Origin of the sequence: Exiguobacterium qingdaonense (genome assembly GCF_018617855.1) — a bacterium.
Taxonomy (GTDB): Bacteria; Bacillota; Bacilli; order Exiguobacteriales; family Exiguobacteriaceae; genus Exiguobacterium; species Exiguobacterium qingdaonense.
The window spans coordinates 519,044-634,386 of the sequence record NZ_JACSKY010000001.1 but is presented as its reverse complement, the minus strand read 5'-3'; the positions used below and the strand labels follow the sequence as shown (position 1 = coordinate 634,386).

Sequence of the window (115,343 nt, the reverse complement as noted above, 5' to 3'; positions counted from 1 at the left end):
TTAAGTTGATTTTACTTAAGTTATGCAATTAGAGGGGAAAGGAGTATTTAACATGACTAGACTTAATAAGTTAATCCGTGACCAGATCCCTGAAATCATTCACGAATCAGGAAAAATCCCGATTGTGAAGCAACTTACTCAAGCCGAACACTTCGAGCAATCACGATTGAAACTCTACGAAGAAATCAAAGAGTATGAAGAAACGAACATTGATGAAGAGTCTCTTGAAGAGTTAGCTGACATTTTGGAGTTGGTCTATACACTCGGAAATATGCATGGGGCAGACTTCGATGAATTGAACCGCATACGTGAAGAGAAACGCAAAATACGTGGCGGTTTTGAAAAAGGTCTATTTTTAGAAGAGGTCCTCGAGCATGAGTGATTTACGACTCCATACGAGCAATCTTGGCATCCCTTTACAAGAACATATAGACGCGGCGACTGAAATTTATATGGTCGTCGCGTTTGCTCAAGTGTCGGGAGTGATAGAATTATCCGCTTCGCTAAGAAAAGCGAGTGAACGTGGTGCGCAAATCAGAATCTTGGTGGGGGACTATCTGTATCTCACCAACCCTGATGCGCTAGATATGCTTCTGAAAATCCCGAACATCGAGCTCCGGCTATACCGTTCAAAAGGGAGATCGTTCCATCCAAAGGCATATTTGTTCCGTACAATAGAAAGCGGTACATTTTTTGTCGGGTCATCGAACTTATCACATAGCGCGCTAAATCATGGAGTGGAATGGAATGTTGAGATTCCTTCGAGTGTGTCAGAGGAAGTGTTTGAAGAGTCAGTCGCTGCGTTCCATGAATTATTTTATAGTGAATATGCGCAAATGATGAATCCAGTCTCGTTACAGCCTTATCGTGAAGAGTATGAGGCGCGAAAGGATCGAATGAAAGAGTTGGAGGTCGCTGAACATTCTCCCGTTTACATAGAAGATGATTCGATTACGCCGACGTCTGTCCAGGATGCAGCTTTGACTGCGCTCCGGGAAACAATGGGGGAAGGCCGTAAAAAGGCGATGCTCGTTTTGGCGACCGGATTAGGGAAGACGTATTTAAGTGCATTTTTTGCTCGTCAATTTAAGCGCGTCCTTTTCGTCGCGCATCAAAAAGAACTTTTGTTACAAGCAGAAAAGTCATTCCTTAATGTGGCGCCTGACTGGAAGACCGGGTTACTACTCGGTGGTGAATCAAGAAATCAAGATACTGCTGACGTCGTGTTCGCCTCGATTCAAACGTTAGCTTCGAAACAAAGAATGGAGCAATATAACCCGGAGCAATTTGATTTGATTATCGTGGATGAGTTTCATCATTCAGCGGCCCCGTCCTATCGTCGTGTGCTAGATTATTTTCAACCGAAGTTCTTACTCGGTTTGACTGCTACGCCTGACCGCTTAGACGGGGGAGACGTATATGCACTTTGTGATGATAACGTCGCTTTCCAGATGCACTTTACGGAAGCGATTGAAGAATCGTATTTGACTCCGTTTCATTACGTTGGAATCTACGATGAAATCGACTACTCTCAAATTCGTCTAATCAATGGACGTCGTTATGATCAAGAAGAATTATTAGCAGAGCAGTTAAAAGAAAGTGTTGCCGAGAAGATTTATAAGGCTTGGGCAGAGCATCATCAATCGAGGGCACTCGGTTTTTGTTCATCCGTTATACAAGCTGAATATTTGGCGGATTATTTCAGGAGACAAGGAGTGCAGGCGGTAGCACTTCATAGTCAGGCCGAGTATGATCGCACCGAAGTGATTGCTCAGTTAAAGCATGGACAATTAGACATCATTTTTGCGGTGAATCTATTTAATGAAGGTGTTGATATCCCTGAAATCGATACGCTATTGTTCTGTCGTCCGACTGAATCATTGACAGTATTCACTCAACAAATCGGACGAGGGTTACGTCTATCAAAAGGGAAGACACACTGTACGATTATCGATTTGATTGGGAACTATAAAAATATTGATAAGAAACTGGCTTTGTTGACGACTAGCCGACAAGATACAGTGAATTCCTTACCAACTACGATTGATCTACCTTCGTCATGTACAATTGAGTTTGATTTACAAACTGTTGACCTACTGAAGAAAATGGTGACACGTTCCTCAACACGTCAGCAATTACTTGAACAAAATTATTTCATGGTGAAAGAAGAATTGGGTAGACGTCCGAGCTACATGGAGTTAATACAACGAGGGGAGTACTCTATAGATGCGTATCGTTCCGAATGGAGAAAGCTTGGTGGGTTCTTCGGATTCTTGCATAAACTCGGAGAACTAATTGAGGAAGAAACGATAATATACAATGATGTGAAGTCGCTTCTCGTCGAGGTGGAATACACGAGCATGACCAAAAGCTATAAAATGGTCGTCATGTCTATCATGTTAGAACGAGGGGAAGAGAATTGGTACAAGCCACTTAGAGCAGCTGATGCGGCTTATCCTTTTTACGACTACATTGTAGAGAAACCATATCGTCAGCAGATTGATGGAAAAACGAAAGATTTCCAACAACCATTCAATCAGCAAAAAATAGAGAAACTATTACTTCGTATGCCGTTTGACAAGATTGCAAAAGGACCGTTCTATGTCGAGAATGAAACGCTCCACATCGAACTTCAAGAAACGCTTCAAAGTCCGATTGTGTATGAGTGGGTAAAGCAAATCGTTGATGTTCGATTGCATTACTACTTCAGTAAGAAAGCAGAGGGATGAGAGAAACATGGCAATGTCGGGGATAGCAGAGACTGACACTACAGTTAAACTGTTTTGCGACTTCATTGATAGCTCTGAACGGCAAGGTCCATATAAAATGAACGTCATCAAGATTATGCTTAAAAGAGGACATGAGGAGTGGTTTCAGCCTATATCCGCAGATAGTATAGCAAACGAATATTATGATATGGTGAGAGACCAGTGTGAAACGCATTCTTTAGATGGGATAAGCAAAGTTTTTCACAAGCCATTTTCAAAAGCGGAAGTTGAAAACCACTTATCCTCATTACCGTTCGCAAAATTGACGACAGAATCACCAAGAACAGGTAAATCACCATTTAAGAATGCGAATGGGAAACTTATTGTCAGAGAAGAGTACTGTATTCCAACTAAAGAAGCACATGTTGCTATTCAATTAGCAGTTGAAAACAAGTTAGAAGACTACTTTAAAATGAAACAGAAGTAGAAAGGTGGGGTAATATGAAACGCCTATTACTACGTAAAATCCAATTCGCTCTCCGACACCACGGTGGGACGGCATCTTTACAAGACATTTATGCGTATGTCGAAAAATCATACTATCAACTCGAGCTCGATCGCTATAAAGACTGGAAAGGGCACGTCAATAAACAGATTCGGGCGCACTCCAGTGATTCGGCGAGCTTTACCGGGAAAGAGGATTTGTTCTATTCCACGGGAAATAAAGGCATTTGGGGCCTCAGACAATCCAATACTTAACGAAAGCGGGACCAAATTCACTTGGTTCCGCTTTCAATGTTTACAAAACATCACACCCTATTGTCACACAATGTTCATTCCTGTACACTTCATTACTGTATGCTAAAAATTATGTAAGGGGTTAGTCAATGGAACTTGTACAGCAATTATCTCAAATGCAACTGATCAACCAATTCTGGTTGCTTATGGCCTTCATCATCCCGATGGTCATTTTATCTCGCATGGTCGTGGCCGGAACGCGATTCTCGCCAATTCTCGTCATCGTCATCTTCGGTCTTGGACTCGGATTCGGGATGGTCGAGCTCGGTATCGCCACGCCAGGCCTTCCTGAGTTCCCACTCGTCGACTTCTTGTCACGGACGACGATCATCGCGCTAGTCGTCTCGTTCTTCGTCGGTGGACAGGAACTTCGTAAAATCTTAAGCAAACAAGAGCTCGACATGGAGGACATCGTCGTCCCTGCAAAAGAGGAGATGTTCCTCGGGACAGGGCGTACGCAGTTCATCTTCATCCTTCGTTCGTTCTTCTTGCTCGTCGGTTTGGAAGGGTTCTTCCGTATGGCAATCGAGCCGGGTACGGCTGAAGGGATTGCGCTTTACTACCCAATCCTCGCGCTCCTTGGTCTTGCCGCGTCGTTCTTACTCATCGACCATAAAGCACAGATTCAGGATAAGAAAGTATATATGCAAAAAGGTGTCATCGAGACAGTCCTCTTGCTTGTCATCTTGTTCGTCTCGTTCTTGATCGCGACAACGGTTCAACCGATCATCGCGCTCCCACAAATCTTCTTTGCGATGCTGATCTCTTCGGCACTCGGTGCCATCTTCCACAACTGGACGTATGGACCGACTGTCCGTGCGCTCCTTTTCGCAGGGATCCCGGTCGTCTTGGCTGCCAACTTCATGGTCGGTGGTTCACGAATCAGTGACGCGTTCGCGATCGAAGGGATGAACTCGATTCTCGTGTACGGTTTCTTCGGACAGTTGTTCTGGATGTTCGGTGGAATCGCACTCATCATGTGGTTCGCTCGTACCGGTCACATCCGTAATCTCGCCCCAGGTATGGCAGGCTCACTTTCACACAGTGGTCTCACAGGTGCGTGTACGGCTGGAGACTTCGGTCAAGCGGCGGCGAAGCGTGCCCCGATCATGATCAACATCCCGTTCTTCGGACATATCTTCGTCTTCTCGATCCTCGCGGTCAGTGCGGACAACGGCGCGCTTTGGATTTTACCGACAGCACTCATCGTCCTGGTCGGTCTCGGCCTCACGGCGCTCGCATTGAAAAACTTGCGTGCGGCGAACGGGGAAGACTTCAAAGAAGTGAAAGCACTCATGCAGTTCTCGTTCGGATGGCAGATGATGGCCGTCTTCGGGGGTCTCGTCATCTTGACGTTCAGCACGATTGCGTTTGACTACACGACGATGGCACAGTCGTCAGCGATCTCGCACTTCGGCTTGTTCGCAGCGGTTCAAGGCGGTATGTTCGGAACGGAAGCGTCGCTTCTCATTCCGCTCATCTTCTCGATGCCGTTCCTCGTGCACCCGATCGTCTTCTATATGTTCGGGAAAGCACTCGACAACAATGGCGAAATGCCACGTGTGCCGGTATATGCGATGGCGCTCGTCGGTGTCGTCGGTGTATCTGCAGCGATTTTCGTCTTATAACACGATGCCGCTCTGACTTCGGTCGGGGCGGTTTTTTTGATGAACTGAATATCGGGGAGACCGTTATTTCAGTTCTTCACTTGAAGCGAGCAAATCACGACGATTTCATGTGACGTCACAAAAAAGCGTTCGACCTTGACGGGTCGAACGCTTTTTATGCCATCAAGTGAATATCAATCTGATGAACCCACTTTTGTCAGGCTCATCTTCGCACTTCAGGTCTTCGTATACTTTATCAGAAAACTCGTCTTTCAACGTGTTAGTTGACTTCCGTCACGTGGAGTACTGGCTTCGCCGTAACGTAGTTGGCGACGTTCTGCGCGAACGCGAGGAGTTCTGGGTTTTGGTTGTGTTTCTCAATCGCCGCTTGATCGGCCCAGTTCTCGATCATGACGAAGCGGTTCTCTGAAGACGTTGACTGGTAGAGTTCATAGCCGAGGCAACCTTCTTCTTGTTTCGATGAGTCGATGAGTTTATTGATGTCATTTAAGAAGTTATCGAACTCTGACTCTTTTACGTCAAAAATGGCGTTTACTAAAATCATGGGATTTCCCTCCGTTTGGCTTATTTAAATGATGTGACCGTTTGCGCGTCAAGACGTACTGATTTGTACCCTTCTTCTGCCGCTTTCCCGACAGACAAGATCATGACGGGTACGTAACGGTCTTTATCGAGACCGAACGCTTCTGCGAGTTCTTCTCTCTCGAAACCGCCGATTGGGTTCGTGTCATAGCCGTGTGCACGGGCTGTGAGCATGAACTGCATCGCTGCGAGACTCGCATCGACCTTCACGATATCGTTCATCTCTTGTTTCGAGAGGTTTTTGTAGTATGGGATGATCGCGCCGAGCTGTTGGTCACGAACTTCTTGTGGCATTTTGCCTGCTGCGACCGCTTGATCGTAGATTTGCTCGCCGTACTCGTAGCACTCCATGTCTCCGAAGATGAGAAGCATCGCTGACGACGTGTCGTTTTGACGTGTGTTGAACTTGATGAGCGGCTTGAGCGTCTCTTTCGCTTCCGGGCTTTCGACGACGACGAAGCGCCACGGTTGCATGTTGACCGATGATGGGGCAGTCGTTGCTTCCTGAATCATCTCAAGCATCTCTTCTTGTGAGATTTTCACGTTCTCGTCATACACACGGATTGATTTACGTCCGAACATGACGTCTTTGAATGTATTGTTTTCGAATGTAGTTGCCATTGGTGAATTCCTTCTTTCTCTAGTTAGGTGTGACTGTTCAATTTTTGAAGCAGCCCGGATAATTGGTGAATCTCTTCATCAGACAAGGCTTGTAAGACGAGGTGGTTGGCCTGTTCGTCTCGTTCGCAGTGCCCAAGATCTTGCTCTGCTTTCTCTGTCACACGGACGAACATCTCGCGATGGTTTTCCGCGTTCCGCTCTCTGACGACATATCCTTTTTCTTCAAGGATCTTTAAGTGTCGGGTGATCGCGGCATTGTCGATTCTCATCTCTTCTTTAATTTCGCGTTGCGAACAAACGTCTCGTTCTTTGACGACTTGTAGCATCTCGTAACGGGTCAGGCTAAAGCCCGTCTCCCGTTCGAACGACGATGCGACGTTTTGTTCTGCCAACTTGATTTGGTAAAGTAATCGGCTAATTTCACGTAGGTCCATTGCGTCCCACCTTTCTCATTTGATTTATCAATCGTTGACTTGTCAAACGATACAACGTTTCGGATTTCCTGTAAAGTCAAACCCTCAAAAAAAGACGACACCGAAATTATGGTGTCGTCTCCTCTTCGATTGGGGTGCCATCAAATCGATATTCCGTCGTGAACGTCGTCTCGTCGAATCCGTATAGACGGTCATAGGCGTTCAAGTCCTCGATCGTTCGCACGTCGAGGAAGGACGGGTCGATGTCAGACGCTTTGCGCGTGAACATCATGTACCGTTCCGTAAAGTCGTCGTCACCTCCTGGTTTTCCGTCGAACGAGAAGTGAACCGAATAGACGTCGGACTCTACTGCACGCATGACGTCGAGGATCCGTTGTTTCTGTTCGTCGGTATTGTTCCAGTCTTCATGAAACATGAGCGAGACGTCGAGATACGTCTTCGGATTCGTTTCATAAATCGACGTCGGTTTCGGGCTCACTTTCGCTTGCGTATCATCGGACACACCGATCGGCACCTCCGCACGGACGGTCTCTTCCTCCTTTAAGATTCCCTCTGACACGAGCCGCTCGTGAATCGTTCGTTCCGCCTCACGTTCCCAATACGTCTCGAGCACATTATCGTGGATGGAGCCGTTCCCATACGTTACAAGATAATAAGTGCCAGCGAACGGTTCTTTCGTCAAAGTCATTTCTCCGGTATACCCGCCCATGTGCCAGTCGCGTGACAGCTCGATATCGGGTTGTTCATTGTACGTCTCTTTTACGTATGTGCCGTATGCCTCCTGCGCTTCTGATTTTTCAAGCGTCGTATATACGAAAATCCCGCCAGCGAGAAGCCCACAGACAATACCGATCACGATTCGTTTTTTCATCATTACGTCACCTCTCCACCAATATACCCGATAAGACGGGGTGAGACCTCAGTCTAAAGGCTTATTCAAATCATTTCCATTTCCTTGTAGACTGAAAGTGCCCTCAAAGAACTATTGTAATTGCGTGTACTAATACATATAATACACTTAAGACGTGCCATTGACTATGAGAGGGTGTGACCCATGTTATACAAAATCGATATGAAAAGTTCAGAACCGCTATACGAGCAGATTGTTAATCAAACGAAAGAACTCGTCATTCGCGGCATTTTGCGACCGGGAGATAAGGTGATGTCCGTACGCGAACTCGCGACCGACCTCGTCATCAATCCGAATACGGTCAGTAAGGCGTATCAGGAGCTAGAACGACTCGGTTTACTCGAGATGCGACGCGGACGTGGGACGTTCGTCTCCGAGGATTGGGTGGATGATGATGCGGCACGAGGGCCGGTCATCGCCTCGATCAAAAAGATTGCGATTGACTGTCATTATGCGAATGTGCCGATTGAAGAGGCCATCGACGTATTGCGGACGGAATATGAGAAAGTAGGGGAAGCCAATGCTGAAAGTTGAACAGTTAAGTAAACAGATTGACCGCCAGACGATTCTCGACGGCATCGACTTCACCGTCGAATCAGGAGAAATCATCGCGCTCGTCGGTCGTAACGGTGCCGGAAAGACAACCCTTCTCCGGACGATGGTCGGAATCATCCGTCCAGATTTGGGAGACGTGTTATACGGACCGAAAAGCATCTTTAAGGACGCGGGACTGAAGCGGGACGTCATCTTCGTACCCGATTCGGCGGATGCGCTCAAACACTATACGGTGAACGAGGCGACGGAGTTGTATGAGTCGATCTATCCATCGTTCAATCGCTCCGCCTTCCGTGAGACATTGACGCGTTATAACATCGACAACAAAAAGATTCGTCAGCTTTCAAAGGGTCAGAAGGCGCTCGTCACCTTATCGCTCGCCTTCGCCGTCCAAGCGAAATATTATCTGCTTGACGAACCGACGGACGGTCTCGATGTCGTCGCCAAATCCGATGTCTTGAAACTGATGATCGCCCAAGTCGAGAATCGGAACTGCTCGATCATCGTCTCGAGTCACCAACTGCATGAACTTGAACGGATCGCCGACCGCATCATCATGATTGAGAGCGGACGTGTCAAAGCGATCATGTCGCTCGAAGAGGCCCGTGCCCTCAGTATCAAGTGGCAAGTCGTCTTCAACGACCATGTCCCGGTCGAAGTGCTCGAACGAAAAGATATCGAAATCATCAGCGTGACGGGACGTGTCGTCCTGTTCATGGCGAAAGAACGGACGGACGAGCTCGAAGCGTTCATCGATTCATTCAATCCGATGCTCATCGAAGAGATCCCGATGTCTCTTGAGGACGTCTTCCGGATCCAGTTAGGAGGAGAAGCTCATGCCGTCTAAAGTGTTGTTGAAGAAAGATTGGAAACAAGTGTCACTGCTATGGATCTTGCTCGTCTTCTTAGGTGTCGTCGCCTTCACGGTGCCGGTGTGGACGGATATGTATGCTTACGAGCAACAGATTCTTGAAATAAAACAAAATCCGAGCAACTTCCCAGATATCGTGACAGGTGATGTGAACGAGATGGTGGCAGAGGATTTCTTCGGGGATCAATCTGGATACGGATATCTTGGAGGTCTTAACGGACTCATTCCGTCCGGCGGCGTCATTTTCTTATTTGTCATCTTCGGTGCCCTCATGGCATCCGTGTTGATCGGAAGTGAACGCAACAGCCAAATGTCGGACTTCACGATGTCGCTACCGTACACGCGTACCCAACTGTACATATCAAAATGGGTGCTCGGCGCGACAGGGATCGTGATGTCGTCTTTGATTGGTGGTACGTTGATGTTCCTCATTATTCGCTTCTCTGACTACTCCTTCTTGATGGAAGGAAAAGAGTTCAGGGTGATTGCGATGATTCTATTTTTCATGCTCTCCGGGATTTCATTCTTCTCGCTCTCGTTATGGATGGGATCGTTTGGCGGAGAGTCCATCTCGCAAGTCATCTGGACGTTTGTCGCGCTCGTTTTTCCGATGGGGATTTTACTCCTCGTCCAAGGTTCACTCTATGCCTTTTTCCCAGATCGACTCTTCTCGTTCTTCGATGCTGCGTTTGAGAGTATCCCGATGCGAATTTTGTCACCGCTAAATAACATTGCCAACGTCGATATGTATTCGGTGTATACCGATCAAACGGTGTGGAATGACTTTATCACGTATGCCCCAATCCTTGCGATTGCGAATATCGCACTCACATTCGGTCTAGGACTTTGGATGTTCAAGGAAGCACCCCAAGAGAATAACGGACGCTTCTTCATGTTTTCAAACTGGTTGTGGCTCATCCATATCGTCATCGTCATTTGTTTCGCGATGTTAGGGGGCGTATTGTTCTCGGCCATCTCGTACCCGCAAAACATGATTCTATATGTGATTGGCTTCGTGATTGCGGCCTTTTTGGCACACTTACTCGCCAAACGCTTACTGTACCGCTTCAATCTGAAACTCAAATCTTGACACTCCCGCGATTAAAACCGTGGGATTCTGAAGTGCTTGTGCGAGCGCAGTCCATTTCTGTTTTGCTCAAGCCTTCAGATGAGGGTGTGCCATCACCCCTCCTGAGACAGATCATATAGATTCTCAGGCTGGTGAACTGTTACCATCCAACACAGGTCGTTGCAGGTGTGTCCATCTGATGTTTTAGCGTCTTTTGCATGACGACAGGCATCGTTTTACCGGTCATATGTTTTCATGACCGAACCGTATACGATTTTCAAGGGGCGATGGACGCAGGCGTTTTAGAGACTTGTTCTTGTCTATGGGATAAGTATACTCGAACGTCGGAGGCAAAAACATCCGAACTCGCTCTCATCCCATGCCTAAAGGCGGGCTATGCCCGATATGGGCTTTCCCGTTCGTAAAAACTGTAAGGAGGGACACCTATGAAACGCTTCTGTCTGTTGCTCGTTCTCGTCATCTCACTGGCAGGGTGTACGAATCCGGAGCCGAACGCCTTTGAATACAAAGGATCGAAAGTCGGGGACCATACAGCCGTCATCGCCATTGCGAGTAGTTTGCCGCTCCGTAAATGTTATCGATCGGTCGAGCTGCAGACGAAGAAGCGTCCATATGGGTTGACCGTCCGATATGAGGACCCGGGAATGGAACGAGCGGAACAAGAACGTCTGGCGATTCAGAATGCAGCCACGTACTTCATACTTATCCTGAACGCAGAAATCGTCCGTTTCGCTTTCCCGAACCGAACGTATGCCTTCTCTCGACCAGAGATGGAGGCATGGTTCGGGACGGACTTATCTGCCATTCGTCACGACGGTGAGTTGCAACAAATGATGAATGATCATTTTGAGAAGACGGGTCCACCTGATTCATATTTCAGACAAGTTTGACAGCGGTTGGATAAAAATTCGATCGCTTTTTTTGATATTTTCTGAAAATTATCGGGTAAAGGGTAGATGAAAGCGTTTTCTTAGCATTATAATGGAGTTAACTGAATGAGTATTCATTTCCAAGGAGGAACAGCGATGAACAAACCGTGGTTACAAGATTATCCAGAAGGCATGCCCCAATCGATTGATTACGAGGTAAAGCCACTTTTTGAGGCATTGTCTCGCGCGGCACAAGACTATCCAGATCGTACAGCCGTCTCTTTCATCGGGAAAGAGTTGACGTACGCAGAAATCGATGAGGCCGCACGTCGTCTCGCCACGATGCTCCAAGCGAAAGGGCTTGAGAAGGGAGACCGCGTCAGCCTCATGTTGCCGAACTGTCCACAATACGTCATTTCGTTTTATGCGGTGCTCTATGCGGGTGGGACGGTCGTCCAAACAAACCCACTCTACACGGAGCGCGAACTCGAGAACCTCGTCACGGATGCAGGCGTCAAGATTGTCATCACCCTCGACCTGTTATATCCAAAAACGCTTCGTGTCAGCGAGAAGACGGAGATTCAAACTGTGATCACGACGAGCATCGCTGATTACTTACCGTTCCCAAAAAACAAACTGTACCCAATCAAGGTGAGACGAGAGAACAATATCGTCATCGATACGACCGGTTCAACCCCGTTCAAAGACTATAAAGATTTTAACCCGGTCACTCCACTCGAGGTCGACCCGAAAGAAGACGTCGCGGTTCTTCAATATACAGGCGGGACGACGGGACTTCCAAAAGGCGTCATGTTGACCCACTTCAACTTGACGGCGAACGCGGACCAGATCACAAACTTCTTCTATAAATATAATCGGGGAGACGAGAAACGTGTCCTGTGCGTCGTTCCGTTCTTCCACGTGTATGGGATGTCATGCTGTCTAAACTTTGGCGTCACGAATGGATACGAACTCGTTCTCGTGCCACGGTTTGAGGTGACCGACGTCTTAAAGACGATTCAAAAGAAAAAGCCGCACTTCTTCCCTGGTGCCCCGACGATGTATGTCGGAATACTGAATGACCCAAAACTGAAAAAATATGACCTGTCTTCAATCGAGGCATGTATCTCTGGGTCAGCGCCACTTCCGATCGAGGTGCAAGAAGAGTTCGAAAAGATCACGGGTGGTCGCATCGTAGAAGGTTACGGTCTGTCTGAGACGTCACCGGTCACACATGCAAACTTCTTATGGGATAAGCGGATCGTCGGCTCAATCGGGGTGCCATTGTCCGATACTTCTGCTAAAATTATGAACGCAGATGGAGAAACGGAAGCAGACATCGGGGAGATTGGTGAAGTGATGCTTCAGGGACCACAAGTGATGAAAGGGTACTGGCAAAAGCCGGAGGAGACGGCGGCCGTCTTGAAAGACGGTTGGCTTGCGACGGGTGACCTCGGTTATATGGGCGAGGACGGATTTTTCTATATCGTCGACCGGAAGAAAGACATGATCATCGCTGGTGGCTTTAACGTTTACCCTCGTGAGATCGAGGAAGTGCTCTATGAACATCCTGCCGTCAAGGAAGCGGTCTGTATCGGTGTACCAGACCCGTACCGCGGTGAGACGGTCAAGGCGTTCATCGTGCTTCGTGACGGCATGAGTGTGACAGAAGAGGAATTTGATAAGCATTGCCGTGAAAAGCTCGCAGCCTATAAAGTACCGAAGATGTATGAGTTCCGTGACGAGTTGCCGAAGACGTTCGTCGGTAAGATTTTACGCCGCGTCCTCGTTGATGAAGAGAAGGCGAAGCAAGTGAAACAAAGCAGTTGACACCGAGCCTACGCGTGATAGAATAATAAATGAATGAACCATCATTCATTTTTCTGCAGCGGTAAGGAGCTTGGGGTTTATGACAAATAACATTTCGAAAAGTGACCGAATCATTGATGCGGCGGTCAAAGTGATTGCAAACCATGGCTATCACGGTGCAAAGGTGACAGCCATCGCCAAAGAGGCGGGTGTCGCGGATGGCACGATTTACTTGTATTTCAAAAACAAGGAACATCTCTTAATCGAGTTGTTCCAGACGAAGATGGGGTTGTTCATCGATTACTCGAAACAACAGATCGAGAACGAGGCGACGGCCGAGATGAAGTTATACCGATTGATCGAATCACATGTAAAACAACTGTCTATCGATTACGACCTTGCCGTCGTGACGCAAATCGAGCTGCGACAGTCGAACTTAGTACTTCGTCAAAAAATCGGGGAAGTGCTCAAGCCATATTTGAATTTGATTGATTCTGTCGTCAAACACGGCATCGAGACAGGGGAGTTCGACAAGGATTTAGATTATCGCCTCGCCCGTCAAATGATTTTCGGCACAATCGACGAAGTTGTGACGAGTTGGATGGCGAGTGGTTTCAAGTATGATCTTCTATCGACGCTTCCGAACGTGCATCATATGTTAAAAAAGGGGCTTACTTAACGGTGAGCCCTATCACTAGCTCAAAAAATGAATGCTGATTCATGAATGATGGGAAGAATTGACTAAAGGGGGATTCACCATGAATATTTTTGTTTTGCTGAAACGTACGTTTGATACAGAGGAAGCGATTCAGCTTGAGAATGGGGAAATTCAAGAAGACGGCGCTGAATTCATCATCAACCCGTATGACGAATACGCGGTCGAAGAAGCGATTCAAAAACGTGACGCACTCGGGGGAGAGATCACGGTCGTCACGGTAGGGCCGGAAGACGCGGATAAAGAACTTCGCACGGCGCTCGCGATGGGGGCGGACAAGGCCGTTCGCATCTCGATCGAAGACGATGTCGAAGATGCGGATCACGTCACGATTTCTAAAGTGCTCGCGACGTACTTGAAAGAACAAGACGCCGACCTCATCTTTGCAGGGAACGTCGCAATCGATGGCGGGAGCGGGCAAGTCGCCCCACGCGTCGCAGAACTTCTCGACATGAACTACGTGACGACGATCACTGACATTGAAATCGACGGTTCGACGGCAACGGTCACACGTGACGTCGAGGGGGATACAGAAGTCATCGAAGTCTCACTCCCGCTCCTCGTGACAGCGCAGCAAGGGTTGAACGAACCGCGTTACCCGAGCTTACCGGGAATCATGAAAGCGAAGAAGAAGCCGCTCGAAGAACTCGAACTGATGGACATCGATCTCGATGAGGATGAGATCGAGGCGAAGATTGAGACGATTGAACGCTTCTTACCGGAAGAGAAGAAAGCCGGCCGTATTTTAGAAGGGGACGTGTCGTCACAAGTGAGTGAACTCGTACAACTTCTTCGCACGGAAGCGAAAGTCATTTAAGGGGGAGATCATAGATGAAAGCTTTAGTACTCGCAGAAGCGCGTGAAGGCGCGTTACGTAACGTATCATTCGAAGCCATCGCTGCGGCGAAACAATTGACAGATGATGTGACGGCAGTCGTGATTGGGGATCACGTGCAATCACTCGCACAAGAACTTGGGGAATATGGCGCAAGCCGCGTCCTCGTCGTCGAAGACGATCGCCTTAAACACTATACACCTGACGGCTATGGACAAGTGCTCCGTCAATTGATCGAGCAGGAGAGTCCGGAGATGATCGTCCTTGGGCACACGGCCCTCGGGAAAGATATCGCACCGAAGCTTGCGGCGCGCCTCGACGCCGGACTCATCAGTGACGTCGTCTCAATCGAAGGGTCGGGACGTGATGCAGAGTTCGTTCGCCCGATTTACTCAGGTAAGGCGTTCGAGAAAGTGAAGTTCAAAGATTCGGTCATGTTCTTCACGATTCGTCCAAATAACATTGACGCTCCAGCACGACAAGCTGGCGCGAGCGTCTCGGTTGAAACGCCGGCGGTCGAACTGAAAGATCTTTCGATGATCGTCAAAGAAGTCGTTCGTAAGGCGACCGGGAAAGTTGACTTGGCTGAAGCGAAAGTCATCGTCGCAGGGGGACGTGGCGTCAAGAGCGAGGACGGATTCAAGCCGCTCGAAGAATTGGCAGAACTCCTTGGCGGAGCGGTCGGTGCTTCACGTGGAGCATGTGATGCCGACTATTGTGATTATGCGCTACAAATCGGACAGACGGGTAAAGTCGTCACACCGGACCTTTATATCGCATGTGGGATCTCTGGGGCGATTCAACATTTGGCTGGGATGAGTAACGCCAAAGTCATCGTCGCCATCAACAAAGATCCGGAGGCGAACATCTTTAGTATCGCTGACTATGGGATCGTCGGTGACTTGTTCGATGTCGTGCCGATGTTGACAGAAGAGTTCCGAAAGCACCTCGTCAATAGCTAATAAGCAAATCGTTTTGGGGTTGTTACCCACCGTGGTATACTCTGAACATGAATTGAATGAGGGTTCTTATGACAGAAGTCTCATATCTTATTGGGGAGGTTTTTACAAATGGCAATTAAACACGCAACGACTCAATCATTCGAGCAAGATGTTAAAGAGGGCGTAGTCCTCGTAGATTTCTGGGCGACTTGGTGTGGACCATGCCGTATGATCGCGCCGGTTCTTGAAGAACTCGATCAAGAAATGGGCGAGCAAGTCCAAATCGTGAAACTCGATGTGGACGAAAATCCTGAGATCGCAGGTGCTTTCCAAATTCAGAGTATCCCGACACTCATGATGTTCAAAGACGGCGAGCCTGTTTCAAAAACAATGGGCTTCCAGCCAAAAGAAGCATTAAAAGAGTTTATCGCGACAGCACAATAATTTCGTAGCAGCTGACTGTTCGTCGGCTGCTTTTTTGTTTTAGCGACTAAAAAGAAGGAAAAAGGGAGTTAAGTAGTGAAGGAAGTCACGTTTTGTGCTACATACGTCTCATCTGACTTCATGATACTTAGTGGCGCGGCTCATTTATTTTTGGCATTTCTGTCGGTTTCCTTCATATTTAACAGATGTTGAAATTTGTTTAGAGGACGAACAGCTTGGAAGCTTTTTTCATGGAAACGAACTGAAAAACTACGCTATACTCATGAAGAAGACATGATGAAGTCAGGTGACCTTACTTTCGACTTAATCATTTGTACGACTCTGTACGAAGGAGGAATTTTCTTGTCGGTGTTACATTTCGCTATTTTATTGCCGCTTCTGGCGGCACCGTTCATTCCGTTCTTGTTTAAGGGGATGAAACAAATCCATACAGGTTGGTTCGTCCTGGTCGTTCCGGTCGTTCTCGTCTCCTATTTCGCCGGATTCATTCCGGTCACGAGCGCGGGAGACGTCGTGACGGAGACGATTGCGTGGATGCCGTCCCTCGGGATCAACTTCACGGCATACGTTGACGGGCTCAGTCTGTTGTTCGCGCTTCTGATCACGGGGATCGGGGCGCTCGTCGTCCTTTATTCAATTTACTACTTGGATAAGGACAAAGAGTCGCTCGGACATTTTTATGTGTATCTCTTAATGTTCATGAGCGCGATGCTCGGAGTCGTTCTTTCAGACAACATGATCGTCATGTATATGTTCTGGGAGCTCACATCGATTTCATCTTTCTTATTGATTGGATATTGGTATGAGAAAGAGCGCTCACGTTATGGCGCTCAAAAGTCGATGCTTCTCACGGTGTTCGGCGGACTATCCATGCTTGGGGGAATCGTCTTGCTCGAGTCGATGGTCGGCTCGTACAGCATCCGCGATATGGTCGCAAACTCTGGCGTCATTGCCGAGAGTCCGTTTTTCCTTGTCGCGATGATCCTCATTTTGCTCGGAGCGTTCACGAAGTCGGCCCAGTTCCCGTTCCACATCTGGTTACCTGATGCGATGGAAGCACCGACTCCGGTCAGTGCGTATCTCCACTCGGCGACGATGGTCAAGGCGGGTCTCTATCTCGTGGCACGTATGAGCCCGGTGTTCCAAGAGTCACCCGTGTGGCTATGGACGATCGCAGCGGTCGGTATGTTCACGATGTTTTGGGGTTCGTTCAATGCGGTGAAGCAGACCGATTTGAAAGGGATATTGGCTTTCTCGACGGTCAGTCAACTCGGATTGATCATGTCACTCCTCGGTCTTGGGGCGGCAGCCCTTCACTACGATGGGATTGATGACAACATCTTTATTGTTGCAACAATTGCGGCCATCTTCCACTTGATCAACCATGCAACGTTCAAAGGTTCGCTCTTTATGATGGCTGGGATCGTCGATCATGAGACGGGCACTCGTGATATTCGCAAGCTCGGAGGTCTGATGACCGTCATGCCGATCACGTTCACGATTGCCGTCATCGGCTCCCTATCGATGGCAGGACTTCCGCCATTCAACGGTTTCTTGAGTAAAGAGATGTTCTTGAAGGCGACGACGAAAGTCTTCTCGGCCGACTTCTTTGCACTCGAGACGATTGGGATTTTACTCCCGGTTGTCGCCTTCTTAGGTAGCGTCTTTACGTTCATCTACAGCATCATGCTGTTCACGCGGACGTTCATGGGTGAGGCGAAGTTCGATCAACTGCCGAAAAAACCGCATGAGGCGCCGATCGGCATGTTGATTTCGCCGGTCATCCTGGCGCTACTCGTCGTTGGACTCGGTTTCTTCCCGAACGTGTTATCGAACACGCTCATCAAGCCGGCGGTCGAGTCGATTTATCCGACACTCGTCGCACAAGGGCAGAACGTCAAAGTAGATATTTATTTTTGGCATGGACTCACTCCTGAACTGTACATGACAATCGGGGTCATCCTTCTCGGGTCATTGCTGTTCTGGCAGATGAACAAGTGGATGGGTATCTATAACAGAATCCCTCATCGTCTGACGCTTAACGGCGTCTACGACGGGACGCTCGTCTGGTCGAACAAAGCGGCGTATCGCTTTAAAGACAACTACATGACTGGTTTCATCCGGTCGTATTTGATTTACATTTTCGTCTTTCTTTCAGGCATGATGCTCTTCAGCATTTGGTGGTTCGATATGTATCAATTCTCGTTTGAGAATATGGCGGAAATTGCACCGTATGAATATGTACTTGGAGCCGTCGTCATCCTTGCGGCACTCGCCATCCTATTCATGAAGTCGCGACTTCCGTCCATCATCTTACTCGGGGTCGTCGGTTATGGTGTGGCATTGTTCTTTGTCTTCTTCGGTGCACCGGACCTTGCGCTCACACAGCTCGTCATCGAGACGGTGTCTGTCGCATTGTTTTTGCTCGTCTTCTATCACATGCCGGACATTAGTAAGAAAGAAACACGGATGCGTTTCAAAGTAGGGAATGCGATCGTGGCAGTCCTCGTAGGGGTGACCGTGACGCTCCTTAGTTTCATGGCGCTCACGCATAAGTCACTTTCGTCTATTTCCGAATACCACATCGAGAACGTGTATGACTTAGCAGCAGGGAAAAACATGGTAAACGTCATCCTTGTCGACTTCCGTGGTTTTGATACCTTGTTTGAAATCGTCGTTCTCGGAATTGCGGCCCTTGGAATTTACACGATGATTAAATTTAGAACGACACGACGTACGAAAGGAGATGGGGCAAATGAAGCAAAACAGCAAACGCGTCAATGATGTCATCTTGCAGACGGCCTCGATCATCATCTTCTTTATCATCGTCATCTTCTCGATCAACTTGTTTTTCGCGGGACACTATTCACCGGGTGGCGGATTTATTGGCGGATTGATGACATCGGCGGCACTCGTCTTACTGTTACTTGCGTTCGATTCGAATACGCTATCAAAAGTGCTACCGATCGATTATCGTCTCATGACGGCGACCGGGCTATTGATCGCACTTGCGACCGGTCTTCACTCGCTGTTCTTTGACCGACCGTTCTTGACGCACGCCTACGGAAAGTTTGATTTGCCGCTTCTCGGTGAACAGACGCTCCATACAGCGATTGCGTTCGACTTGGGGGTCTACCTCGTTGTCATCGGTGTCACCATGACGATCATTCAAACGATTGGAGAGAGTGAATAATGGAAATCTTCGTTAGCATCATCATCGGTGTTTTGACGATGTGTGCGGTCTATCTTGTTCTCTCAAGAAGTTTGTTGCGCATCATCATCGGCACCGCCTTGTTCAGTCACGCGGCGCACTTGCTCGTCTTGACGACGGCAGGTTTGAAGACAGGAGCCGCCCCTGTCCTCGTGGACGGAGTGACTGAATACACTGACCCGTTACCGCAGGCGCTCGTCTTGACGGCGATCGTCATCAGCTTTGGGGTGACGGCGTTCTTCCTCGTACTTGCTTACCGCACGTACCAGGAGCTCAGCACGGACAATATGGAGGAAATGAAAGGAACAGAATCGTATGATTAATTTACCGGTCTTTCCAATCGTCATTCCTGCGCTTGCGGCCATCATCATGATGTTTATGCCGAAACGGGTCCAGCTGCAGCGCGTGATGGCTCTTGGAACTCTAGTCATTACTTCGATCGTGTCATTCATTCTCGTGCACACGATCTCCGTTGAGGGGATTCAGACCCTCGACCTTGGGAACTGGCAAGCACCGTTCGGGATCACACTCGTTTCGGATATGCTGTCAGCCCTTCTCGTGACGACGTCGACCATACTCACGCTCTTTATCGTGTGGTTCGCCGCTCACTACTTCTCAGATTCGTATGAAGGGAACTATTTGTACATCGCGATGCTCTTCCTACTCGTCGGGGTGAACGGCGCCTTTACGACAGGGGATATCTTCAACTTGTTCGTCTTCTTCGAGGTCTTCTTGATGTCGTCGTATGTGTTGATTGTGCTCGGTGGACGTGGCGTCCAGTTAAGGGAATCGATCAAATATTTACTCGTGAACATCATCGCCTCGGCCCTCTTTGTCATGTCGGTCGCTTTACTTTATGGTGTCACAGGTACACTCAGTTTGGCCGATTTGGCTTTGAAGATCCCGCTCGTCGATAATCCGGGAGTCATCACCGTCATCGGTGTGCTTTTCGTCATCGTCTTCGGGATGAAAGGGGCACTCGTCCCCCTTCACTACTGGCTCCCGGGAGCTTATGTCGTTGCTCCGACTCCGATTCTCGCAATGTTCGGGGCACTGTTGACGAAGGTGGGGGTATATTCGATTTTACGGACGTATACACTGCTGTTTGATGGGAACGGTGAATTTTTACAGACGTTCCTCATGGCGCTCGCCGTCCTCACGATTGTCATCGGGATGACAGGTGCGATTGCCTACAACGATGTGAAGTTGATTATCATCTATAACATCATGATTGCGGTCGGGGTTATCCTTTATGGAATCTCGGTCAATACACAGACGTCCCTTGAAGGGTCGCTCTACTACTTGATTCACGATATGATCATCAAGGCTGTACTCTTTATGCTCGTCGGCATGATGATTGGCATCACGAAGTCTGGACAGCTCCGAGATATGGGCGGGCTCATTACGAGGTTTCCGCTATTTGGTTGGACGTTCTTCGTCGCAGCGCTTTCACTTGCAGGGATTCCGCCTCTCAGTGGATTCTTCGGAAAGCTGTTGATCGTGTCAGGTGGAATGGATGAAGGGGAGTTGTTCGGTCCACTTCTCGTCCTCTTATCTAGTCTCCTTGTCCTCTATTCGGTCATGAAAATTTTCTTGAACGGATTTTGGGGTGAGGCGAAACGGGAGTACGATGGGCCACTCGTTCCTTATACGAAACGCTTGATTGTGCCGGTTTTCTTGTTGCTCGTCATTGCGGTCGGTTACGGATTCGGGGCAGAAGCTCTTCATCCATATATCACGCAAGCAATCGAGCCGCTCGTCAATTCAGAAATCTATATCGATGCCGTGTTAAAGGAGTGAAATACAGATGGCTTATCAACTATTGATTAACTTTTTCTTGGCGTTCATCTGGATGTTCCTCACGGGATCGTTCACATCGAGCGGGTTCTTCGTCGGTTATATCCTCGGACTATTGATCCTGTTTATGATGCGCCGATTTTTCAGGTCAGGTGGCGGCGGATTTTATTTCACACGGGTCTGGCGCCTATTCAAACTGCTCTTGATCTTTATCCGTGAGTTGTTTCTCGCGAACTTTGAGGTGTTGCGTCTCGTGTTAAGTCCGACGCTCAAAGTCCAACCGGGGATTTTCCGTTATGAGACGACACTCGATAAAGGGTGGAAGGTTAGTTTGTTATCGATGCTGATCACGCTCACGCCAGGGACGCTCGTCGTTCAAGTGTCAAAGGATAATTCGGTACTCTATATTCACGCACTTAACATGCCGGATAAAGATGCGCTCCGAAAAGATATTTATGATAATTTTGAGTCAAGCATTAAGGAGGCGACAGAATGACGAATCTTTTAGACATCCTCATCTACATCTCGCTCTCCATCCTCTTGCTTGCGATGTTGATGATGTTGTATCGTGTCGTGAAGGGACCGACGACGGCGGACCGGGTCATTGCGCTCGACTCCATCGGGATCGCGCTCATCTCGGTCGTCGCGTTACTGTCCATCTTGTTAGACACGACCTTATACTTCGAAGTCATCTTGCTACTCAGTATTTTGGCTTTCATCGGGACGGTGGCGTTCTCGAAATTTTTAGAGAGGGGAGAGATTATCCAACATGACCGCGACAATGATCTTTGATCTCATTACCGGTATCTTTACGATCATCGGCGTCTTCTTCACGGTCGTCGCTGCGATCGGTCTCATCCGTCTCCCTGATATTTATTCAAGAACACACGCCGCCTCAAAGAGTGCGACGCTCGGTGTCATGTTCGTTCTCTTTGCGGCCGTCCTTCATGTGTATGTCGATGAACAGGTGTTTGATGCAAGACTATTACTCGGTCTCTTCTTCGTCCTTCTCACGGCCCCGGTCGGTGGACATCTCATCTCACGTGCCGCACATGCGAAAAAGATTCCGCTTTGGGAAAAATCACTTCAAGACGCATTGAAAGAAGATAAAGAGAAGGGAATCGAATAAAAAAAGGGTCTTTCCATATTGGGTTGGAAAGACCCTTAACTTATTTCTTGATGATGAATAATAAAATTAAGTGCAACACCCAAAAGTGAACACAAAAAAAGCCCATGACGCTTTCCTGAACTGAACCCTGAATGATAGACACTTGATAAAAAGTGCTCATTCAGGGTTCAGTTCAATAAATTTTTAGAGATCCTTTTATATACCACTGATTTATTCTTATGTACTGCTTTATAAATGAGAGGTCATCTAATAATAAACCAAACGATAAAGCACGCTATGGCAATCGCTAACCAAAAATAAAATTGTTTATTAGCCTTACCCTTCATAAAAACACTCCCTTACTTTTCCTTATATTATATATACAAATACTAATATAAGACAGAGGAACTTGGAAAAAAGAGTCCTCTGTCTCATATGATTTAGCAAGCAGAATACCATGCAGTTGGTACATAAACGTAGCAGTCTAGATAGACTCCGAATCCTTTATCCCTACTAATAAACGCTCCTACTCCAATACCTGCAACAGCAGCTACAAAGTTTGAAACTCAACCTGGAGGGCTCATGAAGTATGCGATCGTAGCATTTAGTGTTGCCACACTACCACCGTAAACTACTAAATTAGCTCTTAATTTTGCAACGAAATCATGAAACCAATAAATTCTCATTCCCCACCATGTATAATCAATATCAAAATCTTTACTCTTATCGATAGCATACGTTTGGAAATCTTCGTTATTGTCCTCTTCTTGCTTTAAAGAAAATTTATCTCTCAATGACTAAATCTGATCGAGCGGAAGAGCCGGTTCTATCCATGCTCAAGCACTTTGTGATAAACTTTGTCTAAGAAAAGCCTATGAAGTAGATGGCGGGAAGGAGTTGGATGTTGATGGGTACCGTAACAGTAGATCGTGAACGTTTTACAAAAGATTTAGAAGAATTCTTAGTTTATTTTGCTAATCGTCAGCAAAAACCTATGTCTAGACAAGAAGCTGAGAACATCTCGCGTGATGTTATGGCTAACGTTGATATCCATGACTCTGTTTTTGCACACAAAGGTCCATCTTGGCTAGCACGTGAAAACATTAACAATCGTAAATAGTAAACGAGAATAACAAAACTATAATATGAACTCTTCTCAATACATGACGACTCAGATCAAAAATGCGATCTGAGTCGTTTTTTATGGTTAAATTACATACCATAAATGTTCTGTTAAAAAATGATAAAATGCGACGGAGACACTTAAATTAAACGAGATACGAAATATCTGAGGCAACCGTCGGATAGGCGACTTCTAAGTGCTTCACGTGTTGGTGCGACAGGTTGTTCTGTATAATGAAAGAGAATAAGTTGATGAGCTCAGGGGCGTGCTGACCGATCAAGTGTGCCCCAATCACATGACCTTCTGTGCTGATCAATAGTTTCGAATAGGCGGTCGGGTCATTGATTCGTTTGTAAGTCAAGAAGTGGGACATGTCCGTCTCTTTCACGTCGAAGGCGATGCCCTCGGCTTCCGCTTCCTCCACGGTGAGCCCGACCTTAGCAATCGGTGGAGTTGAGAAGACGACGGTCGGTGCCGGCCGCTCGGGAAGTGCTCGCGTATTCCCATGAAGCATATTGAGTGCGGCGAGACGCCCTTCCTGGCCGGCGAACGGGGTGAGTGCCGGATTCGGGCTGTTCGCCACGTCTCCTGCGGCATAAATGTTTGGGTTGCTCGTCTGGAGATACTCGTTCACCAAAACCCCATGGCGATCCGACTTGACACCGACCGTATCGAGGTGAAGTCGCTCGATGCTTGGGATTCGCCCGGTTGCGTTAAGGACGACCCCTTCAAGGGTAGAGTCATCTGATAACGTTAACGTGTTCCCGTCGATTCGTTTCGGTTCGACGTCATGTCGGACAGTGATTCCGATGCGCTTAGATTCTTCGAGGAGCCGATGGACGACGTTTTGGTCGAATGCTTTCAGCGCATGTGAACGAATGAGTAGTGTCACGTCGCTCCCGAAGCGCCGAAAGATATGGGCAAACTCGAATGCGATGTATCCGGCTCCGACGATATGGATTGATGGGGGCAACGCGTCGAGGTCGAACACGTCATCGCTCGTAATCGCATGCTCTCCCCCCGGAATGTCGAGAGGGCGAGGGGTCTGACCCGTCGCAATCAAAAATTGAGATGCATACAGCTCGTGACCATCGATTGCAATCATGTTCTCATCGATAAAATGAGGCTCTCCTTGATATAGGTCAATGTTCATCTCGTTCCAATGTTGTGTCTTTGACGTAGGAATCGAGAAACGATATTCATCGATTCGTTCCTTAAATGATGCCCAATCAAGCGATAGGCTACCTTTTACACCGAGCTTTTGCATATGTTCAGTTCGGGCGAGTAACTCTGCTCCTTCGACGAGCATCTTTTTTGGGTCGCACCCGCGTTGTGGACACGTCCCTCCGAACGTCCAATTTTCAATGATGGCGACTTCTTTACCGGCATCGCGTAAAGTCGCAGCGGCCTGACTTGCTGCAGACCCGCTTCCGACAAGGATGACATCGTATCGTTTCATAATATAAAATCCTCCTCTGGCGAGATATCACACTCTTTTTCCCGTCTTTGAGGAAGATAAACTGAGGTGAAAGAAATTGAGTCAAACCGACCATATTAAACATAAATTAGCGCTCCTCCCGGATGAGCCGGGATGTTATTTGCATAAAAACGAGTATGATGAGGTCATTTACGTGGGCAAGGCCAAAAATTTAAAGAATCGAGTGAGGTCGTATTTCACAGGTGCCCATGATATCAAGACGATGCGCCTCGTTGCAGAAATCCGGGACTTTGAATACATCGTGACGGCAAGTGAACTCGAGGCACTGCTACTTGAGATGACGCTCATCAAAAAGCACGACCCGAAGTATAACATTCGCTTGAAAGACGATAAAACGTATCCGTACATCAAAATCACGAACGAACCGTATCCCCGTCTTTTGACGACACGAAAGTTGAAGAAAGACGGTGGGCATTACTTCGGCCCATATCCGAACGCCTATGCCGCAAATGAGACGAAACGTCTCCTCGACAAACTGTATCCACTACGGAAATGTCAGCCGATGCCGAAAAAGCTCTGCTTGTACTATCATATCGGTCAATGTTTAGGTCCTTGTGAACTGGCGGTTGAAGTGGACACACAAAAAGAAATCGTCAATGAGATTCGGCGTTTCTTGAACGGTGAGACGAGCGAGACGCTCGCAAAGTTAAAAGTTGAGATGGGACGCGCTGCTGAAGAGATGCAGTTCGAACGGGCAGCCGAGCTGCGTGATCAGATTCGTTCTGTCGAATCGATTATGAACAAGCAAAATATGATCACGGCCGACCCGACGGCACGTGATGTGTTCGGCTATACGCTTGACCGAGGCTGGATGTGTGTCCAAGTATTCTACATGCGCGGCGGCAAGATGATTGAACGTGACGTTTCGCTCTTCCCGATGCACGGTGAGCCAGCCGAAGAACTGGAGAGCTTCATCGTTCAATTTTATGAACAAAACGTCCTTCCTAAAGAAGTGCTCGTACCGGAGACGGTGCGACTCGACCTTTTAAACGACGCAATCGGGACGAAGGTGATGCAACCGAAACGTGGGGCGAAGCGACAATTACTAGATTTGGCGACGAAAAATGCAACAATCGCGTTGAACGAGAAGTTCGAGTTGCTTGCCCGCGACGAAGAACGGACGCTACTTGCGATGCGCGAACTCGGGGAAGCAATCGGCATTCCGAACTTGTCGCGTGTCGATATCATCGATAACGCGAACATTCAAGGAGCGGACGCCGTATCGGCGCTCGTCGTCTTTGAGGACGGGAAGCCGCTCAAGAAAGAGTATCGAAAATATAAGATTCGGACAGTTCAAGGTCCGGATGACTATGAGACGATGCGCGAAGTCGTCCGTCGACGGTTCCGTCGTCTGTTGACCGAGGATAAACGACTGCCTGACCTTCTCTTAATCGATGGTGGAGTCGGTCAATTGAACGCGGCACTTGACGTCATCCAAAACGAGTTTGGCCTTGACTTACCGGTCGGCTCGCTCAAAAAAGATGACCGTCACCGTACGAGCCAACTATTGTTCGGGGAAGGTGGGGGCGTCGTCGAGCTCCATCCACGGTCGAGCGCCTTTTATCTGTTGCAGCGGATGCAAGATGAGGTGCACCGTTTCGCCATCACGTTCCACCGTAGCTTACGGACGAAGAAAATGACGAAGTCGATTCTAGATGAGATTCCGGGTGTCGGTCCGAAACGTCGTCAACAGCTCATCCGCCATTTCGGATCGATGAAACAAATTCGACTGGCATCGCTCGAACAACTGAAGGAAGCAGGATTGCCGGAAAAATTAGCGGAGACCGTGCTTCAATATGTGCATGAGGAGACGGACGAATGAAGGACCTTCCGATTGCCGTAAGAAGTGTGATCGCTTCTTTCATGGAGGCGGTCGATCGTTTTTTGCCAACTGTAGAGCATGTATATATCCATGGTTCGCTTGCGATGGGGGGCTTTCATCCGAAACATAGTGATGTGGACTTGTTGCTCGTCGTGTCAGAGCCATTGACGCGTGAAGATCGAGAACGACTCATCGACTGCTGCCTGTCGCACTCGAACGCACCTTATCCGCTCGAGCTAAGTATTTTGAGCATTGAACAGTTGATGCATTGGCGACATCCGAGCCCTTTCGAGTTTCACTATAGTGAAGGATGGCGTTCTCGCTTCGAGGGGACCGATTGTGAAGTACGTGTCGATTTGCAAAAGGGATTGGCCGACCCGGATTTGGCGGCTCACGTACATGTGATTGTAGAGAGAGGTATGATTTGGCGAGGGAGACCGATTCGTGAGATGCTCCATGGATATACAGCGGCTCATTTTGCTGATGCGATTCGAATGGATGCACTCGAGTGTCTGGAGAACATCGAAGAGAATCCGATGTATAGCATACTGAATTTGACTCGTGTGTTCGCGTATGAACGGGATCGGACGATTCTATCAAAACAAGAAGTACGGGCGTGGGTGTTGAACGAGGGACATTTTCCAGGAAATATTGTCGACGTCGTCGATAAGGCGACTCAGGGCTACGAGGGGGAAGACGTGACATTTGATCAACACGAACTCAATGAAGTACGTCAGTATATGAACGAGCAACTTCAGCAGAATTAAAAATAAGAGTCGATGTCTGCATCGACTCTTATTCGTAATCGTCTTTTCGGTCTAGTTGGACGGTGATTTGGACAGCTTTTCGGGCAGGATCGGCGTACCCTTCTGCGACGCATTGGAAACGACCGGCGATCTGTTCGGCTAAAAATCCAGCTTCGAGCTGATAGTAACCTGTCGCTTTAGCCTGAGTCGAAGGTGGTGGAATCAATTCATATGTAAATTTATTCCCCCGCTCCTTTTTGACTGTCAGGTCTCCCCAACCAGCCTCTATAAAGAAGGCGGCCAGTTCATCATCAGACATCGTTGGGAACTTGCGGGCGACCCGTTTTCCTGACCAATAGATGACTTGGGCATAATCCTCACCAAGCAAGTCCGTCAACACATAGTCGCGAAGAAGTTCGATCGCGAAAATTGGTTGGCTCATCGTTTCCATTCTATCCCATCACTCCAATCTCTCTATATCATTATAACGACCAATCGGATTTTGGTCATCCTGTATTTTTGAAAAAGAATGTGGCACAAATCGGTTAGGTTGTCTTGTCATACAATTTTCACAAGAGTAGAATAGGAGACAGAAAGCTATATCTGCATTTGAAAACGCTTTTATTGACAAAACGAGCCAATGCTCGTGAAAAGGGGGAACTAGAATGGCAGCGCAACGTGACTATTTCAGTCGTAAAGTCCATTCGCTACTTGGGGTCATTCCAATCGGATTGTTTTTGATCGTTCACTTGTCGGTCAACTACTACATCGTCGATGGGGTGGAGTCATTCAACAAAGCAGCAAAATTCATGGAGAACTTACCGTACCTGTATTTCCTTGAAGTGACGGTGATCGCCTTGCCGATGATTTTCCATGGCGTGTATGGAGTGTACTATGCGTTTCTCGGGTCGATCAACTCGAACCGTTATTCATACGCACGGAACTGGATGTATATCTTCCAGCGCTTCACGGGAGTCTTCCTCGTGATCTTTATCGCATGGCACGTTTGGGAAACACGCCTTGCGAAGCTACGGGGGGTTGAGGTCAATGCGGAGATGATGCAAAACATCGTCGACAATCCGCTCATGCTTATTTTCTACATAGTCGGAATTCTTTCGGCTACGTTCCACTTCGCGAACGGTCTTTGGTCGTTCTCGATCACGTGGGGAATCACACAGTCACCTCGCTCGCAACGTCTCATGAGCTACGTATCAGGTGTCGTATTCTTGGCACTATCTTATGTCGGCATCCGTTCGATTTTGACGTTTGCAGGCATCTTGTAATTAGGGGGAATTGTATATGGCAAATCAAAGTTTGATCGTCATCGGTGGCGGTCTAGCTGGACTCATGGCGACAATCAAGTCGGCAGAGATGGGTGTTCCGGTAAAACTATTCTCGCTTGTACCGGTCAAGCGTTCACATTCAGTTTGCGCCCAAGGGGGAATCAATGGAGCGGTAAACACAAAAGGGGAAGGTGATTCTCCTTGGCAACACTTTGACGACACGGTTTATGGTGGCGACTTCCTTGCCAACCAACCGCCAGTTCAAAAAATGGCAGAGAATGCCCCGAAGATCATTCACATGTTTGACCGAATGGGTGTCATGTTCAACCGTACGCCGGAAGGTCTTTTAGATTTCCGCCGTTTCGGTGGGACACTTCACCACCGTACGGCATACGCAGGAGCAACGACGGGGCAACAACTCCTCTATGCACTCGATGAACAGGTCCGTCGGTACGAGGCTCAAGGTCTCGTCGAGAAATACGAAGGATGGGAGTTCCTGCGTGCGATCATCGACGATGAAGGGATTTGCCGTGGAGCGGTCTGTCAGGATTTACGCTCGATGGAAATTAAAGCGTTCCCATCCGATGCGGTCATCTTGGCGACAGGTGGTCCAGGGGTCATCTTCGGTAAGTCGACAAACTCGGTCATCAACACGGGACAGGCTGCGGCAGCGGTATATCGTCAAGGTGCGGTCTATGCGAACGGAGAGTTCATTCAAATTCACCCGACGGCGATTCCTGGGGACGACAAGCTCCGTCTCATGAGTGAATCGGCTCGTGGAGAAGGTGGACGTGTCTGGACGTATAAAGACGGAAAACCTTGGTATTTCCTCGAAGAAAAATATCCGGCTTACGGAAACCTCGTACCGCGTGACATCGCGACCCGCGAGATCTTTGACGTCTGTGTCAACCAAAAACTCGGTGTCAACGGCGAGAACATGGTCTATCTAGACTTGTCTCACAAAGACTCGAAAGAACTTGATATCAAGCTCGGTGGAATCCTCGAAATCTATGAGAAGTTCGTAGGGGACGACCCACGTAAAGTACCGATGAAAATCTTCCCGGCCGTTCACTATTCGATGGGCGGACTGTGGGTCGACTACGATCAAATGACAAACATTCCAGGACTTTTCGCTGCCGGTGAGTGCGACTACTCGATGCATGGCGCGAACCGTCTCGGTGCGAACTCTCTTCTTTCAGCCGTTCACGGCGGAATGGAAGCGGGTCCTGCGGCGGTTCACTATATGCGTGGTCTCGAACAGGCGACAGAGAGCGTCTCCGACGCACTCTTCAACTTCAACGAGCGTGAAGAAATCGAGCGTTTCAATGACATCCTCTCGATGGACGGGACGGAAAACGCGTACCAAATCCACCGTGAACTCGGTGAACTTATGACGGACAACGTCACAGTCGTTCGCTACAACGACAAACTTGAAGCGACCGACAAGAAAATTCAAGAATTGCGTGAACGTTTCTATAACATTTCAGCTACGGATACGGCACGCTGGAGCAACCAAGGTGCATCGTTCATTCGACAGCTTGACCACATGCTCGACCTCGCGCGCGTCATCACGCTCGGTGCATTGATGCGAGACGAGAGTCGTGGAGCACATTACAAACCGGAGTTCCCGGAACGTAATGATGAAAAGTTCATGAAGACGACGATGGCACGTTACAAAGAAGGGGAAGTCGATATCTCATTTGAAGACATCGATGTTTCGTTAATCCCGCCACGTAAACGGGATTACTCGAAGAAAGGGGCGAAGACGAAATGACGACGCCAATGCAATCTGATCAAAAAGATATCCGTTTCATCATCGAGCGTCAAGATGGGCCGGATAAGGGGACCTATACAGAAGAATTTACAGTGCCGTATCGTCCGAACATGAACGTTATCTCGGCATTGATGGAAATCCGTCGAAATCCGGTCAATGCGAACGGGGACAAGACGACACCGATCAACTGGGACATGAACTGTCTAGAGGAAGTGTGTGGTGCTTGCTCGATGATCATCAACGGGAAGCCACGCCAATCGTGTACGGCCCTTGTCGATAAACTTGAACAGCCAATCCACCTTGCGCCGATGAAGACGTTCCCGGTCATCCGTGACCTTCAAGTCGACCGTCAACGCATGTTTGACGCCTTGAAAAAAGTGAAGGCATGGGTTCCAATCGATGGGACGTACGACCTCGGACCAGGACCGCGTATGCCAGAGAACAAGCGACAGTGGGCGTATGAGTTGTCAAAATGTATGACGTGCGGGGTTTGTCTTGAAGCATGTCCGAACGTCAATGACAAGTCAGACTTCATCGGACCGGCTGCCATCTCGCAAGTCCGACTGTTCAACTCGCATCCGACAGGTGCCTTCCACTCGGAAGAACGCCTCGAGGCGCTCATGGGAGAAGGGGGCATCATGCAGTGCGGAAACGCACAAAACTGTGTCGAGGTTTGTCCGAAAGGAATCCCGCTCACGACATCAATCGCTTCCATGAACCGCCAAACGACGCTTCACTCGTTCAAACAGTTCTTCGGTAGTGACAAAGGTCGCACCGGTTCTGCGGTTGAGGCATAAGCGCCGATGACCAAGTACTATCGAGAGCCGGATTGGGAAGCACGTGTCAAAAGAGGGGTCGCACTCGATGTGAAAGTCCGCTTTTCAGAGTGCGATCCGTACGGTCATATGAACAATACGATTCCATTCATCTACTTTGAAGATGCGCGAATCGAGTTGCTAGAGGCGACAGGGTTCTCTTTAAAAGATGGCTTTGTCGTCGTCGCCGACGCGCAATGTGACTATGTGCGACAAGTCATGCCGCGTCAACAGTTGACTGTGCATGCCAATGTCTTGACGGTCGGAAACACTTCATGTGATATTCATTACGGGGCATATGACGGAGAGAAACTTTTGTTCGCAGGACGGACGAGCCTCGTTCATTTAACGAAGGAAGGTCGTCCTACAGAATGGACTCCGGAATATAAAAATCGCTTGCAGAATTTTTGCGAATCCGCTATCATTTGATAATGAGTTCACAAACAAAAAATATTCTGCCGGTTCGCCTGTAGAATTGAATTTTGAAGGGAGACCATCATCTCATGGAAAAAACGTTCACAGTCGTCGCTGATTCAGGAATTCACGCTCGTCCAGCTACTCAGTTGGTTAACACAGCTTCTAAGTTCCAATCAGACATCAACCTCGAGTACAATGGCAAAACAGTTAACTTGAAGTCGATCATGGGTGTACTTTCACTCGGTATCGCAAAAGATTCAACAATCAAGATCACTGCTGAAGGTGAAGATGCAGAAGAAGCGATCAACACGCTCTCTGACATGCTTACTAGCGAAGGTCTTGCTCAGTAATTTAAAGAAGGGACGAGGCGCCGCTGGCGACCTCGTCTTTTTTTGTCATGGGACCGTTTCTTTTTCAGACCGAGGTTTTTTGATAAGATAGGTGAGAATGGAAGTGATGCGAAATGAAACGAGCGATTGGAGTCCTCGATTCAGGGGTCGGCGGATTGACGGTAGTCAAAGAATTGATGCGCCAGCTCCCAAAAGAAGAAATCATCTACATCGGAGATACGGAACGTTGTCCATACGGGCCGCGTCCGCATGATGAGATTGAAACGTATACATGGGAACTCATTGAGTTTTTGTTGAGGCAAGACGTCAAAATGATTGTCATCGCCTGTAACACGGCGACGGCGGTCGTTTTGAAAGAGGCGCGAAAGCGCCTCGATATCCCGGTCATCGGTGTCATCGACCCAGGTGCCCGTGCGGCCGTCAAAGGTACGCGTAACAAACATATCGGTGTGATTGGCACGAAGATGACGATTGAGAGCGAATCTTACGAGAAGGCACTTCGTCACGTGGCGGGTGAGATGGATGTGTATCCACTCGCATGCCCGCCGTTCGTCCCGCTCGTGGAGGCGGGGGACGTATCAGGGGAGCACGTACGTCAAGTAGTCGAAGAGACGCTTCGTCCACTTCGACCGTCCGAGATGGACACACTCATTCTCGGTTGTACACATTATCCGCTCCTCGCCCCTGTCATTCAAGACGTGGTCGGACCAAACGTCCACCTCATCTCATCAGGGGACGAGACGGCACTCGAAGTGGCTGCGATGCTTGATTATCAAGAGCTTGAAAACGGGTTAGACACCGTTCCGGCACATGCATTTTATGCGACGGGTGATATCGAACTGTTTGACCGACTTGCGAGCGAGTGGCTCGGACGTGCGGTACATGCGGAGAAAGTCGAGGTGACCGGAATTGCGTGATACGAGACAATTCGATGAGTTACGTCCGGTTGAAATCGTGCCGCATGTGAACAAGCATGCGGAAGGGTCTGTCCTCATCTCAATCGGTGATACGAAAGTGATATGTACTGCGACCGTTGAAGAACGTGTCCCGAACTTCCTGCGCGGAAAAAAACAGGGTTGGATCAATGCCGAATACGCGATGTTGCCACGGGCGACGGGAGATCGGACCGTCCGGGAGTCGGTACGCGGGAAACAGTCGGGACGAACGATGGAGATTCAGCGTCTCATCGCCCGCTCTCTCCGCTCGGTCGTCGATTTGGAACGTCTCGGTGAACGGACGATTTGGATTGATTGTGACGTCATTCAAGCGGACGGCGGCACAAGAACGGCTTCCATCACGGGTGGATTTTGCGCGCTCGTCCTCGCCGTCGATCGCTTGATTCGCCAAGGGAAGCTCGGAGATACGCCAATCAAAGAAGGGGTGGCCGCGATTTCTGTCGGACGGACAGATGAGCTTGTCCTCGACTTGGATTACATGGAAGACGCAGCGGCGGAAGTCGATATGAACGTCGTCATGACGGCGAGTGGACATTTCGTCGAAGTGCAAGGGACAGGAGAAGAGGCGACGTTCACCTTGCGAGAGATGAACGAGATGCTCGCCCTCGCAGAGCGAGGGATCGAATCATTATTCAAGACGGCTGAAGCGGCGCTTGGCGCATCTTGGTGGTACGTCGGAGAACGCTCGGAGGAGACATTATGAAGCTGATTATTGCGACACACAATCCAGGTAAAGTGAGAGAACTTGAAGGGATGTTGACCCCGCTCGGATTCGAGGTCGAATCATTACTCGATTATCCCGACGCACCGGAAACGGATGAGACCGGTACGACATTTGAAGAGAACGCGTCGTTAAAGGCGACCGAGGCGGCTGCTTATTTCGGGCATGCCGTACTGGCGGATGACTCAGGTCTAGAAGTCGACGCACTCGACGGGGCACCCGGTGTATACTCGGCTCGATTTGCGGGACCAGAGAAGTCGGATGAGGCGAACAACGCACTTCTTCTCGAAAAATTAAACGGACAAACGAATCGGACGGCCCGCTTCGTTTGTGCGCTCTGTCTGGCGAAACCAGGCGGAGAGACGTTGACGGTACGCGGTACCATCGAAGGGACGATTGGCTACTCGCCACGTGGGAACAACGGTTTCGGGTATGACCCACTCTTCATCGTCCCATCCCTTCATAAAACGGCCGCAGAACTTGAGCGTGAAGAAAAGGCGGTCGTCAGCCACCGAGGACAAGCATTACGAAAACTAGAGGCAGAAATCTTACCATTCATGAAAGGATGAAGCTTATGCGTTTTCTAATAGTGAGTGACAGCCACGGGCTGACCGAAGAACTGACCACGATTTTTGAACGACATGAATCAGAGATTGACGATGCGTTCCATTGTGGGGATTCACAACTTGCGCTTGTCGATGAGCATTTGTTGCCGTATCGAACGGTTCGCGGAAACTGTGATTTTGGTGGAGACCTTCCACTCGAGCGCATCGAGACGACAGATGCCGGTACGATTCTAATCGTCCATGGGCACCATCACGACGTCAAGTTCGATTTGAATCGTCTGCGCTATCGGGCCGAAGAGGTAGGCGCGAGCGTCGTTCTGTTTGGCCACTCCCATGTGGCGGGCGCATTGATCGAGGATGGGGTCGTCTACATCAACCCGGGATCGATTCGCATGCCGCGGGGACGATCGGATAAAACGTATGCGCTACTCGACCTTGAAAAGGGAGAAGCGACAGTACGTTTTTATCGCTCGGAGGACGGTTCTCACGTTGAAGATTTGGACATCGCAGGGAAACTATGAGTTTTGAATGGGAAATCGATTGACAGGAAACCATTTTTCTATTATAGTTTTCATGTCAATGTCCCAATAGCTCAGCAGGATAGAGCAACGGCCTTCAAGACAAATAGGAGCCTTTATAGGGAAACAGAAACCTATAAAGTGGACGACACTATATCGGTGAAGCCTTAACAGATGATGCTGATGGTAATACCGAGGAAACTCATTCCCGTTCGTTCGGGTCGAGTTGATTCGAATGTCCACAGAGGTGGAGGTAGAGTCAACGGAGGGGCACTATGCTCGTGAGGTTCCGTAGAGACTACACGTGTCGCACCTGAAACGGTGAAGATATAGTCCAGACTACAAACAACACGATGTTGGTGACGAAAGTCATGGTGGTAAGCTAAGCCGTCGGTCGGGGGTTCGAATCCCTCTTGGGACGCTTCCATTAAAATAGAGATGGTCTCTACGGAGATCATCTCTTTTTTCATTTTCCGGGAAATCGATTGACAAGGAATCGCGTCCTAACGGAAGATGAAAGAGAATGGGAGAGAGGGTGAGGGAAGATGGAGAAGGAGAAGAATCAGGACTATCCATTCCCAGGGAGCTGGTCGCGTCTGCAGAAGATGATTCAAGAGGCGGATGCTTCTGGGGAAAGGCAGCGAATCGAACCGATTTTATGGGATTGGTATGAGGCGATACCGGGTGACCCGTTTATTTTCATGGAAATCTTCCAATGTGCAATGGAGCGGCCAGAGGACCCGGAAACACTGGAGAAGTTGCAAGAACTCGTCACCATCCATACGGCAGAGGCGACAGAACCGGCCTCAGGCGGATTACAGGTTGCGCAGTATTACATCATGCGGGACCAACCGTTTGAAGCGGCGCATTGGATCCATCGATATCTCGAGTGGCAAGAAAAAAAGGAGGCGGTCAATACACAGGCGCACCAAGTGCTTCAAGTGTTGAAGATGACCGAGTTTCCGGCAGCCATCGCGAAATTGAAGCGGACCCTTACTCGTGGGAGTACGGGAGAGCAGATTGAAGCGTTACAATACGTTCACTTTCATATCGACCCTGTGCTCGATAATGTACTCCATGAACTCCTCGTGTCCGAGCGTCCAAAACTCGTCAAGTTGATTGTCCTAGAGAAGGCGTTTGCCGAGCTTGAGGTCATCAAATGGACAGATAGGGAATCGGTGAACGAGATGTCACAGATGGAGGCAACCGAGCACATCGAGATATGGAGTGACACCGTCTTGTCCCTTCAAAAATCAGTGGAGGGCGATGAGATTGGGACGCAGTTGCTGATGAACTATATGTATACGCATTATCCGTTTATTCCAGCCCCAAAAGATAAAATCGAAGAAGCGCTCGTACAGGCGAAACATTCGATTTTACATGACGAGAAAGCAGATGGTTTGACCGCTGCGATTTTAGAGGCGGATCTGCTTTTCACACAGGCGTTATTAGACTAAATCCTTGTGTGCTTACCGAGGATTTATGCTATAATACGGATTGTTGTACATTTTTGTACGGTATAAACGAATTGTTGGAGGGACTTAGCATGACAGCAAAATGGGAAAAAACATCAGGTAGCCAAGGTGTACTCACGTACGAAGCTCCTGCAGAAGCTTTTGATAAAGCAGTTGACGCCGCATTTAAATCAGTCGTCAAAGACTTGAACGTGCCTGGCTTCCGTAAAGGTAAATTGCCACGCCCAATGTTCAACAAAATGTATGGAGAAGAAGCACTCTATCAAGATGCGCTCGACATTCTCTACCGTGACACGATTCAAGGTGCGGTTGAAGAAGCTGGTTTCGAACCAATCGCGCTCGAAAACATCGATGTAGACGGCACGCTCGAGAAAGGCAAACCTGTTGCATTCAAAGTGACATTCGTGGTTGAGCCAGAAGCTGAGCTTGGCGAATACAAAGGTCTCGAGTACGAAGCTGTTGCTACAGAAGTAACAGAAGACGAAGTGACAGCAGAACTTGAAACACTTCAGCAGCAAGGTGCAGAACTCGCTGTTAAAGAAGGTGCGATCGAAAACGGCGATACAGCTGTCTTTGATTTTGCAGGTTTCGCTGACGGTGAGCAGTTCGAAGGCGGCACAGCTGAGAACTACACACTCGAAATCGGTTCTGGTCAGTTCATCCCAGGATTCGAAGAACAGATGATCGGCTTGACTGCCGGTGAAGAGAAAGACGTTGAAGTAACATTCCCTGAAGAGTACCACGCTGAAAACTTAGCGGGTAAACCAGCGACATTCAAGGTCAAACTTCATGAAGTCAAGACAAAACAAGTTCCTGAACTCGATGACGAGTTTGCAAAAGACATCGACGAGTCAGTTTCGACACTCGACGAGTTGAAAGCAAGCATCCGTGAACGTTTAGAGGCAGGCAAGAAACAAGAAGCTGACGGTACAATGCGCGACCAACTCGTTGAGCAGGCGACTGCAAATGCGACAATCGACGTACCACAAGTTCTTATTGACCAAGAAGTTGACCGCATGGTACAAGAGTTCGGTTCACGTGTATCTTCACAAGGAATCGACCTTAACATGTACTTCGAGCTCACTGGTACTTCTGAAGAAGCAATGCGCGAAGAGATGAAAGAGCAAGCGGAAGAGCGCGTGAAAGCTCGTCTCGTCTTGAAAGCAATCGCTGACAAAGAAGCAATCGAAGTATCTGATGAAGATGCTGAGAAAGAGCTTGAAGAAATGTCTAAACTTTACAACATCGCACCTGACCAACTTCGTACGATGCTCGCTCCACAAGGCGGACTTGAGACACTTAAAGGTGACCTCAAATTCCGTAAAGCGATCGATATCCTCGTAGAAAACGGTAAAGCGAAGTAAGTTCATATTCGATGGGACGACTGCCTAGCGGTCGTCCTTTTTTCTGTCACAGCACATTGCATGTGTAATTCTTTGAAGTCGGAATATGTTCATGCTACAATTATTTCAACGCAGAGATGTAAACTGTCTTTTCGAGGTGCATCGCACCAGGAAATGCAAATCGCGATTTATCGCACTTACATCCATTTTCACCACAGAAGGGGTGTATCGAATGTTCAAATTTAACGAGGAAAAGGGACAACTCAAATGCTCGTTTTGCGGGAAATCGCAAGATCAAGTCCGTAAATTAGTCGCTGGCCCTGGCGTATACATTTGCGATGAATGTATCGAACTTTGCAATGAAATCGTTGAGGAAGAACTCGGTGTAGAGGAAGAAGTCGAATTCAAAGACATTCCAAAACCACAGGAAATCCGCAACGTGTTAGACGAATATGTCATTGGACAAGACCGTGCGAAGCGCTCGCTCGCTGTCGCCGTCTATAACCACTATAAACGGATCAATGCAGGTGGACGTGCAGATGACGTCGAGCTTGCGAAGTCGAACATCGTCATGATCGGACCAACAGGTAGCGGGAAGACACTTCTCGCCCAAACGATGGCACGCATCTTGAACGTTCCATTCGCAATTGCTGACGCGACGAGCTTGACGGAAGCCGGTTATGTCGGTGAAGATGTCGAGAACATCTTGCTCAAATTGATTCAAGCGGCTGACTACGATGTAGAAAAAGCCGAAAAAGGAATCATCTATATCGATGAGATCGATAAGATTGCCCGTAAGTCTGAAAACCCATCGATTACACGTGATGTATCCGGTGAAGGGGTTCAGCAGGCACTCCTCAAAATTCTTGAAGGGACGACAGCGAGCGTGCCGCCACAAGGTGGACGTAAACATCCTCATCAAGAATTCATCCAAATCGATACGACAAACATTCTCTTCATCGTCGGCGGTGCATTCGCCGGAATTGAATCGGTCGTCAAACGCCGTGTCGGGAAGAAAGTCATCGGTTTCGGGAACGATCAAGAGAACCGCGAGTTGACGCAAGAAGACTTGCTCGCCCGGGCACTCCCTGAAGACCTTCAAAAATTCGGTTTGATTCCTGAATTCATCGGTCGTTTGCCAGTCATGGCGACGCTCACGACACTCGATGAGGAAGCACTCGTTGAAATTTTGACGAAGCCGAAAAATGCACTCGTTCGTCAGTACGTGAAAATGCTCGAGCTTGACGACGTTGAACTTTCGTTCACAGACGAGGCATTGATTGAAATCGCCAAACTTGCGATCAAACGTAAGACTGGCGCACGCGGTCTCCGCTCGATTATCGAAGAAATGATGCTCGATGTGATGTTCACCGTCCCATCGCGTGACGATATCGAGAAAGTCATCATCACGGATGAAACGATTACGGGTCTTGCCGGTCCGAAATACGTCCTTCGTGACGGTACTGTCGAACAGACAGGGGATAACAAAGAGACAGCATAATTCTTTTATCGAAGAAGGCTCAAACACTCGGCACACCCGAGTTTTGGGCCTTTTTGCACAGGAGGCGTTGCAGATGGAAAAATTACCAATCCTTCCTTTGCGAGGAGTCGTCGTATATCCGCTCATCGGTGTGACAATCGATGTCGGACGCCCGTTATCACTTCGGGCGCTCCTTGCCGCAAAGGAGCATGAGACAGATTTGATTGTCGTCACACAAAAAGAAACTGGGAATGAGTCGCCGGAACCGGAAGACTTATACACGATTGGAACACGTGTCCACATCGCAAAGATGAGCGAACTGTCGAACGAGACGATTCGGGTTCGCATCGTTGGGAAAGAACGTGTGCGCGTCGACTCGGTTGAATCGACAGACGAAGGATGGTTCGCCAACATCGAGCCGGTCGAATTGTCAGAAGGAGAAGAGGTCGAACGAACGGCACTCGTCCGCCTGCTAAAAGAACAGTTCGGAAAACTCGTCGCAAACATCAAGGGCATGTCCCCGGACGAACGTCGTCGTTTTGAGATGTACGAACGACTCGAATCACTTACGGACTACATCACGTCAAAACTTGATGTCGATGTCGAACTTCGCCAAGCGATGCTCGAAGAACCGGACGCCGTCAAAAGAGGGCTCGAACTGCTTGAGATTATCGCACACGAAGTCGAAGTGATCGAGCTCGAACAAGAGATGCGCGAGCGGACGAAGAAGTCGATTGAGCAGTCACAACGTGAGTATTACTTACGAGAACAGATGAAGACGATTCAACAAGAACTCGGTGATCAGACGCAAGAGTCTGAGCCGAACCGTCTCCGTGAGAAGTTAGAGGCGCTCGACTTACCGGAGACGACACGAAAAAATGTCATGCGTGAAGCGGAACGGTTGAACGTCGTCCCTCAAACGTCTCCGGAATATGCGGTCATTCGAAACTACCTCGACTGGGTTGCATCACTTCCATGGGGCATTGAGACGGAAGACAAGCTCGACGTGAAACACGCGGCCGATGTCCTCGATGACGACCATTATGGCTTAGAGTCGGTCAAAGACCGGATCCTCGAATATTTGGCCGTCCGTCAGTTGACGAACTCACTTCGTGGTCCGATTCTCTGTCTCGCCGGACCTCCAGGGGTCGGTAAGACATCGCTCGCCCGTTCGATCGCGTCTGCATTGGAACGTCACTTCGTTCGTGTCTCACTCGGTGGGGTACGCGATGAGGCAGAAATACGCGGACATCGTCGCACATATATCGGTGCGATGCCAGGTCGGGTCATCCGTGGCTTAAAACAGGCCGAAAGCAAAAACCCGGTCTTTTTACTCGACGAGATCGACAAGATGGCTTCTGATTTTAGAGGAGACCCGGCGTCAGCGATGCTCGAAGTGCTCGACCCGGAGCAGAACGTCTCGTTCTCGGACCACTACATCGAAGAACCGTTCGATTTGTCAAACGTCCTATTCATCGCGACGGCGAACGATGTTTCACAAATCCCGGCACCGCTCCTTGACCGAATGGAACTCATCCAAATCGGTGGATATACAGAGCTTGAAAAAGTGGAGATTGCGAAGCGTCACCTCGCACCGAAGCAGTTGAAAGAGCACGGTCTAAAGAAAAGCCAGTTGACAATCAAGGAAGAGGCACTCTATGAAGTCGTACGCCGCTACACGCGTGAAGCCGGTGTCCGGAACTTAGAGCGCGTCATCGGGTCGCTCTGCCGTAAAGCGGCGAAACAGATTGCGATTGGAGAGAAGAAGCGGGTCACGATTTCGAAAAAAGCGATCGTCACATATCTCGGTAAACCGAAGTACCGTTACGGTAAAGGAGAGACCGAAGATTCCATCGGAGCCGTGACGGGTCTTGCCTACACGGCGTTCGGTGGCGACACACTCACCATCGAAGTGGCGCTCGCGCCAGGGAAGGGCAAACTCCAGCTGACCGGTAAACTCGGTGATGTGATGCAGGAGTCGGCGCAAACGGCGTATAGCTATGTTCGTGCGAATGCGGAGCGGTTCGAGATCGACCCGACGTTCTATGAGCGACAAGATCTTCACATTCACGTCCCTGAAGGTGCCGTACCGAAAGATGGACCGTCAGCCGGGATCACCATCGCGACAGCACTCATCTCCGCGTTGACCGGGAAGAAAGTCCATCGCGACGTCGGGATGACAGGCGAGATCACCTTGCGTGGACGTGTCTTGCCGATCGGTGGATTGAAAGAAAAAGCGCTCGCCGCTCACCGCGCCGGGTTGACGACCATCGTCATTCCGAAAGATAATGAGCGAGACATCGATGACATTCAAGAGACGGTACGTGAGAAGTTGACGTTCGTCCCGGTGACGACACTCGATGAAGTACTAGATGTAGCATTTGGAGGAAATTAAATGAAGATTAACAAAGCAGAGTTTGTGACGAGTGCCGTCGCGCCGGACCATTATCCGGTCCATGAGTTGCCGGAAGTGGCGCTTGCCGGACGTTCGAACGTCGGAAAATCGTCGTTCATCAATAAGATTTGCCAACGAAAGGCGCTCGCACGTACGTCTTCGAAACCAGGGAAGACGCAGACGCTCAACTTCTTCAACATCAATGATGAAATCATGTTCGTCGACGTTCCTGGATACGGATATGCAAAAGTATCGAAGACGGAACGTGAAAAATGGGGCGTCATGATGGAACAATATTTGACGAGTCAAGAAGCGCTTCGTGGTGTCGTCTTGCTCGTCGATATCCGTCATGAACCGACGGGTGACGATGTGACGATGTACAATTTCTTGAAGCATTATGAGATTCCAGTCATCGTCGTGGCGACTAAGCTCGATAAAATCAAGAAGAGCCAACGTCAAAAACATGAGGCTGCGGTGAAGCGAAAGCTTCAATTCGACCCGTCCGATCGGTTTGTCTCTTTCTCTGCTGAGACGGCAGAAGGGAAAGACGAGGCGTGGAAGGCGATTTATGCAGTCGTCACAGACGGAGAGTGAAGAGAAGACGAAGGGATTCCTTCGTCTTTTTGTTTTTGTCATTACGCGAGAGGGTAATTATCGTATAATCAGAGATAATACATAGTCATAACTAAACGAGGTGGAAAAATGCAACGTATGTTTGAAAGCAAATGGTATCGCGCCCTCTTTTGGACGTTGACCATTTTTTTGGTCATTTGGGTCGGCACTGAAATCTCATTCGTATTTGAGCCGATTCAAGTCATTTTGGCACTAGTCACCGTACCGCTCATCGTGGCGGGACTCTTCTTTTACTTCTTGGTCGGCATCGTCGACTTTTTAGAAAAGAGAATGAAAGGAAAACGAGCACTCGCGGTCGCGACTACGTTGATTGGTCTCGTGCTCATCTTTACGATCGTCTTTAGTAGTTTAGGTCCTGTATTAGGGGAACAGATTACATCTTTAGTCAATGCCATGCCAAGTATCGCAAAAGAACTTCAGCAGCAAGCGTTCGCTGTTCGTGATACGTTGATGCAAAACGAATTCTTGTCGCGTTTCATGGCGCAAAACGATGAGGTGTTCCGTAACTTGACGACAAACATCACCTCGTACTTAGGAGATTTGTTCGGAAACATCGCATCTTCATTCGGTCAAGTCGTTGGATTTGTGACGTCAGCTGTCATCACGATCGTCGTCATCCCGTTCATGCTTCTCTATATGTTGCTTGACGGCAAACGTCTGCCCGATGCGATTGTCAAACTTCTCCCATCGAGCTATGAGAAAGAAACACGTCACATCTTGCACGATATGCACGAAACGGTCCGAAACTACGTGAATGCACAATTACTCGTCGCGTTTTTCGTCGGGATCACCTCTTTCATCGGTCTATTAATTATCGATGTAGACTACGCCATCTTGCTGGCACTCTTTATGATGGTGACAAATATCATCCCGTACGTCGGACCTTTTCTAGGTGCCGTCCCGGCGGTCATTGTGGCGTTCATTCAGGATCCGATTAAAGTTCTTTGGGTCATCGTCGTCATTATCATCGTCCAACAAATTGAATCAAACGTCATCTCGCCACTCATTCAAGGGAAGTCCTTGAAAGTACATCCGCTCACGATTATCATCGTCTTGCTTGTGGCTGGGAACTTGGCGGGCATCATCGGGATGCTCATTGCTGTACCGTTCTATGCGGTAGCTAAAACAGTTGTTCAAAATATCGTTCGTATCTATAAATTAAGAGAGCGCGAACATTATTTGAACAAAGAGGAGACCGAAAGCTCGATTATTACAGACCCGAACTCGTCAGATTCATAAGAAAAGCCGTAGGAATGGGAATTCTCCATTTCTACTTCTTTTTGTCACAAAAAGTTCTTATTTTATTCTAAGAAAATCAAACAGAAGATTATAGTTCCTAGATAAAAATTGTTATAATGTACGGTAGAGATTGAAAAGAAGAGACAACCGTCGGTGGATTTTTAGATGAGGGGAAGAGATACATGCATATTGTCGTCGTTGGACTAAATAACAAGACAGCCCCTGTCGCGATTCGGGAGCAGTTCTCGTTTGGGGAGCAAGAAATCGTGGATGCGATGATTGCGCTTCGCGAGGAGAAAAGCATATTCGAGTCGGTTATTTTGTCTACGTGTAACCGAACGGAGCTGTACGTCGTGACAGATCAACTCCATACCGGACGTTATTACACGAAACGTTTTTTGGCAAACTGGTTCAATTTAGAGATGGACCAGTTCACACCGTATTTGTCGATTCGTGAAGGAGAAGAGGCGATTCGTCACTTGTTCCGGGTCACGTCGGGTCTTGACTCGATGATCATTGGGGAAACACAAATTTTAGGTCAAGTGAAGACGAGTTTCTTCCGTGCTCAAGAGTATGGTACGACAGGGACCGTCTTTAACAAACTGTTCAAAGAAGCGGTCACATTGGCCAAACGCGCGCATACGGACACACAAATTGGGGAAATGTCCGTATCGGTCAGTTCGGCTGCCGTGACGCTCGCACAAGAGATGTATCAACAATTGAACGATAAGCAAGTCGTCGTCGTTGGAGCCGGGGAGACCGGTGAACTGACAACGCTCAACTTGTTTGAGGCAGGTGCCAAGCAGATTGCCGTGTTCAACCGAACGGAAAGTAAAGCGAAAGCCGTCGCGGATAAGTTCAAAGGTCGCGCTCATTCGATTCGTGAAATCGCATGCGGCTTGCTTGATGCGGATATATTAATCAGCTCGACCGGATCAAAAGAAGCGCTCATCGGATATGACGACGTGGCAGCGGCACAGCTCTTGCGTCGTGAACGCCCGCTCCTTCTCATCGATATCGCTGTACCGCGGGATATCGATCCAGCGGTCGCAACACTTCCGGGTGTCCACTTGTTCGATGTCGATGATTTGAATGGAATCGTCAATAAAAATCTTGAGGCTCGTCTCATCGAGGCGGAGAAGATTGAGATGAAAATCGATGAAGCGATTCAAGAGTTCCAAACATGGCTCGTCACACTTGGTGTCGTGCCGATCATGAACGAGTTACGGGCGCGTGCCCTCGATGTTCAGGAAGATACGATGATAAGTCTAGAGCGCAAGCTCGACCATTTGTCAGCACGAGACAAGAAAGTGATCGGGAAGCATATGAAGTCCATCATCAATCAGATGCTTCGTGATCCGATTGACTACATTAAAGACGCAGCGGCTCAGCCGGATGCGAACGTTCGCATCGCTCAATTTATTGAGACGTTCGGACTCGATGTCGAGTTACCGGAACAACCGATCGATGAAGTGGAAGAGACGGATGCCACTTCTGCCAAAGCACCACTTCGCGCGTTGATGCGCTAACAAGAACAAAAAAGGCGACGTCTGTCGCCTTTTTCTATGAAGGAGAGACTTAATATGCGTAAAATCATCGTCGGCTCACGCCGTTCTCAACTTGCCATGACGCAAACGAAATGGGTCATCGAGCAATTAAAAAAAGCTGGTGCACAAAACGACTTCGAGATTAAAGAGATCGTGACGAAAGGGGACCAAATCGTCGACGTACAACTTTCGAAAGTGGGCGGGAAAGGTCTGTTCGTCAAAGAGATTCAACAACAGATGATCGATGGGGACATCGATTTCGCCGTACACAGTATGAAAGACGTTCCGGCCGAACTTCCGAAAGAGCTGTACATCAGCTGTATGCCAAAACGTGTCGATGCGCGTGACGTCCTCATCTGTGAGAACGGCTACACGTTCGATACGCTTCCAGAAGGGGCAATCGTCGGAACGAGTTCACTCCGTCGAGGGGCTCAAGTCTTAGCGGCGCGTCCCGACCTTGAGATTCAATGGATTCGTGGGAACATCGACACGCGTCTGAAGAAGTTGGACTCGGAGAACTATAACGCCATCTTACTCGCCAAAGCAGGACTCGAGCGGATGGGGTGGACGGACCGTGTCGATTTTGAAGCGCTCGACCCGGACGTCATGGTGCCGGCTGTCGGTCAAGGCGTACTCGCAATCGAGAGCCGTAAGGACGATGCGGAAGTGACGGCAGTCCTTCAACTCTTGCATGACGAGGTGACGGCGAAAGCGGCGACAGCGGAGCGGACGTTCTTGAAGGCAATCGAAGGGAGCTGTCACGTACCGGTCGGCGGTTATGCGACAGTCGATGGTGACGATGTGACCCTCACCGGACTCATCGCGTCAGTGGACGGAAAAGAAGTGCTTCGCGTGACGAAGACGTCAACGGACGAAGTCGCGCTCGGGCAAGACATCGCAGAGGAGTTGCTCGGCCGTGGAGGGCGCGAGATCCTCGCCTCGGTCAATGCGTGACGTCTGGTACACGGGAACGAAACGAATGACCGCTTCGCAACGGGCACGGCTCGAAGCGAGCGGTCTTTCCGTTCATCACGTCCCGCTCATTCAAACGAGAGAGACGCATACACCGCCGCCCGTGGAACGATTCGACTGGCTCGTCGTGACGAGCCAAAACGCCGTACCCGCGCTTCGGGGTTTAACTCGAGACGTGAAGGTCGCCGCTGTCGGAGATAAGACGAAACGGGCGCTTGAGACGGAAGGTTTTACCGTCTCGCTCATGCCGGAAACGTATACGGGTGAGGCGCTGTTTCAAAAGCTCCGTGACATTGTCTCGGACGATGAGATCGTCTTGTTCGCACGCGGGAACTTGGCGAACACGTCCCATATGTCGATGTTGCCTCACATATATGACTGGGTCGTCTATGAGACGGTTCCAGTGGCGTTGACACCGGCGCAACAACGACAACTCGAGACGGTGAAGGCGTTACTCGTCTTGAGCCCGTCGGCCGTCGATGCGCTCGGCCCCCACTTATCCCGCTTCAATGGGACGTGGTACGCCATCGGCGAAGTGACCGAACGTGCCGTGCGACAAGTGTCGACGTTACCGGTACGAGTGCCAGAATGTTATACTATGGATGCATTAATACAGTGTGTAGGGGAGGATTTTTCATGAACCAGTTTGACCGTCACCGTCGTCTTCGCTCATCGAAGTCGATGCGTGCCCTCGTACGTGAAAATCATGTTCGGAAAGAAGATTTGATTTACCCACTCTTCATCATTGAAGGGACCAACATTAAACGTGAAGTCAGCTCGATGCCTGGCGTCTTCAATTATTCACTTGACCGACTCAAAGAAGAGATTAAAGAAATCGTCGACCTCGGTCTCCAATCAGTCCTCTTGTTCGGTGTGCCGGAACATAAAGACCCAGAAGGCAGTGAAGCGTATCACGATCACGGCATCGTCCAAGAAGCGATCCGTAAAGTAAAGGAGTGGGCGCCACAGCTCACAGTCATCGCCGATACGTGCCTATGTGAATATACATCGACAGGTCACTGTGGCCTCATGAAGGATGGGGACGTCGATAACGACGCATCACTCCCACTTCACGTCCAGACGGCGATCACGCAAGCACAGGCGGGTGCCGATATCATCGCACCGAGCTCGATGATGGACGGATTCGTCGCAGCCATCCGTGAAGGTCTCGACCAAAACGGATTCAGCCATATCCCGATTATGAGCTATGGCGTCAAATATGCTTCAGCCTATTACGGACCGTTCCGTGACGCTGCCCAATCGGCTCCTGGCGAAGGTGACCGGAAAGGGTATCAGATGGACCCGGCGAACCGCCGCGAGGCGTTCCGTGAGTCCCAATCGGACGTCGAACAAGGTGCCGACTTCATGATCGTCAAACCGGCGCTCGCCTTCATGGACATCATCCGTGACATGCGCGACTCACTCGATATGCCGATCGTGGCGTATAACGTGAGCGGAGAGTATGCGATGATCAAAGCCGCATCACTGAACGACTGGGTCGACGAAGAACGCATCGTCATGGAGACGATGGTCGGATTCAAACGTGCCGGTGCCGATCTCATCGTCACGTATTTCGCAAAAGACGTCTGTCGCTATTTGGAAGGAGACTACGCATGACATATAACCAAACGCGCTCACAAGAAGCGTTCGAACAAGCCCGCCCACTCATGCCAGGAGGTGTCAACAGCCCGGTCCGTGCCTATAAATCGGTCGGTATGACGCCGATCTTCGCCGAACGCGGTGAAGGTTCACGCGTCTATGACATCGACGGCAACGAGTATATCGATTACGTCCTCTCATGGGGACCACTCATCCTCGGTCACCGTGACCCGGTCGTCACGAAAGCGATCCAAGAACAAGCTGAAAAAGGCTGGACGTTCGGGACGCCGACCGAGCTCGAGACGAAGATGGCAGAACTCGTCATCGACCGCGTCCCGTCGATCGAGATGGTCCGTATGGTCAACTCGGGTACAGAAGCGACGATGGCGGCACTTCGCCTCGCACGCGGCTATACCGGGAAGACAAAGATTTTAAAGTTCGAAGGATGCTACCACGGACACGGCGACTCGCTTCTCATTAAAGCCGGTTCGGGTGTCGCAACGCTCGGTCTTCCGGACTCACCAGGTGTACCGAAAGAACTCGCGAGCCATACGCTCACCGTTCCTTACAATGACTTAGAGGCAGTTCGCGTCGCGTTTGAGAAATATGGCGACGATCTCGCCGGTGTCATCGTCGAACCGGCAGCTGGAAACATGGGCTTCGTGCCACCACAAGCCGGGTTCCTCGAAGGACTCCGTGAGATCACGGAACAAAATGGCGCGCTTCTCATCTTTGATGAGGTCATGACGGGCTTCCGTGTCGGGTATAACTGTGCACAAGGATACTTCGGCGTCACACCGGACCTCACGTGTCTCGGTAAGGTCATCGGCGGTGGACTACCGGTCGGTGCTTACGGCGGGAAACGTGAAATCATGGAACAGATCGCCCCGCAAGGTCCGATCTATCAAGCAGGTACGCTCTCGGGTAACCCACTCGCGATGATTGCCGGCTACACGACACTCTCGCAACTCAAACCGGAGCACTACAAGGAGTTCGAGCGTAAGGCAGACCGTCTCGCGGAAGGCTTCACGCAGGCCGGTGAGACATACAACATCCCGCACGACACGAACCGTGCCGGCTCGATGTTCGGTTTCTTCTTCACAAATGAGAAAGTGACGAATTTCGAGAAAGCGAAATCAGCGAACCTTGAGATGTTCCGTTCATACTATCAGAAGATGGCGGCACGCGGCGTATTCTTGCCACCGTCACAGTTCGAAGGCTTGTTCCTCTCGACGGTTCATACGGATGAGGATATCGAGAAGACGATTGCAGCGGTCGAGGCGACATTCAAGGAGATTCAAGAAGAGTTTTCGCTCTAATCTTGACTGCTGACGGTTCTGTCGCTACAATTATCTAACAGATACGATGAATTGCTTTGATGAGGAGTAGTACGCATCATCCATTCCTTTTAGAGACGCGACCGCTTGGTGAAAGGTTGCGAGGGATGGACGCGGAAGTCGCCTCGGAGCTGACTTTCTGAATGGAGTAGGAAAGTTCGGTCCATCGACCGTTATTCGATTTTGAGGGCGCCACTTGTTGGCGAACTAAGGTGGTACCGCGGAAGATCCGGCTTCTTTCGTCCTTAGCGTATAGGACGAGAGAAGCCGTTTTTGTGTTCACAATATATAGAGGAGGCGCTACACATGGCCCATGAGACAAATGAAATCACCATGCCGACGAAGTACGACCCAAGTGCGACAGAGTCAAAATGGTACGACTACTGGTTAGAGAACGATGTATTTAAAGCAGACGAGGATGATACGAAACAACCGTACACAATCGTCATCCCACCACCGAACGTTACCGGGAAACTTCACCTCGGTCACGCTTGGGACACGACGCTCCAAGACTTGTTGACACGCCTGAAGCGCATGCAAGGATATGACGTCCTCTGGCTCCCAGGGATGGACCATGCCGGAATCGCGACACAAGCGAAAGTCGAGCAAAAACTTCGTGAAGAAGGCGTCATGCGTTACGACCTCGGGCGTGAGAAGTTCCTCGAGAAGACGTGGGAATGGAAAGACGAGTACGCGAAGACGATTCGCGACCAATGGTCAAAACTCGGTCTCGGTCTCGACTATTCACGTGAGCGCTTCACACTCGACGAAGGGCTCTCGAAGGCCGTTCAAGAAGTATTCGTCCGCTTGTATGAAAAAGGCTTAATCTATCGTGGCGAATACATCGTCAACTGGGACCCGGCTCAAAAGACGGCCGTTTCCGATATCGAGGTCATTTACCAAGAAGTCGAAGGTGCGTTCTATCACATGAAGTACCCACTCACTGACGGTTCAGGTCATATCGAAATCGCGACGACACGTCCAGAGACGATGCTCGGCGATACGGCAGTTGCCGTCAACCCGAAAGATGAGCGTTACACCGACCTTATCGGCAAGACGATCATGCTTCCGGTCATGAACCGTGAGATCCCAATCGTAGCAGACGACTACGTCGATATGGAGTTCGGTACAGGCTGCGTGAAGATCACACCGGCCCACGACCCGAACGACTTTGAAGTCGGGAACCGTCACGACCTTCCACGCGTGCTCGTCATGGACGAAGGCGGGAAGATGAACGAGAACGCTGGCAAGTATGAAGGGCTCGACCGCTTCGAATGCCGTAAGCAACTCGTCAAAGATTTAGAGGCAGACGGCACGCTCGTGAAAATCGAGCCGCACACGCATTCGGTCGGTCATTCGGAACGTTCAGGCGCGGTCATCGAGCCGTACCTTTCGAAACAATGGTTCGTCGACATGGAGCCACTCTCAAAAGCGGCGCTCGAGGCACAAGGGAACGACGACACGAAAGTCAACTTCGTCCCAGGACGATTCGAAGGCACATACCTCCGCTGGATGGAGAACATCCGCGACTGGTGTATCAGCCGTCAACTTTGGTGGGGCCACCGCATCCCGGCTTGGTACCATAACGAGACAGGCGAAGTGTATGTAGGGAAAGAAGCGCCAGCGGACAGTGAGAACTGGACACAAGACGAAGACGTCCTCGACACGTGGTTCTCGTCAGCGCTCTGGCCGTTCTCAACGATGGGCTGGCCGGACACGGACGCACCGGACTTCAACCGTTACTTCCCGACGAGCGCACTCGTTACGGGATACGACATCATCTTCTTCTGGGTATCACGCATGATCTTCCAATCACTCGAGTTCACAGGGAAGCAACCGTTCAACGATGTGCTCATCCACGGTCTCATCCGTGACTCGGAAGGACGCAAGATGTCGAAATCACTCGGTAACGGCGTTGACCCGATGGAAGTCATCGACCAGTATGGAGCGGATTCACTCCGTTGGTTCCTCCTCACAGGTTCGACACCAGGGAACGACCTTCGTTTCTATTGGGAGAAAATCGAATCGACGTGGAACTTCTCGAACAAGATTTGGAACGCGAGCCGTTTCGCTCTCATGAACATGGACGGGCTCAAAGTAGAAGACATCGACCTCACGGGTGAGAAGACGCTTGCTGACAAGTGGATTTTGACTCGCTTGAACGACACGATCGACCAAGTGACTCGCCTCGTCGACAAATATGAATTCGGTGAAGCCGGTCGTTATTTGTACAACTTCATCTGGGAAGAGTTCTGTAACTGGTACATCGAGATGGCCAAACTCACGCTCTACAGTGAGGACGAAGCGGCGAAGCACACGACACGTTCGGTCCTCGCGCATACGCTCGATTCAATCATGCGTCTCATGCACCCGTTCATGCCATTCCTCACAGAGGAAATCTGGCAGCACTTGCCGCACGAAGGCGATTCAATCGTACGTGCAAGCTACCCGACGCGTCGTGACGACCTTCACTTCGCAGACTCGGTTCCAGCATTTGAAGCCGTCATGAACGTCATCCGCTCGGTCCGTAACATCCGTGCCGAAGTGAACGCGCCGATGTCAAAACCGATCCAGCTCTTCATCTCGACGAGCGATGATGCGACACAAGGTTACTTGAGCGCGAACGAGATGACGATCGGCAAGTTCACGAACGCGACAGAACTCGAAATCGGACGTGGTCTCACGGCTCCGGACAAGTCGATGTCTGCGATCATGACAGGAGCGGAGCTCTTCATCCCGCTCGCAGACCTCATCAACTTCGAAGAAGAAATCGCGCGTCTTGAAAAAGAAGTGGCGAAGTATGAGAAGGAAGTCGAGCGCGTGCAGAAGAAACTCGGAAACCAAGGCTTCATCGCCAAGGCACCGGCTCACGTCATCGACGAAGAGAAAGCAAAAGAAAAAGATTACCTCGACAAGCGTGACGCGGTCCGCGCCCGTTTGGAAGAGTTGCGTAAGTAAGATATGAACCTTCTTTGGAGATTAATTCTCTGAAGAAGGTTTTTTGTGTTTTGGTATAATTTGGATAGGTGGACGTAGAAAAGGGGATATGAGATGAAGCGAATCGGGGCAATGTGTGTTCTTGTATTGGGGCTGACTGGATGTACGACATCAGAAGAAACGGGGTCTGTAAAGAAAGACAGAGATGAAGTTGAGACGATTGAAGTGACCACCTCACCTGAATGGGTAGGTACGCTAGTAGAAGACGTACCAAAAGGCACCGAATCGCTATCAGATGCGGTAGTTCAACAAATCACCCTGCAATATAAAGATGGATCGGAAGGTCACCTTTCTACAAAGGATGTCATCTATGAGACGACAGTCGGAGACATTGGATTGGTTGCGATGGCTCATCCAAACCAAACGCCTTCTTTCGGCGTCTATCACTATTCACGGGACGGAGAATGGGTCATGCATGGGATGAAGCATTTTGGGATTACTGACGCTTCTGTTAAAAGACGTCACGACTTGGCGCTCCCACAAGATTTGATGTATACAATCGATAGTGAAATCGAGGACGTGGAACGACCTGTAAAACTGTGGACGTTATATGATGAGACGCAACTAGTCACCATTTTGATGACCGATGCATTCAGTGTAGGAGACGGTGAGCGAATCAATCGTCATGTAGATGGAGTGGAGTATTATCGATTGAACCAGCCGAGCGGCAATGGAATGTACTACATCAGTCAAAACAAATTGATTCTTGTGACAGGCAATGTCTCGGAAGAAGAGTTATTGACGTTGGTCGATTCTTTACCAGAGCCTTCGTCTGAATCGTTCCCATTCTATGAATCGGAGTAAACGAAGACCCGAGCGTTAAGAGCGACGTTCGGGTCTTTATCAAAAAATATTCTTCACTCGAGGTCATCTTCACGTTCAATCACTCTTTTGCATTGAATCGGTCCACGACAATAAAGCGTTCACAGACAAGCGTCATATTCGGTGAAAAAGATAATTGATACGAACCGAGTAATTCGCTAAAGAATCGCTCATGAATGTCCCACCATTCTTTGTATGTTCCTTCACCTTCAGCCAAGGCGAAATCCTCGGATACCTCATTCATCGGCTGGATTGTGACGTCAGTCGTTTGAATGATGGCGACCGGTCGATCCGTTGCATCGAGAACGATGGCGTACTGCCCGACGTAGGGGAGTGGTTCATTCTCCATCTCATAAAGTATGTGTGCGGAACACGTTGCGGTTTTCTTTCCAGAGACGACCAGTTCGGCTAGCGTATTGGCATCATCTCCGAATTGAAACGCTTCGACTTCAGTCGGCGGATGCTCTTCATTACCTTTCCAATATTGATTCCAATAAGCGAGTGTCATTTCATTCATCATGATCATTTCCTTTCAATTAAAAGCACTCCATAATACGTACTAAAAGCACTCCATAATACGTACGAATAAAAAAGAAGTTTCAAAAAACCACCTCGCGTGAGCGAGATGGTTCACGTGCCACAAAACGTCTGGTACGGATACGTCCGCGGTGGACCTGCCGATACGTATTCTGACGGTTTGTCGTAATTATATGGGTCACGCAAAATCATGAGTAGCGCCTCGGTCGGACCGAAGTCGCCTCGTTCTGCTGCTTGGATCGCTTTCTCGACGTGATGGTTACGTGGAATGACGGCCGGGTTATGTTGGCGCATAAATTGCCTCACGTCCTTGTCCGGCCCTTGATCGCTCAAACGTTTCCGCCAAGCATCAATCCATGCCTTTCCATCGTCTCGCTTCGCGAAAGGAAGAGATTCGATCTCACCGAGCGTCAACGAGCGGAACGTGTTCGTATAGTCCGACTCCGTCTCCATCATCAAGCGGAGCAGCTCATCCGTGAGCGCATCGTCACCGTCTTTTCGGACGTCTATGCCAATCTTATGCGCGAGTCCAGTGAAATACGCTTCTTTATATAGCTCGGTATAGCGGGTGAGCTGTCTGTTCGCCACATCGACCGCATCTTCTTTCGTCTCTCCGAGGAGCGGCAGCAATGTCTCCGCGAGTCGGGCGAGGTTCCAAGATCCGATATACGGTTGGTTCGCATAGGCGTATCGTCCCTCTCGGTCGATCGAGCTGAAGACCGTCTCCGGATGATACGTGTCCATGAACGCGCAAGGACCATAATCAAGACCTTCCCCACTGATGAACATATTATCCGTATTCATCACCCCGTGAATGAACCCGACGAGTTGCCAGTTGGCGATCAGTTTCGCCTGTCTTTCGACGACTCGACCGAGGAACCGTTCGTATCGATCCGGTGCATCGGTCAAATCGGAATCGTGACGTCCGATTGCATAATCCGCGAGCGCGGTGACGTCATCAATCGAACCGAACGCAGTCGCATATTGGAACGTCCCGACACGCAGGTGACTCGAAGCAATCCGGGTCAGGATGGCCCCGTGTTTTGGACCTTGTCGCATGATGGCTTCTCCTGTCTGAACGACGGCGAGCGCCCGGTTCGTCGGGATGCCAAGCGCGTGCATCGCCTCGCTGATGATAAACTCCCGTATCATCGGACCGAGGGCGGCTCGACCATCTCCACCTCTAGAATAAGCGGTCGGTCCGGACCCTTTGAGCTGCACATCGACGCGCGTTCCATCAGGGGTCACATGTTCCCCGAGCATGAGGGCGCGTCCGTCCCCGAGCATCGTGAAGTGACCGAACTGATGTCCGGCGTAGGCTTGCGAGAACGACGTCTCGGTTTGACGATTGCCGGCAAGTAAATCAATGTCTCGCTTGAGCGATGTCGCATCGAGTCCGATTGAGGTTGCCAACGTGTCGTTGAACAAGGCGAGTGTCGGGTTGTCGACCGGGTAAATGGATCCACGGTCATAAAACATGTCATGCAGTTCGAGGTACGTCGCCTCGAAGTTCAAATCAGTTGTCATGGCGCATGCCTCCTTCTTCGCTTCGAGTATAGCACAGACTGTTTTCCATAACGGCTGTCGTGAATTTTGATAAGATGAAACAGAAGTGTAAACAGTAGGAGTGTGGAAGATGAAGACGAGAGAACATGTATTCGATTGGTTGAGTGGACAGCTTCGCTTCGGGATCAAACCGGGTCTCGAGCGGATGAACTGGATGATTGAGCGGCTAGGATTAGAAGAACACCCGTCGATTCACGTGGCCGGGACGAACGGAAAAGGGTCGACCGTCGCCTTTTTACGGGAAATGGCGATTGCGGAAGGATTATCCGTCGGGACGTTCACATCGCCCTATATTGTTCAATTCGAGGAGCGAATCATGTTGAACGGAGAACCGATTCCTGAAGAAGCGCTCGTCGATGTGGCGAACCGTGTCAAAGCGTTGGCGGACGTGGCTCCGGAGACGTTGACGGAGTTTGAACTGCTGACGATGATGGCATGGTGCTATTTTGATGACGTACGGCCGGACATCATCCTTTGGGAAGTCGGTCTCGGGGGACGACTCGATTCAACGAATGTTGTGAAGCAACCGCTTGCGACAATCGTCACGTCGATTGGTCATGACCATCAAGGTATTCTCGGCGATACGCTTGAGGAGATCGCGATGGAGAAGTACGGCATCATGAAGTATGATGTCCCGGTGTTCCATCGTGTAGGTGAGGGGCAGTTGATCGACCTATTGTCCCAAAAAGGACGTGACATGCGTGCACCGATTCATGATGTACATCCTTTGGTCAAGCACATCGAGAGCGGGACAGAGACGCTTGTGACGTATGAGGGGATGCAACCGGTCGTGCTCGGATTGACAGGACATCATCAAGCTTATAACGGGGCATGTGCCGTCGCGGTGGCGCGTCATCTCGGATGGCGGGAAGAGGCGATTCGGTCTGGTCTCGAGCGGGCACGACATCCGGGACGATACGAACTCGTCTCCAAACGACCGCGGGTGATTTTAGACGGGGCGCATAACCCGGAAGGCATCGATGCGTTAGTTGTGCAAGCAAGACAAGAACGAGACGTGACGGTGCTGACGGCCATTTTAGCAGACAAGGACCGCGACACGATGATTCATGCGCTTCAAAAGATTGGGGATGTATATGAGACGACGTTTGATTTTCCACGTGCGAGAACGAAAGAGCAGCTTGAGCGAGATGGCGCGCGTTTCGTTGAATGGATTGAGTGGTTGAACGATTGGATGGAAACACCGACAAGCGAGACGCTGATTGTGACCGGGTCACTTTATTTCATCAGTGAAGTGAGACGTTTCTTTGACGAAAACATTTACCTGATGTCAAAGAAATAGATGTATATTTTTTCAAGCCGGTGGGATAATTAGTAGTGAAGACTAAAAAATAGGGAGGACTATACATTGCGTAAACTTATGCATGTCGCCATCATCTTCATTTTACTATTTTCGTTCGTCCCTCAAAGCCATGTTGTTGAGGCGCAGGATTTACCGAAATATAAAGTACTTTTCTTGAGAGATGCGTTTACAGCAAGCAATGTATTGACTCAAAAAGCTTTAGATACAGAGATCAATGCGTATAAGGCGTCGCTCGCGACCAATCAGAGCAAGTTCTCAAACTTAGAGATTGACTTCATGACGGTCAAGCAGTTCAATGCGACTCGTTTCCCGATGGATGGGGCATACGATGCGATTGTATTCGGAAGTAGCCCGCTTAAAGAGAAATATCAAGAAGCGCTTGATGACGTGAATGACATAAAAAAAGCAAAGAATAAAGATGAGCGCTCAAAAAAGCACGATACGACCAACATGTTAAATGATTTAACGGACTTAAAGTTAGGTGAAATCACAGATTTTTATGTGAAAACAGGATTGCCGGTGTATCTTCATAACGATGTGACACTTGGGAGTAAAAATGTGAAACAATTGTCTGCTCTCAAAGCGTTTAAAAACGTGAAGCAGTTCGACACCGATCAAGCATTGATTCGTGAGTTAGTGGAACAACAGAGCATTCGTCCGTTATTGGCGAATGTCGATGTCACGTATAATCAAAAACCACTCGTGAACGGAACGGTAGAAGTGAAGGACAATGACCGTAAACCGTTCCAGTTCAACTATCAGTTCGTAGGCACACCGACAGCGAGTACAATCGTCGAACTGTACATCGACTTCGACCATAACGACCGTTTTGACCCGGAAGATAAGGTCACCGAAGTAATCGCCTCATCGACGACACAATTAGAGTTCTTGTTGTCACAGCCTACTTACACAGGACCGAAGAACTGGATGATCGTCGCCAAGGATACGGTGACCGGGCGTGCCGATTATAAAAAAGGGACGTTCCTCTATATCGACCAAAAGGTAGAGGCGAATATTTTGCAGTTGACCGCAGGGACAGCGACAAAAGGACAGATCACTCAATACTTATCTTCCATGTTGCAAGATGACAATGGACAGTACAAATTCACATTGAACGATGGAACGACAAGCGAGTTTCAAAAAGGAGATTTCGATCGACAGTTACAGGCGAATGAATATGACATGTTGATTTTTGGTTTTGAAGACTCATACAACAAAAATGGAAGCATGAATGTCGCGGCAACGTCCAAAGTCAAAGCGTTTGCTGAGACAGGGCAAGGCGTCATGTTGACGCACGATACGATTTACAGGGTCGGTGGAGGAAGCAATGCCACTTCCGAATGGGAACGCCAATTCACCCACGCCGAAACATCAAAAAATATTTCCGGACAACGGATTTATACGAACATGGGACTCGGTGCACCGCAAACGACGAAAGTGATTGAAAAGGTGCAGGACGGGATTTTCACTTCCTATCCATATGTGTTGGATGATGCGCCAAAAGCTATTTCCACAACGCATAACCAGTATTTTACTCTTGATTTAAATGACCCTGAAGTGACACCGTGGTATAACTTGTCTTCTGATAAAAACAGTCCACATCGTTCATACGGGGATGCAAGCAACCACTATTACACGTATACGAAAAATAATTTCACTTACTCTGGTGCAGGTCACACGAATAAGTTTGACGTTGAAGATGAGAAAAAAATCTTCATCAATACGATGTATCGTGCGTTCATCGGCTCAAACCATAAACCGTACAACGTGTTAGAGTCTGTTGCGGATGAGACGGAGTCGTTTGACAAAGACGACATCGCAGCCGGGAAAGTGAAAGTGTCGTCAGGACAAGCAGTGAAAGTATTATGGCGACCAGGTGACTATGACTTCCGTGATAAAGAATTGACATCTGTCGTGACGTATAACGGCGTGTCGAAAACATACAAAGGTGTACGAAACTATGATGTACAGGAACTCGTCATTCCGAAAGACCAAGTCGTTGCCAACCGACCGATCAATGTCACGATCACGACGACCGATTCACGCGGGGCGAGCGTCACAGACCGATTCGTGATTGACGTGAAAAAGGCAGCGGACACGAGTAAGTTGGTCAACGTGACTCGTTCCATCGACTCCTCTACGATCGCCTTGTATGAGACAGGGACGATCCAGTACAACGTCGAGTACCCACAGTCGTTCGATTCGTTGAGCAGTCAAAAGGACGGGGAGGATATCCGAATCAACGAAACGTTGTTCAAAGAGACGCTGCCGAACCAGTTTGAAGTCGTATCGATCACATTGCCAAACGGTGAAGTGGTGCGTCCGACTGACTCGAAAAAGGTGGATTTGGTCTTTAACCCGAGTCTTTTCTATGAATACAACGGTGACCAAAATAAATTGGTACGTGGAGAGACGAATCTTCAATTTGACGTGACCGTTCGAGCAATCACACCGTCTGCTTCATTGGTCAAATGGGCAAAAGAGCAAAATGAGCTCGTCTCGAAGGTTGAGAAGTCTACGAATCAAAATTGGGAGTCGCACCTCGACTTATCCAATCGTTTCTCGGACTTGTTGATTGGAATCGGGGCCCCATTTGCAAAGAGCGCATCGATCCCGAACGTCACGTTGCAAGTTGGTGCGCAACAGACAATCGTTCCGACCATAAAGGATGAGTTAGGCGAGACGTTCACAAATCCGAAGTGGAGTACGTTGAAATGGGAAATCCTTGAGCCTAGCGGGGTAGCAACGATCACGACGAGTGGGGTCAACGCCACGATTCGTGCATTGAGCCCGGGTGAGAAGAAGATTCGTCTCACGATCGACCCAGGGAACAACCGTCCGCTCATCACGGCTCAATCGACGCTTCGGGTCGTCAGCCCGGCCGAGTCGATTGACATCGGTGATCAATCTCTATATGTCGGACAAAAAACAGTTGTCTCCCCGAAAATATTACCGACTACAGCTCAGTTTGAATCGATAAAAATCGAGAACATGAGTGGAGACAGCGTCCGATACAACTTGACAGACAAAAGGCTTGAACTGGAAGGGCTAAAACCTGGCGAGACGACGCTCAAGGCAACTGTCGTTCCAGGGTCGATTTTCAGTGGACTCCAAGTTCAGTCTCCGTCTACAACTTTTAAAGTCAACGTGTTGTCCCCTCAACTCATCCAATCTCCGACCCAGTTAGATTTATGGGTTTGGAATACAGATGAAGTCGATGAGGACGGAGTGGAGAAACGAGTCAACGAGACGGCGTTCATCCAAGTCGACATCGAGCCACGTGTCGTCGAACCGTTCCGCTTGATTGGGAATGTGCCTTCCGCATTGACCGTCACTGAACAGGATGGAGGATTCTCCCTCCGCGCGAATGAAGGCTACGGAAAAGACGGTGTCGCAACACCGATCACGATTCAATCTTCATTCGAGAATGGGTTACTGAATGGCGTTCGTTCGAACGCGAGTGTCGTCCGTGTCAATGAGTATCCGACACGAATCATGGCGAAAGACATGACGATTCAAGTCGATGATGCCGTCGTGCCGATTCCTTCCCTCAGCTTTTGGCCGACGACAGCGACGTGGAGAGATTATCGAATGAATGTCGTGTCGGGACGGGAAATTGTCCGAATCGATGCTGATGGTCAAAAGATGATCGCACTCAAGCCAGGTGTCGCAAAGATTGAAGTATTTACGACATTGCCTCAAGGAAAATCATTTGATGCGATAAAAGACACCTTCTATGTTCGAGTGATCCAAACAAACTCAACAGGTCAAGACGATGACCGATACTGAGTGATGAGAGTGTGGTTTTGATATGAAGCGAAAACAAATCATCCTCCTACTCGTCGTAGGGTTGATTGTGACAAGTATCGGTTGGCTCTTCGTTCAACTTCGAGCCGACCACGACTTGTCAACGTTGTCCGGGGCGTCACTCGTGGACGAGTTGGCGAGTCGAACTGAAGTGACGACGGAAGAAATGAACGATTTTCAACAGCGTGGCGAATGGGACGCTGTCGTTTACGCATTGACGCATGACCTCGTCGACCCGACGATTGATCAAATGGATTATGCCTTGTCAGAGGGGACGCCAGACGTCTTGGGAGCGTATTTGCAGTCTGAAATAGACCCGTTCCAGTCGATTGACAATGAGCCGATCCTCGCCTCGTTGTTCAATGAAAATGAAGATCCGTCATATTGGAAAGTCGTTGTTTCGAAATTGAACGATGAACGCTTGTTGACGTATGCGGTAGAAGGATTGAACTATGAAGCGACCGAGCTGTTGCTAGGCGAAGGGTATACAATCGTTGAACCGGAATCAATCTTGCTACAGCCGATTCGTCACAATCAAGTTGAATTGACAAAACTTCTCCTTGACCATGGTGCGACATGGACGAAGGCGATGGAACAGACGGCAAAAGACTATAACTCAGACCTTATCTTAAAGATGGGGAACTAAAAACCGGCTTCTTCTCGAGGTGAGAGGAAGCCGGTTTTTTGTGAGCTTATTTTAACTGTACGGGATGACTGACGAAGAACTGGAGTTGGTTCGTGACCGGGAGCGTTTCGAGTTGATTGAACACGGAGTCGTTGTACGTCAATTTTAATCGAGACGCTTCGGCTTCATGTGCGGGCACTTGCCGGTCAAAATATTCGGCCGGACGCAACCCTTCTCCATCGAACGTACCACGGAATATGTTCACTTCGAGTGGTCCTCGGCTATACAATCCACCGTTGACTTCTAGAATGGAGCCGACCGCATAGACGTACGTCGGGTCGAGCGAATCACTGTACATGAACGCCTGGAGCGTCGTCGGTGTATCATCGAACTCATTGATCCGGTTCAACAAAATCTTTCCTTTTGCCAAAAGAATGAGCGAGTTGCCTTTCTCGGCATCGATCGGGAGAATGTTGGCGCGGTCGATGAACGTGTCGCCGAGTGTATAGACAGTCGAGTTGAACGACACATTGCCTTTGATCGTCAAGTTACCCCGCACGATCAACGGACGAGCGATCGTCAGTTTGTCGAGTGATTCAATGACGACGTCCCCATCGAATAGAAGAGGGGCGTCAGACTCGGTAATGGATTCGGTGACATACATGTCACGATCTGAAATGGAATCCGGTAATGTCAGAATCGTTGGGTCGGATAACAGGTTATAGGCGTCAGCTCGAAGATACGAGGTCGGCCGCTCGATAATCGATGTCCCATCCTCTGATAGGACCCGTTCGAGTTCGAAGACGCGATTCGTGGAAGCGATGAGCCCCTCTTCAAAGATGCGAGAGTCGATGTCACTCGTGTAGGCGAGCGGCGTGCCGAGGTGACGATTTAAAAACTCGATAATCGAATAATTATATTGAAACGGTGAGAAACGACTCGGAGACACTCCGACGTCTGCCTTCTCACCAGCCAGTTCTGTTCCGGCGGTGAAATAGTTTTCTTGTTGGCAACTCAAACAGTTGTTCAGCTGTAACAAATCAATTCGACCGTCTAGATGAAGTCGGCTCGAGGCCACATTGTCGATAGTTTTTGCGACACCATCTAATTGGAAGTTCGCCTGCCGCATGAAGGTGAGCGGTCCCCCTGAATAAATATTTCCTTGGACGGTCGGCATGCCGTTTACATCGAGCTGTTCATCAGAACCGAGAACGTAATATAAAAAGGACGGGAGTGCCGTCAAATATAGGTCTTGCGTGTATTCGACCGACAGTTCGGGCTGCTCTGGATTCACTTGACGCGATGCCGTGACATTCACTTGAAGAATCGTCGTGAACGGCGCAGTCTGAATGGTGGTATCCGTCGCATCTTTTTTCAGTTCGATGGAATAGCGGACATCGCTGTCTGTCGTCAAATCCGTAAACGGTTCGTCGCTGACGAGTAGTGATTGTACGGCTGTCTGGAAGGCGGTCTCGGACTCCATATGAGCCGGGACTTCCGCTTCCCCGTGGAGCGGAAACTGCTTTCGGACTCCATCGGCGACTAGGCGGAGCGCACTTTTCGCATCTTCATTCAGTTGGGTGTCTTCCGTCCGGATGACCGTCAGTTTGTTCGTTGATAGATTCACTTGCATGGCGGCAAGGGACAGCACAGCAAGAGCTGCCATCGTCACGAGGACGAGCACGAGGACGTATCCGTCTTCACGTTTTCGCATCAAAAATGCCTCCTTTCTTTAAAATGGGATCGTACTCTCGAACGTAGTCACGGAATCAGAATCGTTCGTCTGGCTCAAATCCATCTCGATTTCAATCAGTCCCCCCGTCATGTAGGAGGGCCGTCTTGGGTCGAACACCGGGTCTCGCAATTGAATGGTCAAGCGTTCAATCGAGATTTGTGGATTGGATGGGGTGAAGGAGTCGGCGGAGAGGGTTAGGTCGGTCGATACATAACCGGCTTCCCGATAAATCATCCCTGCCTCTGAAATGTCTGGCGTGGACAACCGATGGAATTGGAACGTCGCGTCCACTTCCGTCACAGCATCGAACTCGGTCCGATTCACATCAGAGAGGACCGAGGCAATCAAATAATCCGCTTCACTTCGCAGTTCGCTCGTCTCGTTCGTCATTTGAAATCCGAGAGTGCCCGTAATGAAGGCTGTGATGATGACTCCACTCAAGATCGAAGCGACGACGACCGTGACGAGCAATTCGACGAGTGTGAAGCCGTCTTCTCGATTTTTCTGATCATTCAGTTGCCGGTACAGCCGTTTCAGGGAACGGTTCGCGCAAAGTCGCATTCGAGATGACTCCTTTCAAGGTTACGGGATTTCGTAATCGGTCGGTCGTCACTGAAATGTTGACCTCGATTGTATTTCCGGGGACAGTAGATAACGATTGAATCGTCGCAACGTATGTCTCCCCGTGAATCCGTGTGTCTTCACAGAAGTCGCACGTCGAGCTGATGCCGTCCCGATTCAATAGTTGATTTAGTTTGAGCGGTTGTTCAATTGAAGCGGCGCGGCGGTTCAATGTATGTAACGTGTTTTGGGCCACTTGATTCGCAATCGTTTGATTGAGACTATCATGGGTCGTCCTTAAACTCTGGCTAAAGATGGATAACAGTGAGAACGAGACGATGGAGAGGACGACGATGGAGACGAGCACCTCGACGAGCGTAAAGCCTTTTTCAGAATCCGACAAGATATTGACCTCCTATTCAAAAAAAGTAAAACAATCGGTAAATAACGTATGAAATACTGAATTAAATGTTATTTTTTGTACAATACATATTATACTAAAGTTATACGCTAATCGGATACATAGAATATAAGGCGAATCAGATACGGGGGGATTTTTGAATGAAGCGGTATGGGATGCATCTGTTCATTTTGATTGGACTTGTCTTACTCGTGACGTTGCCGACGATCGGACTCGTCAATTACTTGGACGCGTCCGCTGAGTCGAGTGCTACATATACGGATACGACGGTCGCTGGTGTCGACGTGTCAGGAATGACAAAAGAAGAGGCGAGCGTCCGTCTCGACAACGCGATCAAAGATTTTAAGACGACACCATTTTCGGTCAATTTGATGGATGGCACGGTCGTCGAGGTTGGAAAAGAGGTCGCGACGTTTGATGTGGCGAATACGCTCGAATCAATCGAGGACACGGGAGCCTATCCGTTATTGACGTCGATTGATGAAGCGAAAGTCGAACCTTATTTAGAAGGACAGCCCGTGACGATGACGACCCCTGCCTTGATGAATGCTGCGTCTATGCTTGAATCGACTGTGACGTTAGAGCAAGTGACAGCAGAGAGTGAGGTCGTTGCGTCCTTCACAGTGAGTCCGACACCGGCGATGCAGTCAACCCTTGATCGAATGAACGGGTTTGAGATGGCTGCGGGTGACATGTTTAGCCTGAAGGCGTTCGGCGAAGATTACGAGGCGCTGACGACACTCGGTTCGTCCTTCTATCGAATGTTTGCGGCCACACCGTTCGCGATTTTAGAGCGTGTGCCGCACGAGACGCTCCCTTCCGGAGTCGAGCTCGGATATGACACCAAAATAGATGAGCGCTCAAACTTTGCGGTGCAAAATAATGAAGCATCAACGTATGCGATTCTCGTTCTGAACGAAGGGGGAACGGTCACGGTACAGTTACTCGGTCAACCGTTTGAGGCCGCTTATGAGGCGAGAGTGGATGAAGTGAAGACGGTCCCTTACCAAAAGATCGTCCGCTTCTCATCGTCTCTTCCATCTGGAAGTTCGTCCGTCACCCAATCGGGACAAGACGGGCAGTCAGGTAAACTGTATCGAGTCACGGTGACTGATGAAGGGGAGAAGATGGAATTGCTCGGATTTGATTTTTACGGTCCAACCCCTGAAATTTTGACGAAGAGCTCGGTTCCACTTCCCCCGCCAGAGCCGGTCGATCCGGTGATTCCGGTCTTCCCGGATGAAGAAGAACCTTTCAATGATGATTCGTTTGAGAGTCCGCTTGAGAATGAACCACCCGTATTAGAAGAGGACCCTACAGATCAGGAGGCAGTCGGATGATTGGTTATTTGATTTTACTCGGCTTTTGGGTACTGGCCACACTGACGTTGTTTGCATTGTCAGTGCCGGCGATGAAAAAACGTGAAACGAAACTCATCATCAGCCTATGGACGATTCTTCTGTCTGCTGGTGTATATGTAATGGTAGAGGAAGCGCTCGTGCAAACGTGGTGGGCATGGCTCATTCTCGTCGCCGCATTAATTGGAGGAGTGGCTGCGAGCGTCTTCGTCGAAGAACGAGAAGTCAAGCAAGAGGAGGCTCCTCAAAGGATGGTGAAGTAACGTGAGACGAACGAAACGTAGACTAGGCGAGATGCTCATCGAGGCGGGGCTCATCACAACGAGTCAGCTCGATGAGGCGCTCGAACAAAAGCGTCCAGGAGAAAAACTCGGCGACGCGTTGATTCGGTTAAACCATATTACCGAAACACAATTGATTCAAATGATTCATGAACAGCTTCATGTGCCGATCATTGAACTGTACACCTATGACATCAATGTGACCATCACGAAGCTCGTTCCTAAAGCGTTGGCGCAAAAACATGACGTCATGCCGTTCGAGTTGAAAGGGAACACGCTCCACGTCGCGACGGCAGACCCGCTTGATTTGATCGCAATCGATGACCTTCGTCTGCAGACCGGTTTGAATATTGAGATCGGGATCGCGACCCGGGAACAAATTCGGAAAACAATTAGTCGTTATTATGAGATGGACCAGTCACTCGTCGATATTTTAAAAGACGACGCACCGGAAATCGAACGGCAGGAGACTGCCAGTCGAGATGATGCACCGATCATCCGCCTCGTGAACCAACTGTTCTTGAGTGCGATTGACCAACGTGCCTCGGACATCCATTTTGACCCGCATGAAAAGCAACTTTACGTTCGCTTTCGGATTGACGGGGATTTGCGCACGGAAACGGTCTATCCGAAGAAGATCCAAAGCGTGATGCTGACGCGTCTTAAAGTCATGAGTAATCTCGATATCACCGAGACTCGCCTACCGCAAGACGGGCGGATCAAGTACACGTTGCGCAACCGGGCATACGACTTCCGGGTATCGACGCTTCCGACGATGTATGGAGAGAAAATCGTCATTCGGGTCCTCGATTCGTCTCAAGGGCTGACCGATTTGACAAAACTCGGATTCGGCGAACGGAACGAACAGGCGTATCGGGACATGTTGAAACGTCCGAACGGGATTATTTTAATCACTGGCCCGACCGGTTCCGGAAAATCATCGACGCTCTACGCTTCATTGAAAGAACTGAATGATGAGACGAAGAACATCATCACGGTCGAAGACCCGGTCGAGTATCAGCTTGATGGTATCAACCAAGTCCAGGTCAACGCTAAAGTCGGATTGACGTTCGCTTCTGGTCTTCGTTCCATTTTACGTCAGGACCCGAACATCGTCATGGTCGGGGAGATTCGAGATACCGAGACGGCTGAAATTGCGATTCGTGCCTCGCTTACCGGTCACCTCGTGCTATCGACGCTCCATACAAACTCGGCGATCAGTTCGATTACGCGACTCGTCGACATGGGAGTCGAACCGTTCCTTGTCGCCGCCTCGACGACCGGGCTCGTCGCGCAACGTCTCGTCCGTCGTGTCTGTCGGGACTGCGGTAAAGCCGAACCGGTCTCAAAAAGTGAACAGAGCTTGTTTAAAGCTGAAGGCGTGCAGATTGACCAGGTTGTGCGTGGAAAGGGATGTTCTTCATGTAACTTCACCGGTTACAGGGGACGTCTCGCCATCCATGAAGTCGTCCCCATCGATGAGGGGCTGCGCCGAATGATCATGAATCAAGCGACAGAGTCAGAAATGGTTGACTACGCCAAGTCACAAGGTGTCACGTTCCTGCTAGCAGACGGATTGGACAAAGTCGCGGCTGGTCTGACGACGACAGAGGAAATATTAAGAACGGTCATTACGGAGAATGCCTATGATTAACCAATCGATTGAGGTCATCTTGACGAATGCGGTCGAGAAACGCGCCTCGGATATTCATTTGACGGCAGGATCTCCCCCGATCATTCGGGTGGACGGAAGTCTCATCACGATGGGGGAAGATAAAATACTGCCTCACCACCTTGAAGGATTTTTGAAGGAAGTCATGACCGACGATATGCGGGAACGTCTCGAACGTGAACGAGATCTTGACTTCTCGTTCGGTGTGCCCCGTGTCTCACGGTTCCGAGTCAACGCCTATTACCAACGAGGGACGATTGCGATTGCGTTCCGTTCCATTTCCGGGGAAATCCCGACATTGAACGAACTGAACCTGCCGACCGTGTTGAAGCGACTGATTGAAAAACCACACGGACTCATCCTCGTGACGGGCCCGACCGGTTCTGGGAAGTCGACGACGCTTGCAGCGATGATTCATGAGATCAACCGAACCCAACGGAAACGAATCATCACGTTAGAAGACCCAATCGAGTATTTGCACTCACACGATCAAAGCATCGTCGACCAACGGGAGATCGGCTCGGACGTCATGAAATTCGTGAGCGGTCTCCGGGCGGCTTTACGACAAGACCCGGATGTTATTTTGCTAGGGGAGATGCGTGACTTAGAGACGATCTCAACGGCGATGACGGCTGCTGAAACGGGACACCTCGTCATGGCGACGCTCCATACATCGAGCGCGATGTCGACTGTGAGTCGGATCATCGATGCGTTTCCCGCAGAACAGCAAGACCAAATCCGAACACAACTCGCAAACGTCCTTCTCGGGGTCGTCAGTCAACGATTATTTCCTCGGATTGATGTCCCGAAAGGTCGTGTTGCCGCGATGGAAATCATGTTAGGGAACCCTGCGGTAGCGAACTTGATTCGGAATGAAAAAGAGTTTCAGTTGCCGACCGTCATACAGACGAGTCGCCAGCAAGGCATGCAGTCGATGGATGCCGCCATCGAGCAACTAGTGCGGCAAGGGATCATCAATCCGAATGCCATTCCGACAGAAGAGACGAGGTGATGAGTGATGGCGATTTTCCAATACGAAGGGAAGCTACTGAACGGTAAACGCAAGAAAGGCCGCATTACGGCCGTATCGCTTCGTGAAGCGAAAGACAAGTTACGCCAAGAATCGATTCTCGTGACGGACCTATCCGAATTAGAGTCGACCGGTCTAAATAAAGAAGTGAACTTACTTCCAGAGCGAGTGAAAATCGAACACTTGATCATGTACGTCAGGCAGTTCGCAACACTCATCCGGGCCGGCGTCCCGATCGTTCGTGCGACTTCCATTTTGCGAGTTCAAACTGAATCGAACGTCTTGAAGAAAACACTTAGTCAAGTCGAGGATGATTTGAAGGAAGGGGTCGCCTTCTCCGAGGCGGTCAAAAAGCACCCACGTGTCTTTTCGAACTTTTTCAGCTCGATGGCACTTGCCGGAGAGACGAGCGGAAACTTGGAGGAGGCGCTCGACCAAATCGGGCTCCAACTCCAAAAACAGTACGATGTGAAGCGGAAAGTCATTTCCGCGCTCACCTATCCACTAGTCGTCTCGATTGTCGCCATCGGTGTAGTCGCCTTTCTGATGGTAAACGTCGTCCCGACCTTCGCGAGCATTTTCGGTCAACTCGGCGGGGAGCTCCCGCTCATCACGAGAATCGTCGTCGCGGTCTCCGATTTCATCGCCGCCTTTTGGTGGTTGTTGCTGGCGTTAGCCGTTTTAGGGATACTTGTCTTCACTTGGATGCTGAAGCGGGACCGTGAGCGATTCGTCATCGACAGACTATTGCTCAAGATGCCGATTTTCGGGACGATTGTGATGAAATCTCAAATCGCGCTATTGACTCGAAGTCTAGCCGTCCTCTTACAAGCGGCGGTCCCGATTTTGACGGCGATTGAAATTACCGAGCGAATCGTCTCAAACCGCGTCATCCGAAAAGGGTTGACGGAGGCACGCGAGATGATGGCACAAGGGGTACCACTCCATGAGCCACTCATGCGCAACTCGAACTTCCCGGCACTCATGACACAGATGATTGCCGTCGGGGAAGAGAGTGGAGATTTGGACTCGATGTTAAATGAGGTCGCTGAATTTTACGAGACGGAAGTCGAGACGACGACAGATCGGCTGAAGTCGATCATCGAGCCGCTTCTCATCGTCGTATTGGCGAGTATCGTCGGGGTCATCGTCATTTCCATCGTCGTCCCGATGTTCCAAATCTATGGCGATATTCAGAATCAGTAGAAAAAATATGAAGGTTTTCAGAAATATACCTTTTCAATACTATATCTAGAAGGTATAGTAAAATTGTTCTACTTCTATTTAGGTCTAAAGTAATTCATACAGTTTAGTCGAAGTACATTACAAAAAAGGGGAGAATGAATCATGGTAGAAAAGTTGAAGATGATTTGGCAAGATGCCAAACAGTTAAAAGATGAGCGCGGACTCACACTCGTCGAGTTGCTCGTCGTCGTCGTTATTTTGGGGATTATCGCAGCCATCGCGGTCGTTGCGATTGGTGGGATTATTGAGAACTCGAAAAAGGATGCAATGGTTGCTGATGCGAAGCAGATGGTCAGTGCGGCGAAGTTGTATACTGCTTCGAATCCTGTAGATGCAAATACAACAATGAAGTTTGTAGGAACTGCTGCTTCAGGTGAAGCTGATGGTTCAAGTTATGTTGATAACTTAAAAGATCCGTTTGGTACGGATTATTCAAAAGCAAATGTAATCATTAAGCCAAGTGGAAATAAATACACTTATGAAGTTCAGCTTGTCGGTGATAAAGCTATTGGTCAAACAACACCTATTGCTGAAAGTTCGTTGGATAAAGATTCTATTAAAGAAAAGTCTACTGAATAATATTTATTCCGGCTGGCGCTGGGCACTCGCTCAGCCTAGCCGGTTTTCTATTTTTGGCATATACTGACAAAGGAGGATTCTCCATTGGTTGAATGGGTCGGTTTATTATATAGTATCGTCCTCGGGGCGGTCATCACGTCGTTCACGAACGTCGTCGGGCTCCGCGTGCCACGCCACCAATCGATTGTGACGCCGCGGTCTCATTGTCCGTCTTGCGGTCACGAGTTGTCACCGTGGGAGCTCATCCCGATTTTTGGTTATCTTGCGCTTCGGGGCAGATGCCGAGGGTGTGGCGAGCGGATCGCGCCGACGTATCCGATTTTTGAATTACTTGGAGCCATCGGATATGGCTATAGCTTTTCACTCTACGGATTTAGTGTGACGACACTTCTGGCGTTCACTTTCTTGTCGACGCTCTTGGCACTAGCGATGTCTGACTTATCGACGATGCTCGTGCCGAACGTCATCTTGCGCTTCATTGCCCCGGTTCTACTCGTCCTAGCGTATGTAGCCGGGGCGCAGTGGTGGATGCCGCTCGGCGGTGCGCTACTCGGATTTTCGCTCTTGGCGACTGTTTTTTTCTTGTCGAAAGGGGGACTTGGGGCGGGGGACGTCAAATTGTTTACTATGATCGGTCTCGTTCTCGGTCCGCGCGACGTGCTCGTCGCCTTGTTCCTGTCGAGTTTGATTGGGGCAGTTGTCGGAATCGGCTTGATTGTGACGAAGAAGATTGGTCGAAAACAACCGATTCCGTTCGTGCCATCGATCGCACTCGGGACGATGTTGACGTTTTGGTTTAGTGATAGCTTTTTTGATTGGTATTATGAGTTGATGTAGGGGGAGACGATCATGAGTCGTGGGATAGAGAAAGGGACGGGCGTCTATTTTTCATTTGATGCACTTAGCATCCATGGGGCCGTCATCAAACAAGGTGTGTTCAAACGAAGCGCATCGGTTCAGTTGGCGAAAGGGGCATATGGCGAAGGGAAGATTGTGGATGAGTCCTCGTTCAGCCTCGCTTTCGATGAACTGTGTCGCAAACTAAAAGTTCGTCGCGGGATGACATGTGCGGTCGCGTTGGACGAGACCGAGGTGTTGTCACGGAAAGTCGAGATCCCTTCTTCGATTCCGAAGGATGAGATTCGTGGTTATTTGTTTATGGAAATCGGAGGCTCCATCATTTTGCCGTTCGATGACGTGTCGTTCGATTATGAAGTGTTAGGAGAAGACGGTGTCAAAACGGACGTCATGCTACACGCCGTCTCGATTGAACTGACGAAGTCGCTACGGTCATATATGAAAAAACGTGGTCTCGCACTGAAGAAGATCACGCCTCGCTCGGTAGCGGTTGCGAACGGTGTCATGCGCTTGTCCGAAATCGACCCGCTCCAGTCAACGCTTCTTTGGCACGTCACTCCCTTCTCGCATCAATTGCTCGTACTCGAAGAAGGGCAGATTCGATTCATTCGCTCCATTGAGCTAGACACACCGTATCAAGTCGAGACAAAAGATGGGGTCGTGACGTATACATATAATGGAACAAGTGAGATGAAGGCGAATCAGTTGGATGACTGGCTGAACGAACTTGCCCGCTTCCTCGACTTTTATCGATATTCGCTACGGACGGATGGCCGGGCCATCGACGAACTATACGTTTCCGGCACCGTTCCTGAGACGGACGACCTCGTCCGGATGATTCAGTCCGAGTCACTCGTCTCGGTGACACGTGTCGAGCAGCCGCTCGCCATCGCCCATGCGACACCATTATCGCACCAGATGATTCCGCTCCTCGGTATGGCGACACTTCAGCGTGAACAGGATACGAACTTCATCAATTCGACGGATGTGACGCTTCGTTGGCCGATCGTGACGGGTCTTGTCGCCCTTCTTATCGGTGGGGGAGCCGCCGGATACTTGTACTATGAGGTCGATCAACTAGAGTCGGATCAGGCGCGAATTGAAGAAGAACTTCAACTTGTCGAGATTTATCAATCGGAGCAAGTGAACTCGAAAGCACAACAAGTGCTCTCGCTTGACCAGACGGTGACGGCGCTAGACGATATGGAAAAAGATGCGGTGCCTGCACTGCGGGCATTGACGGAACAATTGCCTCCGACGGGCTACGTCTTGACGTATAACTATGCGGATGGCTCCATCATGAGCGTCCGTACCCAGTTTGAGACGTTAGAGGATTTGAATGCATTCCAGCGCTCGCTCATGAATGATGAACGATTCCTAGACGTCAAACTCCTCGGTGTGACGACGGAACTGAAAGGCGATGTCAATGATGAGGAGGAAAACTCACTTGAAGAAGACCCGCTCCCACGTTACATCGGTGAGTTCACGTTTATGTTCCAGGACGTGGAGGAAGAGTTGACGGATGAAGAAGAAACGGACCAGGAGGTGGTGAGTAAATGAAACGCTCGACAGTCTATGCGTTCTTTGCGATTTGTCTTCTCGTGGCAATCATCACGCCTGCATATTTTGGGTACACCTATTTCATGAAACAAGGGGAAGTCGAAGTGCTTGAACGCGACCTCTCACTCGAACGGACGAAACTAGAGCTGTTGCGTCAAGAAGGGAAAGTCGTTGACGTGGCGGACTCACAGACGCTTCAGACGCGCGTCCCGACCGCGCCTGCGCTCGATACGGTCGTCGAGGCATTGTCGCAGGCGAGCTTATTGTCAGACGTCAATGTGACGAGTATCGCATTCGCGGACGGCGTGGTGGCCGAGTCGGAAGTGCCTGAAACGGTCGAACCGTTCAATCCGGCTGATGTGAGTGAGACGAACGAACCGGCTGAGCCGATGGACGTCGCGCCCGTCAATGCCTCGACGGTTCGCTCGACGGTGAACCTTCAGGCCGAGACGTATGATGCGCTCGTCTCGTTCTTAGAATCCATCGAATCCATGAACCGGATTCACGTATTACGGACGGTCCAATTCACCGGGCCCGCCGAGACGGGACCGAACACGGTCGAAGAAGCACAGTCGCTCGAATTTACTGTCGAGCTCGATGCCTTCTATCGTCCGGACCTCGACCAGCTCGTTCCGGATCGCTACATCCCGGAACCGGCGTTCGAACAAAAGGATATCCCGGTATATGACTACACGACACCGTGAGTCGACACGTCCCTTCACAATTGAGGGGACGTTTTTTTCGCCACGGATGATTGTGTTCAAGAGGCACGTTGCCTACAATCAACAGAGAAGAAAGAAACGGGAAGGAACCCCGTTTTAGAAGCAGAGAAGGAGTCGATACAATGAAACCAACACAGAAGCGTGTCATTCTCGCGTCGATGTCACCACGACGTACCGAGCTATTGGCGAAAGCAGGAATCGAACACGAGATCATCCCGTCGAGCGTGACGGAAGGAACGGATGGCGTGGAGTCCCCGAGCGATTACGTCGCCCGTCTCGCCCGTGAGAAGGCGATGGATGTGGCAAGGAATCATCGCGATGCCATCGTCATCGGTGCGGATACAGTCGTCGTCTTGAACGGGGTCATCTTAGAGAAACCGACGGACCGAGAGGACGCGAAACGGATGCTTGAGAAGTTGTCCGGCTCAACCCATGAAGTGCTCACCGGCGTGAGTGTGATCGGTGCGACGCAAGACTTGTTCGTCACGACGACGCATGTGACGTTCGCCGAGATTCCCGAAACCTGGCTAGCGGATTATTTGGATTCGGCTGAACCGTATGATAAGGCCGGTGCGTACGGTATCCAAGGGTCGGGCGGTCTCTTTGTCGAAGGGATTGAAGGGGACTTTTATAACGTCGTCGGGTTACCGATTCATCCGCTCGTCAAGACGCTCGACCGGCATGGGGTGACACCTCGCTTCCTGTGAACTTGAAAGTAGGTGAAGAAATGACCATGGTGCTTGACCGTAGTGTAGAGACCGCCATCGCCAGACTGCTTCAAATCGGGGGAAGAGGACCTGACCCGATGGAGACGGCACGTCGCATCTCAGACGTGTACCCGACGTTACGGGCATTGTCGCAAGCGTCCGTCCATGACTTGTGCAAAATCGAAGGGATGACGAAGAAGAAAGCGGAGCAACTCCTCGCCGCGTTCACGATCGGGATTCGATACGTCGAGGAACCGAAAGCGAGCATGCCGACGATTCGGTCGCCGCAAGATGCGTATGAGTTGTTGCGGGATGAGTTGAGACTGTTGAATCAGGAACATTTCGTCTGTCTGTATCTCAATACAAAAAACCAACTCATCGCCCGGAAGACGCTCTTCGTCGGTGGGCTCAACTCGTCGATCGTGCACCCGCGCGATGTGTTCCGCGAGGCGCTCAAACTGTCGGCGGCGTGCTTTATCGCCGTGCACAATCATCCGAGCGGGGACGCGACGCCGAGTCGGGAAGACATCGAGGTGTCCGAACGGTTGGTCGAGGCGGGCAATATCGTCGGCATCGCCTGTCTCGACCACGTCATCATCGGGGAAGACCATTACGTCAGCATGAAGCAGCGGGGATATATGAATGGGTGAGGAGTGGGGAGCAGACATCATGATGTCTGCTTTTTTGGATTTTATTCACATTTTCATAGAAGTCTAGAATACAATGAATAGAAAAACTCTGATGGACTAAGGTGATACATGTTCTTCTCTGTTCTCGTCCGTGTAAGATTCTAGAGCTATGGAGCCGTTCGATACTCGGTAGTAATAATAGGTGTTAGGGTCATTCATTAATTTGACACTTACTAAGTAATTTTTATCCTTTGGAAGGTTTGCATTAAACGCGGTAACACTCATGATTTCATTTTTAGGGACTTGCTTATCTTCCACTAAATGTTCGTACACCATTTCTTCTAACTGTTCCTTCTTCGAATCAATATAGAGGAACCACCCTCCAATGATTATGATGACAAATATAGTTAAAGTCGTGTAAATTCTCTTTTTCACTATAAATCCTCCTTTGTAAAAAGTGTTGATCATCATTATTAGCGATTCCTTTAAACTAAAAACAAGTCATCTTCCTTCACTATTCAATTGTACTGATTTTGGATAATGCGTATAACCTCATTAAATTTTGGATATAGTTGGAAAACAATGAATGGAAGTGTAGAATTTGAAGAGCATAGAAATAATGATGCATAAGTTTGTACATAGGAGGTTACCGAATGTCGCGAATCACGATATGGAATGTGATCGGATGGGGATTTCTTCTTTTCTTAGCAGTTAGTAAATCCTTTTTCAGTGAGCAATTGTCCTTGATCACGACTGGTCTGGGCGGATTGATTTGTTTGATCTTGAGTTTGTGGATGATTTATTCCGGAGAAGAAGAGTCATCACAACATTCGAATGAATTGTCTGAATAAAGATAGTTTTCTTTAATCAAATATGGATGTTGATTTAAAATCAAATGAGGTGCTTATATGGAAAAAATAATTTGGATTCTGATGGTCGGATTATCGCTTTTTGTGAGTTACATACATCTAGAACCGACTATCTTCTCTATCGTTGTGTTCATGCTTTTTCTATTTGTGAGCACAGCGCTATTTATGCGGTTCAACCAGGATCATTGGCTCGACCGCGTCTCACCGCTCGTCGGCGTCGGCATAGGGGTTCTGTCGCTCATCGCCTACCTTAGTCTGATCGCGTTCTCCTTGAGCGAAATCGACCAACTCGGCATGTGGACCGTACTTGTTCGACTTCTCCTCATGTACGTCGGAATCTACATATTCGTCATGACGACATCGAGCTTTTTGGCGGGAGCGACACGTTTGAAGCCGTCCCGGTTCTTTCGACCGATTCTAATCTTTTCGGTCTTCTTTTTTGGCGCGATGTTACTCATTCCTCTCCAACCGGGTTTGTAACCGTTCTCTCTTAGGCAGGCGCATACTTGCGTCTGCTTTTTTGATTTGCCTTTTTGCCGGAAAGAAGGCAAACTAATAGACGGTGAGACAGGACTGAGATGCGGTTATTGTAAATAACCTGTAATCGAATGAACGTTTTCAAACATGATTTTTCCGTTATAATAAAAAATAGTGTAACGAAGAGAGGAGCAACACCTATGTTTCGTAGTTTTAACCGAGAGATCGGAATCGACCTTGGAACGGCTAATACGCTCGTTTATGTAAAAGGTCAAGGAATCGTTGTACGTGAACCGTCCGTCGTGGCGTTCCGCACAGATACAGGTAGAATTGAGGCCGTTGGGAATCAGGCCAAGGATATGATTGGACGTACCCCGGGTAACGTCTCTGCACGTCGTCCGATGAAAGACGGCGTCATCGCTGATTTTGAAACGACAGCGACGATGATCAAATACTTCATGGAACAAGCACAAAAATCAAAAAGTGGTTTGTTCGCATCGAAGACGAACGTCATGATTTGTGTCCCGAGCGGTATCACGTCTGTTGAGAAACGTGCCGTGGAAGACGCTGCGAAACAAGCGGGCGCTCGTGAAGCGTATACAATCGAAGAACCGTTCGCGGCAGCAATCGGTGCAGGTCTCCCGGTTTGGGAACCGACTGGCTCGATGGTCGTCGATATCGGTGGCGGAACGACCGAAGTCGCAGTGATCTCACTCGGCGGCATCGTGACGAGCCAATCGATTCGTGTCGGTGGTGACGAGATGGACGATGCCATTATTCGTTACATCAAGAACAAGTACAACCTCATGATTGGGGAACGTACGGCCGAGACGCTCAAAATGGAAGTCGGTTCGGCGCGCATCGACGCATCGAACGAAGCGGAGAAGATGGAAATCCGTGGTCGCGACCTCGTGACAGGACTGCCAAAACAAATCGAAGTGACGTCAACCGAAGTATGTGAAGCTCTTTCGGATACGGTCGAAGCGATTTTGGCAGGGGTCAAGCAAACGCTTGAGCAGACACCTCCAGAACTTGCGGCTGACGTCATGGACCGCGGGATCGTCTTGACTGGCGGCGGCGCGCTCCTTAAAAACTTGGACGACGTGATCTCAGACGAGACACACATCCCGACACTCGTTGCGGATGAACCACTCGACTGCGTGGCGGTCGGTACTGGAAAATCTCTTGAAATGATGGACGTCCTCCGTTCGAAATCAGGCATCTCGTCACGTCGATGAGAGGTGAGACACGATGAGCCGATTCGTACGTAATAAAAAGCTCATCATCACGCTAATTGTACTGATCTTGTTTTTCGTCATTTTAGGGGTTTCGATTCGAGGACGATCGGAATCAGCCTGGTACCAAGACGTCACGCGTGATGTGGTCGGCACGTTCCAGCGAGTGTTCGCGGTACCAATCGGATGGATGGACTCGACAGTCTCTTCCATCTCAGACGTCCGCGACATCTACGAAGAGAACCGCCAGCTGAAAGAACATTTGACGAAGTACGCCGAGGTATCGGTTGAAGCGGATGACTTGCGTCGTGAGAATGAGGAGCTTCGAAAGATGGTCGAAGCAAAAGACGAGTCGTTACGAGACTTCGATGTCATTCCCGCGGAAGTCATCGGTCGGACACCGAACGATTGGCAACGCTACGTCACAATCAACGTCGGTTCAGAGCGCGGCGTTGAGAAGGGCATGGCTGTGACTGCGGCGAGCGGTATGGTCGGTCGTGTCATCCAGACGAGTGCCTATACGTCGCAAGTGCAACTGCTCAGCGACAACAACCGGACGAACAACGTCTCGGCTGTCGTCAAAGATGCGGAAGGGAAAGCGACGTACGGCACGATTGACGGATTCGACACTGAGACGAACGAACTGTTCTTCACGAAAGTATCGAATAGCGTCAAACTGAAAGAAGGAGAAATCGTATCGACGTCCGGACTCGGTGGACGTTATCCGGCCGGGCTCGTCATCGGAACGATCGAATCGATCGAGACGGACGAGTATGGCGTCTCGCAAGTCGCCCGGATTAAACCGGAAGCGGACTTCAATGAGTTCTCACAAATGTATGTGATTGATCGGACACTAGACGAACCGTTTCTGACGGGTCCCGAGGAAGGAGGAGCAGCGGGTGAGTAACATGAAAGTGTTCATCGCCCTGTTCCTCCTTTTTCTTATTGAAGGAACATGGGCATCGATTTTCTCATGGCATCATGCGACGCCGTATCTTCTGTTGACGCTAATCGGGCTGATGTTCGTCAGTCTGTACGGTCGGTGGGAGACGGCGCTCGGGTTCGGTCTTGTATTTGGGTTGCTGTATGACATCGTCTATACCGACCTGATTGGAATTTACGTATTTACTTTTTCACTCATTCCTCTCTTAGCCAGCTTCGTGTTAAAATATATAGGTGAGAACTTCTTCTCCGTCACCATCACATTCACGTTTATGATTCTCGTATTCACCTTTGCGATTTATGGGGTCATGGCGGCGATTGGTGGGACGTTGATGACGATTCAAACACTTTTGGTCGAACAGATTCCAGGGACGATGCTCGTCAATGCGATCACCATCGTGATTCTTTATTATCCGATGACGCGGTATGTGACGACACGACCTGTTGTGAAAAGAGGGTAGCCATGATGGAGCGTAAACGACACATTACGATTAAAGGACATCGCAACGGAATTGCCATTCACTTCAATCCGAAGAGTGGCATCGACGAGGTGCTAACGGACTTTGAAGCGACATTACAAGAAATGGAGCCGCCGTCCGGTAAAATTGCCTTGAAGTTGCACGCTGGGACTCGTTATATCGACGAGGAACTGTCACGTCAAATTCGTGAGGTCGTCGCTCGTCATGGCGTTTTTTATATCGAGGACTTGTCGAGCGATGTCATGTTGACGGAAGAGGCGAAAGCGACGTACGGCAGAAAGACGTTCCACTATCACAGTGGGACGATCCGGAGTGGGCAGGTCCTGACGTTTGACGGTTCGGTGCTCGTGATCGGGGACATCAATCCCGGGTCGGAAGTCCGGGCGACAGGAAGTATTTATTGTTTGGGTACGATACGAGGGAATGTGCGTGCGGGTGTCGAAGGATGGGAGGAGGCGGTGATCACCGCGAGCCTGCTCCATCCGAAGTTTTTAGCAATCGGTGAACACGTTCTCGCGTCAGACGATGAAGGAGAACTTCCTGAGATTGAGATGGGTTGTGCGTATCAGACGAGTGATGGGATTGAGATGACACGTCTCCGTCACGTCATGACTGGTCTGAAAGACGCATATGCAATGGAATTACAGAGAGGGTGAGTGGAATGGAGCAAGTAGTGGAGCCTGTACATACAGAAAAAGAAGTGAAAAACGGCAGAGCCATCGTCGTGACATCAGGAAAAGGGGGCGTCGGCAAGACGACGACGACCGCAAACATCGGGACGGGGCTCGCCTTGTCTGGTCACTCGGTCTGTCTCGTCGATACGGATATCGGATTGCGTAATCTCGATATCATTCTCGGTCTCGACAACCGGAGCATTTATAACCTCGTCGATGTCATTACGGGACAGTGTAAGTTGAACCAGGCACTCGTTCGTGACAAACGGTTCGAGGAGATGTACCTACTCCCGGCAGCACAGTCAAAAGATAAGACATCGGTCAATCCCGAACAAGTGAAGGAGATTGTCGATCAGTTGAAGACGGAATATGATTTCGTCTTGATTGACTGCCCGGCCGGCATCGAACAAGGGTTCATGAACGCGATTGCCGGTGCGGATGAAGCCATCGTCGTCACGACACCTGAAAAGGCGGCCGTTCAAGACGCGGACCGCATCATCGGCATGCTCGAACAAGCGGAGCACATCGAGGCACCTAAACTGATTGTCAACCGGGTGAAAAATCACCTCGTCGAATCGGGCGATATGCTCGACATCGATGACATCATGCGCATCCTTTCAATCGACCTACTCGGGGTCGTCGTCGACGATGAGGAAGTCATCTCGGCTGCGAACCGGGGAGTGCCGGTCACGATGAACCCGGACAACTATGCCGGACAGGCGTACCGAAACATCACGCGCCGACTTCTCGGTGAGTCGGTCCCGCTCATGTCGATTCAGACGGATGCGGCACCGGTCGGCTTCTGGGCACGACTCATGATGAAATTTGGAATGAAAAAAGCGTAAAGGCAACGGGAGTTGCCTTTTTCTGTCGAAAGGAGCGGTTCAGGTGAAGTTAATCTATGAACGAACCCCGTCCATCGAACGAGCGATGCTCGTGGATGGAGAACGATTACTCGAAGTCGAAGAACGGTTCGTCGACCAGCTGTCGGTCGGCACGATCATCGAGGCTGCAATCGAACGGATCCATCCGTCACTTGGGGCGGCTTTTTTGACGAATGGAGAAACGACATTTTTCCTGCCGATCGCAGAGACACTCCGTGCGCTCGCCTCGTATCCAAAGGTACCGGCAATCGGACAGGCTGCCGTCGTCGGGGAAAAACGACTCGTCCAAGTGACGAAGGAAGGCATCAACGGTAAGCATCATAAAGTGACAGAGAATATCCGATTCGGGGGAAGATACCTTGTCTACTTCCCGTTCGGTCGTCGAAAACTATTCAGTCGAAAGCTCGACCTCGTCACGCAGGACCGCCTCTCGAAAGCGTTTGAACTATCAGAAGAGGAAGGGGTCCTGTTTCGGACGGAAGCCGGACAAGTGGCACCGAATGCGCTACAGGAAGAACTCGACCTGCTCCGTGACCGTTCAAAAACCGTGCTCGGTCAACGTTACGGACAAGACGAGTTGTTGTGTGAACACTTCGTAAGGCGTCATGCGGTCGAATCGGTCCTTCTGAACGATAAAGAGGGACAGATGCGACTCGAACGATTGGACGTCCCCGTAAAACGTCATATCGGGAAAGGGAGGATGCCTGAGTCGAAACGACTCGACGGAGCGATTGAAAAACTTGAGAGTCGTGCCGTCTGGTTAGATGGCGGGGCATTCGTCCTGATTGAACAGGTGGAAACGATGACGGTCATCGATGTGAACAGCGGGAAAAACGTTGCCGTCAAAGATAAAGGGCGCGCGGCCGACACGATCAATGAAGCGGCCCTCTATACGATTATGGAACAGTTGCGCCTGCGGAATATCGGTGGCATGATCGTCATCGATTTCTTACGAGGTTCAAAAGAAGGACAGACCCGTCTCCTTAAAAAAATGAAAGAACTCGGTGCGCGTGATCTCCGGCGTGTCGAAGTGCACGGATTCACACGGATGGGGTTGTTCGAGTTGTCGCGAGAGCGGACCGGGCGCTCGATTCAAGACCGGATGACACATGCCGGCAAACCATCGAAATTGGCCATCTTCTCACAGTTTGAACGGGCACTCCTCGATTTGAACGGGCAGTATGAGGCGGTCGTACTCTCTCTCCCGAAGAAGTGGCATGATACGTCCTGGAACGGATTTGACATCGAGGTGTACCTCGTCGAAGGGGAGCCGGAGTTCCTCTTTTACGGAACGTCCACGGAATGTCAAAATTTCTTATCTCGCCGTTGACAATGAATAATCGAGAGTGGTATTATCTATAACGTTAGTTCGTTTGGAAGCACCCAAATGGCTACAACCGCACAGAACGGGTTTTAAAGGCGTTGCCCTGCCCAGGATGGCGAGTCTGAGTTTAACAAGGAGGTGCACGTATATGTACGCAATCATCAAAACTGGTGGTAAGCAAATCAAAGTTGAAGCAGGTCAAGAGATCTACATCGAAAAACTCGATGCCGATGTCGAAGGTACTGTAGAATTCGGTGAGGTCCTTTTCGTTGGTGGTGACGATGTTAAAGTCGGCGCTCCACTCGTAGAAGGCGCTAAAGTTGTCGGTACTGTTGTAAAACACGGCCGCGCTAAGAAGATCACTGTCTTCAAAATGAAAGCTAAGAAAAACTACCGTCGTAAGCAAGGTCACCGTCAGCCTTACACGAAAGTTCGCATCGAGAAAATCGAAGCGTAAGCTATGATTCGGGTCAAGGTAAGACGAGACGAGGCGAAGTCGATTCGCTCCGTCGAAGTGACTGGTCATGCCAACTTTGCAGAACCTGGTTCTGACTTGGTGTGCGCCGGTGTTTCAGCCATCATATTTGGTGCCTATAACGCCGTCGAAACGCTTGCGGGTCAATCGCTTCTTGTAGAAATGGCAGATCAAACAGAGGGTGGTTACTTTTATGTCGAGACATATCCTGACTTATCACCGCAGGATATGGAACGCACCCAACTGTTATTAGAAGGGATGCTCGTGCAGTTAGACACGATCGCCCAAAGTTACGGTGAATATATCCAAATTGAACAATAGGAGGTGGACCTCATGTTACAATTGAACCTTCAGTTCTTCGCTTCGAAAAAGGGAGTTGGTTCGACTAAAAACGGTCGTGACTCAATTTCGAAACGTCTCGGTGCAAAACGCGCTGACGGACAATCAGTTTCAGCTGGATCAATCCTTTACCGCCAACGCGGTACAAAGATTCACCCAGGTGAAAACGTTGGCCGTGGTGGCGACGACACTTTGTTTGCGAAAGTTGACGGCGTAGTACGCTATGAGCGTCTTGGTCGCGACAAGAAACAAGTGAGCGTTTACCCAGTCGCGTAAGTTGAACGACGCAGAAGACTCTAGCCACTTTTTTGGTTAGAGTCTTTTTTTCTAGGAGAGGATCAAATGGATTCAGAACAGACACTCGAGCTCTTATCGACCGTCCGTCACGAATGGATGAATCGGCTTCAATTGATCTCACTCTACGCGGCACTCGATCCGGTTAAGCTTGAGGAGCTTTATGAACGCTATCGGAAACAGGCCGACGAGGAGAGTGCGCTCGTCCGACTGAACGTACCGCAGACGAGTCTTGTCGTGATTCAAGCGAATTGGGAAGGACGATTGACGTATACGATTTCGACCGACCAACTCGCCATCGATGACGCGCGAGTGGCAGAGATGCTTGACCGTTTGTTAAAGTATACGGTCGAGCCGATTCATGTGACGTTCACGGACGGACTGATGGTACGCGTCAAGGGCACTTTGCCGGAAGATGCGTTCACGTCAGCCGATGTGTACGAACAGAACGTAGAGATCACTACGTTTCACATAAAGGAGGGGAAATAAATGTTTGTCGATCAGGTTAATATTTTTGTAAAAGCTGGAGACGGCGGAAAAGGGATGGTTGCATTCCGCCGCGAAAAATACGTCCCGGACGGTGGTCCTGCAGGTGGTGACGGTGGTCACGGAGGAGATGTTGTCTTTGAAGTAGAGGAAGGGCTGCGGACGCTCGTTGATTTCCGTTACTCGAAGAAATTTATCGCCCATGACGGTGAAAAAGGGATGTCAAAAGGGATGCACGGACGTAAAGCGAAGCCGCTCGTCGTCAAAGTCCCACCCGGCACAATCGTGTTTGATGCTGAGACGGATACGGTCATCGCCGATTTGACAGAACACGGACAACAAGCAACGATCGCCAAAGGTGGACGTGGTGGACGTGGGAACTGTCGTTTCGCGACACCGGCCAACCCGGCTCCTGAAATTGCAGAGAACGGGGAACCAGGCCAAGAGCGCGAGTTACGTCTTGAGTTGAAGTTGCTCGCTGATGTCGGACTCGTCGGCTTCCCGTCTGTCGGAAAGTCAACGCTACTCTCGGTCGTCTCTTCGGCACGCCCGAAAATCGGTGCGTACCACTTCACGACGATCACACCGAACCTCGGTGTCGTCAAGACAGCGGACGACCGTAGTTTCGTCATGGCCGACCTTCCTGGTCTCATTGAAGGAGCGAGCCAAGGTGTCGGTCTCGGTCACCAGTTCCTTCGTCATATCGAGCGGACGAAAGTCATCGTTCATATGATCGATATGAGTGGCATGGAAGGACGCGATCCGTTCGAAGATTACACGACGATCAACCGTGAGCTCGAATCGTATAACTTGCGCCTCCTCGAGCGTCCACAAGTCGTCGTGGCGAACAAAATGGATATGCCGGACGCAGAGGAACATCTCGAAGAGTTCAAGAAGAAGGTAGGGGACGATGTCAAAGTCTTCCCAATCTCTGCACTCGCACAAGATGGTCTTCGCAACTTGTTGATTGAAGTGGCGAACTTCGTCGATACGACGCCTGAATTCCCACTCGATGAGCTTGAAGAGAAGACAGCGACGCCTCGTGTCGTGTATCGTTATGAGAAAGAAGAAAAAGGTTATCAAATCCACATCGATGAATACGAGCGTTTCGTGATCACGGGACCACGTATCGAGAAGCTCTTCAAGATGACGAACTTTGACCATGATGAGTCAATCAAGCGATTCGCTCGTCAAATGCGTCAGATGGGCGTCGATGATGATCTTCGTAAGCTCGGAGCCGAAGACGGTAGTGTCGTTGCCATCCTTGACTTTGAATTCGAGTTTGTGGAATAAAAAATTATTTGTTAAGAAGAAACGGAGTGTGAAGCTAACGTGGACCCTGTGCCCTCGTCAAGTTTAATTCTATATGCAGTTTTGATTCTATTGTCAGCGTTCTTCTCGTCATCTGAGACCGCCTTATCGAGTGTGAACCGAGTGCGGATGATTCGAATGTCAGAGGATGGGGATAAACGTGCCAAGCGCGTCCTCAGCCTCGTCGATAATTTCGATGATACGCTCTCGACAATCCTCGTCGGGAACAACATCGTCAACATCGGGTCGGCGACGGTCTCGACTACGATTGCGACTACGATTTTTACCGGAGGGACGGGACTCCTTGTTGCGACGTTCGTAACGACGATTCTCATTTTGATTTTTGGTGAGATTTTACCGAAGTCTCTCGCAAAAGAGTTTGCAGAGAAGTACTCGCTCGCAATCAGCGGGATTCTAGTCTTTCTTGTCAAAGTCCTCAAACCGGTCACTGTTGTGTTCACGGGACTCAAAAATGTGACGTTACGTCTCATCGGTATGAAAGATAAAGAGCCGTCCGTAACAGAAGAAGAGCTGAAAGTGCTCGTCGATATGGGAGAAGAAGAAGGTGTTCTCGGCGAGACGGAGGCTGAGCTTGTGCATAGCGCCTTCGCCTTCAACGATATTACGGTCGACGATGTCTTGACGCCACGAATCGACATTTTGGCCGTCGATATCGATGATTCGCTCGATGAGATCAAGGACACGATTTTCAGTGGTGGTCATTCACGGTTACCGGTCTATAAAGACTCGATCGACAACGTCATCGGTGTCTTGTCGGAACGTGACTTCTTGCGTTCGATGATGAGAGATGAAGTGACCGATGTCCGTTCGCTCATTCGGCCGATCACATTCGTGTCACCGCAGACAAAACTGATCGAACTGCTTCCGATTCTCCAACAGAAACAGTCTCACATGGCTGTCGTCCTCGATGAATTCGGGGGGACAGCAGGCTTGATTACTCTAGAAGATATGCTTGAGGAACTCGTCGGTGACATTTGGGACGAGCACGACGAATCCGTCGTCTATCTCAGACGTCTCCGTGAAGGTGTGTATGAGTGCATGGCCGATATGGACGTCGATGAGTTCGCAGAAGAGATGGGAATCAAAGACCCAGACATCGATTCAAACACAATGGGTGGATGGTTCGTTGAACTGCTCGGTGACATCCCGGAGAAAGGTGCACAAGTCACGTACGAAGACATGACGTTCACCGTTCTCCACGTGGAGAAGCGCCGTGTCCGGAAACTGTTAGTGGAGACTGGACAATCACAGCAAGTCGATATGCAAGAGGTATAAGAAAGGGATGATCCGCTTCAGAGCGAATCATCCCTTTTATTTACACTGATTGACGCTCGATGCGTTCAATCAATTCAAATGGACGAACTTTATAGATGGCATAGGGCATGTACGTCGGGTCAACCGCATCGAGGAAGCGCATCTGGAAGTGCTCTCGTTTGATGTAGTCTCCGACATTTTGTGCATCGACATTGTAGAAGCCGACCTCTTGCGTTTCTCCGATTTGCGGTCTAAGTTCACCCGATACATATTTTGCACGGAATGTGACACCGAGGATGCGGGAGGAAACGTTTTGATAGATTCCAGTAATGCCTTCCACTTCGATTTCAACGCCCGTCTCTTCCATCACTTCACGATGAATGGCGTCGATGAGTGACTCATGCTCTTCGACCTGTCCGCCCGGCATCTCGAACGAGTCGTTCCGATGCATGTTTTTGACGAGAAGGACTTCGCCTGATTCGTTCGTGATGTAAGCTGACACAGCGACGATTGCGCGTGGTGGAGTGTAGTGACCGGTCGGCATCATGAACTCTTCGCTCGATTTGATGTATAGTTCCTTACCGAGCCGAGCCCGCTTTTTCATCGCTTCACGTCGTAATGTACTGCCCCGGTAATCCCGTTCGACTTGCTCATAGTGCTCCCGGTCCCGGTATTCCCACAGCGCCATGACCTCGGATTTGTCTTCCGTCACCCAGCGACCGACGAGACGGGCACCGTGGGACGCTTGGATCGGATAGATATATGTATGGAAAAAGTCGGTGAATTCTTGCAGACGTTCTGGTCGAATCGTATACGTTTTACGGCGATGGAGCATGGTGGTTCCTCCTTTTTCGTTGTGCGGTGTCTTATATGTGTGACCGCGATTCGCTTACATGGTTCTTATTCGACAGATGTGAGCGTTTTCCTTTCCGACAAAAAAAGAATCAGCTCCAGTTAAGCCGATTCTTTCACACGTTTTGGTTGCTGACGAACATGTCGAACGACGAGAATGATCCCGACAGCAAGAGCCAAGAAGGGGAGGACATCGTCCATGAAGGGACCGATCATCCGCCAGTTGCTGCCGAGCATCATCCCCAGATGGATGAAAAGGAAGGACCAGATGGCAAAAATCAATGTCGTCACCATCAAAAACTTTCGGAATGAAAAACGCATGACACCGGCGCTCACGGCAAACAGTTGACGCCAAAAGAGGCTGAGACAGACGATCCAGGATCCATATTTCTCAAACCACTGTTCGGCCCGAAGTTGTTTGTCCCGTGAAATCCGAAAGTAACGATACAGCTTCAAGGCGACGGGACGCCCCCCGTATCGACCGACCCAGTAAAGGCCGATTTGACTGAACGTGAAGGACACCCACGCTAGCAGGAACGTGACAATGAAAGATGCGTCGTGCGAATCGACGAGGAAACCGCCATATGTGAGAACGAGTTCGTTCGGTATGAATTGGATGAAGATACCGATGGGAATGCTGAAGACTCCACAGACGGCGAGTAAGTGATCGAGGGCGTTCATGACGGCTCCTCCTTTCCATCATCATTTTCGGAAGATGTTCCATCCATCAGTATAACGAACATGCTTGAAAAGAAAAAGAAGAGATATCACGCGTGACATCTCTTCAATCTATCTCGGATACGAGAATCCCGAGCCGATCCAATTCTTTTACGGCTGCATCGATTGCCTCTTTATGATCTGATTCGAGCGTATGGATGTGGAGGCCTCCGGTCAATTGCGAGAGCGGCGAGGCACCGTGTGTCTTGACCCGATCGAGGAAGGCACGGACATCACGGCGGCTCTTCACCATGAGTTGACCGGTGATGGACCCGTAGACGGGATGATCGATAATGACATCTTTAATCGTGACCCCTTCATCGACGATGGCGTTCATCTCTGTCTCCATCTCCTCTGGCGTATGGCGACATGCTACTTTTCTCGAATAAGGGGACGGGGTAAGGTCTCCATGCAAATAGACGTACCCGCGAGCGGTCGCTACGATTTGATGACCTTTTGCTTTCAGCAGTGATAAGTCCTGGACGATGACTTGGCGACTGACGGATACATGCCTTGCCAGTTCAGATCCTGTGATCGGGTCAGTGCTCGATTCAATCAGTTGGAGTAAAGTGCGACGGCGTTCTTCACCGGCTAAACGTTTGTTCATGATGTTCGACTCTCCTTGCTAAAGTGACGATGGCATCGGCGAGTGCCGATACGTCTTCGACGGTCGTTTGCGTACCGAAGGAAATGCGGACGAGTCCATGACAGGCGCTCGTTTCATATCCGAGCGCTTCGAGCATGCGGTTCGGTCCGTTTTGACCGGCACGACAGGCTGACCCGGCTGATACTTGGAACCCGTGAGCATCGAGTTCAGTCATCCACCATTGACCATCGCGTCGGTGGGACACGAAAGAAAAGATGGCTGGACTTTGTTCGTCAAACTCGAGCCAATCGACATACGCTGACGTCTTCTCTTTCAAGATAGCACGAAACGTCATGAAATTTCTCTGTAAACGCGTCAATTGATCCTGACGTTCCCCGAGCGCTTTCACGAAGGCGCTAATTCCAGGTACATCAATCGTACCTGGGCGAATCCCATATTGATGATGACCGGGATAATATGGTGGTGGAATCAAGCGTTCCATATAGAGCGCCCCGATTCCTTTTGGACCACCGACCTTGTGGGCACTGAACGAATAGGTGTCGATCCCTTCGACAGAAATCGGAATTTTTCCGAGTGCCTGCACCCCGTCCACATGGAAGAGGATTTTTCTATACTTCAACAGGCATTGGATGTGATGAAGTGGTAACACCCAGCCCGTGTCCGAGTTGACGTGCTGAAATGTGACGAGTCCGATGTCACGGTCTAGTAGGTGCGTGAACGTATCAAAGTCAAATCTCCCCTCCTGTAACTTCAAACGGTGAACGATGACCCCTTCTCGTTCCCACTCATCGAGCAATAAGGCGACCGAGTCATGTTCATGCCATGAAGTGATCACTTCTTTTCCTTTCATCCGTTTCCGTAAACTTGTGAGCGCAATATAGTTACTTTCTGACCCACTTCCGGTAAACAGTAACTTTCCTCGTAAAACGTCAAGCCCGAGCGCTTGTTTGAATAAACGCCGCGCCTCTGTCAAATAATCTTCTGCCGTATACCCTTGTGCATGGAGAGAGGATGGGTTTCCATAAACGTTTTTGGCCATAGCCACGTAATGATCTAATGCTGCCTGTGTCATAGGATGTGTAGCGGCGTAGTCGAAGTATCGGTTCATCATGGACTCCCCTTTTCTAATGTTGTCTTCTACACAAAATTATGCGAAACTAGTTTACAAGTCAACATTACACATGAAATACAGGTGATATACAATTGTCTTTACACAAAGAAAAAGCTGATATTTTGATTATTGGTACAGGGCTAGCGGCTGTCACGACGGCTTTACATATACCAAGCGATCTGTCCGTGATTCTCGTCTCAAAAAGTGAGTTGACAGAGACGAACTCGGATTTGGCACAAGGTGGGATTGCGAGTTCATATCTTGAGGAAACGAGTGAGGCACATAAAGCAGACACGATGTTCGCTTCGAACATGACATCGTGCATCGAGCGTGTTGACATTCTCACAGCAGAAGGTCGTCAAACGATCGAGGAGATGGAACGGTTTGGTGTCCGTTTTGATCGTGATGGAGACGGCTATGATCTCGGTCGGGAAGGTGCGCATCAGACGCACCGAATCTTTCACGCCGGGGGCGACGAGACCGGTCGGCACGTCATGCGACAGTTACGTCGCTCGTTACCGGACAATGTGAAGGTACTTGAACATGTTCTCGTCCATGATCTTGTCGTATGGCAAGGACGTGTGGTCGGTGCGATGGCATTTCAAAGAGAAGAAAGGATCCACATTGAAGCCGGTGCCGTCGTTTTAGCGACGGGTGGGATTGGTGGGCTCGTCGATTGGACTTCAAACGTCCGAACGGTGACCGGCGACGGTCTCGTTCTGGCGAATCGTTGCGGGGCGGAACTGACCCATCTGCAACGAATCCAGTTCCATCCGACGCTACTCGCTACCGAAGAGCCTCGCCTTGTCACAGAAGCGCTTCGTGGCGCAGGTGCAACACTCATTGATGCGGACGGAAGACACGTGATGGCCCACCATCTTCTCGGTAGCCTCGCTCCCCGTGATGAGGTGGCTCGGGTGCTTACTGAACGAAACGGTCCAATCTATCTCGATACGACGAACGTGACGAGGCTTCATGACCGTTTTCCAAAACTCGCGTTGACATGTGACGAGCTCGGAATCGACCTTCGACAAATCCCGGTCCGGCCCGGTCTCCATTTTCACATGGGAGGCATTGAAGTGGATGACATGGGGCGAACGGGTGTCGACGGGTTGTATGCCGTCGGTGAAGTGGCAGACACGGGTGTCCACGGGGCAAATCGATTGGCCTCAAACTCACTACTGGAATGTTGGGTGTTTGGTAAGCGGGTCGCGCAAGCGATTCAATTGAATGATGCGCCTTTTACGACGAGTGAGTCGTTAGCGTACGACATCTCATTTGAGATGTTTCAAGAATTGCGAAGTCAGATTGGCAACTGGCTGACGATTTCACCAAATCTTGAGGAAATGAAATGTTTCTTACAAAATACCCAATCATTGACCTTGACGAAACACGTGACAAGACAATTAAGTGAACAAACTTTACTACTTGATGCGGCACGCCTTTTGGCGCAAAGCATTCTCGGAATGGAGAGACATGATGAACACGATTTATCTACGCGAACAACTACGACAGTTTTTGAATGAGGATATCGGTTATGGTGATTTATCAAGTGCGTTAATTGATGAAGAGGACGAGTCGGTCGCGACGATCGTCGCCAAAGAACAGGGCATTTTCTGTGGGAAGCCAATCGTTCAAGAGCTGGCGACCATGCAGCGACTTGAGTTGGTCTCTTGCCAAGAAGACGGGAGATCGGTTGTCCCTGGAGACGAACTGATCGTCTTGAGAGGGAAGACTCGTGTCCTATTAGAGACGGAGCGCGTGCTGTTAAATTTAATCCAACATGCGAGTGGGATCGCGACGATGACACGGCAATGTGTCGATGCGCTCCAAGACGACTCGATTCACGTGACGGACACACGAAAGACGACACCGGGACTCCGAATGCTTGAGAAGTATGCCGTTCGTGTCGGTGGTGGGTTCAACCATCGACTTCGACTCGATGACGCCGTCATGATTAAAGACAATCACATTGTCGCCCTCGGAGGTGTGGCCGATGCCGTCTATGCGGCGCGTGCCCGAGTCGGTCACACGACGCCAATTGAGGTTGAGGTCGAGTCGTTCGAACAGCTGATGGAAGCGATTCAAGCCGACCCGGACATCGTGATGCTCGATAATCGGACACCCGATGAACTGCGAGAATGGGTCCAGCATATTCCGGACCATATCACCATCGAAGTGTCTGGCGGCATCACGCTCGACACGATTGCCGACTATCAAGGGATTCGCATCGATGTCATCTCACTCGGTCAGTTGACCCACTCGGTACGGGCGCTCGATTGCAGTATGAATTTACAAGGAGGAATGAAACATGCAACTACTCGGAACACTCCCACCGACGTACGCTAATCTGTCAGTGGAGGAAATGGAGGCGCGGATTCAAGCGGTCAAGGACCGACTCGGGACACGTCTCTTCTTACCGGCGCATCATTATCAAAAAGACGAGGTCGTCCAATTCGCAGACGCGACAGGAGATTCGCTCCAACTCGCTCGACTCGCGGAACAGATGAGCGAGGCAGAGTTCATCGTTTTCTGCGGTGTTCACTTCATGGCAGAAACGGCGGACATGTTGACGCGCGACGACCAAATCGTCGTCTTGCCCGATATGCGTGCCGGGTGCTCGATGGCGGACATGGCGGATATCGATCAGACGGAAGTCGCTTGGGAAGAGCTGACCGAGCGTTTCGGTGAAGGGATCATCCCGATTACATACGTCAATTCAACAGCGGCCATCAAGGCGTTCGTCGGACGACATGGCGGGGCGACCGTCACATCGTCGAACGCACATGAAATCGTAAAATGGGCGCTTGAGGCAGGCGAACGTATCCTCTTCCTTCCCGATCAGCATCTCGGGCGGAATACGGCGTATGACCTTGGCATCCCGCTCGAAGCGATGGCCGTCTGGGATCCGCTCCGTGAAGAATTGGTCGCGGAAGGGGACGACGAAGAAGTGAAAGTCATCTTATGGAAAGGACACTGTTCCGTCCATGAGAAGTTTACGGTCGCGCAAATTGAAACGTTTCGTGAACGTGAACCGGACCGTCGCATCATCGTCCATCCGGAGTGTACGTTCGATGTCGTGCAGGCAGCGGACGAGGCAGGATCGACTTCTTATATTATCAACAAGATCGACGCGAGCGCTCCGGGTACAAAATGGGCGGTCGGAACGGAAATGAACCTCGTCAACCGTTTGACGGCAACGTACCCACACCTCGATATCGTCTCATTGAACCCGTTCATGTGTCCGTGTCTCACGATGAACCGAATCGACCTACAACATCTACTTTGGGCGCTCGAGTCGCTCGAGACGGACCCTGTTAACATCATTCGCGTCGATCATGAGACGACAGAGTTCTCGAAACGTGCGCTTGAACGTATGCTCGCGAGGTAATTGCTTCAGGACAGGTGAACGCCTGTCCTTTTTTCGTGCCGTCCGTTATGGTACAATGAATGCAGTTTTTCCGACCGAAAAGGAGATTACACCGTGATTGAATTCGTAAAAGGACCCGTCGCCTATGTGTGTGCGGAATATATAACGTTAGATGTCTCGGGCGTCGGCTACAAAGTACATGTGCCTAACCCGTTTTTTTATCGTGAACAAGACGAACATGTAATCGTGTTTACGCATCATTACGTCCGTGAAGATCAACAGACACTATACGGTTTCCGGTCACGTCGCGAGCGGGAGCTGTTCAATAAACTCCTCGGCGTCAGCGGGATCGGACCGAAAGGGGCGCTCGCCATCGTCGCGTCCGGCGATATCGATGCGTTGATTGATGCGATTGAAACCGAGAATGAGAAGTATTTGACGAAATTCCCTGGAGTCGGAAAGAAGACGGCCAAACAAATGGCCCTCGACTTAAAGGGCAAGCTATCCGAACTCGCACCAGATTACGTGCCGAACGAAGGATTGTTCGCCCAAGGGGCATCCGAACTCGATGAGGCGTGTGAGGCGCTCGTCGCCCTCGGATATTCTGAACGGGAAATCGCAAAAGTACGCAAAGCGTTGAGTGGAGAAATCTTGACGACCGACGCGTACATAAAACGTGCGCTACAGCTGTTACTGAAATAAGGAGGAAGCTATGGACGAACGATTGTTGTCACAATCTCACCAGCAATATGAAGACTCTGAAGAGTGGAGCTTGCGTCCGCAGCGCTTCGAGCAATATATCGGCCAAGAAAAAGTGAAAGGCAATTTGTCAGTCTTTATCGAAGCCGCCAAGCTTCGTAGTGAGACGCTCGACCACGTGTTGTTATATGGTCCACCTGGACTCGGGAAGACGACGCTCGCCCAAATCATCGCCAACGAGATGGGCGTCGGGATCAAGACGACCGCCGGACCGGCAATCGAGAGACCAGGTGATTTGGCGGCGATTCTATCGACGCTCGAGCCAGGAGATGTGTTGTTCATCGATGAGATTCATCGATTGAGCCGGACGATCGAAGAAATTCTCTATCCGGCGATGGAAGATTACTGTCTCGACATCGTCTACGGACAAGGGGAGATGGCACGCAGCGTGCGCATCGATTTACCACCGTTCACGCTCGTCGGGGCGACGACACGGGCAGGAATGTTGTCTGCGCCGCTCCGGGACCGCTTCGGCGTCACGCTGAAACTTGAATATTATGAAGCGCATGAACTCGCCGCTATCGTCAGCCGCACGGCCCAACTGTTCCGCCTCTCGATCTCACCTGAGGCGAGCGGCGCGATTGCGAAGCGCTCGCGAGGGACGCCACGAATCGCGAACCGTCTGTTGCGTCGTGTCCGGGACTTCGCACAAGTTGCCGGAACGAAAGAAATCGATCCCGTACTCGCATCCGATGCGCTCGACCGATTACATGTCGACGCGCTCGGACTTGATGAAGTCGACCACCGTCTGCTTCGTGCCATGGTCGAGCGGTTCGGAGGTGGACCGGTCGGGCTCGAGACGCTCGCCGCGACAATCGGTGAGGACGCCCAGACGATTGAGGACGTCTATGAACCCTTTTTATTGCAACAAGGGTTTTTACAGCGAACACCGCGAGGGCGGATGATCACACAGTTTGCCAAATCACACTTTGGATATGAAAAGGAAGAGGAGTAAGGTATGCAAGACATTCAATTGAACGTAAATGACTATGATTTTGAGTTGCCAGAAGAGTTGATTGCCCAAGTCCCGTTACTTGACCGGACGAGCTCCCGTCTCCTCGTGTTAGACCGCGAGACGGGGGACATCGAGCATCGTCATTTCCGTGACGTACTCGACTACTTACATGCGGGAGATGCGCTCGTCGTCAACGATTCTCGTGTCTTACCGGCACGTCTCTTCGGATCAAAGCAGGAGACGGGTGGGAAAGTCGAGCTTCTCTTGTTGAAGCAGACAGAGGACGATGTATGGGAAGCGCTCGTCAAGCCGGCGAAAAAAGTCCGTATCGGGTCCATCGTCGAGTTCGGTGACGGTCTCCTCCGTGCGGAATGCGTCGAAGAACTCCCAGAAGGTGGCCGCCGTTTCAAATTTGACTACGACGGGATCTTTTATGAGATTTTAGACGAGCTCGGGACGATGCCGCTCCCGCCGTACATTCGCGAACAACTTGATGACCAAGACCGTTATCAGACGGTATATGCACGAGAACGTGGAAGTGCGGCCGCACCGACAGCGGGTCTCCACTTCACGGAAGAGTTGCTCGAGGCGGCGAAGGAGAAAGGTGTGCACTTGATTCCGCTCACGCTGCACGTCGGTCTCGGGACGTTCCGTCCGGTGACGGCCGATTCAATCGAGGAACATACGATGCATAGTGAATATTTCGAGTTGTCTGAGGAGTCTGCGACAGCGCTCAGAGATGTCCGGGCGAATGGCGGACGCATCTTCGCCGTCGGGACGACATCGACACGGACGCTTGAGACGATCATGCGAGACCATGGGGACTTCGTCGAGTCATCGGGCTGGACGGATATCTTTATTTTCCCTGGCGTCGAATTGAAGGCGATCGATGGGTTGATCACGAACTTCCATCTTCCTAAATCGACACTCGTCATGCTCGTTTCGGCGTTCGCGACACGCGACATCATCTTACACGCTTATCGGACTGCGGTCGCAGAACGATACCGCTTCTTCAGTTTTGGAGACGCGATGCTCATCACGAGGAAGGAAGTAACAAAATGACAAAACACGCAGTCACATACGAACATATCCACACTTGTAAACAGACCGGAGCGCGGCACGGAATCGTCCATACGCCGCACGGGTCGTTCGAGACGCCGGTCTTCATGCCGGTCGGGACGCAGGCGAGCGTCAAGACGATGGCGCCGGAACAGATTAAAGATATGGGTGCAAACATCATCCTATCGAACACGTATCATCTTTGGGTTCGCCCAGGACATGACGTCATCAAACAAGCGGGCGGTCTGCATAAATTTATGAACTGGGACGGGGCGATTCTCACGGACTCCGGCGGATTCCAAGTGTTCTCCCTTGCCGACCTCCGAAACATCCAAGAAGAAGGCGTCCACTTCCGTAACCACTTGAACGGCGACAAGTTGTTCTTGTCACCAGAAAAAGCGATGGAGATTCAAAACGCGCTCGGGTCGGACATCATGATGGCATTCGATGAGTGCCCGCCTTATCCGGCGACACATGAGTACATGAAGAAATCGGTCGAGCGGACGAGTCGTTGGGCGGAACGTTGCCTCGAGGCACACGAGCGTCCAGAGGACCAAGCGCTCTTTGGAATCATTCAAGGAGGGGAGTACGAGGACCTTCGTCGTCAGAGCGCCCAAGACCTCGTCTCTCTCGACTTCCCGGGATATGCGGTCGGTGGTCTATCGGTCGGTGAACCGAAAGACGTCATGTATCGTGCCCTCGAATTCACGACACCGCTCATGCCGGAAGACAAACCGCGCTATTTGATGGGCGTCGGCTCACCGGATGCGTTGATTGAAGGGGCGATTCGCGGAATCGATATGTTCGACTGCGTCCTCCCGACACGCATCGCACGGAACGGGACACTCATGACGTCGAAAGGTCGCGTCACGATCAAGCAAGCGAAATACAAGACGGACTTCGGTCCAATCGATGAGAAGTGTGACTGTAACACGTGCAAGAACTACTCACGTGCATACGTCCATCACTTGATTCGTGCGGACGAGACGTTCGGTCTTCACTTATGTACGACGCATAACCTTCACTTCCTCGTGAAGTTGATGGAACAGGTGCGTCAAGCGATTCGCGAGGACCGCCTTCTCGACTTTAAAGAAGAGTTCTTTGAAGAATATGGTTACAACAAGCCGAACGCCAAGAATTTCTAATAAAACGTGTCGGACATTGTGTGACATTGTTTCAGTTTCACGGTATAATGAACCTGATATTGAAGGAAAGGGTGAAAGTTACACATGGAAACAATCGTTGCGTTATTACCAATGATCTTGATTTTCGTCGTATTTTACTTCCTTTTGATTCGTCCACAGACGAAGCGCCAAAAAGAAGTACAAGCGATGCAAAACGCGCTCGAGCGTGGCGACAGCGTTGTCACAATCGGTGGCTTACACGGCGTCGTTCATCAAATCGAAGATACGCATGTCGTTTTGAAATGCGACCAGTCGCTTCTTCGCTTCAACCGAAGCGCGGTTGCGGAAGTCGTGAAAAAAGCGAATGCTTCATTTGAAGAATAAGTAAACAAAGCGTCTGACCAACACGGTCAGACGCTTTTTTGTGCGAAAAGTAGTCGAGGAAGGATTCTCCGGGCTGCTTCTTGCCCGCCATAGACGGCACGTGCGAACGGACCGATAATCAAGTCGGCGTATGCGCCGGTCAAATAGAGACCGTCTGTCCACTCGAGTCGATTGTTCAACACTGGGGTTCCGCACGGGGTAAGGGGAAGATCGAGTTGCTCGATCAATGGCTGTAAAAATGTTTCTTTCACGGGTTGAGGTCGGATTCCGGTGCATAACACGATCTCACTGTCGTCTAGACGCTCGCCATTTACCATGAGTATGTCTTGATGACGTTCCACTTCACCGATTTGATGCGTGACGGCATCCGTTTGAATCAAACGCTTTACTTTTAAGACGAGGTCGTTCGGAGCAGACCCCGGTTTTCTCTCCCGTGTGACGAACGAGCGTTTTGTCGTCCAGTCCTGTTGTAAACGATTGAATTGGTCTAATCCTTTCGGTCCCATGAACTCACGATCTGCATCGAACTGACTGACCTCTAGCGGACGTCTCGTTACGAGTGTGACGCGATGTCCTTGATTGACGCGCTTGACGACGTAATGGAGTGCCGTGATACCACCGCCGATGACAGTCACATGATTCGATTCACCTTCTCGATCTTTCGTAAAAACGTGCTGGCATCGTTCGGTCGTCCATTCCGGCAAGACGACGGTCGCAGATTGACCAATCGCGACAATGACCGAATCCGCCACAATCAGACGTCGGTCCGTTTGGACGTGAAAACCTTGTCCTTCTTTACGGACTGCCATTACCCGTTCATTCCCGAGAAAGCATTCATCTAGACGAAGTTCGTCCCATAGCGTCAACGCATGATTATTGAACAGTTCGAGCGACGGACGTCCGAACGTGTCTTTGAAATGATTTGAACGGTAGGCGTGGCGGGATGCGAATTGCTTCAAGGCGTATGGGTTTGAAGAGACGTGGTGAACACGGGTCGAACGCAGGTGCGACATCGAAATGGAGTCGGTCTGTCGCGTCCAGTTGGAAAGCGGGGCGGAGTTTGGGTCGACAATTAGTAAATCGTCCAGCTTTCCACCTTGTTCTATATATGAGATGGCGAGTGTCATGCCGTGTACACCTGCGCCAATAATAAGTAAAGATTTATATTCCACCATCATAATAACACCTTTCAAAAGCGTAATAGTTACGATTTGAAGTATACAAAAATGGCTTCTTCTTGTCAAAATGATCTAAACCAAAATTCATCCACCTCATTTACAAAAATCGATTTGCTTCATGAAAACGTTTGCATTAATCTCAAGTTGAGAAGAAATCCGAGATGAAGGAGAACGAATGACATGGATGTGAAACGATTTATACGACCATTCAAGAATTGGAAAGGGTGGACAAGGAAACGAGGCGGTTTGAAACAAAGTAGGCGTTCTTCCCTTAGAAGACGGATGTCGATCGCACTCGTTCCGACAATCATCGCGCTCCTCATTGTCGGCGCGCTCGGATCCTATCAATTGAGGCAGTCAACGGCGGCATATGATCGCGTCCTTAGTGAAGGGGTGCAAGAAATGAACCTTGCAGATCAATTATCGCTAGCCGTGACCGACGCTGAGCGTTACTTGAACTATTACATGCTCGTCGCCAACCCGAAGACGCTCATCAGCCTTCAGGATGTACAAGAACAACGTGACGAGTTGATGAAAAAACTCAACGCATCGTCTTCGGACGAAAAGATCTTGTCTTGGCTTTCGGACCTAGAACAGTTCAATGAGCTATTAGACCGTGAGATGGATCGGGCGATTGAACTCCGTCAACAACAAGACGAAATCGGATTCAAGACCGTGCTTAACACGAGCGTGACACCGACGACGGACCGTGTACGCATGACGGTGACGGACCTCGTTGAATATAAAGGAGAACTCCTTGAAGCTGAGACGAAGGCTGTTCAAGCGGATGCGGGAAAATCCATTCTCTGGATGATCATCATCAGCGTGGTAGGCGTCGTAGTCGGGATTCTCTCACTACTCGCGCTACAGCGCCTCTTCTTGAAACCGATTAACCGTCTAGGTCGCCAAGCGCGTATTATGGCAGAAGGTGATTTGACGGGAGAAGACATCGAGAGCGTCTCGAACGACGAACTTGGAGATCTTGTCACGGCATTCAATGAGATGAAGCATAATTTGGTAGCGTTGATCAATCGAGTCGGTGAAGCATCTGATAAAGTGACCGCCTACTCAGAAGAGCTTTATGCGAGCACAGATCATGTGGCGACGACGACTCAAGGTGTCTCCCGTCTGTTTGAAGACATGAACGTGGCGGCCCAAGGGTCATCGAAGCGCGCGGAAGAAGGAACAATCGGTGTCAATCAAGCCGTTGATGGGTTGAATCAAATCGCAGCGGCATCCCAAGGGGTGAACGAACAGACGATTCATACACTCGAGGCGGCGAACGGTGGTCTCGGGACGGTTCAATTGGCAGAAGAACGGATGCAAGAAATCCGTCGTGCCAATGAGATGACCCAGCAGATGGTAACAAGACTCTCGAACCAATCACTCGAGATTGAAAAAATCACTCGCTCCATAACAGCCATTACCGAACAGACGAACTTGCTTGCGCTCAATGCAGCCATTGAAGCGGCGCGTGCGGGAGAACATGGGAAAGGATTCGCGGTCGTCGCTGCCGAGGTGCGCAAGCTTGCCGAGGAATCGAAACAGTCCGCGATTCAAATCCAAACCGTCGTCCGTGATATTCAGCGTGACACGGCTCAAGTCGAATCGGCGTTCGAAGAATCGAGTGTGCATGTGGAGAATGGGGTATCCCAAATGGGCGAGGTGGCCGAGGCGTTCCGTGAGATCGTATCGGTCATTGAAGAGACGTCACGTCAAATGAGCGAGATTGCCTCGGCTACTGAGGAAGTGAGCGCCAACACGACAGAAGTGGCGGTGTCGGTCGAGGACATGTCGACGAACGCTGTTTCGACACAGCGGAGCGTGGAAGAGGCTGGCGCAAACGTCGAGGAACAACTTGCGGCAATTCAAGAAATCAATGGGATCGCAGAGACGATGAGTCATATGTCATCTGAATTAAAAGATGTCGTCCACGTCTTTAAGACAAAATAAGAACGTGACACGCGGAGGACACTGAAAAACTGTCGCTCTATCCGAACGTGAACAGATAAAAGGACGATTGGACCAACTTGTGTCGGGACAATCGTCCTTTTCCTTATCATTTTGAGTTTTTCAGTGCCCTCGACACGCATTAGGGCATTTTACATTACATTAGCAAAATCAGGCTCGTCGCCATGACGATCATTCCGGCGACCATCCCATACATGGAATGGTGGGCATGACCATATTCACGTGCGGCAGGGAGCAACTCATCAAGTGAGATGAATACCATGATGCCTCCGACGGCAGCAAATAGAAGTCCGAAGACGGTATCATTCAGAAACGGCATGAGAAGCAAGAATCCAATCGCAGCGCCCGCGGGTTCGGCGAGACCTGACAACATGGAGAGTTTGAACGCCTTCTTCCGTGAACCGGTCGCATAGTAGATCGGAACGGAGACGGCAATCCCTTCCGGAATGTTGTGAAGGGCGATGGCGATGGCGATCGCGAGACCGACAGCCGGGTCGTCGAGCGCAGAGATAAATGTCGCCAGTCCTTCCGGGAAGTTATGGATTCCGATGGCGAGTGCCATAAAGACACCCATTTTTTTAAGACGGTTCTTTGCTTGAGGGTCATCGAGTGGTGTCGCTTCATTTGTCGCAGTCGTCGCGAGTTCCTGGGTGGACGGGTCGTTTTGCATCGATTCCACAAACTTGACCTCGTGCGGGTTCTCCATTTTCGGGATGAACTTATCGATTAAGCCGATCAAGATCATCCCTCCAAAGAATGCGAGGACGGTATAGATGGTTCCGCTATACTCTCCGTGCGCACCGACGAGTTCTTCAAGTGCTTTCGGAAAGATCTCGATGAACGATACGTAAATCATAACGCCTCCAGAAAATCCTAAAGAGACGGATAAGAATGCGGTGTTCGTCCGTTTTGCGAAAAATGCGATCATACTCCCGATCCCTGTCGCGAGTCCTGCAAACAAGGTGAGGAGAAAAGCGTAAATAATGGTGCTATCCATATGGAAGACTCCTTTGATGATGGGTTATTACGTTCATCATACATGAAGATTTGCCCTTGAGCAACTTTTAGTCTTGTACGCAAATCATGTCGAATAATCTTAGATCGGTCGTTACAATTTTAGGAAAATGATTGATAAATGTTTAGAAAATTTGTAATGTTAACGAGAGAAGTTTTATCAAGAATAGTGGTTTAGAAAGGAAATAGTCGTATGTACAAAAAAGGCAACATTGCGATTTTTGCGATCATCATGATTGCGACAATCCTGCTCGCTGTGTTCACAACGCCATGGGTCGTCAAGAACACGAACCTCGGACTCGACTTAAAAGGTGGGTTCGAAGTTTTATATGAAGTACAACCGCTCGAAGACGGTGACGTCATCGACGAGTCGGCGATGAATGCAACCGTTCGCGCCATCAACAACCGAATCAACGTTCTCGGTGTATCTGAGCCGGACGTTCGAATCGAAGAGAACAATCGGATTCGAGTCCAGCTTGCGGGCGTATCGAATCAAAACGAAGCGCGAGAAGTCATCTCGTCCACAGCTCAACTGACGTTTCGTGATGTAAATGACAACGTCTTGCTCGACGGAAAAGATTTGGCGCCACGTGGTGCAGCACTTAGCTACAACCAGCAAGGGCAACCTGTCGTTGAGTTGACTCTTCAGTCCGCGGACAAGTTTGGCGAAGTGACGTCAGAGATCTCACAACGTCCTGCCCCTGAAAATCGACTCGTCATCTGGCTCGATTATGAAGAGGGTGACACATACGAGGAAGAGATTCAAAAAGAGAACTCGAAGATTGTGTCGGATGCTTCGGTGAACGGACCAATCTTATCGGATAAAGCCATTATTTCAGGTGGTGGGATCGATGCGGAGAGCGGACAACGTCTAGCGGACATCTTGAACGCAGGAGCGCTCCCGGTCAAACTTGATGAGATTTACTCGACATCGGTGTCGGCCCAGTTCGGACAAGACGCGTTAGAAGAGACGGTGTTTGCCGCAACGATCGGGATCATTGCCGTCTTCCTCTTCATGTTGTTCTTCTATCGCTTACCGGGGCTCGTGTCGATCATCACGCTCGTTCTTTATATTAACTTGATCATGTTGTTCTTCAACGGGATCAATGCGGTCTTGACGCTCCCAGGAATCGCGGCACTCGTCCTCGGGGTTGGTATGGCGGTCGATGCGAATATCATCACCGCGGAACGAATCAAAGATGAGCTACGTTCAGGCAAATCGGTCCTGTCGGCATTCCGTGCGGGTAACCGCCGTTCGCTCAGCACGATCATCGATGCCAACTTGACAACGCTCATCTCGGCTGCGGTCTTGTTCTATTTTGGACAGAGTTCGGTCAAAGGATTTGCCATCATGCTCATGATCTCAATTGCGATGACGTTCATCTCGAACGTATTCATCTCACGTTATTTGATGCACCTCCTTGTCTCAAGTCGTCTGTTCGACAAACGCAAAGGATGGTTTGGTGTGAAGGAGAGTGAAATTCGTGAACTTTAAGCTTACTGAATGGAATTACGTCAAACATATGCGCACGATGTTTTTGATTTCGACGGCCATTGTCGTACTCGGAATCGGGCTCTTGTTCTTCCGAGGGTTGAACCTTGGAATCGACTTCGCCTCAGGAACGCGTGTCGAGGTTCAAACCGAAGAGCGTGTCTCACAAGAAGAGTTCACGCAGGCGTTCAATGACGCCGGGGTCGACCAAGAGATCTCAAGCGTCCAATACGCAGACGAAGGCCGGTTGGCTTACGTCACGTTCGTTGGACAATTAGGTCAAGAAGAAGTCGCGAGCGTCAAAACGGCGTTCACGGAGCAATTCGGAAGCGACCCGAACATCAGTACCGTATCTGCCCAAGTCGGTCGGGACTTGGCGAAAAATGCGCTTTATGCGGTCGCTGTCGCTTCAATCGGGATTATTCTTTACATCACCGTGCGCTTCCAATTCTCCTATGCGATCGCAACTGTGGTGGCGATGTTACATGATGCGTTCTTCATGATCGTCGCATTCTCACTCTTTGGGATTGAAGTCAACTTATACTTCATCGCCGCCATCTTGACGATTATCGGATATTCGGTCAACGATACGATCGTCACGTTCGACCGGGTCCGTGAAAACATCACATCGTATGAGAAGGAACGGAAAATCAAGTCGATGGACGTGTACGAGTCGATTATCAACAAATCGATTCAAGAGACGATCGTGCGATCGGTCAACACGGTCATCACCGTGCTTGTGACAGCGTTCGCCTTGTATGCGTTCGGAGCTGAATCGATTCGAGGGTTCTCGCTCGCATTGCTGGTCGGACTCTTCATGGGGATGTATTCTTCGATCTTCATCGCATCATATTTATGGCTCCTGCTCAAACGTTCAACAATTAACAAAAATAAAGAAACGCCGGTCACAGAGGCGTGACGAGAAGGTCTCCCATTCAAAAGGGAGACCTTTTCAAATGTCAAGACGGCACATCTTTCACGCGGTCTGCTATAATCTACAATTGATTGGAGTGAAGGACATGTACCATTCGAAGAAACAGTGGATCTACCCGGATACGAAACCGGAAGACGTCACACGTTTACAAACCGAATTAAATATATCAGCACAACTGGCGACGCTCCTCGTCCAACGGGGGCATCAAGACGTAGAGGACGCCAAGGCATTTTTATATGCCGAGGATGAACTCGTCTTTCATGACCCGTATCTGTTCGAACAGATGGAGAAAGTCGTGTCTCGAATTAAACAGGCCGCGGATGATGGCGAAATGGTCCTCATCTATGGAGACTATGATGTCGACGGGGTCAGTGCCTCATCGGTCATGTGGCACGCGCTCACGGAGACCGGGGTCATGGCCGAATGCTACATCCCGAACCGATTCACCGAAGGGTATGGACCGAACAAGGAAGCGTTCCAATGGGCAGCGAATGAAGGATTCACCTTGGTCATCACGGTGGATTGCGGAATTTCAGGGATTGAAGAGGCGACCCTTTTGAAAGACCTTGGCGTTGATTTGATCATCACGGACCACCACGAGCCGAAAGAGACCTTACCGGATGCCTATGCGATCATTCATCCACATATCGACCCGGGATATCCGTACGATAAACTCGCAGGAGCGGGAGTCGCACTCAAAGTGGCACATGCGGTGCTAGGAAGAATGCCGGAAGAGTTGCTTGATTTGGCAGTTCTAGGCACGATTGCCGACCTCGTCCCGCTCGACGGGGAGAATCGGTTACTCGCGAAGAAAGGGATTGCGGCACTCGAGGCCTCGAAACGACCAGGTATTTTAGCGTTGCGTGAAGTGTGTGGACTCGGTGACAGCGTGTTGAACGAAGAATCGGTCGGCTTTGCGTTCGGCCCACGCATCAATGCCGCCGGTCGACTCGATTCAGCGATGCCGGCACTTCAGATGCTCCTGGCTGAACACGTCGAGGAGGCGTTGGAGCTCGCGAAACAGCTCGATAAGCAAAACAAAGAACGTCAAGATATCGTCAAAACGATCGCTGCGGAAGCGAAAGAACTCGTCGAAGCATCGATGACCGAGGACCGTGTGCTCGTCGTCGCGAGTGAGAAATGGAATCCTGGTGTGGTCGGGATTGTCGCATCGCGTCTCGTCGAGGCGTATTATCGCCCGGTCATCCTCCTCTGCCACGACCCTGAGACAGGTAAGGCGAAGGGATCGGGTCGTTCGATTGATGGATTTGACCTCTTCAAGGAACTCTCGAAAAATGAAGATATCTTGCCTCACTTTGGCGGACACCCGGCTGCGGCCGGAATGACCCTTCAATCCGAACATGTAGCCGAACTACGGGAACGTCTGAACCGTCAAGCGGAGTCGATTCCTGACGATGTATTCGTACCGCGGGTCAAGGTCGATTTGAAACTCTCGGTTAACGATGTCTCGCTCGACTTGATCTCAGAGATTGGAAAACTCGCCCCGTTCGGGATGGGGAACCCGTCACCGCGTGTCGTCGTTGCGGATGCGAAGCTGCGTGACATCCGTCAAATCGGACGTGACGCCACCCATTTGAAAGTACAGCTTGCCGGTGACAAGCGTGAACTCGACGGGATCGGTTTTGGATTCGGGCACGTCGTCTCGGAAATTTCAAAAATGGCCCACATCTCGGTGATGGGGAGTCTTCAAGTGAACGAGTGGAACGGGATGCGAAAGCCACAGCTCATGATTCAAGACTTGCGCGTCGACGATTTCCAAGTGTTTGACTATCGTGGGAAGAAAAAGTCGGTTCAAGAATTGAAAGATTTACCGAATGAACAGACATCGTTCTTGTCGTTCCAAGGAACGACCGAAGATTTCCCGCTACATGAAGGGGATGAGCCGCTCAACCGTTTCGTCGTCCTGCTCGACCTTCCTGACGATGAAGAGGTACTCGCAGAGAAACTTCATGAAGGGGTCGAACGGATTTATTGCGCATTCGGTCAAGGAGATTCATTTTTTGAGCGTGTCCCGTCCCGTGAGGATTTCCGAACGTATTATGTCCATATGGCGACGTGCGAACGGAAAAATCTACGCGAGAACCTGATTCGTTTGTCAAAAGAGCGAAAATGGTCAAAAAATACGATTCAATTTATGCATCAAGTATTCTCTGAACTCGAATTTCTTGTTACAATGGAAGACGGACTGCCTGGAGTCAATCCAGAAGCACCGAAACGCGATTTGACCGAGGCGCCGTGCTATAAACGCCGGATTGGGCGCCAACAACTCGAAGAGCGTTTCGTATACGCGTCATTGGCGGAGCTCAAAGAGCGGTTACAATCGTTGCGATCGAACACGATGCAGGAGGCATACACATAAAATGGATTTCAAACAACATATTAAAGAAGTAGCAGATTATCCGAAGGAAGGCATTAGCTTCAAAGATATCACGTCACTCATGCAAGACGGCGAAGTCTACAAAAAAGCGGTAGACGAGCTCGTCGTTTATGCGCGTGAGCGTGGAGCAGAGTTGATCGCTGGACCGGAAGCGCGTGGATTCGTCGTCGGTTGCCCGGCAGCATATGCGCTCGAACTCGGATTCGTGCCAGTTCGAAAAGAAGGCAAGTTACCGCGTGAGACGGTTCGTGTGTCATACGGTCTCGAGTACGGGACGGACATCTTGACGATGCACAAAGACTCAATCCAACCGGGACAACAAGTGGTCATCCTTGACGATTTGCTCGCCACGGGAGGAACGATTGAAGCGACCATCAAAATGATCGAACAACTTGGTGGGGTTGTCGCGGGAATCGGATTCTTGATTGAACTTGACGGACTCGGTGGACGTGAGCGTCTCGAAGGATACGACGTGTTCTCTCTCATCCGATACGAAGACTAATTTGAACGGGAAGCGATATGCTTCCCGTTTTTGAATAGTTTTTGAGGAAAATAACCGACAACCTTTGACAGGTCGTCAGATTTTTTCGATAATGGTTATAAAATTATAGAATCTTGAATACTAACTACTACCATGCTGCGACGAATCCGAGATGATTGGAGCGGTAAAAAAAAGGGTGTCGAATGTTATGACCAAAAAACAAATCGTAAGTATTGAGGATCTTCTCGACGCGCTCGGGGAGTATATGGGTGACGACGATATAGCCGAAGTGAAACGCGCTTACGAATACGCAAAACTTCATCATTCCGGTCAGTTTCGACGTTCGGGCGAGCCCTATATCCTCCATCCGGTCCAAGTGGCCGGCATTCTCGTTGATATCGGCCTAGATGCCACGACGATTATCGGGGCGCTCTTGCATGACGTCGTCGAAGATACGGATATTTCGTTACAGCAATTGACGGATGATTTCGGTCCGGACGTGGCGATGCTCGTCGACGGGGTCACGAAACTTGGTAAGATCAAATATAAATCGAAAAAAGAAGAGCTCGCTGAGAACCATCGGAAGATGATTATCGCGATGGCGGAAGATGTACGCGTCATCCTGATCAAGCTCGCGGACCGTCTTCATAACATGCGAACGCTTCAGCATATGCCGAAAGAGAAGCAAGTTCAAAAGGCGGAAGAGACGCTCGAAATCTTTGCACCGCTCGCTCATCGGATGGGAATCTCGACGATCAAGTGGGAGCTCGAGGATATTTCATTACGTTATATCAACCCGCAACAATACTACAAGATCGTCTCCATGATGAAACAAAAACGGACGGAACGGGAGGCCCTCGTCACCTCTGTCATCACGGAAGTGAACGGGGTTCTTGAAGAAGTGCATATCGATGCCGACGTGAACGGTCGACCGAAGCATATCTACTCCATCTACAACAAGATGGTGAAGCATAAAAAAGAGTTCAATGAGATTTATGACTTGATGGCGGTCCGGATTATCGTCGACTCGATTCGCGATTGTTATGCGGTGCTCGGGATCATCCATACGCAATACAAGCCGATGCCGGGACGATTCAAAGATTATATCGCCATGCCAAAACCGAACATGTATCAATCACTCCATACGACGGTGATCGGTCCGAAAGGTGAACCGCTCGAAGTCCAGATTCGGACGAAGGACATGCATTTCATCGCCGAGTTCGGGATCGCGGCACACTGGGCGTATAAAGAAGGGAAGAACGTCTCGACGAACGGGTTCGATGAGAAAATCGCCCACCTTCGTGAGATTCTCGAACTTCAAAAAGATACGACGGACGCCGAGGAATTCATGGAGTCTCTCAAAGTCGACTTCTTCAGTGACATGCTATACGTATTCACGCCGAAAGGTGACGTGTTCGAGTTGCCGAAAGGCTCTGTCCCGATCGACTACGCGTACCGGATCCATACGGAGATCGGGCATCGGATGACGGGGGCGAAAGTGAACGGACGGATGGTCCCGCTCGACCATAAACTCGAGACGGGTGACATCATTGAGATCATCACGTCGAAACATAGTTACGGTCCGAGCAAGGACTGGTTAAAGCTCGCCGTCTCGAGTCAGGCGAAGAACAAGATTCGCCAATGGTTCAAACGCCAACAGCGTGAAGAGAACGTCGAGAAAGGGAAAGAGCTCGTCGAGGCCGAAATCAAAAAGCTTGGGTTTGAACCGAAAGAAGTCACTGACGAACCGGCACTCAGTATCGTCGTCGAAAAGTTCAACTTCGGGAACGAAGAAGAGATGTACGCCGCAGTCGGCTATCAAGGCATCACAGCCGCCCAAGTCGCGCACAAACTGACGGAGAAGCAGCGGAAAGAACCGAAACTCGAGCTTTCTGAAGCCATCAGCGAATTGAAAGTCAGTCAGTCGCCGAAAAAGAAGACGACGGAAGCGGGCGTGACGGTCAAAGGCATTGACAATATGCTCATTCGGATGAGCCGTTGTTGTAACCCGGTACCAGGCGATGAAATCGTCGGGTATATTACACGAGGTCGCGGTGTCTCGATTCACCGTAAAGACTGCTTGAACATTGTCAATGAACAGCATCCGGAACGTCTCCTTGACGTAGAGTGGGAAGTCGGACAAGCGAAAGAGAAGAACTACAACGTCGATATCGAAATCACCGGGTATGACCGTTCAGGACTTTTGAATGACGTCCTTCAGGCGGTATCGGCGACAAACACGAACATCGTGGCCGTCAGCGGTCGTGGTGACCAAAACAAACAAGCCCGCATCTCGATGACGATCTCGATTCCGAACGTGAATCATTTACAAAAAGTCGTCGAGCGAATCAAACAAATCTCTGACGTGTACTCGGTGAGCCGGGTCATGATGACGTGACGAAAGGAAGAGGAACGTGCGTGTATTATTGCAACGAGTGAAAGAAGCGTCGGTCACAGTCGAGGAAGAAGTCATCGGGGCAATCAACACTGGCTACCTACTCCTCGTCGGCGTAACACATGAGGATACGAAAGAAGAAGTCAATTGGCTCGCTGACAAGGTGGTCGGGCTTCGTGTATTCGAAGACGATCAGGAAAAGATGAACTTATCGATACAAGACGTGTCTGGTCAAATTTTGTCTGTCTCTCAATTTACGCTCTATGGAGATACGATGAAAGGGCGGCGACCTGCATTCACGAAGGCGGCGAAGCCTGATCTTGCCGAATCGCTTTACGAAGCGTTCAACGAAAGGCTCCGGTCGAATGGACTCATTGTCGAGACGGGGCGCTTCGGTGCGATGATGGACGTCACACTCGTCAATGACGGACCGGTCACACTCATGCTCGAAAAAAACGCTTGACAGATGCCGACTTGATTCGGCATCATGAAGCATATAGTCAAACACCTATGATAAAGAAGAGTACGGTCAACCCACCAGCAAAGAGAGCGATGCCTTGGCTGAAAGCATCGACTGGATGATGACCCGAACGACACTTTGGAGGTGCTCCCTTGAAAACGAGTAGGGGGAGCCGTCTCATCGGGCGTTAACCGATTTCGAGTGGCAGAGTTTCAAGTGATGGCTCTGCAACGAGGGTGGTACCACGGGAACTTACACAGGCTCTCGTCCCTTTGCGGACGAGGGCCTTTTTGTATTTTAAGGAGGGAATAGGATGAAAGCACCACGCGGTACACAAGACCTGCTTCCAGGTACGGTCGAGACGTGGCAATATGTCGAGGAAAAGCTCCGCGACATGAGTGCCCGATACAACTATAAAGAGATTCGCACACCAATCTTTGAAACGACGAATTTATTCACACGTAGTGTCGGCGAGACGACGGACATCGTCCAAAAAGAGATGTTCACACTCGTGAAGAAAGGGAAGGACGAGTACACGCTTCGCCCAGAAGGGACGGCATCTGTCGTCCGTGCGTTCGTGACGAACAAACTGTTCGGTAACCCGGACCAACCGACGAAGCTCTACTACATGGGACCGATGTTCCGCTATGAACGTCCGCAAAAAGGCCGTTTCCGCCAGCTTCACCAATACGGTGTCGAAGCGATCGGCAGTAGCGACCCGGCCGTTGACGCGGAGGTCATCAGCCTCGCCTATTCAATCTATAAGTCGTTCGGACTTCAGAAAATCAAAGTCGTCGTCAACTCGCTTGGGGACGCGGAAAGCCGCAACGCCCACCGCGATGCGCTCATCCGTCACTTCGAGCCGGTGGCAGGCGAACTTTGCCAAGACTGTCAGTCACGTCTTTATAAGAACCCGCTTCGCATCCTGGATTGTAAAGTCGACCGTGATCACCCGTCGATGAAGACGGCACCTTCAATCCTTGAATATTTGAACGAAGAGTCGAAAGCCTATTTCGACCAAGTGCTCGCACAGCTCGACGCACTCGGTGTCGCCTATGAAGTCGACCCGACGCTCGTTCGTGGACTCGATTACTATACGCATACGGCGTTTGAGATCATGTCCGAGGCAGAAGGGTTCGGAGCGATCACGACACTATGTGGCGGCGGACGCTACAACGGTCTCGTACAAGATATCGGCGGACCGGACATGCCGGGAATCGGTTTTGGGATTGGGTTGGAGCGTCTCATCCTCGCGTTGGAGAATGAAGGGGTCTTACCTGAACTCGAGACCGGCCTTGACGTCTTCATCGTCGCCCAAGGTGAGAAAGAAGTCGAAATGACGGCGACACGTCTCTTGCAACTCCTTCGCATGGAAGGGTTCAAGGCTGACCGTGATTACCAAGGACGCAAGTTCAAAGGACAATTCAAACAGGCGGACCGCCTGAAAGCCAAGTTCACAGTCATCTTAGGGGATGACGAAGTCGAGCGCGGGGCAGCCGCCTTGAAAGATATGACGACTGGTGAACAAGTCGATGTGCCACTCTCGGCCGTCGCAGACAAAATTCGTGAACTATCGGAAGGAGCAGGACAATGATCGGACGCACACATATGAACGGCCGCGTGACAGAGTCACTCATCGGCCAAGAAGTACAATTAAAAGGTTGGGTACAAAAACGTCGTGACCTCGGAGGACTCATCTTCATCGACCTTCGTGACCGCACAGGGATTGTCCAAGTCGTCGTACGCCCAGAAAACGAAGCAGTCCACCAACTCGCGGAAACGATTCGTAGCGAGTATGTCCTCGACGTAAAAGGGACGGTTCTCGAGCGTGAGAACAAGAACCCGAACATGCCGACAGGAAACATCGAAGTCATCGCTTCTGAGATCAACATCTTGAACGCGGCGAAGATGACCCCAATCCCGATCGGTGACGAAGCGGAAAACGTCTCAGAAGACCTTCGCCTCAAATACCGTTACCTCGACCTTCGTCGTCCAGCGCTTCAAGAGACGTTCCGTCTCCGCTCGAAGACGTCGAACACGATCCGTAACTTCTTAACGGAAGAAGAGTTCCTCGAAGTCGAAACACCGATTTTGACGAAGTCGACACCAGAAGGCGCACGTGACTATCTCGTACCGAGCCGTGTCCACGGTGGTGAGTTCTACGCGCTCCCACAATCACCACAGCTCTTCAAACAGTTGCTCATGGTCGCAGGATTTGACCGTTACTTCCAAATCGCGCGCTGCTTCCGTGACGAGGACCTTCGTGCAGACCGTCAGCCTGAGTTCACACAAGTCGACATCGAGACGAGCTTCATGGACATCGAAGACTTGATGGCGATGATGGAATCAATGATGGGACAAGTCATGGAATCGACGCTCGGTCGTACGGACACACCAGCGAAGTTCGAGCGTATGACACACGAAGAAGCGATGCGTCGTTTCGGTTCGGATAAACCGGACACGCGTTTTGGCCTCGAACTCATCGATGTGGCTGACGCCGTGACAGGTGCCGGCTTCAAAGTGTTCGACGCAGCACTCGAATCAAACGGACAAGTCAAAGCAATCAACGTCAAAGGTGAGGCGGACAACTTCTCACGCAAAGACATCGACAAGCTTCAAGAGTTCACGGCGGTATACGGTGCGAAAGGTCTCGCATGGCTCAAAGTGACAGCGGAAGGCCTGAACGGTCCAATCGCGAAGTTCTTCGACGAGACGTACGCACAGAAGTTGATCGAAGCGACGAACGCAGAAGCGGGTGACCTTCTCCTCTTCGTTGCATCGAAACCGACTGTCGTCGCAGACAGCCTTGGCGCACTCCGCGTCAAACTCGGACACGATCTCGGTCTCATCGACGAGTCGAAGTTCAACTTCCTATGGGTGACGGACTTCCCACTCGTGACGTTTGAAGAAGAAGACGGTCGTTTCTATGCGAACCACCACCCGTTCACGATGCCAAACCGTGAAGATCTCCACCTTCTCGAGACAGACCCGGCAAGCGTTCGCGCCATCGCCTATGACCTCGTCTTGAACGGATACGAGCTCGGCGGCGGCTCACAGCGTATTTATGAGCGTGACATTCAAGAGCGCATGTTCAAATTGCTCGGCTTCACGCAAGAAGAAGCGGTTGAACAGTTCGGTTTCTTACTCGAAGCGTTCGAATACGGGACACCACCACACGCGGGAATCGCACTCGGTCTTGACCGTCTCGTCATGATTCTTGCGGGTCGTTCGAACCTTCGCGACACGATTGCTTTCCCGAAAACGGCGTCGGCAAGCGACTTGCTCACGCAAGCACCGAGCCCGGTCGCGGACGCACAACTTGAAGAGTTGTCGATTCGTACGGCAGTAAAAGAGAAGAAGTAAATGAAAAACGAGGATTGCCATCGCAATCCTCGTTTTTATTATGTGTGAAATTGATTTTGAATGGATTGTTTGTCCAAAAAATCTTACGGAAATACGACTCACTTAACGTGTACGATCTTCTTCCTGCATATACTTTGCTGTTCGCTCCAACGCGAATCCGAACGTAAACAGCGAGGCGATGACGGCGGACATCGTGTAGACCGAATCGATAAACGCCAGATAGATTCCGAATAGTCCAAGACCGAAACTCACTAAGAAGAGAATGAGCAGTCTCGGATGTTGTTTCAGCGTCTGTTTCATCGGCTCGGGGCGTTCAGCTGACAACCTGTGCCATCCGTTACGAGTAGATTCGAATTGAATACTTGTCCGTCACTCTTTAAGACGAGCGTACGACGGTCTTCAAGGAAGTCGATCTTCATCTGTTCGTCTAAAAACACTTTCGTCCAGTTTTTAATCAGGATTGGACCGAGGTTCGAGTCGATCTCGACGTCTTCCGGTGTCGTCTCTGTGACGTATCGGATCTCGAAGATTCCGCTATTCCCACAACCGCAACCTTCTGTTTCATAAAAGAGGTGCATCTGTCCTTCGCGTTCGCCTTTCAATGACTCGATTCGTTCGAGCGCAAGTTCTGTAATGTGTACATGCATGTGTATCACTCCTTACTTACATTATACGCCGTTCGAAAAAAGAATGAAAAAGGGATGCATCCTATTTTCCACCTTTCGGAAAAAAGCGTACACTTAATGTTTAGAAGGGGGTAAGAGAATGATTTCACGTTTTTTTAGTTATTATCGGCCACATAAAAAGTTATTCCTACTCGATTTTTCATTCGCAATTCTCGTCGGACTACTTGAACTCGGATTTCCGCTTGCCGTTCAATGGTTCATCGACGACTTGTTGCCGGATGGGGAATGGAACTGGATTATCATCGTCAGCATCGGTCTGTTGATTCTTTACATATTGGCCATGATGATGCAGTATGTCGTCAACTATTGGGGACATAAGCTCGGGATCAACATCGAGACGGACATGCGGGAAGAATTATTCACACATATCCATAAACAATCGTTCCGATTTTTTGACAATCATAAGACCGGGCATCTGATGAGCCGGGTCACGAACGACTTGTTCGATATCGGGGAAGTGGCACACCACGGACCGGAAGACTTCTTCATTGCCATCATGACGCTACTCGGTGCGTTCGGGATCATGTTCTCGATCGACCCTGAACTCGCACTCGTCACCGTTATCGCGGTACCGTTCCTGATCATCATGATCACGTATGCGAATAAGAACATGAACAAGGCGTGGCAAAAGATGTACACGAACATCGGGGAAGTGAACGCGCGCGTCGAGGACAGTGTGTCCGGAGCGCGCGTCGTCCAATCGTTTACGAACGAGGCGTTCGAAATCGGACGTTTCCAAAAGGACAACAACTTCTATCGCGGCTCGAAGATCGAAGCGTATCGTGTCATGAGTACGTCGCTCGCAGGCATTTATATCACGACACGTCTGATGACGTTACTCGTCCTCGTCTACGGGGCGTACTTGACGTATGAAGGGCAATTGACGTACGGACAGCTCGTCGGTTTCATCTTGTACATGAACTTACTCATCAAACCGATTGAAAAGATCACGGCACTATTAGAGATGTACCCGAAAGGCATGGCAGGATTCAAACGATTCACCCAGCTACTCGATGAAGAACCAGATATCGAGAACCGTGATGGTGCGGTTGGAGTCGAGACGCTAAAAGGCGATATCGTCTTCGACGACGTCTCATTCGGCTACTCGGACTACCGCCAAGTGTTGACGGACATCGACTTGTCGATTGAGGCAGGGACGACCGTCGCCTTAGTCGGGACGAGCGGAGCAGGCAAGACGACCATCTGTTCACTCATCCCTCGCTTTTATGACGTCACAAAGGGCGCCATCTCGATTGACGGGATGGACATCCGCGACATGACGAAAGAGAGTTTACGTCGTCAAATCGGAATCGTGCAACAAGATGTCTTCTTGTTTGCGGGTACGCTTCGCGAGAATATCGCTTACGGGAAGCTGGATGCGACCGATGCCGATATCATGCATGCGGTAGAAAAGGCGCATCTCAGCACGCTCGTCGAGGAACTCGAGCACGGTCTCGACACGCAAATCGGCGAACGTGGACTGAAGCTCTCCGGCGGTCAGAAACAACGGATCGCGATCGCACGCATGTTCTTGAAAAATCCGCCGATCTTGATTTTAGATGAGGCGACATCGGCGCTCGATACGGAGACCGAGGCCATCATTCAAGATTCACTCAATGAACTGGCGGCGAATCGGACGACGCTCATCATCGCCCACCGTTTGGCGACGGTGAAGAATGCCGACCGGATCCTCGTCGTGACGGCTGAAGGAATCGTCGAGGACGGGACACACGAAGAGCTCAGCCAAAAAGGCGGCGTCTTCACAAATCTGTTGCAACGCCAACAGCTATAAACGGAGGGTCACCTGAGAATGGTGGCCTTTTGGGCGTGATGTGAATGGTTCGTGGGTAAATACATATGGATAAAGGAAAGAGAAGGGGGCAGAAACACTATGAAGGCTGTACAAGTCGTAGGATACGGGGAAGTCGAAAAAGAGAGGGACACCCTCTCTTTTACGCGAATTTGACTTTGAGCCGATCGATGTAGGCGATAAACAGACGGAAGCGTTCTAACCAGAACTGGAAGAACGGACCGATGAGGAAGATGGATAACACGGTGCCGAAGAAAAGCGGTCCGCCGAGCGCCCAGCCGATGAGACAGGCGGTCAGTTCCATCCACGTTCGCATGGCACGGACAGACGTGTTGAATCGGTCTGCTAAGACGAGAGTCAGTCCATCGCGCGGACCGGCCCCGTATCCGACAGCGACATAAAGACCAGCCCCCATCCCCATCACGAAAATACCGAATGTGAGCCAGACGACGTTCGTGAGCGTGCCGTCAAACGTAGGGAGCCATTGCTCATTTAGAATCATGTTCATGAAGACCCCGACGAACACTGCATTGACGAGCGTGCCGAACTGAGGTCGGAGCCGGTCAAGTATATATTTGAATAAGACGAGTGAGAGGCCTACACATAAAATGACCGTCCCGATTGAAATCGGAAGATGATGGGCGATACCGATATGGAGGACGTCCCACGTGGAGACACCGAGGTCTGCCGTGATCATGATGGACGACCCGAGTGCAAGCAAGAACAACCCGGTCATGAAGAGACCCCATTTGAAAAGAATGCGTAAAAAGTGGATGGACCGGACATGCACGAACAACACCTCGTTTCACTTTATTAATTGATTCATCTTAGCACAATCGATTAGAGAACATGAAAAAATCGCCTCAGCGTGAAGGCTGAGACGAGATCGTTATTTCTTCGGTGACTTTTTCGCTTTATTCTTTTTATAGTATTTGTAGACGAACGGTGCGACCGCCGTCGCGACTTTGATTAATGTTCCCATCTTACCTTTCTTAGCCATAGTAGCACCCCTTTCTCTTCTAGATGAATATATTCCACACAAGTTGGTTTTGAAAACATGTTTCAAACACATCCTAATCTTTTTGTACTAAACTGTCATCCATCATACTAAGTAGTGGAGGAGGTCTATATATGAAGACGATCATTTGGTATCAAAACGATTTACGTGTCGATGATCATTTGCCGCTTGAAGAAGCGCTTCGACATGACGACCCGATTGAAGGACATTACTTTATCCATCCTAAACAGCTCGAGAAAAATCGTTTCGGAGTGACCCCGCTCGGTCGTGCTCGGATTCATTTTCTGAAAGAGACGTTAGAAGATGTGGCGGGATCATTGAATGCCCTTGGGATCCCGTTCTATGTCCATGTCGGGCATCCGCTCGACATACTAGACCCGGCCGACCGTCTACTATTTCAAAGAGCGATCGGATACAATGAGCGAAAACGTGAAGAAGAAGTGATGGAGAACTGGGAGGGCGAATACGGAACGTTCGAAGGGTTCACTTTGTTTGAAGAAGCGGATATCCCATTCGAGAAGATGCCGTTTCTCTTCACCGAGTTCCGAAAAGCGGTCGAATATGACGTACGAC

At 50.0% G+C, this 115,343-nt stretch carries 112 protein-coding genes, 1 pseudogene and 3 other annotated features (1 of these 116 cut by a window edge); of the genes and pseudogenes, 92 read left to right on the top strand and 21 right to left on the bottom strand.

Going from position 1 to position 115,343, the window contains the following annotated elements:
* Positions 1-52: 52 nt before the first annotated feature.
* The 5 genes from KNP00_RS03200 (at position 53) to KNP00_RS03180 (ending at position 5,134) form a co-directional block, all read left to right on the top strand.
* Positions 53-382 (top strand): nucleoside triphosphate pyrophosphohydrolase, encoded by a 330-nt coding sequence (locus KNP00_RS03200; RefSeq protein ID WP_215142154.1) that lies wholly within the window; start codon positions 53-55, stop codon positions 380-382.
* A complete protein-coding gene (locus KNP00_RS03195) occupies positions 375-2,729 on the top strand; it encodes a DEAD/DEAH box helicase family protein (RefSeq protein WP_215142152.1) in 2,355 nt (784 codons plus the stop codon). The genes KNP00_RS03200 and KNP00_RS03195 overlap by 8 nt, the downstream gene beginning before the upstream one ends.
* Positions 2,730-2,736: 7 nt before the next feature.
* Complete coding sequence (locus tag KNP00_RS03190; protein WP_215142150.1) at positions 2,737-3,195, top strand: hypothetical protein; 459 nt, start codon at positions 2,737-2,739, stop codon at positions 3,193-3,195.
* Positions 3,196-3,209: 14 nt separating this feature from the next.
* Positions 3,210-3,467 carry a hypothetical protein gene (locus KNP00_RS03185; protein ID WP_215142148.1) on the top strand — a complete coding sequence of 86 codons (258 nt, stop codon included), beginning with the start codon at positions 3,210-3,212 and terminating at the stop codon, positions 3,465-3,467.
* A 128-nt stretch (positions 3,468-3,595) separates the two neighbouring features.
* Entirely contained in the window at positions 3,596-5,134 is a 1,539-nt protein-coding gene (locus KNP00_RS03180) for a hypothetical protein (RefSeq protein WP_215142146.1), read from the top strand.
* Between the two features lie 259 nt (positions 5,135-5,393).
* Here the strand turns inward: KNP00_RS03180 and KNP00_RS03175 are convergent, their stop codons facing one another.
* The 4 genes from KNP00_RS03175 to KNP00_RS03160 all read right to left on the bottom strand — a co-directional run bounded on the left by KNP00_RS03175 (position 5,394) and on the right by KNP00_RS03160 (position 7,642).
* Complete coding sequence (locus KNP00_RS03175; RefSeq protein ID WP_215142144.1) at positions 5,394-5,678, bottom strand: putative quinol monooxygenase; 285 nt, start codon at positions 5,676-5,678, stop codon at positions 5,394-5,396.
* Positions 5,679-5,698: 20 nt separating this feature from the next.
* Positions 5,699-6,337, bottom strand: coding sequence for a nitroreductase family protein (locus KNP00_RS03170; RefSeq protein WP_215142142.1), 639 nt, complete (start codon positions 6,335-6,337; stop codon positions 5,699-5,701).
* Between the two features lie 23 nt (positions 6,338-6,360).
* Positions 6,361-6,771: a MarR family winged helix-turn-helix transcriptional regulator gene (locus KNP00_RS03165; RefSeq protein ID WP_215142140.1), complete on the bottom strand. Its 411-nt coding sequence runs from the start codon at positions 6,769-6,771 to the stop codon at positions 6,361-6,363.
* A gap of 106 nt (positions 6,772-6,877) precedes the next feature.
* The gene (locus KNP00_RS03160) at positions 6,878-7,642 is read right to left on the bottom strand and encodes a hypothetical protein (RefSeq protein WP_240542661.1); all 765 of its coding nucleotides are present in this window, start codon (positions 7,640-7,642) and stop codon (positions 6,878-6,880) included.
* A gap of 183 nt (positions 7,643-7,825) precedes the next feature.
* On the opposite strand from KNP00_RS03160, the gene KNP00_RS03155 reads away from it, so the two are divergent.
* From KNP00_RS03155 to KNP00_RS03075, 17 genes are all read left to right on the top strand, one after another.
* Positions 7,826-8,215 carry a GntR family transcriptional regulator gene (locus KNP00_RS03155; RefSeq protein ID WP_215142136.1) on the top strand — a complete coding sequence of 130 codons (390 nt, stop codon included), beginning with the start codon at positions 7,826-7,828 and terminating at the stop codon, positions 8,213-8,215.
* Positions 8,202-9,083 (top strand): ABC transporter ATP-binding protein, encoded by an 882-nt coding sequence (locus KNP00_RS03150; protein WP_215142134.1) that lies wholly within the window; start codon positions 8,202-8,204, stop codon positions 9,081-9,083. Before KNP00_RS03155 ends, KNP00_RS03150 begins: the two co-directional genes overlap by 14 nt.
* Positions 9,073-10,197, top strand: coding sequence for an ABC transporter permease subunit (locus KNP00_RS03145; RefSeq protein ID WP_215142133.1), 1,125 nt, complete (start codon positions 9,073-9,075; stop codon positions 10,195-10,197). The genes KNP00_RS03150 and KNP00_RS03145 overlap by 11 nt, the downstream gene beginning before the upstream one ends.
* Positions 10,198-10,622: 425 nt before the next feature.
* Positions 10,623-11,087, top strand: a complete 465-nt coding sequence (locus KNP00_RS03140) for a DUF4825 domain-containing protein (protein ID WP_215142131.1) — start codon at positions 10,623-10,625, stop codon at positions 11,085-11,087.
* 135 nt (positions 11,088-11,222) lie between these two features.
* Positions 11,223-12,896: an AMP-binding protein gene (locus KNP00_RS03135; protein ID WP_215142129.1), complete on the top strand. Its 1,674-nt coding sequence runs from the start codon at positions 11,223-11,225 to the stop codon at positions 12,894-12,896.
* Positions 12,897-12,975: 79 nt separating this feature from the next.
* Positions 12,976-13,554, top strand: a complete 579-nt coding sequence (locus tag KNP00_RS03130; protein ID WP_215142127.1) for a TetR/AcrR family transcriptional regulator — start codon at positions 12,976-12,978, stop codon at positions 13,552-13,554.
* A gap of 79 nt (positions 13,555-13,633) precedes the next feature.
* Positions 13,634-14,407, top strand: a complete 774-nt coding sequence (locus KNP00_RS03125; RefSeq protein ID WP_215142125.1) for an electron transfer flavoprotein subunit beta/FixA family protein — start codon at positions 13,634-13,636, stop codon at positions 14,405-14,407.
* A 14-nt stretch (positions 14,408-14,421) separates the two neighbouring features.
* Positions 14,422-15,387, top strand: a complete 966-nt coding sequence (locus tag KNP00_RS03120) for an electron transfer flavoprotein subunit alpha/FixB family protein (RefSeq protein WP_215142123.1) — start codon at positions 14,422-14,424, stop codon at positions 15,385-15,387.
* 108 nt (positions 15,388-15,495) lie between these two features.
* Positions 15,496-15,810 carry a thioredoxin gene (gene trxA / locus KNP00_RS03115; protein ID WP_215142121.1) on the top strand — a complete coding sequence of 105 codons (315 nt, stop codon included), beginning with the start codon at positions 15,496-15,498 and terminating at the stop codon, positions 15,808-15,810.
* 342 nt (positions 15,811-16,152) lie between these two features.
* Positions 16,153-18,594: a Na+/H+ antiporter subunit A gene (locus KNP00_RS03110; protein WP_215142120.1), complete on the top strand. Its 2,442-nt coding sequence runs from the start codon at positions 16,153-16,155 to the stop codon at positions 18,592-18,594.
* Positions 18,566-19,003 (top strand): Na(+)/H(+) antiporter subunit B, encoded by a 438-nt coding sequence (locus KNP00_RS03105; RefSeq protein WP_215142118.1) that lies wholly within the window; start codon positions 18,566-18,568, stop codon positions 19,001-19,003. The genes KNP00_RS03110 and KNP00_RS03105 overlap by 29 nt, the downstream gene beginning before the upstream one ends.
* Positions 19,003-19,344: a Na(+)/H(+) antiporter subunit C gene (locus KNP00_RS03100; protein WP_215142116.1), complete on the top strand. Its 342-nt coding sequence runs from the start codon at positions 19,003-19,005 to the stop codon at positions 19,342-19,344. Before KNP00_RS03105 ends, KNP00_RS03100 begins: the two co-directional genes overlap by 1 nt.
* Positions 19,337-20,821: a Na+/H+ antiporter subunit D gene (locus KNP00_RS03095; protein WP_215142114.1), complete on the top strand. Its 1,485-nt coding sequence runs from the start codon at positions 19,337-19,339 to the stop codon at positions 20,819-20,821. Before KNP00_RS03100 ends, KNP00_RS03095 begins: the two co-directional genes overlap by 8 nt.
* 7 nt (positions 20,822-20,828) lie before the next feature.
* Complete coding sequence (locus tag KNP00_RS03090) at positions 20,829-21,314, top strand: Na+/H+ antiporter subunit E (protein WP_215142112.1); 486 nt, start codon at positions 20,829-20,831, stop codon at positions 21,312-21,314.
* The gene (locus tag KNP00_RS03085; protein WP_215142110.1) at positions 21,311-21,610 is read left to right on the top strand and encodes a Na(+)/H(+) antiporter subunit F1; all 300 of its coding nucleotides are present in this window, start codon (positions 21,311-21,313) and stop codon (positions 21,608-21,610) included. The genes KNP00_RS03090 and KNP00_RS03085 overlap by 4 nt, the downstream gene beginning before the upstream one ends.
* Entirely contained in the window at positions 21,588-21,947 is a 360-nt protein-coding gene (gene mnhG, locus KNP00_RS03080) for a monovalent cation/H(+) antiporter subunit G (protein WP_215142108.1), read from the top strand. Before KNP00_RS03085 ends, mnhG begins: the two co-directional genes overlap by 23 nt.
* Before the next feature lie 886 nt (positions 21,948-22,833).
* Entirely contained in the window at positions 22,834-23,046 is a 213-nt protein-coding gene (locus KNP00_RS03075; RefSeq protein WP_215142106.1) for a hypothetical protein, read from the top strand.
* Positions 23,047-23,194: 148 nt separating this feature from the next.
* Here KNP00_RS03075 and KNP00_RS03070 read toward each other — a convergent pair whose 3' ends face one another.
* Positions 23,195-24,508 carry a dihydrolipoyl dehydrogenase family protein gene (locus tag KNP00_RS03070; protein WP_215142104.1) on the bottom strand — a complete coding sequence of 438 codons (1,314 nt, stop codon included), beginning with the start codon at positions 24,506-24,508 and terminating at the stop codon, positions 23,195-23,197.
* A gap of 76 nt (positions 24,509-24,584) precedes the next feature.
* Between KNP00_RS03070 and uvrC the strand changes: the two genes are divergently transcribed.
* Together uvrC and KNP00_RS03060 are read left to right on the top strand one after the other, a co-directional pair.
* Complete coding sequence (uvrC, locus tag KNP00_RS03065) at positions 24,585-26,369, top strand: excinuclease ABC subunit UvrC (RefSeq protein WP_215142102.1); 1,785 nt, start codon at positions 24,585-24,587, stop codon at positions 26,367-26,369.
* Positions 26,366-27,136: an aminoglycoside adenylyltransferase domain-containing protein gene (locus KNP00_RS03060; RefSeq protein WP_215142100.1), complete on the top strand. Its 771-nt coding sequence runs from the start codon at positions 26,366-26,368 to the stop codon at positions 27,134-27,136. Before uvrC ends, KNP00_RS03060 begins: the two co-directional genes overlap by 4 nt.
* Before the next feature lie 28 nt (positions 27,137-27,164).
* Here KNP00_RS03060 and KNP00_RS03055 read toward each other — a convergent pair whose 3' ends face one another.
* The gene (locus KNP00_RS03055) at positions 27,165-27,557 is read right to left on the bottom strand and encodes a YslB family protein (protein ID WP_240542660.1); all 393 of its coding nucleotides are present in this window, start codon (positions 27,555-27,557) and stop codon (positions 27,165-27,167) included.
* 223 nt (positions 27,558-27,780) lie between these two features.
* Here KNP00_RS03055 and KNP00_RS03050 point away from each other — a divergent pair, with 223 nt between their 5' ends.
* From KNP00_RS03050 to KNP00_RS02945, 22 genes are all read left to right on the top strand, one after another.
* Positions 27,781-28,398, top strand: coding sequence for a succinate dehydrogenase cytochrome b558 subunit (locus KNP00_RS03050; protein WP_215142096.1), 618 nt, complete (start codon positions 27,781-27,783; stop codon positions 28,396-28,398).
* Positions 28,399-28,414: 16 nt separating this feature from the next.
* Positions 28,415-30,172 carry a succinate dehydrogenase flavoprotein subunit gene (sdhA, locus tag KNP00_RS03045; RefSeq protein ID WP_215142094.1) on the top strand — a complete coding sequence of 586 codons (1,758 nt, stop codon included), beginning with the start codon at positions 28,415-28,417 and terminating at the stop codon, positions 30,170-30,172.
* Positions 30,169-30,969, top strand: a complete 801-nt coding sequence (gene sdhB, locus KNP00_RS03040) for a succinate dehydrogenase iron-sulfur subunit (protein WP_215142092.1) — start codon at positions 30,169-30,171, stop codon at positions 30,967-30,969. Before sdhA ends, sdhB begins: the two co-directional genes overlap by 4 nt.
* Before the next feature lie 6 nt (positions 30,970-30,975).
* Positions 30,976-31,416: an acyl-CoA thioesterase gene (locus KNP00_RS03035; RefSeq protein ID WP_215142090.1), complete on the top strand. Its 441-nt coding sequence runs from the start codon at positions 30,976-30,978 to the stop codon at positions 31,414-31,416.
* A 74-nt stretch (positions 31,417-31,490) separates the two neighbouring features.
* Positions 31,491-31,754, top strand: coding sequence for a phosphocarrier protein HPr (locus KNP00_RS03030; RefSeq protein WP_015881106.1), 264 nt, complete (start codon positions 31,491-31,493; stop codon positions 31,752-31,754).
* Between the two features lie 113 nt (positions 31,755-31,867).
* Positions 31,868-32,671: a glutamate racemase gene (gene racE / locus KNP00_RS03025; protein WP_215142088.1), complete on the top strand. Its 804-nt coding sequence runs from the start codon at positions 31,868-31,870 to the stop codon at positions 32,669-32,671.
* Positions 32,664-33,413: a ribonuclease PH gene (gene rph, locus KNP00_RS03020; RefSeq protein WP_215142086.1), complete on the top strand. Its 750-nt coding sequence runs from the start codon at positions 32,664-32,666 to the stop codon at positions 33,411-33,413. Before racE ends, rph begins: the two co-directional genes overlap by 8 nt.
* Positions 33,410-34,000 (top strand): XTP/dITP diphosphatase, encoded by a 591-nt coding sequence (locus KNP00_RS03015; RefSeq protein WP_215142084.1) that lies wholly within the window; start codon positions 33,410-33,412, stop codon positions 33,998-34,000. The genes rph and KNP00_RS03015 overlap by 4 nt, the downstream gene beginning before the upstream one ends.
* 5 nt (positions 34,001-34,005) lie before the next feature.
* Positions 34,006-34,518: a metallophosphoesterase family protein gene (locus KNP00_RS03010; RefSeq protein WP_215142082.1), complete on the top strand. Its 513-nt coding sequence runs from the start codon at positions 34,006-34,008 to the stop codon at positions 34,516-34,518.
* A 542-nt stretch (positions 34,519-35,060) separates the two neighbouring features.
* Complete coding sequence (locus KNP00_RS03005; protein WP_215142081.1) at positions 35,061-35,972, top strand: hypothetical protein; 912 nt, start codon at positions 35,061-35,063, stop codon at positions 35,970-35,972.
* Positions 35,973-36,061: 89 nt separating this feature from the next.
* Positions 36,062-37,354, top strand: coding sequence for a trigger factor (tig, locus tag KNP00_RS03000; protein WP_215142079.1), 1,293 nt, complete (start codon positions 36,062-36,064; stop codon positions 37,352-37,354).
* A gap of 211 nt (positions 37,355-37,565) precedes the next feature.
* Positions 37,566-38,834, top strand: coding sequence for an ATP-dependent protease ATP-binding subunit ClpX (gene clpX / locus KNP00_RS02995; RefSeq protein WP_215142078.1), 1,269 nt, complete (start codon positions 37,566-37,568; stop codon positions 38,832-38,834).
* 73 nt (positions 38,835-38,907) lie between these two features.
* Positions 38,908-41,208 carry an endopeptidase La gene (lon, locus tag KNP00_RS02990; RefSeq protein WP_215142077.1) on the top strand — a complete coding sequence of 767 codons (2,301 nt, stop codon included), beginning with the start codon at positions 38,908-38,910 and terminating at the stop codon, positions 41,206-41,208.
* Positions 41,209-41,802, top strand: a complete 594-nt coding sequence (gene yihA / locus KNP00_RS02985; RefSeq protein ID WP_215142076.1) for a ribosome biogenesis GTP-binding protein YihA/YsxC — start codon at positions 41,209-41,211, stop codon at positions 41,800-41,802. It abuts the gene before it with no gap.
* Between the two features lie 108 nt (positions 41,803-41,910).
* Positions 41,911-43,080 (top strand): AI-2E family transporter, encoded by a 1,170-nt coding sequence (locus KNP00_RS02980; RefSeq protein ID WP_215142075.1) that lies wholly within the window; start codon positions 41,911-41,913, stop codon positions 43,078-43,080.
* A 182-nt stretch (positions 43,081-43,262) separates the two neighbouring features.
* On the top strand, positions 43,263-44,609 hold the full coding sequence (hemA, locus tag KNP00_RS02975) for a glutamyl-tRNA reductase (protein WP_215142074.1): 1,347 nt from the start codon (positions 43,263-43,265) through the stop codon (positions 44,607-44,609).
* A gap of 54 nt (positions 44,610-44,663) precedes the next feature.
* On the top strand, positions 44,664-45,581 hold the full coding sequence (gene hemC / locus KNP00_RS02970; protein ID WP_215142073.1) for a hydroxymethylbilane synthase: 918 nt from the start codon (positions 44,664-44,666) through the stop codon (positions 45,579-45,581).
* On the top strand, positions 45,544-46,239 hold the full coding sequence (locus KNP00_RS02965; protein ID WP_338082251.1) for a uroporphyrinogen-III synthase: 696 nt from the start codon (positions 45,544-45,546) through the stop codon (positions 46,237-46,239). The genes hemC and KNP00_RS02965 overlap by 38 nt, the downstream gene beginning before the upstream one ends.
* Positions 46,236-47,216: a porphobilinogen synthase gene (gene hemB, locus KNP00_RS02960; RefSeq protein ID WP_215142071.1), complete on the top strand. Its 981-nt coding sequence runs from the start codon at positions 46,236-46,238 to the stop codon at positions 47,214-47,216. Before KNP00_RS02965 ends, hemB begins: the two co-directional genes overlap by 4 nt.
* A complete protein-coding gene (hemL, locus tag KNP00_RS02955) occupies positions 47,213-48,517 on the top strand; it encodes a glutamate-1-semialdehyde 2,1-aminomutase (protein ID WP_215142069.1) in 1,305 nt (434 codons plus the stop codon). Before hemB ends, hemL begins: the two co-directional genes overlap by 4 nt.
* 47 nt (positions 48,518-48,564) lie before the next feature.
* Positions 48,565-48,785: a binding site (T-box leader), on the top strand.
* A 56-nt stretch (positions 48,786-48,841) separates the two neighbouring features.
* Entirely contained in the window at positions 48,842-51,493 is a 2,652-nt protein-coding gene (locus tag KNP00_RS02950) for a valine--tRNA ligase (protein WP_215142067.1), read from the top strand.
* A gap of 93 nt (positions 51,494-51,586) precedes the next feature.
* The gene (locus KNP00_RS02945; RefSeq protein ID WP_215142065.1) at positions 51,587-52,336 is read left to right on the top strand and encodes a hypothetical protein; all 750 of its coding nucleotides are present in this window, start codon (positions 51,587-51,589) and stop codon (positions 52,334-52,336) included.
* Between the two features lie 79 nt (positions 52,337-52,415).
* Here the strand turns inward: KNP00_RS02945 and KNP00_RS02940 are convergent, their stop codons facing one another.
* Both KNP00_RS02940 and KNP00_RS02935 read right to left on the bottom strand, forming a co-directional pair.
* Entirely contained in the window at positions 52,416-52,871 is a 456-nt protein-coding gene (locus KNP00_RS02940) for an ASCH domain-containing protein (RefSeq protein WP_215142063.1), read from the bottom strand.
* Between the two features lie 113 nt (positions 52,872-52,984).
* Entirely contained in the window at positions 52,985-54,418 is a 1,434-nt protein-coding gene (locus tag KNP00_RS02935) for a protein adenylyltransferase SelO (RefSeq protein WP_215142061.1), read from the bottom strand.
* A 109-nt stretch (positions 54,419-54,527) separates the two neighbouring features.
* On the opposite strand from KNP00_RS02935, the gene KNP00_RS02930 reads away from it, so the two are divergent.
* From KNP00_RS02930 to KNP00_RS02920, 3 genes are all read left to right on the top strand, one after another.
* The gene (locus KNP00_RS02930; RefSeq protein ID WP_215142059.1) at positions 54,528-55,757 is read left to right on the top strand and encodes a bifunctional folylpolyglutamate synthase/dihydrofolate synthase; all 1,230 of its coding nucleotides are present in this window, start codon (positions 54,528-54,530) and stop codon (positions 55,755-55,757) included.
* 66 nt (positions 55,758-55,823) lie between these two features.
* On the top strand, positions 55,824-59,567 hold the full coding sequence (locus tag KNP00_RS02925) for a DUF5057 domain-containing protein (protein WP_215142057.1): 3,744 nt from the start codon (positions 55,824-55,826) through the stop codon (positions 59,565-59,567).
* Positions 59,568-59,589: 22 nt separating this feature from the next.
* Positions 59,590-60,231: a hypothetical protein gene (locus KNP00_RS02920; protein ID WP_215142054.1), complete on the top strand. Its 642-nt coding sequence runs from the start codon at positions 59,590-59,592 to the stop codon at positions 60,229-60,231.
* Positions 60,232-60,277: 46 nt separating this feature from the next.
* Here the strand turns inward: KNP00_RS02920 and KNP00_RS02915 are convergent, their stop codons facing one another.
* The 3 genes from KNP00_RS02915 to KNP00_RS02905 are packed head-to-tail and all read right to left on the bottom strand — an operon-like array spanning position 60,278 to position 62,909.
* A complete protein-coding gene (locus KNP00_RS02915; RefSeq protein ID WP_215142052.1) occupies positions 60,278-61,924 on the bottom strand; it encodes a hypothetical protein in 1,647 nt (548 codons plus the stop codon).
* 18 nt (positions 61,925-61,942) lie between these two features.
* The gene (locus KNP00_RS02910) at positions 61,943-62,506 is read right to left on the bottom strand and encodes a prepilin-type N-terminal cleavage/methylation domain-containing protein (RefSeq protein ID WP_215142050.1); all 564 of its coding nucleotides are present in this window, start codon (positions 62,504-62,506) and stop codon (positions 61,943-61,945) included.
* The gene (locus KNP00_RS02905) at positions 62,454-62,909 is read right to left on the bottom strand and encodes a prepilin-type N-terminal cleavage/methylation domain-containing protein (protein ID WP_215142048.1); all 456 of its coding nucleotides are present in this window, start codon (positions 62,907-62,909) and stop codon (positions 62,454-62,456) included. The genes KNP00_RS02910 and KNP00_RS02905 overlap by 53 nt, the downstream gene beginning before the upstream one ends.
* A 158-nt stretch (positions 62,910-63,067) precedes the next feature.
* On the opposite strand from KNP00_RS02905, the gene KNP00_RS02900 reads away from it, so the two are divergent.
* The 11 genes from KNP00_RS02900 to radC all read left to right on the top strand — a co-directional run bounded on the left by KNP00_RS02900 (position 63,068) and on the right by radC (position 73,589).
* Complete coding sequence (locus KNP00_RS02900; protein ID WP_215142046.1) at positions 63,068-64,267, top strand: G5 domain-containing protein; 1,200 nt, start codon at positions 63,068-63,070, stop codon at positions 64,265-64,267.
* Complete coding sequence (locus KNP00_RS02895) at positions 64,264-64,548, top strand: hypothetical protein (protein ID WP_215142044.1); 285 nt, start codon at positions 64,264-64,266, stop codon at positions 64,546-64,548. Before KNP00_RS02900 ends, KNP00_RS02895 begins: the two co-directional genes overlap by 4 nt.
* Before the next feature lies 1 nt (position 64,549).
* A complete protein-coding gene (locus KNP00_RS02890; RefSeq protein WP_215142042.1) occupies positions 64,550-66,220 on the top strand; it encodes a GspE/PulE family protein in 1,671 nt (556 codons plus the stop codon).
* Entirely contained in the window at positions 66,213-67,250 is a 1,038-nt protein-coding gene (locus KNP00_RS02885) for a type IV pilus twitching motility protein PilT (protein WP_215142041.1), read from the top strand. The genes KNP00_RS02890 and KNP00_RS02885 overlap by 8 nt, the downstream gene beginning before the upstream one ends.
* A 6-nt stretch (positions 67,251-67,256) precedes the next feature.
* Positions 67,257-68,474 carry a type II secretion system F family protein gene (locus KNP00_RS02880; RefSeq protein ID WP_215142039.1) on the top strand — a complete coding sequence of 406 codons (1,218 nt, stop codon included), beginning with the start codon at positions 67,257-67,259 and terminating at the stop codon, positions 68,472-68,474.
* Between the two features lie 141 nt (positions 68,475-68,615).
* Positions 68,616-69,092: a prepilin-type N-terminal cleavage/methylation domain-containing protein gene (locus tag KNP00_RS02875; RefSeq protein WP_215142037.1), complete on the top strand. Its 477-nt coding sequence runs from the start codon at positions 68,616-68,618 to the stop codon at positions 69,090-69,092.
* 84 nt (positions 69,093-69,176) lie between these two features.
* Positions 69,177-69,929, top strand: coding sequence for a prepilin peptidase (locus KNP00_RS02870; protein WP_215142035.1), 753 nt, complete (start codon positions 69,177-69,179; stop codon positions 69,927-69,929).
* A 12-nt stretch (positions 69,930-69,941) separates the two neighbouring features.
* Entirely contained in the window at positions 69,942-71,510 is a 1,569-nt protein-coding gene (gene pilM / locus KNP00_RS02865; RefSeq protein ID WP_215142033.1) for a pilus assembly protein PilM, read from the top strand.
* Entirely contained in the window at positions 71,507-72,214 is a 708-nt protein-coding gene (locus tag KNP00_RS02860; protein WP_215142031.1) for a hypothetical protein, read from the top strand. The genes pilM and KNP00_RS02860 overlap by 4 nt, the downstream gene beginning before the upstream one ends.
* A gap of 140 nt (positions 72,215-72,354) precedes the next feature.
* Complete coding sequence (locus KNP00_RS02855) at positions 72,355-72,939, top strand: Maf family protein (protein WP_215142028.1); 585 nt, start codon at positions 72,355-72,357, stop codon at positions 72,937-72,939.
* Between the two features lie 20 nt (positions 72,940-72,959).
* Positions 72,960-73,589, top strand: a complete 630-nt coding sequence (radC, locus tag KNP00_RS02850; protein ID WP_015881143.1) for a RadC family protein — start codon at positions 72,960-72,962, stop codon at positions 73,587-73,589.
* A gap of 96 nt (positions 73,590-73,685) precedes the next feature.
* On the opposite strand, the gene KNP00_RS02845 is transcribed toward radC, so the two are convergent.
* On the bottom strand, positions 73,686-74,003 hold the full coding sequence (locus tag KNP00_RS02845; RefSeq protein ID WP_215142026.1) for a hypothetical protein: 318 nt from the start codon (positions 74,001-74,003) through the stop codon (positions 73,686-73,688).
* 218 nt (positions 74,004-74,221) lie between these two features.
* On the opposite strand from KNP00_RS02845, the gene KNP00_RS02840 reads away from it, so the two are divergent.
* The 14 genes from KNP00_RS02840 to KNP00_RS02775 all read left to right on the top strand — a co-directional run bounded on the left by KNP00_RS02840 (position 74,222) and on the right by KNP00_RS02775 (position 84,653).
* A complete protein-coding gene (locus KNP00_RS02840; RefSeq protein ID WP_215142024.1) occupies positions 74,222-74,419 on the top strand; it encodes a hypothetical protein in 198 nt (65 codons plus the stop codon).
* Positions 74,420-74,476: 57 nt separating this feature from the next.
* Complete coding sequence (locus KNP00_RS02835; RefSeq protein WP_215142022.1) at positions 74,477-74,917, top strand: hypothetical protein; 441 nt, start codon at positions 74,477-74,479, stop codon at positions 74,915-74,917.
* Positions 74,918-75,114: 197 nt separating this feature from the next.
* Positions 75,115-76,152: a rod shape-determining protein gene (locus KNP00_RS02830; protein WP_215142020.1), complete on the top strand. Its 1,038-nt coding sequence runs from the start codon at positions 75,115-75,117 to the stop codon at positions 76,150-76,152.
* Positions 76,153-76,165: 13 nt separating this feature from the next.
* On the top strand, positions 76,166-77,056 hold the full coding sequence (mreC, locus tag KNP00_RS02825) for a rod shape-determining protein MreC (RefSeq protein WP_215142018.1): 891 nt from the start codon (positions 76,166-76,168) through the stop codon (positions 77,054-77,056).
* A gap of 1 nt (position 77,057) precedes the next feature.
* Positions 77,058-77,552, top strand: a complete 495-nt coding sequence (gene mreD / locus KNP00_RS02820) for a rod shape-determining protein MreD (protein ID WP_215142284.1) — start codon at positions 77,058-77,060, stop codon at positions 77,550-77,552.
* A gap of 5 nt (positions 77,553-77,557) precedes the next feature.
* Positions 77,558-78,226: a septum site-determining protein MinC gene (locus tag KNP00_RS02815; RefSeq protein ID WP_240542659.1), complete on the top strand. Its 669-nt coding sequence runs from the start codon at positions 77,558-77,560 to the stop codon at positions 78,224-78,226.
* 5 nt (positions 78,227-78,231) lie between these two features.
* Entirely contained in the window at positions 78,232-79,089 is an 858-nt protein-coding gene (gene minD, locus KNP00_RS02810) for a septum site-determining protein MinD (protein ID WP_215142014.1), read from the top strand.
* Positions 79,090-79,132: 43 nt separating this feature from the next.
* A complete protein-coding gene (locus tag KNP00_RS02805; protein ID WP_215142012.1) occupies positions 79,133-80,458 on the top strand; it encodes a ribonuclease E/G in 1,326 nt (441 codons plus the stop codon).
* Between the two features lie 55 nt (positions 80,459-80,513).
* Positions 80,514-80,585: a sequence feature (ribosomal protein L21 leader region), on the top strand.
* A 15-nt stretch (positions 80,586-80,600) separates the two neighbouring features.
* Complete coding sequence (gene rplU / locus KNP00_RS02800) at positions 80,601-80,909, top strand: 50S ribosomal protein L21 (protein WP_015881153.1); 309 nt, start codon at positions 80,601-80,603, stop codon at positions 80,907-80,909.
* A gap of 3 nt (positions 80,910-80,912) precedes the next feature.
* Positions 80,913-81,248, top strand: coding sequence for a ribosomal-processing cysteine protease Prp (locus KNP00_RS02795; protein ID WP_015881154.1), 336 nt, complete (start codon positions 80,913-80,915; stop codon positions 81,246-81,248).
* Between the two features lie 12 nt (positions 81,249-81,260).
* A complete protein-coding gene (rpmA, locus tag KNP00_RS02790; RefSeq protein WP_215142010.1) occupies positions 81,261-81,542 on the top strand; it encodes a 50S ribosomal protein L27 in 282 nt (93 codons plus the stop codon).
* A gap of 66 nt (positions 81,543-81,608) precedes the next feature.
* Complete coding sequence (locus tag KNP00_RS02785; protein WP_215142008.1) at positions 81,609-82,049, top strand: Spo0B domain-containing protein; 441 nt, start codon at positions 81,609-81,611, stop codon at positions 82,047-82,049.
* Positions 82,050-83,339, top strand: a complete 1,290-nt coding sequence (gene obgE, locus KNP00_RS02780; RefSeq protein ID WP_215142007.1) for a GTPase ObgE — start codon at positions 82,050-82,052, stop codon at positions 83,337-83,339.
* Positions 83,340-83,378: 39 nt separating this feature from the next.
* Positions 83,379-84,653: a hemolysin family protein gene (locus KNP00_RS02775; protein WP_215142005.1), complete on the top strand. Its 1,275-nt coding sequence runs from the start codon at positions 83,379-83,381 to the stop codon at positions 84,651-84,653.
* A gap of 40 nt (positions 84,654-84,693) precedes the next feature.
* Here KNP00_RS02775 and KNP00_RS02770 read toward each other — a convergent pair whose 3' ends face one another.
* The 4 genes from KNP00_RS02770 to KNP00_RS02755 form a co-directional block, all read right to left on the bottom strand.
* Positions 84,694-85,467 carry an NUDIX domain-containing protein gene (locus KNP00_RS02770; RefSeq protein WP_215142003.1) on the bottom strand — a complete coding sequence of 258 codons (774 nt, stop codon included), beginning with the start codon at positions 85,465-85,467 and terminating at the stop codon, positions 84,694-84,696.
* A gap of 119 nt (positions 85,468-85,586) precedes the next feature.
* Positions 85,587-86,165, bottom strand: a complete 579-nt coding sequence (locus tag KNP00_RS02765) for a DedA family protein (RefSeq protein WP_215142001.1) — start codon at positions 86,163-86,165, stop codon at positions 85,587-85,589.
* 103 nt (positions 86,166-86,268) lie between these two features.
* On the bottom strand, positions 86,269-86,808 hold the full coding sequence (locus tag KNP00_RS02760) for a transcription repressor NadR (RefSeq protein WP_215141999.1): 540 nt from the start codon (positions 86,806-86,808) through the stop codon (positions 86,269-86,271).
* Positions 86,786-87,916 carry a cysteine desulfurase family protein gene (locus tag KNP00_RS02755; protein ID WP_215141997.1) on the bottom strand — a complete coding sequence of 377 codons (1,131 nt, stop codon included), beginning with the start codon at positions 87,914-87,916 and terminating at the stop codon, positions 86,786-86,788. The genes KNP00_RS02760 and KNP00_RS02755 overlap by 23 nt, the downstream gene beginning before the upstream one ends.
* A gap of 95 nt (positions 87,917-88,011) precedes the next feature.
* Here KNP00_RS02755 and KNP00_RS02750 point away from each other — a divergent pair, with 95 nt between their 5' ends.
* The 8 genes from KNP00_RS02750 (at position 88,012) to yajC (ending at position 95,570) form a co-directional block, all read left to right on the top strand.
* Entirely contained in the window at positions 88,012-89,445 is a 1,434-nt protein-coding gene (locus KNP00_RS02750; RefSeq protein WP_215141995.1) for an L-aspartate oxidase, read from the top strand.
* The gene (gene nadC / locus KNP00_RS02745) at positions 89,399-90,268 is read left to right on the top strand and encodes a carboxylating nicotinate-nucleotide diphosphorylase (protein ID WP_215141987.1); all 870 of its coding nucleotides are present in this window, start codon (positions 89,399-89,401) and stop codon (positions 90,266-90,268) included. Before KNP00_RS02750 ends, nadC begins: the two co-directional genes overlap by 47 nt.
* Positions 90,231-91,310 carry a quinolinate synthase NadA gene (nadA, locus tag KNP00_RS02740; RefSeq protein WP_215141985.1) on the top strand — a complete coding sequence of 360 codons (1,080 nt, stop codon included), beginning with the start codon at positions 90,231-90,233 and terminating at the stop codon, positions 91,308-91,310. Before nadC ends, nadA begins: the two co-directional genes overlap by 38 nt.
* Before the next feature lie 93 nt (positions 91,311-91,403).
* Positions 91,404-91,991, top strand: coding sequence for a Holliday junction branch migration protein RuvA (gene ruvA / locus KNP00_RS02735; RefSeq protein ID WP_214779100.1), 588 nt, complete (start codon positions 91,404-91,406; stop codon positions 91,989-91,991).
* A gap of 10 nt (positions 91,992-92,001) precedes the next feature.
* Entirely contained in the window at positions 92,002-93,003 is a 1,002-nt protein-coding gene (ruvB, locus tag KNP00_RS02730; protein ID WP_215141983.1) for a Holliday junction branch migration DNA helicase RuvB, read from the top strand.
* 18 nt (positions 93,004-93,021) lie between these two features.
* Positions 93,022-94,065, top strand: coding sequence for a tRNA preQ1(34) S-adenosylmethionine ribosyltransferase-isomerase QueA (queA, locus tag KNP00_RS02725; protein ID WP_215142282.1), 1,044 nt, complete (start codon positions 93,022-93,024; stop codon positions 94,063-94,065).
* Positions 94,062-95,207, top strand: a complete 1,146-nt coding sequence (gene tgt, locus KNP00_RS02720; RefSeq protein WP_215141981.1) for a tRNA guanosine(34) transglycosylase Tgt — start codon at positions 94,062-94,064, stop codon at positions 95,205-95,207. The genes queA and tgt overlap by 4 nt, the downstream gene beginning before the upstream one ends.
* Positions 95,208-95,291: 84 nt before the next feature.
* Positions 95,292-95,570 (top strand): preprotein translocase subunit YajC, encoded by a 279-nt coding sequence (gene yajC, locus KNP00_RS02715; protein ID WP_031421435.1) that lies wholly within the window; start codon positions 95,292-95,294, stop codon positions 95,568-95,570.
* Positions 95,571-95,596: 26 nt separating this feature from the next.
* Here yajC and KNP00_RS02710 read toward each other — a convergent pair whose 3' ends face one another.
* On the bottom strand, positions 95,597-96,745 hold the full coding sequence (locus KNP00_RS02710; RefSeq protein ID WP_240542658.1) for an NAD(P)-binding domain-containing protein: 1,149 nt from the start codon (positions 96,743-96,745) through the stop codon (positions 95,597-95,599).
* Between the two features lie 183 nt (positions 96,746-96,928).
* On the opposite strand from KNP00_RS02710, the gene KNP00_RS02705 reads away from it, so the two are divergent.
* The gene (locus KNP00_RS02705) at positions 96,929-98,701 is read left to right on the top strand and encodes a methyl-accepting chemotaxis protein (protein ID WP_215141977.1); all 1,773 of its coding nucleotides are present in this window, start codon (positions 96,929-96,931) and stop codon (positions 98,699-98,701) included.
* Positions 98,702-98,855: 154 nt separating this feature from the next.
* Here the strand turns inward: KNP00_RS02705 and zupT are convergent, their stop codons facing one another.
* A complete protein-coding gene (zupT, locus tag KNP00_RS02700; RefSeq protein WP_215141975.1) occupies positions 98,856-99,716 on the bottom strand; it encodes a zinc transporter ZupT in 861 nt (286 codons plus the stop codon).
* A gap of 210 nt (positions 99,717-99,926) precedes the next feature.
* On the opposite strand from zupT, the pseudogene secD reads away from it, so the two are divergent.
* The 7 genes and pseudogenes from secD (at position 99,927) to aspS (ending at position 111,256) form a co-directional block, all read left to right on the top strand.
* A pseudogene (gene secD, locus KNP00_RS14225) lies at positions 99,927-102,144 on the top strand (protein translocase subunit SecD).
* A gap of 100 nt (positions 102,145-102,244) precedes the next feature.
* The gene (gene recJ / locus KNP00_RS02685; RefSeq protein WP_215141969.1) at positions 102,245-104,539 is read left to right on the top strand and encodes a single-stranded-DNA-specific exonuclease RecJ; all 2,295 of its coding nucleotides are present in this window, start codon (positions 102,245-102,247) and stop codon (positions 104,537-104,539) included.
* Position 104,540: 1 nt separating this feature from the next.
* Positions 104,541-105,059: an adenine phosphoribosyltransferase gene (locus KNP00_RS02680; protein ID WP_078146574.1), complete on the top strand. Its 519-nt coding sequence runs from the start codon at positions 104,541-104,543 to the stop codon at positions 105,057-105,059.
* Between the two features lie 187 nt (positions 105,060-105,246).
* Complete coding sequence (locus KNP00_RS02675; RefSeq protein WP_215141966.1) at positions 105,247-107,436, top strand: RelA/SpoT family protein; 2,190 nt, start codon at positions 105,247-105,249, stop codon at positions 107,434-107,436.
* Positions 107,437-107,452: 16 nt separating this feature from the next.
* Positions 107,453-107,896 carry a D-aminoacyl-tRNA deacylase gene (gene dtd / locus KNP00_RS02670; RefSeq protein ID WP_215141964.1) on the top strand — a complete coding sequence of 148 codons (444 nt, stop codon included), beginning with the start codon at positions 107,453-107,455 and terminating at the stop codon, positions 107,894-107,896.
* A gap of 38 nt (positions 107,897-107,934) precedes the next feature.
* Positions 107,935-108,168 (top strand) — a binding site (T-box leader).
* 38 nt (positions 108,169-108,206) lie between these two features.
* Positions 108,207-109,487: a histidine--tRNA ligase gene (hisS, locus tag KNP00_RS02665; RefSeq protein ID WP_215141962.1), complete on the top strand. Its 1,281-nt coding sequence runs from the start codon at positions 108,207-108,209 to the stop codon at positions 109,485-109,487.
* Positions 109,484-111,256, top strand: coding sequence for an aspartate--tRNA ligase (aspS, locus tag KNP00_RS02660; protein ID WP_215141960.1), 1,773 nt, complete (start codon positions 109,484-109,486; stop codon positions 111,254-111,256). Before hisS ends, aspS begins: the two co-directional genes overlap by 4 nt.
* Positions 111,257-111,358: 102 nt before the next feature.
* On the opposite strand, the gene KNP00_RS02655 is transcribed toward aspS, so the two are convergent.
* Both KNP00_RS02655 and KNP00_RS02650 read right to left on the bottom strand, forming a co-directional pair.
* The gene (locus tag KNP00_RS02655; protein ID WP_215141958.1) at positions 111,359-111,580 is read right to left on the bottom strand and encodes a hypothetical protein; all 222 of its coding nucleotides are present in this window, start codon (positions 111,578-111,580) and stop codon (positions 111,359-111,361) included.
* Positions 111,553-111,903, bottom strand: a complete 351-nt coding sequence (locus KNP00_RS02650; protein WP_215141956.1) for an iron-sulfur cluster biosynthesis family protein — start codon at positions 111,901-111,903, stop codon at positions 111,553-111,555. The genes KNP00_RS02655 and KNP00_RS02650 overlap by 28 nt, the downstream gene beginning before the upstream one ends.
* A gap of 118 nt (positions 111,904-112,021) precedes the next feature.
* On the opposite strand from KNP00_RS02650, the gene KNP00_RS02645 reads away from it, so the two are divergent.
* Complete coding sequence (locus KNP00_RS02645; protein ID WP_215141954.1) at positions 112,022-113,734, top strand: ABC transporter ATP-binding protein; 1,713 nt, start codon at positions 112,022-112,024, stop codon at positions 113,732-113,734.
* A 160-nt stretch (positions 113,735-113,894) separates the two neighbouring features.
* Here KNP00_RS02645 and KNP00_RS02640 read toward each other — a convergent pair whose 3' ends face one another.
* Positions 113,895-114,542, bottom strand: coding sequence for a DUF6198 family protein (locus KNP00_RS02640; protein ID WP_215141952.1), 648 nt, complete (start codon positions 114,540-114,542; stop codon positions 113,895-113,897).
* A gap of 341 nt (positions 114,543-114,883) precedes the next feature.
* Here KNP00_RS02640 and KNP00_RS02635 point away from each other — a divergent pair, with 341 nt between their 5' ends.
* On the top strand, positions 114,884-115,343 hold the start of the coding sequence (locus tag KNP00_RS02635; protein ID WP_215141950.1) for a DASH family cryptochrome. Its footprint extends 755 nt past the window's final position; the window shows 460 of its 1,215 coding nt (coding positions 1-460); its start codon is at positions 114,884-114,886; the stop codon falls past the right edge of the window.

Bases quoted from the DNA above. Each gene is read 5' to 3' on its own strand.
- KNP00_RS03200 (WP_215142154.1), top strand. From the start codon at position 53: ATGACTAGACTTAATAAGTTAATCCGTGACCAGATCCCTGAAATCATT.
- KNP00_RS03195 (WP_215142152.1), top strand. From the start codon at position 375: ATGAGTGATTTACGACTCCATACGAGCAATCTTGGCATCCCTTTACAA.
- KNP00_RS03190 (WP_215142150.1), top strand. From the start codon at position 2,737: ATGGCAATGTCGGGGATAGCAGAGACTGACACTACAGTTAAACTGTTT.
- KNP00_RS03185 (WP_215142148.1), top strand. From the start codon at position 3,210: ATGAAACGCCTATTACTACGTAAAATCCAATTCGCTCTCCGACACCAC.
- KNP00_RS03180 (WP_215142146.1), top strand. From the start codon at position 3,596: ATGGAACTTGTACAGCAATTATCTCAAATGCAACTGATCAACCAATTC.
- KNP00_RS03175 (WP_215142144.1), bottom strand. From the start codon at position 5,678: ATGATTTTAGTAAACGCCATTTTTGACGTAAAAGAGTCAGAGTTCGAT.
- KNP00_RS03170 (WP_215142142.1), bottom strand. From the start codon at position 6,337: ATGGCAACTACATTCGAAAACAATACATTCAAAGACGTCATGTTCGGA.
- KNP00_RS03165 (WP_215142140.1), bottom strand. From the start codon at position 6,771: ATGGACCTACGTGAAATTAGCCGATTACTTTACCAAATCAAGTTGGCA.
- KNP00_RS03160 (WP_240542661.1), bottom strand. From the start codon at position 7,642: ATGAAAAAACGAATCGTGATCGGTATTGTCTGTGGGCTTCTCGCTGGC.
- KNP00_RS03155 (WP_215142136.1), top strand. From the start codon at position 7,826: ATGTTATACAAAATCGATATGAAAAGTTCAGAACCGCTATACGAGCAG.
- KNP00_RS03150 (WP_215142134.1), top strand. From the start codon at position 8,202: ATGCTGAAAGTTGAACAGTTAAGTAAACAGATTGACCGCCAGACGATT.
- KNP00_RS03145 (WP_215142133.1), top strand. From the start codon at position 9,073: ATGCCGTCTAAAGTGTTGTTGAAGAAAGATTGGAAACAAGTGTCACTG.
- KNP00_RS03140 (WP_215142131.1), top strand. From the start codon at position 10,623: ATGAAACGCTTCTGTCTGTTGCTCGTTCTCGTCATCTCACTGGCAGGG.
- KNP00_RS03135 (WP_215142129.1), top strand. From the start codon at position 11,223: ATGAACAAACCGTGGTTACAAGATTATCCAGAAGGCATGCCCCAATCG.
- KNP00_RS03130 (WP_215142127.1), top strand. From the start codon at position 12,976: ATGACAAATAACATTTCGAAAAGTGACCGAATCATTGATGCGGCGGTC.
- KNP00_RS03125 (WP_215142125.1), top strand. From the start codon at position 13,634: ATGAATATTTTTGTTTTGCTGAAACGTACGTTTGATACAGAGGAAGCG.
- KNP00_RS03120 (WP_215142123.1), top strand. From the start codon at position 14,422: ATGAAAGCTTTAGTACTCGCAGAAGCGCGTGAAGGCGCGTTACGTAAC.
- trxA (WP_215142121.1), top strand. From the start codon at position 15,496: ATGGCAATTAAACACGCAACGACTCAATCATTCGAGCAAGATGTTAAA.
- KNP00_RS03105 (WP_215142118.1), top strand. From the start codon at position 18,566: ATGAAGCAAAACAGCAAACGCGTCAATGATGTCATCTTGCAGACGGCC.
- KNP00_RS03100 (WP_215142116.1), top strand. From the start codon at position 19,003: ATGGAAATCTTCGTTAGCATCATCATCGGTGTTTTGACGATGTGTGCG.
- KNP00_RS03095 (WP_215142114.1), top strand. From the start codon at position 19,337: ATGATTAATTTACCGGTCTTTCCAATCGTCATTCCTGCGCTTGCGGCC.
- KNP00_RS03090 (WP_215142112.1), top strand. From the start codon at position 20,829: ATGGCTTATCAACTATTGATTAACTTTTTCTTGGCGTTCATCTGGATG.
- KNP00_RS03085 (WP_215142110.1), top strand. From the start codon at position 21,311: ATGACGAATCTTTTAGACATCCTCATCTACATCTCGCTCTCCATCCTC.
- mnhG (WP_215142108.1), top strand. From the start codon at position 21,588: ATGACCGCGACAATGATCTTTGATCTCATTACCGGTATCTTTACGATC.
- KNP00_RS03075 (WP_215142106.1), top strand. From the start codon at position 22,834: ATGGGTACCGTAACAGTAGATCGTGAACGTTTTACAAAAGATTTAGAA.
- KNP00_RS03070 (WP_215142104.1), bottom strand. From the start codon at position 24,508: ATGAAACGATACGATGTCATCCTTGTCGGAAGCGGGTCTGCAGCAAGT.
- KNP00_RS03060 (WP_215142100.1), top strand. From the start codon at position 26,366: ATGAAGGACCTTCCGATTGCCGTAAGAAGTGTGATCGCTTCTTTCATG.
- KNP00_RS03055 (WP_240542660.1), bottom strand. From the start codon at position 27,557: ATGAGCCAACCAATTTTCGCGATCGAACTTCTTCGCGACTATGTGTTG.
- KNP00_RS03050 (WP_215142096.1), top strand. From the start codon at position 27,781: ATGGCAGCGCAACGTGACTATTTCAGTCGTAAAGTCCATTCGCTACTT.
- sdhA (WP_215142094.1), top strand. From the start codon at position 28,415: ATGGCAAATCAAAGTTTGATCGTCATCGGTGGCGGTCTAGCTGGACTC.
- sdhB (WP_215142092.1), top strand. From the start codon at position 30,169: ATGACGACGCCAATGCAATCTGATCAAAAAGATATCCGTTTCATCATC.
- KNP00_RS03035 (WP_215142090.1), top strand. From the start codon at position 30,976: ATGACCAAGTACTATCGAGAGCCGGATTGGGAAGCACGTGTCAAAAGA.
- KNP00_RS03030 (WP_015881106.1), top strand. From the start codon at position 31,491: ATGGAAAAAACGTTCACAGTCGTCGCTGATTCAGGAATTCACGCTCGT.
- racE (WP_215142088.1), top strand. From the start codon at position 31,868: ATGAAACGAGCGATTGGAGTCCTCGATTCAGGGGTCGGCGGATTGACG.
- KNP00_RS03015 (WP_215142084.1), top strand. From the start codon at position 33,410: ATGAAGCTGATTATTGCGACACACAATCCAGGTAAAGTGAGAGAACTT.
- KNP00_RS03010 (WP_215142082.1), top strand. From the start codon at position 34,006: ATGCGTTTTCTAATAGTGAGTGACAGCCACGGGCTGACCGAAGAACTG.
- KNP00_RS03005 (WP_215142081.1), top strand. From the start codon at position 35,061: ATGGAGAAGGAGAAGAATCAGGACTATCCATTCCCAGGGAGCTGGTCG.
- tig (WP_215142079.1), top strand. From the start codon at position 36,062: ATGACAGCAAAATGGGAAAAAACATCAGGTAGCCAAGGTGTACTCACG.
- clpX (WP_215142078.1), top strand. From the start codon at position 37,566: ATGTTCAAATTTAACGAGGAAAAGGGACAACTCAAATGCTCGTTTTGC.
- lon (WP_215142077.1), top strand. From the start codon at position 38,908: ATGGAAAAATTACCAATCCTTCCTTTGCGAGGAGTCGTCGTATATCCG.
- yihA (WP_215142076.1), top strand. From the start codon at position 41,209: ATGAAGATTAACAAAGCAGAGTTTGTGACGAGTGCCGTCGCGCCGGAC.
- KNP00_RS02980 (WP_215142075.1), top strand. From the start codon at position 41,911: ATGCAACGTATGTTTGAAAGCAAATGGTATCGCGCCCTCTTTTGGACG.
- hemA (WP_215142074.1), top strand. From the start codon at position 43,263: ATGCATATTGTCGTCGTTGGACTAAATAACAAGACAGCCCCTGTCGCG.
- hemC (WP_215142073.1), top strand. From the start codon at position 44,664: ATGCGTAAAATCATCGTCGGCTCACGCCGTTCTCAACTTGCCATGACG.
- hemB (WP_215142071.1), top strand. From the start codon at position 46,236: ATGAACCAGTTTGACCGTCACCGTCGTCTTCGCTCATCGAAGTCGATG.
- hemL (WP_215142069.1), top strand. From the start codon at position 47,213: ATGACATATAACCAAACGCGCTCACAAGAAGCGTTCGAACAAGCCCGC.
- KNP00_RS02950 (WP_215142067.1), top strand. From the start codon at position 48,842: ATGGCCCATGAGACAAATGAAATCACCATGCCGACGAAGTACGACCCA.
- KNP00_RS02945 (WP_215142065.1), top strand. From the start codon at position 51,587: ATGAAGCGAATCGGGGCAATGTGTGTTCTTGTATTGGGGCTGACTGGA.
- KNP00_RS02940 (WP_215142063.1), bottom strand. From the start codon at position 52,871: ATGAATGAAATGACACTCGCTTATTGGAATCAATATTGGAAAGGTAAT.
- KNP00_RS02935 (WP_215142061.1), bottom strand. From the start codon at position 54,418: ATGACAACTGATTTGAACTTCGAGGCGACGTACCTCGAACTGCATGAC.
- KNP00_RS02930 (WP_215142059.1), top strand. From the start codon at position 54,528: ATGAAGACGAGAGAACATGTATTCGATTGGTTGAGTGGACAGCTTCGC.
- KNP00_RS02920 (WP_215142054.1), top strand. From the start codon at position 59,590: ATGAAGCGAAAACAAATCATCCTCCTACTCGTCGTAGGGTTGATTGTG.
- KNP00_RS02915 (WP_215142052.1), bottom strand. From the start codon at position 61,924: ATGCGAAAACGTGAAGACGGATACGTCCTCGTGCTCGTCCTCGTGACG.
- KNP00_RS02910 (WP_215142050.1), bottom strand. From the start codon at position 62,506: ATGCGACTTTGCGCGAACCGTTCCCTGAAACGGCTGTACCGGCAACTG.
- KNP00_RS02900 (WP_215142046.1), top strand. From the start codon at position 63,068: ATGAAGCGGTATGGGATGCATCTGTTCATTTTGATTGGACTTGTCTTA.
- KNP00_RS02895 (WP_215142044.1), top strand. From the start codon at position 64,264: ATGATTGGTTATTTGATTTTACTCGGCTTTTGGGTACTGGCCACACTG.
- KNP00_RS02885 (WP_215142041.1), top strand. From the start codon at position 66,213: ATGATTAACCAATCGATTGAGGTCATCTTGACGAATGCGGTCGAGAAA.
- KNP00_RS02880 (WP_215142039.1), top strand. From the start codon at position 67,257: ATGGCGATTTTCCAATACGAAGGGAAGCTACTGAACGGTAAACGCAAG.
- KNP00_RS02875 (WP_215142037.1), top strand. From the start codon at position 68,616: ATGGTAGAAAAGTTGAAGATGATTTGGCAAGATGCCAAACAGTTAAAA.
- pilM (WP_215142033.1), top strand. From the start codon at position 69,942: ATGAGTCGTGGGATAGAGAAAGGGACGGGCGTCTATTTTTCATTTGAT.
- KNP00_RS02860 (WP_215142031.1), top strand. From the start codon at position 71,507: ATGAAACGCTCGACAGTCTATGCGTTCTTTGCGATTTGTCTTCTCGTG.
- KNP00_RS02855 (WP_215142028.1), top strand. From the start codon at position 72,355: ATGAAACCAACACAGAAGCGTGTCATTCTCGCGTCGATGTCACCACGA.
- radC (WP_015881143.1), top strand. From the start codon at position 72,960: ATGACCATGGTGCTTGACCGTAGTGTAGAGACCGCCATCGCCAGACTG.
- KNP00_RS02840 (WP_215142024.1), top strand. From the start codon at position 74,222: ATGTCGCGAATCACGATATGGAATGTGATCGGATGGGGATTTCTTCTT.
- KNP00_RS02835 (WP_215142022.1), top strand. From the start codon at position 74,477: ATGGAAAAAATAATTTGGATTCTGATGGTCGGATTATCGCTTTTTGTG.
- KNP00_RS02830 (WP_215142020.1), top strand. From the start codon at position 75,115: ATGTTTCGTAGTTTTAACCGAGAGATCGGAATCGACCTTGGAACGGCT.
- mreC (WP_215142018.1), top strand. From the start codon at position 76,166: ATGAGCCGATTCGTACGTAATAAAAAGCTCATCATCACGCTAATTGTA.
- mreD (WP_215142284.1), top strand. From the start codon at position 77,058: ATGAAAGTGTTCATCGCCCTGTTCCTCCTTTTTCTTATTGAAGGAACA.
- KNP00_RS02815 (WP_240542659.1), top strand. From the start codon at position 77,558: ATGGAGCGTAAACGACACATTACGATTAAAGGACATCGCAACGGAATT.
- minD (WP_215142014.1), top strand. From the start codon at position 78,232: ATGGAGCAAGTAGTGGAGCCTGTACATACAGAAAAAGAAGTGAAAAAC.
- rplU (WP_015881153.1), top strand. From the start codon at position 80,601: ATGTACGCAATCATCAAAACTGGTGGTAAGCAAATCAAAGTTGAAGCA.
- KNP00_RS02795 (WP_015881154.1), top strand. From the start codon at position 80,913: ATGATTCGGGTCAAGGTAAGACGAGACGAGGCGAAGTCGATTCGCTCC.
- rpmA (WP_215142010.1), top strand. From the start codon at position 81,261: ATGTTACAATTGAACCTTCAGTTCTTCGCTTCGAAAAAGGGAGTTGGT.
- KNP00_RS02785 (WP_215142008.1), top strand. From the start codon at position 81,609: ATGGATTCAGAACAGACACTCGAGCTCTTATCGACCGTCCGTCACGAA.
- obgE (WP_215142007.1), top strand. From the start codon at position 82,050: ATGTTTGTCGATCAGGTTAATATTTTTGTAAAAGCTGGAGACGGCGGA.
- KNP00_RS02770 (WP_215142003.1), bottom strand. From the start codon at position 85,467: ATGCTCCATCGCCGTAAAACGTATACGATTCGACCAGAACGTCTGCAA.
- KNP00_RS02765 (WP_215142001.1), bottom strand. From the start codon at position 86,165: ATGAACGCCCTCGATCACTTACTCGCCGTCTGTGGAGTCTTCAGCATT.
- KNP00_RS02760 (WP_215141999.1), bottom strand. From the start codon at position 86,808: ATGAACAAACGTTTAGCCGGTGAAGAACGCCGTCGCACTTTACTCCAA.
- KNP00_RS02755 (WP_215141997.1), bottom strand. From the start codon at position 87,916: ATGAACCGATACTTCGACTACGCCGCTACACATCCTATGACACAGGCA.
- nadC (WP_215141987.1), top strand. From the start codon at position 89,399: ATGAACACGATTTATCTACGCGAACAACTACGACAGTTTTTGAATGAG.
- nadA (WP_215141985.1), top strand. From the start codon at position 90,231: ATGCAACTACTCGGAACACTCCCACCGACGTACGCTAATCTGTCAGTG.
- ruvB (WP_215141983.1), top strand. From the start codon at position 92,002: ATGGACGAACGATTGTTGTCACAATCTCACCAGCAATATGAAGACTCT.
- tgt (WP_215141981.1), top strand. From the start codon at position 94,062: ATGACAAAACACGCAGTCACATACGAACATATCCACACTTGTAAACAG.
- yajC (WP_031421435.1), top strand. From the start codon at position 95,292: ATGGAAACAATCGTTGCGTTATTACCAATGATCTTGATTTTCGTCGTA.
- KNP00_RS02710 (WP_240542658.1), bottom strand. From the start codon at position 96,745: ATGGTGGAATATAAATCTTTACTTATTATTGGCGCAGGTGTACACGGC.
- KNP00_RS02705 (WP_215141977.1), top strand. From the start codon at position 96,929: ATGGATGTGAAACGATTTATACGACCATTCAAGAATTGGAAAGGGTGG.
- zupT (WP_215141975.1), bottom strand. From the start codon at position 99,716: ATGGATAGCACCATTATTTACGCTTTTCTCCTCACCTTGTTTGCAGGA.
- recJ (WP_215141969.1), top strand. From the start codon at position 102,245: ATGTACCATTCGAAGAAACAGTGGATCTACCCGGATACGAAACCGGAA.
- KNP00_RS02680 (WP_078146574.1), top strand. From the start codon at position 104,541: ATGGATTTCAAACAACATATTAAAGAAGTAGCAGATTATCCGAAGGAA.
- KNP00_RS02675 (WP_215141966.1), top strand. From the start codon at position 105,247: ATGACCAAAAAACAAATCGTAAGTATTGAGGATCTTCTCGACGCGCTC.
- hisS (WP_215141962.1), top strand. From the start codon at position 108,207: ATGAAAGCACCACGCGGTACACAAGACCTGCTTCCAGGTACGGTCGAG.
- aspS (WP_215141960.1), top strand. From the start codon at position 109,484: ATGATCGGACGCACACATATGAACGGCCGCGTGACAGAGTCACTCATC.
- KNP00_RS02650 (WP_215141956.1), bottom strand. From the start codon at position 111,903: ATGCATGTACACATTACAGAACTTGCGCTCGAACGAATCGAGTCATTG.
- KNP00_RS02645 (WP_215141954.1), top strand. From the start codon at position 112,022: ATGATTTCACGTTTTTTTAGTTATTATCGGCCACATAAAAAGTTATTC.